108 protein-coding genes, 1 tRNA gene and 1 pseudogene are annotated in these 112816 nt (G+C 73.6%); 52 read left to right on the plus strand and 58 right to left on the minus strand.

Annotation, left to right across the window (positions count from 1 at the left end):
• Positions 1 to 1069, plus strand: a 1069-nt coding sequence (locus tag PV343_RS25395; RefSeq protein ID WP_319149272.1) for an ATP-dependent RecD-like DNA helicase, incomplete at its 5' end; no start/stop codon positions are given.
• A gap of 117 nt (positions 1070 to 1186) precedes the next feature.
• Here the strand turns inward: PV343_RS25395 and PV343_RS25400 are convergent.
• A complete protein-coding gene (locus PV343_RS25400) occupies positions 1187 to 1909 on the minus strand; it encodes a hypothetical protein (RefSeq protein WP_319149273.1) in 723 nt (240 codons plus the stop codon).
• Between the two features lie 47 nt (positions 1910 to 1956).
• On the opposite strand from PV343_RS25400, the gene PV343_RS25405 reads away from it, so the two are divergent.
• Positions 1957 to 2145, plus strand: a complete 189-nt coding sequence (locus tag PV343_RS25405) for a DUF5703 family protein (protein ID WP_020939030.1) — start codon at positions 1957 to 1959, stop codon at positions 2143 to 2145.
• An 89-nt stretch (positions 2146 to 2234) separates the two neighbouring features.
• Here the strand turns inward: PV343_RS25405 and PV343_RS25410 are convergent, their stop codons facing one another.
• From PV343_RS25410 to PV343_RS25420, 3 genes are all read right to left on the minus strand, one after another.
• Entirely contained in the window at positions 2235 to 3101 is an 867-nt protein-coding gene (locus PV343_RS25410; RefSeq protein ID WP_319149274.1) for a chaplin, read from the minus strand.
• Positions 3102 to 3245: 144 nt separating this feature from the next.
• Positions 3246 to 3479 (minus strand): chaplin ChpH, encoded by a 234-nt coding sequence (chpH, locus tag PV343_RS25415; protein WP_020939032.1) that lies wholly within the window; start codon positions 3477 to 3479, stop codon positions 3246 to 3248.
• Positions 3480 to 3625: 146 nt separating this feature from the next.
• Positions 3626 to 4951, minus strand: a complete 1326-nt coding sequence (locus PV343_RS25420; protein WP_319149275.1) for a M20/M25/M40 family metallo-hydrolase — start codon at positions 4949 to 4951, stop codon at positions 3626 to 3628.
• Between the two features lie 196 nt (positions 4952 to 5147).
• Here PV343_RS25420 and PV343_RS25425 point away from each other — a divergent pair.
• Positions 5148 to 5235, plus strand: a tRNA-Leu gene (locus PV343_RS25425).
• 13 nt (positions 5236 to 5248) lie between these two features.
• Here PV343_RS25425 and PV343_RS25430 read toward each other — a convergent pair.
• Positions 5249 to 6577, minus strand: a complete 1329-nt coding sequence (locus PV343_RS25430; protein ID WP_319149276.1) for a phosphoribosyltransferase family protein — start codon at positions 6575 to 6577, stop codon at positions 5249 to 5251.
• 12 nt (positions 6578 to 6589) lie between these two features.
• Positions 6590 to 6901, minus strand: coding sequence for a dsRBD fold-containing protein (locus PV343_RS25435; RefSeq protein ID WP_020939035.1), 312 nt, complete (start codon positions 6899 to 6901; stop codon positions 6590 to 6592).
• A 114-nt stretch (positions 6902 to 7015) separates the two neighbouring features.
• Between PV343_RS25435 and PV343_RS25440 the strand changes: the two genes are divergently transcribed.
• Positions 7016 to 7393, plus strand: a complete 378-nt coding sequence (locus tag PV343_RS25440) for a YchJ family protein (protein ID WP_319149277.1) — start codon at positions 7016 to 7018, stop codon at positions 7391 to 7393.
• A gap of 25 nt (positions 7394 to 7418) precedes the next feature.
• Here the strand turns inward: PV343_RS25440 and PV343_RS25445 are convergent, their stop codons facing one another.
• Entirely contained in the window at positions 7419 to 8120 is a 702-nt protein-coding gene (locus PV343_RS25445; RefSeq protein WP_319149278.1) for a FadR/GntR family transcriptional regulator, read from the minus strand.
• 140 nt (positions 8121 to 8260) lie between these two features.
• Between PV343_RS25445 and PV343_RS25450 the strand changes: the two genes are divergently transcribed.
• Entirely contained in the window at positions 8261 to 8779 is a 519-nt protein-coding gene (locus PV343_RS25450) for a gluconokinase (RefSeq protein WP_319149279.1), read from the plus strand.
• 42 nt (positions 8780 to 8821) lie between these two features.
• Complete coding sequence (locus tag PV343_RS25455) at positions 8822 to 10219, plus strand: GntP family permease (protein ID WP_319149280.1); 1398 nt, start codon at positions 8822 to 8824, stop codon at positions 10217 to 10219.
• Positions 10220 to 10306: 87 nt separating this feature from the next.
• Here PV343_RS25455 and PV343_RS25460 read toward each other — a convergent pair whose 3' ends face one another.
• The 3 genes from PV343_RS25460 to PV343_RS25470 are packed head-to-tail and all read right to left on the minus strand — an operon-like array spanning position 10307 to position 12742.
• Complete coding sequence (locus PV343_RS25460) at positions 10307 to 10933, minus strand: cytochrome b/b6 domain-containing protein (RefSeq protein WP_319149281.1); 627 nt, start codon at positions 10931 to 10933, stop codon at positions 10307 to 10309.
• The gene (locus tag PV343_RS25465; protein WP_319149282.1) at positions 10917 to 11651 is read right to left on the minus strand and encodes a molybdopterin-dependent oxidoreductase; all 735 of its coding nucleotides are present in this window, start codon (positions 11649 to 11651) and stop codon (positions 10917 to 10919) included. The genes PV343_RS25460 and PV343_RS25465 overlap by 17 nt, the downstream gene beginning before the upstream one ends.
• Before the next feature lie 53 nt (positions 11652 to 11704).
• On the minus strand, positions 11705 to 12742 hold the full coding sequence (locus PV343_RS25470; protein WP_387953351.1) for a hypothetical protein: 1038 nt from the start codon (positions 12740 to 12742) through the stop codon (positions 11705 to 11707).
• A 383-nt stretch (positions 12743 to 13125) separates the two neighbouring features.
• Here PV343_RS25470 and PV343_RS25475 point away from each other — a divergent pair, with 383 nt between their 5' ends.
• From PV343_RS25475 to PV343_RS25490, 4 genes are all read left to right on the plus strand, one after another.
• Positions 13126 to 14019, plus strand: coding sequence for a DMT family transporter (locus PV343_RS25475; protein WP_319149283.1), 894 nt, complete (start codon positions 13126 to 13128; stop codon positions 14017 to 14019).
• 341 nt (positions 14020 to 14360) lie between these two features.
• A complete protein-coding gene (locus PV343_RS25480) occupies positions 14361 to 14876 on the plus strand; it encodes an NUDIX hydrolase (RefSeq protein ID WP_319149284.1) in 516 nt (171 codons plus the stop codon).
• 21 nt (positions 14877 to 14897) lie between these two features.
• Positions 14898 to 15290, plus strand: coding sequence for a YidH family protein (locus PV343_RS25485; protein ID WP_020939045.1), 393 nt, complete (start codon positions 14898 to 14900; stop codon positions 15288 to 15290).
• Positions 15278 to 15613: a DUF202 domain-containing protein gene (locus tag PV343_RS25490; protein ID WP_319149285.1), complete on the plus strand. Its 336-nt coding sequence runs from the start codon at positions 15278 to 15280 to the stop codon at positions 15611 to 15613. The genes PV343_RS25485 and PV343_RS25490 overlap by 13 nt, the downstream gene beginning before the upstream one ends.
• Positions 15614 to 15723: 110 nt before the next feature.
• On the opposite strand, the gene PV343_RS25495 is transcribed toward PV343_RS25490, so the two are convergent.
• Complete coding sequence (locus PV343_RS25495; protein ID WP_319149286.1) at positions 15724 to 16155, minus strand: hypothetical protein; 432 nt, start codon at positions 16153 to 16155, stop codon at positions 15724 to 15726.
• A 200-nt stretch (positions 16156 to 16355) separates the two neighbouring features.
• On the opposite strand from PV343_RS25495, the gene PV343_RS25500 reads away from it, so the two are divergent.
• Positions 16356 to 17246 (plus strand): LLM class F420-dependent oxidoreductase, encoded by an 891-nt coding sequence (locus PV343_RS25500; RefSeq protein WP_319149287.1) that lies wholly within the window; start codon positions 16356 to 16358, stop codon positions 17244 to 17246.
• Between the two features lie 36 nt (positions 17247 to 17282).
• Here PV343_RS25500 and PV343_RS25505 read toward each other — a convergent pair whose 3' ends face one another.
• Positions 17283 to 18221, minus strand: coding sequence for an NADP-dependent oxidoreductase (locus PV343_RS25505; RefSeq protein WP_319149288.1), 939 nt, complete (start codon positions 18219 to 18221; stop codon positions 17283 to 17285).
• Positions 18222 to 18332: 111 nt separating this feature from the next.
• On the opposite strand from PV343_RS25505, the gene PV343_RS25510 reads away from it, so the two are divergent.
• The 6 genes from PV343_RS25510 to PV343_RS25535 all read left to right on the plus strand — a co-directional run bounded on the left by PV343_RS25510 (position 18333) and on the right by PV343_RS25535 (position 24821).
• The gene (locus tag PV343_RS25510) at positions 18333 to 18632 is read left to right on the plus strand and encodes a hypothetical protein (RefSeq protein ID WP_319149289.1); all 300 of its coding nucleotides are present in this window, start codon (positions 18333 to 18335) and stop codon (positions 18630 to 18632) included.
• A gap of 198 nt (positions 18633 to 18830) precedes the next feature.
• Positions 18831 to 19853, plus strand: a complete 1023-nt coding sequence (locus PV343_RS25515; RefSeq protein ID WP_319149290.1) for a phosphotransferase family protein — start codon at positions 18831 to 18833, stop codon at positions 19851 to 19853.
• 6 nt (positions 19854 to 19859) lie between these two features.
• Positions 19860 to 21074: an acyl-CoA dehydrogenase family protein gene (locus PV343_RS25520; RefSeq protein ID WP_319149291.1), complete on the plus strand. Its 1215-nt coding sequence runs from the start codon at positions 19860 to 19862 to the stop codon at positions 21072 to 21074.
• 177 nt (positions 21075 to 21251) lie between these two features.
• Complete coding sequence (locus tag PV343_RS25525; RefSeq protein WP_319149292.1) at positions 21252 to 22946, plus strand: helix-turn-helix domain-containing protein; 1695 nt, start codon at positions 21252 to 21254, stop codon at positions 22944 to 22946.
• Positions 22947 to 23242: 296 nt separating this feature from the next.
• Positions 23243 to 24604 (plus strand): diaminopimelate decarboxylase, encoded by a 1362-nt coding sequence (locus tag PV343_RS25530; RefSeq protein WP_319149293.1) that lies wholly within the window; start codon positions 23243 to 23245, stop codon positions 24602 to 24604.
• Between the two features lie 10 nt (positions 24605 to 24614).
• Positions 24615 to 24821 (plus strand): hypothetical protein, encoded by a 207-nt coding sequence (locus PV343_RS25535; protein ID WP_319149294.1) that lies wholly within the window; start codon positions 24615 to 24617, stop codon positions 24819 to 24821.
• A gap of 20 nt (positions 24822 to 24841) precedes the next feature.
• Here the strand turns inward: PV343_RS25535 and PV343_RS25540 are convergent, their stop codons facing one another.
• The 3 genes from PV343_RS25540 to PV343_RS25550 are packed head-to-tail and all read right to left on the minus strand — an operon-like array spanning position 24842 to position 27911.
• Complete coding sequence (locus PV343_RS25540; protein ID WP_319149295.1) at positions 24842 to 25435, minus strand: TetR/AcrR family transcriptional regulator; 594 nt, start codon at positions 25433 to 25435, stop codon at positions 24842 to 24844.
• A gap of 26 nt (positions 25436 to 25461) precedes the next feature.
• Positions 25462 to 27141 carry a class I adenylate-forming enzyme family protein gene (locus PV343_RS25545; protein WP_319149296.1) on the minus strand — a complete coding sequence of 560 codons (1680 nt, stop codon included), beginning with the start codon at positions 27139 to 27141 and terminating at the stop codon, positions 25462 to 25464.
• A complete protein-coding gene (locus tag PV343_RS25550) occupies positions 27138 to 27911 on the minus strand; it encodes an SDR family oxidoreductase (protein WP_319149297.1) in 774 nt (257 codons plus the stop codon). The genes PV343_RS25545 and PV343_RS25550 overlap by 4 nt, the downstream gene beginning before the upstream one ends.
• A gap of 183 nt (positions 27912 to 28094) precedes the next feature.
• On the opposite strand from PV343_RS25550, the gene PV343_RS25555 reads away from it, so the two are divergent.
• Together PV343_RS25555 and PV343_RS25560 are read left to right on the plus strand one after the other, a co-directional pair.
• Entirely contained in the window at positions 28095 to 29351 is a 1257-nt protein-coding gene (locus tag PV343_RS25555; protein ID WP_319149298.1) for a DUF1343 domain-containing protein, read from the plus strand.
• 82 nt (positions 29352 to 29433) lie between these two features.
• The gene (locus PV343_RS25560) at positions 29434 to 30738 is read left to right on the plus strand and encodes a serine-threonine protein kinase (RefSeq protein WP_319149299.1); all 1305 of its coding nucleotides are present in this window, start codon (positions 29434 to 29436) and stop codon (positions 30736 to 30738) included.
• A gap of 18 nt (positions 30739 to 30756) precedes the next feature.
• Here the strand turns inward: PV343_RS25560 and PV343_RS25565 are convergent, their stop codons facing one another.
• The gene (locus tag PV343_RS25565) at positions 30757 to 33546 is read right to left on the minus strand and encodes a penicillin acylase family protein (protein ID WP_319149300.1); all 2790 of its coding nucleotides are present in this window, start codon (positions 33544 to 33546) and stop codon (positions 30757 to 30759) included.
• A gap of 256 nt (positions 33547 to 33802) precedes the next feature.
• Here PV343_RS25565 and PV343_RS25570 point away from each other — a divergent pair, with 256 nt between their 5' ends.
• Positions 33803 to 34405 carry a hypothetical protein gene (locus PV343_RS25570; protein ID WP_319149301.1) on the plus strand — a complete coding sequence of 201 codons (603 nt, stop codon included), beginning with the start codon at positions 33803 to 33805 and terminating at the stop codon, positions 34403 to 34405.
• A 127-nt stretch (positions 34406 to 34532) separates the two neighbouring features.
• Positions 34533 to 35267, plus strand: a complete 735-nt coding sequence (locus PV343_RS25575; protein WP_319149302.1) for a 3-keto-5-aminohexanoate cleavage protein — start codon at positions 34533 to 34535, stop codon at positions 35265 to 35267.
• Positions 35268 to 35273: 6 nt separating this feature from the next.
• Here PV343_RS25575 and soxR read toward each other — a convergent pair whose 3' ends face one another.
• A complete protein-coding gene (gene soxR, locus PV343_RS25580) occupies positions 35274 to 35726 on the minus strand; it encodes a redox-sensitive transcriptional activator SoxR (protein WP_319149303.1) in 453 nt (150 codons plus the stop codon).
• A gap of 103 nt (positions 35727 to 35829) precedes the next feature.
• On the opposite strand from soxR, the gene PV343_RS25585 reads away from it, so the two are divergent.
• The gene (locus PV343_RS25585; protein ID WP_319149304.1) at positions 35830 to 36291 is read left to right on the plus strand and encodes a MaoC family dehydratase; all 462 of its coding nucleotides are present in this window, start codon (positions 35830 to 35832) and stop codon (positions 36289 to 36291) included.
• Here the strand turns inward: PV343_RS25585 and PV343_RS25590 are convergent.
• The 3 genes from PV343_RS25590 to PV343_RS25600 all read right to left on the minus strand — a co-directional run bounded on the left by PV343_RS25590 (position 36282) and on the right by PV343_RS25600 (position 38534).
• A complete protein-coding gene (locus PV343_RS25590; protein WP_319149305.1) occupies positions 36282 to 36950 on the minus strand; it encodes a TetR/AcrR family transcriptional regulator in 669 nt (222 codons plus the stop codon). The genes PV343_RS25585 and PV343_RS25590 overlap by 10 nt on opposite strands.
• Before the next feature lie 83 nt (positions 36951 to 37033).
• A complete protein-coding gene (locus tag PV343_RS25595) occupies positions 37034 to 37321 on the minus strand; it encodes a YiaA/YiaB family inner membrane protein (protein WP_317442469.1) in 288 nt (95 codons plus the stop codon).
• Between the two features lie 61 nt (positions 37322 to 37382).
• Positions 37383 to 38534 (minus strand): acyl-CoA dehydrogenase family protein, encoded by a 1152-nt coding sequence (locus PV343_RS25600; RefSeq protein WP_319149373.1) that lies wholly within the window; start codon positions 38532 to 38534, stop codon positions 37383 to 37385.
• Positions 38535 to 38624: 90 nt separating this feature from the next.
• Between PV343_RS25600 and PV343_RS25605 the strand changes: the two genes are divergently transcribed.
• The 3 genes from PV343_RS25605 to PV343_RS25615 all read left to right on the plus strand — a co-directional run bounded on the left by PV343_RS25605 (position 38625) and on the right by PV343_RS25615 (position 41568).
• Positions 38625 to 39266: a TetR/AcrR family transcriptional regulator gene (locus tag PV343_RS25605; protein WP_319149306.1), complete on the plus strand. Its 642-nt coding sequence runs from the start codon at positions 38625 to 38627 to the stop codon at positions 39264 to 39266.
• A 122-nt stretch (positions 39267 to 39388) separates the two neighbouring features.
• Positions 39389 to 40108: an ArsR/SmtB family transcription factor gene (locus tag PV343_RS25610; protein WP_319149307.1), complete on the plus strand. Its 720-nt coding sequence runs from the start codon at positions 39389 to 39391 to the stop codon at positions 40106 to 40108.
• A gap of 524 nt (positions 40109 to 40632) precedes the next feature.
• Positions 40633 to 41568, plus strand: a complete 936-nt coding sequence (locus PV343_RS25615; protein WP_387953392.1) for a DMT family transporter — start codon at positions 40633 to 40635, stop codon at positions 41566 to 41568.
• A 16-nt stretch (positions 41569 to 41584) separates the two neighbouring features.
• Here PV343_RS25615 and PV343_RS25620 read toward each other — a convergent pair whose 3' ends face one another.
• The 9 genes and pseudogenes from PV343_RS25620 to PV343_RS25660 all read right to left on the minus strand — a co-directional run bounded on the left by PV343_RS25620 (position 41585) and on the right by PV343_RS25660 (position 51327).
• Complete coding sequence (locus PV343_RS25620) at positions 41585 to 42667, minus strand: Zn-dependent alcohol dehydrogenase (protein WP_319149309.1); 1083 nt, start codon at positions 42665 to 42667, stop codon at positions 41585 to 41587.
• Positions 42668 to 42696: 29 nt separating this feature from the next.
• Entirely contained in the window at positions 42697 to 44085 is a 1389-nt protein-coding gene (locus PV343_RS25625) for an aldehyde dehydrogenase family protein (protein WP_319149310.1), read from the minus strand.
• A gap of 148 nt (positions 44086 to 44233) precedes the next feature.
• The gene (locus PV343_RS25630) at positions 44234 to 45574 is read right to left on the minus strand and encodes an ABC transporter ATP-binding protein (protein ID WP_319149312.1); all 1341 of its coding nucleotides are present in this window, start codon (positions 45572 to 45574) and stop codon (positions 44234 to 44236) included.
• Between the two features lie 278 nt (positions 45575 to 45852).
• The gene (locus PV343_RS25635; RefSeq protein WP_319149314.1) at positions 45853 to 46566 is read right to left on the minus strand and encodes a class F sortase; all 714 of its coding nucleotides are present in this window, start codon (positions 46564 to 46566) and stop codon (positions 45853 to 45855) included.
• Entirely contained in the window at positions 46553 to 47239 is a 687-nt protein-coding gene (locus PV343_RS25640) for a hypothetical protein (protein ID WP_319149315.1), read from the minus strand. Before PV343_RS25640 ends, PV343_RS25635 begins: the two co-directional genes overlap by 14 nt.
• A gap of 55 nt (positions 47240 to 47294) precedes the next feature.
• Positions 47295 to 47645: pseudogene (locus PV343_RS25645) on the minus strand (MFS transporter); the annotation flags it as partial.
• A gap of 7 nt (positions 47646 to 47652) precedes the next feature.
• A complete protein-coding gene (locus PV343_RS25650) occupies positions 47653 to 49884 on the minus strand; it encodes a molybdopterin oxidoreductase family protein (RefSeq protein ID WP_319149316.1) in 2232 nt (743 codons plus the stop codon).
• A gap of 143 nt (positions 49885 to 50027) precedes the next feature.
• Positions 50028 to 50645 (minus strand): TetR/AcrR family transcriptional regulator, encoded by a 618-nt coding sequence (locus PV343_RS25655; RefSeq protein WP_319149318.1) that lies wholly within the window; start codon positions 50643 to 50645, stop codon positions 50028 to 50030.
• Positions 50646 to 50787: 142 nt separating this feature from the next.
• Positions 50788 to 51327, minus strand: coding sequence for a hypothetical protein (locus PV343_RS25660; protein ID WP_319149319.1), 540 nt, complete (start codon positions 51325 to 51327; stop codon positions 50788 to 50790).
• Positions 51328 to 51478: 151 nt separating this feature from the next.
• On the opposite strand from PV343_RS25660, the gene hmgA reads away from it, so the two are divergent.
• The 4 genes from hmgA (at position 51479) to PV343_RS25680 (ending at position 56035) form a co-directional block, all read left to right on the plus strand.
• Positions 51479 to 52792 carry a homogentisate 1,2-dioxygenase gene (gene hmgA, locus PV343_RS25665; RefSeq protein WP_319149320.1) on the plus strand — a complete coding sequence of 438 codons (1314 nt, stop codon included), beginning with the start codon at positions 51479 to 51481 and terminating at the stop codon, positions 52790 to 52792.
• 45 nt (positions 52793 to 52837) lie between these two features.
• Entirely contained in the window at positions 52838 to 53587 is a 750-nt protein-coding gene (locus PV343_RS25670; protein ID WP_319149321.1) for a GntR family transcriptional regulator, read from the plus strand.
• A 26-nt stretch (positions 53588 to 53613) separates the two neighbouring features.
• Complete coding sequence (locus tag PV343_RS25675) at positions 53614 to 54768, plus strand: type ISP restriction/modification enzyme (protein ID WP_319149322.1); 1155 nt, start codon at positions 53614 to 53616, stop codon at positions 54766 to 54768.
• 70 nt (positions 54769 to 54838) lie between these two features.
• Positions 54839 to 56035: a CaiB/BaiF CoA transferase family protein gene (locus PV343_RS25680; protein ID WP_319149324.1), complete on the plus strand. Its 1197-nt coding sequence runs from the start codon at positions 54839 to 54841 to the stop codon at positions 56033 to 56035.
• 92 nt (positions 56036 to 56127) lie between these two features.
• On the opposite strand, the gene PV343_RS25685 is transcribed toward PV343_RS25680, so the two are convergent.
• From PV343_RS25685 to PV343_RS25695, 3 genes are all read right to left on the minus strand, one after another.
• Positions 56128 to 56397, minus strand: coding sequence for a hypothetical protein (locus PV343_RS25685; RefSeq protein WP_043475115.1), 270 nt, complete (start codon positions 56395 to 56397; stop codon positions 56128 to 56130).
• A gap of 126 nt (positions 56398 to 56523) precedes the next feature.
• Positions 56524 to 57342: an anti-sigma factor gene (locus tag PV343_RS25690; RefSeq protein ID WP_319149325.1), complete on the minus strand. Its 819-nt coding sequence runs from the start codon at positions 57340 to 57342 to the stop codon at positions 56524 to 56526.
• On the minus strand, positions 57339 to 57881 hold the full coding sequence (locus PV343_RS25695; protein ID WP_319149374.1) for a sigma-70 family RNA polymerase sigma factor: 543 nt from the start codon (positions 57879 to 57881) through the stop codon (positions 57339 to 57341). The genes PV343_RS25690 and PV343_RS25695 overlap by 4 nt, the downstream gene beginning before the upstream one ends.
• Positions 57882 to 58090: 209 nt before the next feature.
• On the opposite strand from PV343_RS25695, the gene PV343_RS25700 reads away from it, so the two are divergent.
• From PV343_RS25700 to PV343_RS25715, 4 genes are all read left to right on the plus strand, one after another.
• The gene (locus PV343_RS25700) at positions 58091 to 59632 is read left to right on the plus strand and encodes a DUF4331 domain-containing protein (RefSeq protein WP_319149326.1); all 1542 of its coding nucleotides are present in this window, start codon (positions 58091 to 58093) and stop codon (positions 59630 to 59632) included.
• A gap of 91 nt (positions 59633 to 59723) precedes the next feature.
• On the plus strand, positions 59724 to 61520 hold the full coding sequence (locus tag PV343_RS25705; RefSeq protein WP_319149327.1) for a tetratricopeptide repeat protein: 1797 nt from the start codon (positions 59724 to 59726) through the stop codon (positions 61518 to 61520).
• Positions 61517 to 63241, plus strand: coding sequence for a sulfite exporter TauE/SafE family protein (locus tag PV343_RS25710; protein WP_319149329.1), 1725 nt, complete (start codon positions 61517 to 61519; stop codon positions 63239 to 63241). The genes PV343_RS25705 and PV343_RS25710 overlap by 4 nt, the downstream gene beginning before the upstream one ends.
• Before the next feature lie 45 nt (positions 63242 to 63286).
• Complete coding sequence (locus PV343_RS25715) at positions 63287 to 64888, plus strand: serine/threonine-protein kinase (RefSeq protein WP_319149330.1); 1602 nt, start codon at positions 63287 to 63289, stop codon at positions 64886 to 64888.
• Positions 64889 to 64998: 110 nt separating this feature from the next.
• Here PV343_RS25715 and PV343_RS25720 read toward each other — a convergent pair whose 3' ends face one another.
• Positions 64999 to 65805, minus strand: coding sequence for an SGNH/GDSL hydrolase family protein (locus PV343_RS25720; RefSeq protein WP_319149331.1), 807 nt, complete (start codon positions 65803 to 65805; stop codon positions 64999 to 65001).
• 314 nt (positions 65806 to 66119) lie between these two features.
• Here PV343_RS25720 and PV343_RS25725 point away from each other — a divergent pair, with 314 nt between their 5' ends.
• The 5 genes from PV343_RS25725 (at position 66120) to PV343_RS25745 (ending at position 73519) form a co-directional block, all read left to right on the plus strand.
• On the plus strand, positions 66120 to 66584 hold the full coding sequence (locus PV343_RS25725) for a hypothetical protein (protein WP_319149332.1): 465 nt from the start codon (positions 66120 to 66122) through the stop codon (positions 66582 to 66584).
• Between the two features lie 387 nt (positions 66585 to 66971).
• The gene (locus PV343_RS25730; protein WP_319149333.1) at positions 66972 to 67793 is read left to right on the plus strand and encodes a glycosyltransferase family 2 protein; all 822 of its coding nucleotides are present in this window, start codon (positions 66972 to 66974) and stop codon (positions 67791 to 67793) included.
• On the plus strand, positions 67790 to 68776 hold the full coding sequence (locus tag PV343_RS25735) for a glycosyltransferase family 2 protein (RefSeq protein ID WP_319149334.1): 987 nt from the start codon (positions 67790 to 67792) through the stop codon (positions 68774 to 68776). Before PV343_RS25730 ends, PV343_RS25735 begins: the two co-directional genes overlap by 4 nt.
• A complete protein-coding gene (locus tag PV343_RS25740) occupies positions 68773 to 69573 on the plus strand; it encodes a polysaccharide deacetylase family protein (protein WP_319149335.1) in 801 nt (266 codons plus the stop codon). Before PV343_RS25735 ends, PV343_RS25740 begins: the two co-directional genes overlap by 4 nt.
• Positions 69566 to 73519, plus strand: coding sequence for a lipopolysaccharide biosynthesis protein (locus PV343_RS25745; RefSeq protein WP_319149336.1), 3954 nt, complete (start codon positions 69566 to 69568; stop codon positions 73517 to 73519). The genes PV343_RS25740 and PV343_RS25745 overlap by 8 nt, the downstream gene beginning before the upstream one ends.
• 19 nt (positions 73520 to 73538) lie before the next feature.
• Here the strand turns inward: PV343_RS25745 and PV343_RS25750 are convergent, their stop codons facing one another.
• Positions 73539 to 74960 carry a xylan 1,4-beta-xylosidase gene (locus PV343_RS25750; protein WP_319149337.1) on the minus strand — a complete coding sequence of 474 codons (1422 nt, stop codon included), beginning with the start codon at positions 74958 to 74960 and terminating at the stop codon, positions 73539 to 73541.
• 110 nt (positions 74961 to 75070) lie between these two features.
• Here PV343_RS25750 and PV343_RS25755 point away from each other — a divergent pair, with 110 nt between their 5' ends.
• Positions 75071 to 76180, plus strand: a complete 1110-nt coding sequence (locus PV343_RS25755) for a DUF5925 domain-containing protein (RefSeq protein WP_319149338.1) — start codon at positions 75071 to 75073, stop codon at positions 76178 to 76180.
• Positions 76181 to 76195: 15 nt separating this feature from the next.
• Entirely contained in the window at positions 76196 to 76978 is a 783-nt protein-coding gene (locus PV343_RS25760; RefSeq protein WP_319149339.1) for a DUF72 domain-containing protein, read from the plus strand.
• A 26-nt stretch (positions 76979 to 77004) separates the two neighbouring features.
• Here the strand turns inward: PV343_RS25760 and PV343_RS25765 are convergent, their stop codons facing one another.
• Positions 77005 to 77376, minus strand: coding sequence for a GntR family transcriptional regulator (locus tag PV343_RS25765; protein WP_133922831.1), 372 nt, complete (start codon positions 77374 to 77376; stop codon positions 77005 to 77007).
• A gap of 71 nt (positions 77377 to 77447) precedes the next feature.
• On the opposite strand from PV343_RS25765, the gene PV343_RS25770 reads away from it, so the two are divergent.
• Together PV343_RS25770 and PV343_RS25775 are read left to right on the plus strand one after the other, a co-directional pair.
• A complete protein-coding gene (locus tag PV343_RS25770; protein ID WP_319149340.1) occupies positions 77448 to 78377 on the plus strand; it encodes a GNAT family N-acetyltransferase in 930 nt (309 codons plus the stop codon).
• The gene (locus PV343_RS25775; RefSeq protein WP_319149341.1) at positions 78358 to 78858 is read left to right on the plus strand and encodes a DUF402 domain-containing protein; all 501 of its coding nucleotides are present in this window, start codon (positions 78358 to 78360) and stop codon (positions 78856 to 78858) included. Before PV343_RS25770 ends, PV343_RS25775 begins: the two co-directional genes overlap by 20 nt.
• Before the next feature lie 77 nt (positions 78859 to 78935).
• Here the strand turns inward: PV343_RS25775 and PV343_RS25780 are convergent, their stop codons facing one another.
• Entirely contained in the window at positions 78936 to 79556 is a 621-nt protein-coding gene (locus PV343_RS25780) for a class I SAM-dependent methyltransferase (RefSeq protein WP_319149342.1), read from the minus strand.
• Between the two features lie 135 nt (positions 79557 to 79691).
• Between PV343_RS25780 and PV343_RS25785 the strand changes: the two genes are divergently transcribed.
• On the plus strand, positions 79692 to 79826 hold the full coding sequence (locus tag PV343_RS25785; RefSeq protein WP_319149343.1) for a hypothetical protein: 135 nt from the start codon (positions 79692 to 79694) through the stop codon (positions 79824 to 79826).
• Between the two features lie 12 nt (positions 79827 to 79838).
• Here the strand turns inward: PV343_RS25785 and PV343_RS25790 are convergent, their stop codons facing one another.
• Entirely contained in the window at positions 79839 to 80297 is a 459-nt protein-coding gene (locus tag PV343_RS25790; RefSeq protein WP_319149344.1) for a GNAT family N-acetyltransferase, read from the minus strand.
• Positions 80298 to 80477: 180 nt separating this feature from the next.
• Here PV343_RS25790 and PV343_RS25795 point away from each other — a divergent pair, with 180 nt between their 5' ends.
• On the plus strand, positions 80478 to 81503 hold the full coding sequence (locus PV343_RS25795; RefSeq protein ID WP_319149375.1) for a lytic polysaccharide monooxygenase: 1026 nt from the start codon (positions 80478 to 80480) through the stop codon (positions 81501 to 81503).
• A gap of 64 nt (positions 81504 to 81567) precedes the next feature.
• On the opposite strand, the gene PV343_RS25800 is transcribed toward PV343_RS25795, so the two are convergent.
• Together PV343_RS25800 and PV343_RS25805 are read right to left on the minus strand one after the other, a co-directional pair.
• Positions 81568 to 82440 carry an esterase/lipase family protein gene (locus PV343_RS25800; RefSeq protein WP_319149345.1) on the minus strand — a complete coding sequence of 291 codons (873 nt, stop codon included), beginning with the start codon at positions 82438 to 82440 and terminating at the stop codon, positions 81568 to 81570.
• Between the two features lie 171 nt (positions 82441 to 82611).
• A complete protein-coding gene (locus tag PV343_RS25805; RefSeq protein ID WP_319149346.1) occupies positions 82612 to 83058 on the minus strand; it encodes a MarR family winged helix-turn-helix transcriptional regulator in 447 nt (148 codons plus the stop codon).
• Between the two features lie 86 nt (positions 83059 to 83144).
• Between PV343_RS25805 and PV343_RS25810 the strand changes: the two genes are divergently transcribed.
• Positions 83145 to 83519 carry a cupin domain-containing protein gene (locus PV343_RS25810; RefSeq protein ID WP_319149347.1) on the plus strand — a complete coding sequence of 125 codons (375 nt, stop codon included), beginning with the start codon at positions 83145 to 83147 and terminating at the stop codon, positions 83517 to 83519.
• Positions 83520 to 83535: 16 nt separating this feature from the next.
• Here the strand turns inward: PV343_RS25810 and PV343_RS25815 are convergent, their stop codons facing one another.
• From PV343_RS25815 to PV343_RS25830, 4 genes are all read right to left on the minus strand, one after another.
• Positions 83536 to 84546 (minus strand): DNA polymerase thumb domain-containing protein, encoded by a 1011-nt coding sequence (locus PV343_RS25815; RefSeq protein WP_319149348.1) that lies wholly within the window; start codon positions 84544 to 84546, stop codon positions 83536 to 83538.
• The gene (locus tag PV343_RS25820; protein WP_319149349.1) at positions 84543 to 88097 is read right to left on the minus strand and encodes a DNA polymerase III subunit alpha; all 3555 of its coding nucleotides are present in this window, start codon (positions 88095 to 88097) and stop codon (positions 84543 to 84545) included. The genes PV343_RS25815 and PV343_RS25820 overlap by 4 nt, the downstream gene beginning before the upstream one ends.
• A gap of 183 nt (positions 88098 to 88280) precedes the next feature.
• Entirely contained in the window at positions 88281 to 89180 is a 900-nt protein-coding gene (locus PV343_RS25825; RefSeq protein ID WP_319149350.1) for a S1 family peptidase, read from the minus strand.
• Positions 89181 to 89489: 309 nt separating this feature from the next.
• Positions 89490 to 90704, minus strand: coding sequence for a DUF5685 family protein (locus tag PV343_RS25830; protein WP_319149351.1), 1215 nt, complete (start codon positions 90702 to 90704; stop codon positions 89490 to 89492).
• A 312-nt stretch (positions 90705 to 91016) separates the two neighbouring features.
• Here PV343_RS25830 and PV343_RS25835 point away from each other — a divergent pair, with 312 nt between their 5' ends.
• Positions 91017 to 91454 (plus strand): cell division protein SepF, encoded by a 438-nt coding sequence (locus PV343_RS25835; protein ID WP_020939115.1) that lies wholly within the window; start codon positions 91017 to 91019, stop codon positions 91452 to 91454.
• A 39-nt stretch (positions 91455 to 91493) separates the two neighbouring features.
• On the opposite strand, the gene PV343_RS25840 is transcribed toward PV343_RS25835, so the two are convergent.
• Positions 91494 to 92684 carry an acyl-CoA dehydrogenase family protein gene (locus tag PV343_RS25840; protein ID WP_319149352.1) on the minus strand — a complete coding sequence of 397 codons (1191 nt, stop codon included), beginning with the start codon at positions 92682 to 92684 and terminating at the stop codon, positions 91494 to 91496.
• A 121-nt stretch (positions 92685 to 92805) separates the two neighbouring features.
• Positions 92806 to 94449 carry an MFS transporter gene (locus PV343_RS25845; RefSeq protein ID WP_319149353.1) on the minus strand — a complete coding sequence of 548 codons (1644 nt, stop codon included), beginning with the start codon at positions 94447 to 94449 and terminating at the stop codon, positions 92806 to 92808.
• A 259-nt stretch (positions 94450 to 94708) separates the two neighbouring features.
• Here PV343_RS25845 and PV343_RS25850 point away from each other — a divergent pair, with 259 nt between their 5' ends.
• Positions 94709 to 96031, plus strand: a complete 1323-nt coding sequence (locus PV343_RS25850; protein WP_319149354.1) for a glycosyltransferase family 39 protein — start codon at positions 94709 to 94711, stop codon at positions 96029 to 96031.
• A 261-nt stretch (positions 96032 to 96292) separates the two neighbouring features.
• Positions 96293 to 97315 (plus strand): phosphatase PAP2 family protein, encoded by a 1023-nt coding sequence (locus tag PV343_RS25855; protein WP_319149355.1) that lies wholly within the window; start codon positions 96293 to 96295, stop codon positions 97313 to 97315.
• A 109-nt stretch (positions 97316 to 97424) separates the two neighbouring features.
• Here the strand turns inward: PV343_RS25855 and PV343_RS25860 are convergent, their stop codons facing one another.
• The 3 genes from PV343_RS25860 to PV343_RS25870 all read right to left on the minus strand — a co-directional run bounded on the left by PV343_RS25860 (position 97425) and on the right by PV343_RS25870 (position 99695).
• Positions 97425 to 97640, minus strand: coding sequence for an I78 family peptidase inhibitor (locus PV343_RS25860; RefSeq protein WP_319149356.1), 216 nt, complete (start codon positions 97638 to 97640; stop codon positions 97425 to 97427).
• 338 nt (positions 97641 to 97978) lie between these two features.
• Positions 97979 to 98968 carry a YafY family protein gene (locus PV343_RS25865; protein WP_319149358.1) on the minus strand — a complete coding sequence of 330 codons (990 nt, stop codon included), beginning with the start codon at positions 98966 to 98968 and terminating at the stop codon, positions 97979 to 97981.
• A 76-nt stretch (positions 98969 to 99044) separates the two neighbouring features.
• Positions 99045 to 99695 carry a transglycosylase family protein gene (locus tag PV343_RS25870; RefSeq protein WP_319149359.1) on the minus strand — a complete coding sequence of 217 codons (651 nt, stop codon included), beginning with the start codon at positions 99693 to 99695 and terminating at the stop codon, positions 99045 to 99047.
• Between the two features lie 539 nt (positions 99696 to 100234).
• Here PV343_RS25870 and PV343_RS25875 point away from each other — a divergent pair.
• Both PV343_RS25875 and PV343_RS25880 read left to right on the plus strand, forming a co-directional pair.
• Positions 100235 to 101029 carry a hypothetical protein gene (locus tag PV343_RS25875; RefSeq protein WP_319149360.1) on the plus strand — a complete coding sequence of 265 codons (795 nt, stop codon included), beginning with the start codon at positions 100235 to 100237 and terminating at the stop codon, positions 101027 to 101029.
• Between the two features lie 100 nt (positions 101030 to 101129).
• Positions 101130 to 101519, plus strand: a complete 390-nt coding sequence (locus tag PV343_RS25880) for a hypothetical protein (protein ID WP_319149361.1) — start codon at positions 101130 to 101132, stop codon at positions 101517 to 101519.
• A gap of 98 nt (positions 101520 to 101617) precedes the next feature.
• Here the strand turns inward: PV343_RS25880 and der are convergent, their stop codons facing one another.
• From der to PV343_RS25900, 4 genes are all read right to left on the minus strand, one after another.
• On the minus strand, positions 101618 to 103099 hold the full coding sequence (der, locus tag PV343_RS25885) for a ribosome biogenesis GTPase Der (protein ID WP_319149362.1): 1482 nt from the start codon (positions 103097 to 103099) through the stop codon (positions 101618 to 101620).
• Between the two features lie 76 nt (positions 103100 to 103175).
• Positions 103176 to 103763, minus strand: a complete 588-nt coding sequence (locus PV343_RS25890; RefSeq protein WP_319149376.1) for a lysophospholipid acyltransferase family protein — start codon at positions 103761 to 103763, stop codon at positions 103176 to 103178.
• A 62-nt stretch (positions 103764 to 103825) separates the two neighbouring features.
• Positions 103826 to 104518 (minus strand): (d)CMP kinase, encoded by a 693-nt coding sequence (cmk, locus tag PV343_RS25895; RefSeq protein ID WP_319149363.1) that lies wholly within the window; start codon positions 104516 to 104518, stop codon positions 103826 to 103828.
• Between the two features lie 155 nt (positions 104519 to 104673).
• Positions 104674 to 105759 carry a prephenate dehydrogenase gene (locus PV343_RS25900; protein ID WP_319149364.1) on the minus strand — a complete coding sequence of 362 codons (1086 nt, stop codon included), beginning with the start codon at positions 105757 to 105759 and terminating at the stop codon, positions 104674 to 104676.
• A gap of 322 nt (positions 105760 to 106081) precedes the next feature.
• Between PV343_RS25900 and PV343_RS25905 the strand changes: the two genes are divergently transcribed.
• Complete coding sequence (locus PV343_RS25905; RefSeq protein ID WP_319149365.1) at positions 106082 to 106465, plus strand: Rieske (2Fe-2S) protein; 384 nt, start codon at positions 106082 to 106084, stop codon at positions 106463 to 106465.
• A gap of 22 nt (positions 106466 to 106487) precedes the next feature.
• Positions 106488 to 107258, plus strand: a complete 771-nt coding sequence (locus PV343_RS25910) for a DNA polymerase beta superfamily protein (protein WP_319149366.1) — start codon at positions 106488 to 106490, stop codon at positions 107256 to 107258.
• Here PV343_RS25910 and PV343_RS25915 read toward each other — a convergent pair.
• The 6 genes from PV343_RS25915 to PV343_RS25940 form a co-directional block, all read right to left on the minus strand.
• Positions 107184 to 107933 carry a DNA polymerase beta superfamily protein gene (locus PV343_RS25915; protein ID WP_319149367.1) on the minus strand — a complete coding sequence of 250 codons (750 nt, stop codon included), beginning with the start codon at positions 107931 to 107933 and terminating at the stop codon, positions 107184 to 107186. The genes PV343_RS25910 and PV343_RS25915 overlap by 75 nt on opposite strands.
• A gap of 4 nt (positions 107934 to 107937) precedes the next feature.
• On the minus strand, positions 107938 to 108960 hold the full coding sequence (locus tag PV343_RS25920) for an ADP-ribosylglycohydrolase family protein (RefSeq protein ID WP_319149368.1): 1023 nt from the start codon (positions 108958 to 108960) through the stop codon (positions 107938 to 107940).
• Entirely contained in the window at positions 108957 to 109715 is a 759-nt protein-coding gene (locus PV343_RS25925) for an NUDIX hydrolase (RefSeq protein WP_319149369.1), read from the minus strand. Before PV343_RS25925 ends, PV343_RS25920 begins: the two co-directional genes overlap by 4 nt.
• 191 nt (positions 109716 to 109906) lie before the next feature.
• Positions 109907 to 111028: a pseudouridine synthase gene (locus tag PV343_RS25930; RefSeq protein ID WP_319149370.1), complete on the minus strand. Its 1122-nt coding sequence runs from the start codon at positions 111026 to 111028 to the stop codon at positions 109907 to 109909.
• Positions 111028 to 111675 carry an SMC-Scp complex subunit ScpB gene (gene scpB / locus PV343_RS25935; protein ID WP_319149371.1) on the minus strand — a complete coding sequence of 216 codons (648 nt, stop codon included), beginning with the start codon at positions 111673 to 111675 and terminating at the stop codon, positions 111028 to 111030. Before scpB ends, PV343_RS25930 begins: the two co-directional genes overlap by 1 nt.
• Positions 111672 to 112816, minus strand: a 1145-nt coding sequence (locus PV343_RS25940; RefSeq protein WP_415923514.1) for a segregation/condensation protein A, incomplete at its 5' end; no start/stop codon positions are given. The genes scpB and PV343_RS25940, both read right to left, overlap by 4 nt.

The following is a 112816-nucleotide window of genomic DNA, read 5'->3' on the forward strand; positions in this document are numbered from 1 at the left end:
GCTCGGCGCCGCCCGCGCGGCGGGCCTGCGCGCCTTCGCCGTCTGCCACACCCCCGACGGCCGCCGCCGCCTCGGCGCGCTGCCCGGCGGGGGCGACGACGCCTCGCCGGCCTCGCCGATCGGCACGGTCGCCGGTGTCCTCACCGGTGCCGAGGGCCCCGGCCGGGACGCGGACGGCGCGCTCGACCTCGATCTGCTGATCGTGCTGGACGCGCCCCAACTGGACGTGGAGAACGCGGCGATGCTGGTCGAGTCGCTGCGCGACGGCGCCCGGCTGGTGCTGAGCGGCGACCCGGCGGTGCTGTGGTCCGCCGGCCCGGGGCGGGTCTTCGCCGACCTGCTGGCGGCCCGTGCCTGCCCGCAGATCGCCTCCCGCACCCCGGACCCCGGCCCGCTCGGCGAACTCGTCTCCGGTATCGGCGTCGGCGAGCTGAACCAGGTCGAGGCGCCCGGCAAGGAGGTCGTCATCGTGCCGGTGCGGGACGCGGGCGAGGCCGTGCACCGGACCGTGCAGCTCGTCGCGGACTCGGTGCCGCGCGCGTTCGGGGTGGCGCCCGAGCAGACGGTGGTGATCACCCCGGGGCACGGCGGCGCCGTCGGCACCCGGGCGCTCAACTCGGCCCTGAAGGAGCGCCTCAACCCGGGGCCCGGCCGCTTCGGCGGGTTCGACCCCGGGGACCGGGTCGCCTACTCCCCCGCCCCGGGCCGAACGGTGCCGGGCCGGGTGGTGACCGCGGACGTGGACGGGCTGCACCTGGAGTGCGCGGGCGCCCCGGTGGTCGTACCGCGGGAGCGGGTGGAGCAGCGCGTGCGGCACGGCTGGGCGCTGACGGCGCACCAGGCGGTGGGCGGGCGCTGGCCGGCCGCGGTCGTGGTCCTGCCCGGGGACGCCGCCCAGGCGCTCAGCAGACCGTGGGTGTACACCGCGTTCGGCCGGGCGGAGCGCCATCTGTCGGTGGTGCACGGCGTGGACCAGGCGCTGCCGAAGGCGGTGGCGGAGACGGCGGCCAAGGCCCGTACGACCCGCCTGCAGGCGCTGCTGCGCGCCCAGGTGCCCGCGGCCGGCTAGGGCCTGCTGCGAAAGTGGCCTCGTGGCACGGCAGAGGACCACTTTCGCAACTGGCCCTGGGCACCGGCGGTGCCGCGCGGACCGCGCGGCACCGCCACCGGCCTCAGCGCCGCGGCCTCACCGCCGGGCGGTCGTCGACTCCGCGTCGCCGTCCGTGTCGTCGCCGTCCTCGCCGTCCTCGCCGTCCTCGAAGTCGAGGTCGTCGTCCTCGTCGAGGTCGTCGGAGGCGTCCTCGTCGAAGACCGCGCTCACGTCGAACCTGCACACCACCCGCTGCGGGTCCACCTGCTCGAACGGCGCCTCCAGCCACTCACCGGGGTCGGCGGGCTCGTCGGCGGCGGTGACCCAGAGCGTGGAGTCACCCTCCTCCAGGCCGAACTCCTTGTGCCGGGAGGCGATCTCGTCGGGCTCGAACTCGCCGAACAGGATGCCCAGTGCGCCGGGAACCGTCGCCGCCGCGTCCTCGTCCCCGCCGACGGCCTCCTCGTACTCGGCCGCCTCGACCCGCTGGGCCTGCGCCAGCAGCCGCTGCGGCTCCGCCACGGCGTAGTCGCGCCGGATCAGGACGCTGATGGCGTTCGGCTCCTCGGGCCCGGTGTACGGCGGCAGGGTGTCGTCGCCGCCGGGGATCTCGAAGGGCGTGACCTCGTCGTAGCGGTCGTAGAGCAGTTCGTCGTACACCTCGGCGGCCGCGGCCAGCTCGTTGAAGGCCTCGTAGACGGCCGGGTCGTCCTCCCCCGTCCTGCGTTCGACCGCCGCAAGGTGGCGGTCGAGCGCGGTCCTGACCGCCTCGGCGGCGGCGCGTACCTCGGCAGCGGTGGGCTGCGCAGCATCAGACATAGTGCAGACGCTATCCGTACCGGGCACCAGCCCGCACAATAGATGCGATGGCGGAATACGAATTTGTCGACGTGTACGTACCTCGCGGGGTGTCCCGCAAGGACGCCACACGTCTGCTGACGGAGCATGCCGAGTACGGACACTGGGAGTTGGACCGACTGAGCCTCATGCGCGACGGCAGCCGCAGGGTGCGGTTGCGCCGGCGGATCATCCGCCAGGTGCGGGCCACGTGGTGACTCAGGACGCGTGAACGGAGCGGGCCCCGCTGTGCGGCGGGGCCCGCTCCGTTCTTCCGTCCACCCTGCGCGGAGGGTTTCCGTTCGCCCTACGCGGAGGCCCGGGACTTGCGGTACAGCACCGCGCCGGCGAGCAGCGCGCCCGCGCCGACCGGCAGCGCCAGACCCAGCGGCACGTCACTGCCGGTGTGGGCGAGCTGCGCCGCGGTCAGGGACTGGTCGGAGCGTCCGCCGAGCTGCTTGACCTGGGACGAGCCCGAGGTTCCCGATGATCCGGACGGTCCGTGCGGCGCGTGGCCGCTCTGGCCGGGCGGGGTGCCGGGCGTGCCCGGGTGTCCCGGGGTGCCGGGCGTGCCCGGGTGCCCGGGGGTGCCAGGCGTGCCGGGGTGACCCGGCTGACCGGGGTGGCCCGGGTGACCGGGATGTCCCGGGTGACCGGGGTGGCGTGGGCCGCCCGGCTCGTTGGGGCCGCCGGGCGGGGCCTTGTGACCGCCGCCACCGCCGTTGGCGCAGTCGTTGCCCGTGGCCGGGTTGCCGACACCGATCACGTCGACGCTGTTGCCGCACACGTTGACCGGGACGTCGATCGGTACCTGGACGGTGTTGCCGGAGCCCACGCCGGGCGAGCCGCCGGTGTGACCGCCCGCGTGAGCGCCGCCGTGGTGCGAGCCGCCGTGGCCGGAGTCGCCGTACCCCCCGGAGCCGGAGTGCCCGCCGCCGTTGGCGCAGGCGTTGCCGACGGCCGGGTTGAGCGCCCCGACGACGTTCACCGTGTTGCCGCAGACGTTCACCGGCACATGCACCGGAGCCTGTACGGTGTTGCCGGACAGTACGCCGGGCGAATGGGACGCGGCTCCCACCGCGCCCGAGTCGGCCTGTGCGTAACCGCTCGCCGCGGCGATCACGCCGGTGGCGGCCGCCATGGTCATCAGACCCTTGCGGGTACCCTGTCGCATTTTCTGAATTCCCCCCTGCCTTCGGTTTTCTGTGCGTTTCCGCGAAGAGGAATTCCGCGGAAGAGAAGACCGGTCGGCCTCGGAGCGCATGGCGCGCGCTCCGAGGCCGACGGCTCGAAAAAGACGCCCCTCAGGGAGCCGGCGTCAGTGGTTGACGCAGGTGTTGCCGAAGGCGGGGTTCAGGAGCCCGATCACGCTGATCGTGTTGCCGCACACGTTCACCGGGACGTGGACGGGCACCTGGATGACGTTGCCGGAGACGACGCCGGGCGAGTGCACGGCGGCACCCTGAGCACCCGAGTCGGCGACGGCCAGGCCCGCACCCGCGAGAACCAGACCACCGGTGGCAGCCGCGGCAGCGACGACCTTCTTGATCATTATTCCTCCTAGTAGGCAATGCGACTCCAAGGTGCGGAGTCACATCACCTGTAACGAGGAGGGAGTAATGGAGCTACGAGCTTATCGTCGCATTCACTCTTCTCAGTCGATTTCGCACGGGCGCCCGATTACCTAGGCCCATGGCTTCACGACGCGTCGATGAACCGGTCCAGCACGCGGACGCCGAACTTCAGCCCGTCCACCGGCACCCGCTCGTCGACGCCGTGGAACATGCCGGCGAAATCCAGCTCCGGCGGCAGCTTGAGCGGCGCGAAACCGAATCCGCGGATGCCGAGGTCGTCGAAGGACTTGGCGTCGGTGCCGCCGGAGAGCATGTAGGGGATCGCCTTGGCCGCAGGGTCCTCGGCCAGCAGCGCGGACTGCATGGCCTCGACCAGCGCGCCGTCGAAGCCGGTCTCGACCGCCTTGTCGGCGTGCACGTCCTCGCGGCGGACGTTCGGGCCGAGCAGCCGGTCGAGGTCGGTGAGGAACTCCTCCTCGTGGCCCGGCAGGAACCTTCCGTCGATGTGCGCGGTGGCCTCGCCGGGGATGACGTTGACCTTGTACCCGGCGTTCAGCTGGGTGGGGTTGGCGGTGTTGCTCAGCGTCGCCCCGATGAGCTTGGCGATCCCGCCGAGCCTGGCGAGGGTGGACTCCATGTCCTCGGGGTCCAGCTCGGTGCCGAGCGCGTCGCCGAGTTCGTCGAGGAAGGCGCGGGTGGTCTTGGTGACCCGCACCGGGAACTTGTGCCGGCCGACCCGGGCGACGGCCTCGGACAGCTCGGTGATGGCGTTGTCCCGGTGGATCATCGACCCGTGCCCGGCGGTCCCGGCCACGGTCAGCTTCATCCAGTGCATGCCCTTCTCGGCCGTCTGGATCAGATAGAGCCGGCGCTGCTCGCTCACCGTGAAGGAGAAGCCGCCCACCTCGCTGATCGCCTCGGTGACGCCCTCGAAGAGGCCGGGGTGGTGGTCGACCAGGTGGCGGGCGCCGTAGGTGCCGCCGGCCTCCTCGTCGGCGAGGAACGCGAGCACGATGTCCCGCGGCGGCCGCCGTCCGGAACGCATCCGGTCGCGCACGACCGCGAGGGTCATGGCGTCCATGTCCTTCATGTCGACGGCCCCGCGCCCCCACACGCACCCGTCGGCGACCTCGCCCGAGAAGGGGTGGTGGGTCCAGTCGGCGGCGTTGGCCGGTACGACGTCCAGGTGCCCGTGGATCAGCAGCGCGGGCCGGGACGGGTCCTCGCCCTCGATGCGGGCCACGGTGGAGGCGCGTCCGCGGTGCGACTCGAAGACCTGTGGCTCCAGTCCGACCTCGGCGAGCTTCTCGGCGACGTACTCGGCGGCCGCGCGCTCGCACGGCCCCGAGTGGTCGGCGTAGTTGCTGGTGTCGAACCGGATCAGTTCACGGCAGAGGTCCACGACCTCGTCCTCGCCGGTGACGCTCCTGGCCGTGTCCGTCTCGCTCACGCTGCTTCCTCCCGCTGTCCGCTGGTGGTTCTCCTCATCCTCTCCCCGGGACCGCCTCCGGCCCAAGACCGGTCCCGGCCCGTCACACGCCGTTCACGCCCGCCGGGTGCCGGGGACGGGGGGTGATCGGCCACCCCGGAAAGCCTGGTAATGTTTCCTTCGTCGCCGCGGGGATAACCCGCACGACAGACACCTTGTCCGGGTGGCGGAATGGCAGACGCGCTAGCTTGAGGTGCTAGTGCCCTTTATCGGGCGTGGGGGTTCAAGTCCCCCCTCGGACACCAGTGAGGCCCCTGCTCAGCAGGGGCCTTTCGCGTGTGCTGGACGCGTCGGCGCCAGGTGGCCGGTGAACCAGTCGCGGGCCAGTTCGGTGACCCGCTCCAGGGCGCCCGGTTCCTCGAAGAGGTGGGTGGCGCCGGGGACCACGTCGAGCCGGTTCTCACAGCGCAGCAGCCGGGCCTGTGCCGCCCGGTTGAGGTCGAGCACCTGGGTGTCGGCGCCGCCCACGACGAGCAGCGTGGGCGCGGTGACCTCGGGCAGCCGGGGTCCGGCGAGGTCGGGACGGCCGCCGCGGGAGACGACGGCGGCGGGGCGTGCCGAGGGTTCGGCGGCGGCCCACAGGGCGGCGGCCGCGCCGGTGCTGGCGCCGAAGTAGCCGATGGCGAGCCCTTCGGTGTCGGGTTCCTCGCGCAGCCAGGCGGTGGCGTCCGCCAGCCGTCCGGCCAGCAGGGCGATGTCGAAGACGTTGGCGCGGTCGCGTTCCTCGTCCTCGGTGAGCAGGTCGAAGAGCAGGGTGCCGAGCCCGGCCCGGTTCAGCCCCTCGGCGACGAACCGGTTGCGCGGGCTGTGCCGGCCGCTGCCGCTGCCGTGGGCGAAGGCGACGACCGCGGTGGCGCCGGCGGGCAGGGTGAGCCGGCCGCTCAGCCGTACGGCGCCGGCGGTCACCTCCGCCTCGCGGTCCTCCGGGCCGGTCCCGGCGACCCGGTCGTGGTGTCCGGCGGCCTGCCGCAGACAGGTGGTGACCTCGTCGTCGCCGACCTGGGTGAAGTCGTCGTAGAACTGGCCGATGGCGAGGAAGTCGGCCGGGGTGTGCAGGCACACCAGTTCGTCGGCCTCCTCGCCGAGCCGCCGGGGGAAGTCCAGCGGGGCGACCGGGACGGCGAGCACGATGCGGGCGGCGCCGCGGGCCCGGGCGATCCGGCAGGCGGCGCGGGCGGTGGAGCCGGTGGCGACGCCGTCGTCGACGACCACGACGGTCCGGCCCGCGACGGGTACGGGCGCGTGCGCGCCCCGGTAGCGGTCGGCGCGGCGGCGCAGCACCTCGCGCTCCTGGGCCTCGACCCGCTCCAGGTCCGCCTCGCCCACCCCGGCGGCGTGCCGGACCTCCTGGTTGATCACCCGTACGCCGTCCTCGCCGATGGCGCCCATGCCCAGTTCCGGCTGGTGGGGCACGCCGAGCTTGCGGACCATGCAGATGTCCAGGGGCGCGTCGAGCGCGGCGGCGACGGCGGCGCCGACCGGTACCCCGCCGCGGGGCAGCCCGAGCACCACGACGTCCTGGCCCCTGAGGTACTCGAGCCGTTCGCCGAGCCGCCGTCCCGCTTCGCGCCGATCGGTGAGGAGCACGGTCGGGTCCCGTCATTCCTGGGACGGCCAGAGCGGGGCGGGGGTCTCGGTCTCGGTCGCCCCGATCGCCTTCATGTCGCCGGCGGCGGCGCGCAGCAGCAGCCGGCCCATGGCCATCAGGGCGCGGCCGGCGGCGAGTTCGTCCCCGATGTCCGCCATGGCCGGGTCGTAGGGGCTGCGGCGGGCCTCGGCGTGGCTCTCCAGGACATTGTCGCCGGTGTCGAGGACGATCCGGGCCGTGGTGTCCGGGTCGTGTTCGGACAGGTAGAGGTTGAGCCGCCATTCCTTCACGGCGGGAGGACGGCTGCTCACGGGTCGGGTCATCGTCCGTCTCTCCTCACTGCGTTGCGAGAAACGGGACGCAGTGACGCGTCACCCCTTCCACTGTGCACCGCGGCGGCGGCGGGCGCCTCCCCTGGTGCGGGCAGAATGTGTGCCATGACCACGCGCTCCTGCCCCTGCGGCCGTCCCGAGTCCTACGACGCGTGCTGCGGCCGCTTCCACGCGGGTACGGCCGCCGCGCCGACCGCCGAGGCGCTGATGCGGTCGCGGTACAGCGCGTTCGTGGTGGGCGACGCGGGTTACCTGCTGCGCACCTGGCATCCGGGGACCCGGCCGGGGCGGCTGGACCTGGACCCCGGGATGCGGTGGACGGGGCTGGAGATCCTCGGCACCACCGACGGGTCCGCGTTCCACCGCACGGGAACGGTCACGTTCCGGGCCTCGTACCGGGGCGGCTCGCTGCACGAGCGCAGCCGGTTCGAGCGGGTGGACGGCGCGTGGGTGTACGTGGACGGGGACTTCCCCGACGAGTGAGCGGGGCCCGGCCGGGGTGCCGGGACTAGGGCGCCAGGATCTCCAGTTCCTGGAGGGCGCCCTCGGTGATCTCGCGGGTGAGCTGTTCGGCGCGGACCGCGTCGCCCTCGCGGACCGCCTCGGCGACCTGGACGTGCAGGGTGACGGCGGCCGGGTCGGGGTCCTCGAACATGACCTCGTGGTGGGTGCGGCCGGCCAGCACCTCGGCGACGACGTCGCCGAGCCGGGCGAACATCTCGTTGCCCGACGCCATGAGGATGACGCGGTGGAAGGCCACGTCGTGGACCAGGTACTCCTCCAGCCGGTGGCCACGGGAGTTGGCGACCATGCCGAGCGCGCACGCGGTGAGTTCGGCGCACTGCTCGGCCGTGGCGTGCCGGGCGGCGAGTCCGGCGGCGACCGGTTCGACGGCGGAGCGCAGCACGGTCAGCGAGCGGAGCTGGTGCGGTCGGTCGGCACCGGCCAGGCGCCAGCGGATGACCTGGGGGTCGTAGACGTTCCACTCGGCCTTGGGGCGGACCGTCACGCCCACCCGGCGGCGGGACGCGACGAGGTGCATCGACTCCAGCACGCGGACCGCCTCGCGCATCACGGAGCGTGACACCTCGAAGTGCTGTGCGAGTTCGTCCGTGCGCAGGACGCTGCCGGGCGGGTACTCGCCCGCGGTGATCGCTGGGCCGAGGCTGTCGAGTACGCGGCCGTGCAGCCCCCGGCCCGGAGTGGTCATGCACTCAGCGTACGGCGTGGATCACGGGATCAAAAAGTCAGACTTATGCGTCACACACTCTTGAATTCATCCTACTAATAGGTTTCAGTGTGGCGACGCCGGATGCGGCGTCGGATGTCGAGGAAGACAGCGAGGCAGTCATGCGCACCCCCCACGTGGTCGTCGTGATGGGCGTCGCCGGGACGGGCAAGACCACGATCGGTCCCCTGCTCGCCGCCCGGCTGGGCGTCCCGTACGCCGAGGGCGACGACTTCCACCCGAAAGCCAACATCGACAAGATGTCGGCCGGGATCCCGCTCGAGGACACCGACCGGTGGCCGTGGCTGGACGCCATCGGTCACTGGGCGCACGGGCGGGCCGGGCTCGGCGGGGTGGTCAGCAGCTCGGCGCTGAAGCGGTCGTACCGCGACCGGCTCAGGGCCGTGGCTCCCGGGGTCGTGTTCGTGCACCTCACGGGCGACCGGAAGCTCATCGAGGACCGCATGTCCCACCGCCGGGGCCACTTCATGCCGACGGCACTGCTGGACTCCCAGTTCGCCACGCTCCAGCCGCTGGAGCCGGACGAGACCGGAGTAGCGGTGGACGTCAGCGGCGGCCCGCAGGAGATCACCGAGCGCGCGGTGAAGGCGCTCGACGCGCTTCCCGACATCCCCGCGTAACACCTCACCTCACCCCACCCCCGTACCTGCAAGGGAACCCCCGTGACCAGACTCAGCGTCGAGATGCTGGCAGCGGACACGCCTCCGCCGATCACCTCGGCCGGCCACGCCCAGCTCGGCATCGCCGTCTTGGTGGGCATCGCCGTCATCGTCGTGCTCATCACCAAGTTCAAGCTCCACGCCTTCCTGGCGCTGACCATCGGGTCGCTGGCGCTCGGGGCGGTCGCGGGAGCGCCGCTGGACAAGGCGATCGTCAGTTTCACCACCGGACTCGGCACCACCGTGGCCGGCGTCGGCGTCCTGATCGCGCTCGGGGCGATCCTGGGCAAGCTGCTCGCCGACTCGGGCGGCGCCGACCAGATCGTCGACACGATCCTCGCCAAAGCGGGCGGCCGCGCCATGCCCTGGGCGATGGTGCTGATCGCCTCGGTGATCGGCCTGCCGCTGTTCTTCGAGGTCGGCATCGTGCTGCTGATCCCGGTCGTGCTGATGGTCGCCAAGCGCGGCAACTACTCGCTGATGCGCATCGGCATCCCGGCGCTGGCCGGTCTGTCCGTGATGCACGGCCTGATCCCGCCGCACCCCGGCCCGCTGATCGCGATCGACGCGGTGCACGCCAACCTGGGTGTGACCCTGGCCCTCGGCCTCCTGGTCGCCATACCCACGGTGATCATCGCCGGTCCGGTGTTCTCCCGGTACGCCGCCCGCTGGGTGGACGTCCCGGCCCCCGACCGTATGCTGCCGCAGCGCCCCTCGGAGGAGCTGGAGCGCCGTCCGGGCTTCGGGGCGACGCTGGCGACGATGCTGCTGCCGGTCGTGCTGATGCTGCTCAAGGCGCTGGTGGACATCGTCGTGGACGACGCGGCGAACACCACCCAGCGGGTCTTCGACGTCATCGGCTCCCCGCTGATCGCGCTGCTGGCCGCCGTGATCGTCGGCTTCTTCACGCTGGGCCGGCCCGCCGGGTTCAGCAAGGAGCGGCTGCGGCAGACGGTCGAGAAGGGCCTGATGCCCATCGCCGGCATCCTGCTGATCGTGGGCGCGGGCGGCGGCTTCAAGCAGACGCTGATCGACTGCGGCGTGGGCCAGATGATCCTGGACGTGTCCAAGAGCTGGGCGATCCCGGCGCTGCTGCTCGCCTGGCTGATCGCCGTGGTGATCCGCCTGGCCACGGGTTCGGCGACGGTGGCGACGGTCTCGGCGGCCGGTCTGGTCGCGCCGCTCGCGGCCGACATGTCGACCACCCACACCGCCCTGCTGGTGCTCGCCATCGGCTCCGGTTCGCTCTTCTTCAGCTTCGTCAACGACGCCGGCTTCTGGCTGGTGAAGGAGTACTTCGGGCTGAGTGTGGGTCAGACCGTGAAGACCTGGTCGATCATGGAGACGATCCTCTCGGTGGTTGGCGGCGGCCTGGTGCTGCTGCTGTCCCTGGTGATCTAGCGGCGGTACGGCGACGCCGGCCCACCCGCTCCACGGCATCGGCAGATGTCGTGGAGCGGGTGGGCCGCTCGGTATGTCCGTCGGGAACTAGGGCCGCCACAGCGGGTGTTCGCGCTTCGCCCACTCCCGGCTCACCGAGCCCGTGCGCAGGCCCCGGCGTGCCTCCGGGTCGCCCAGGGCCATACCGATGTGGCCGGCCAGGACCACGCCGATCGTCAGGGCCAGCCAGTCGTGGACGAAGGTCGCCGAGGTGCGCCAGATCAGCGGCGCCAGGTGGGTGAACCACATCATCAGGCCGGTGCCGAGCATCACCAGCGCGGCCCCGGCGATCCAGGCCGCGTAGATCTTCTGGCCCGCGTTGAACTTGCCCGCCGGGCGGGAGGAGCGCCGTTTGTCGCGCACCAGCGCGGCCCGCAGCCACATCCGGTCGTGCGGGCCGAAGCGGTTGAGGAAGCGCAGATCGGCGCGGAAGGCGCGGGAGGCGAGGCCCAGCAGGACGGGCACCGGCAGGGCGAGTCCGGCGCACTCGTGGACGCGGACGACCAGTTCGCGTCGCCCGACGAGCACGGCGAGCTGCGGCACGTAGAGGCAGGCCGCCGTCACCACGCACACGCCCATCAGCGCCGCCGTGGTGCGGTGCACCCACCGCTGGGCCGGGCCGAACCGGCGGACGCGGGCGCTCGGCGGCGCCGGGGTCTCAGCTCGTAGGCTCATCGGACCGTCCGTTCGAGCGGCCCACCCAGGCGTCGACGTCGTAGCCGAGGTTCTCCCAGTAGCCGGGCCGGACGCGGTCGGTCACGGTGATGCCGGAGAGCCACTTGGCGGACTTGTAGAAGTACATGGGAGCGACGTAGAGGCGGACCGGGCCGCCGTGGTCGTGGCCGATGTCCTTGTCCTGCATGCGCAGGGCGACCAGGACGTCCGGGCGGCGGGCCTGGTCGAGGGTGAGGCTCTCGCTGTAGGTACCGTCGAAGCAGGTGAAGCGGACGGCCCGGGCCGAGGAGCGGACGCCCGCCGCGTCCAGCAGACGGGAGAGCCGTACGCCCTGGAAGGGGGTGCCCGGTACCCGCCAGCCGGTGACGCACTGGACATCTCTGACCAGCCGGTTCTGTGGCATGCCGCGCAGGTCGTCCAGGGTGTAGGTGTGCGGGCGGTCGACCAGGCCGTCGACGGTGAGCCGGTAGTCGGCCGGGCCCCGGTGCGGGACGGAGGCGGCGACCGAGTAGTAACGGAAGCCGCCGCCGTTGGGCAGCAGTCCGCTCAGGCCGGTCGGGTCGCTGCCGGAGACCGCGCCCAGGAAGCCCTCGAGCCCGCGTTGCAGCGCGGGCGCGGTGGCGACGCCGAGGGCGCCGAGGCCCAGGGTGCCGAGGAACACGCGGCGGCCGACGGGCCTGCCCTGTGCGCCGGGGTCCTCGGTCGGTTCGGGATTCACCTGTTCATTCGAGCACTTCCGGGCCGGTCGGTGCCAGGGAGTCGGGCGGCCGGTCAGGATTCCGTAAGGAAGTCCCGGCTGCCGTCCCCGCGCAGCGCGAGGGCGCGGGCGGTGTGGAAGGCCCGCCAGGGGTCGCGGTGCGGGTAGGACCAGGGGGCCCGGGTGGCGTGGCGGCCGATGCGCCGGAAGAGGGCGGCCGCCTCGGCCGGGCGGCCGGCGCACGACATGGCGAACGCCAGGTGGTTGAGGTCGGTGTGGTGGCGGGGGTGCTCGTCGCGCTCCCACTCGAGCCACCAGTCGAAGGCGGCGCGCAGGATCCGGCGGGCCCGGGGCCCGGACCAGTGCCCGGAGGCGGCCGGGTCGGCGGGGGCGAGACCGGTGGCGGCGAGGACGCGGTAGCGCTCGGCGTAGGCGACCACCGGCAGGACGGCCAGCGGGGAGTCGGCGGGGGCGTCGGCCGCGGCCCGCTCGGCGAGGTCGTACACCTCGTGCGACTCGGCTCGGCCGCCCTCGGGCCGCTCGGCGAGCCGGGCGACGAGCAGGTGGTGGGCGTGGTGGTGGTCGGGGTGGCGCTCGCGGAGTTCGGCGAAGACCCGCAGCAGTTCCTGTTCGGGGCCGAGGGTGCGGGCGAGCAGGAGCAGGCCGAGCCAGGGGGTGGGGTCGGCGGGGGCGAGGGCGGCGGCGGTGCCGCATGCCTCGCGGGCCCGGTCGGCGTCCTCCTCGCCGCGCAGGGCCCGCTGGACCAGGGCCAGGGCGTGCAGGGTGACGGCGTCGGCGGAACCGGGTTCGGCGAGCAGCCAGTCGTGGGCCCGGGCGGCGGCGTCCGGCGCGCCGGCGAGGACGGTGACGCGGTGGCCGCGGCGGTCCCAGTCGTCGCCGGTGTGCAGCAGCAGCGAGCGGGCGGCCTGCCGTCGGCCCTGCGCGAGCGCGGCCCTCGCGGCGAGGAGTTCGGCGTCGTCGAGGGCGTCGTCCAGGGCGTCGGCGAAGGGGCCGACCGCGCCGGGTAACGCGCCGGCGTCGTCCGGGGCGATGTCGCCGGACGGGGCCGTGAGGGCCCGGCGAGCGCCGAGCAGGGGCGGGGAAGGGGGCACCGCGGGACTTCCTGTTTCTCGGGCTGCCATCGACCGATCACGCACAGCAAACCCCCAGCCATGGATCGCGTCAAGCGGAACCGGAATGTTACCGGCTTCAACCATTCTGTCGGCAGGAGCCGCCGGAACGCGAGTGCCCTGCTCGGCGTGGTCGGGCGCGGGACACGGGCGGACCGCTGTGGCGTAGGCCATGGCGCCGTGCCCGCGTGCGGCACACCATGGCCGGACGGTCCCGCCGCCCCGGCCGACCCCGCGCCGGGGCCGGGCACCGTGACCGGGCGCCGTGTCCGGTTCCGGGTACTGTCCGGGTCAACGCCGTCCCGGAGCGCTACAGTCGGGCCCCTACGCGTCCATGGTCCGGCCGGATGATCGAGGTACGCAGCTTGTCCGTTCTGGTTCTCCTCCTCGCCGTGTGTTCGGCCTGCTGCGTGGGCTTCGGCTTCGTGCTTCAGCAGGACGCCGCCCAGAAGGCACCGCTCGGCGACTTCCTGTCGTTCCGGCTGCTCCTGGACCTCGTGCGGGTGCCGCGCTGGCTGGGCGGCATCGCCCTGATGGTGGCCGGCATGGCGCTGGGCGCCGTGGCCCTCGGCAAGGGCGAGATCTCCCTGGTGGAGCCGCTGCTCGCCACCAACCTGCTGTTCGCGCTCGCCCTGTCCCGGTACCGGACCGGCAAGTCCGTGGGCCGTCAGGGCTGGACCGGCCTGGCGCTGCTCGCGGGCGGCGTGACCGCGTTCATCCTCGCGGGCGAGCCGCGGGCCGGCAGCGCCGTCGCCGATCCGGTGCGGCACTGGCTGATCATCGGGGCGATGCTCGGCACCGCGCTGGCGCTCACGACGTACGCCAAACGGTCCCGGCTGGAGCGGGGCCCGGTCCTGCTGGCCACTGCCGCCGGGCTGCTGTACGGCGTGCAGGACGCGCTCACCCGGGTGAGCGGCACCCGCTTCTCGGAGGGCGGCCTGGCGGGACTGGTCACCGACTGGCAGCCGTACGGTGTGCTGGTGCTGGGCGTCACCGCGCTGGTCCTGGTGCAGAGCGCCTTCGAGACGGCCGAGCTGCGCATGTCGCTGCCCGCGCTCACCGCGGCCCAGCCGCTGGCCGGCATCCTGTGCGGGGTCGGCTTCCTCGGCGACCGGCTGCACACCGACACCGGGGCGCTGGCCTGGGAGGCGGCGGGGCTCGCCGCCATCGTCGCGGGCATCGTCCTGCTCGGCCTGCACCCGGCGATGCCCTGCGGCCCGGCACAGCCCCGCCCCGACCACGACCTCCAGCACCGCTGAGCCCACCGGGCGGGGGCCGGCCTCCAGCACCGCCGAGCCCGCCCGGCCGGGACCTCCGGCGGCGCTGAGCCCGAGCGGCCTGGGCCCCGGCGCCGTGGAGCCCGTCGCGCCGCGGCCGGGCCCCCGCCCCCCCGCTGGGGCCGCCCAGCCCGGGGCCTCCGGCGCCGCTGCGCCGCCCGAGAGGGACACCCGACGTCGTGCCCCGCCCGACCAGAACCTCGAGGACGGCTCAGCACACCCGGCCGCAATCCTCGGCGCCGCCGAACCCGCCCGGTCCCCGCGCGGAGCGCAGCGTGCGCCGTGGCCCGGTCGGCGTGTGGCCGGCCTGCTTGGATGCGGGCATGAATCCTGCTGACGAGATCCTCGACATCGTCGACGAGCACGACCGGGTCGTGGACCGGGTCCCGCGCGGCGAGGCGTACGCGCGGGGCCTGCGCCACCGCTGCGTCTTCGTCCAGGCCCGGGACGCGGCCGGGCGGCTGTTCGTCCACCGCCGCACCGCCACCAAGCTGGTCTTCCCCTCCCTCTACGACCTGTTCGTCGGCGGTGTCGTCGGCGCGGGCGAGTCCTACGACGAGGCGGCCCTGCGGGAGGCGGAGGAGGAGCTGGGCGTGACCGGCCTGCCCCGGCCGCGGCCGCTGTTCCGGTTCCTGTACGACGACGGGGCCGGACACAGCTGGTGGTCGGCGGTGTACGAGGTGCGCTGCGAGCTGCCGGTGCGGCCCCAGGCGGAGGAGGTCGCCTGGTACGGCTTCCTCACCGAGGACGAGGTGGCGCGGCGCCTGGACGAGTGGGAGTGGGTGCCGGACGGGCTGGCCGCCTACCAGCGGCTCGGTGAGTTCCGGTCGGCCGGGTGACGTCCCGGTAGGGTCCTGCGCGTGATCGAATTCGCGCGGAACGTACGGCTCTGGTTCGCCCCGGAGCAGGTACGGGACGAGGGCAGCACCCCCGACTACCGGTTCTCGCTGGCCAACGAGCGCACCTTCCTGGCCTGGCTGCGCACCGCGCTGGCGCTGATCGGCGGCGGCTTCGCGGTGGACCAGTTCCTGCCGGACCTGCGCTGGGCCTGGCGGGTGGGGCTCGCGCTGGCCCTGCTCGGCGCCGGGGTGCTGTGCTCACTGCGCGCGGTGAACCACTGGGTGCGCTGCGAGCGGGCGATGCGCCGCGGCGAGGACCTGCCGACGTCCCGCTTCCCCGCGGTGCTCGGCCTGGTGGTCGCGGTGGTGGCCGTCGCCATGGTCGTGGTGGTGCTGGTCGGATGGGCGGGGTGAGCGCGCCGGAGGCCGCCGGGGACCGCGATCCGGGGCTCCAGCCGGAGCGCACCCGGCTGGCCTGGCGCCGTACGACGCTGTCGAGCACCGTGGCCGCCGTCCTGGCCGTGCGGACCGCCCTGCACGGCGGGCCCACGGCCGGCGGGGTCGTGGTGTGCGCGCTGTGCTGCGCGCTCTGGCTCGGCTTCCTGTGGGTGGCCCAGCAGCGGATCCACGTCCTGGCCTCCCGGCCCCGCCCGCCCGCGCTCGCGGGCCGGCAGGCGACGGCCGCGGTGCTGTGCGCGGTGGCCCTGGCCGTCTGCGCGGCCGCGCTGGTGGTCTGACGGCCCGGCAGGTCTGACAGGTCTGCCGGTCCGGCGGGGCCGGCCGACGGGACTGACCAGCCGACGGGGCTGAAGGGCCGCCGGTCCACCGGCCGTCCGGCCGACAAGCCTCACACGAAGTCCGCGGCCGACTCCATTCTCAGCAGGACGTCCCGCCACTCCGCCCCGGACAGCTGCATCGCCACCCGGCACAGGTCGAGGGGATGCCCCGCGGCCAGGGACACGGCGATCTCCAGCACGGCCAGGTGCGGGCCCATGCTGCCGCGCTCCCGGCGGTCGTCGTCCAGCAGCTCGGGCCGCCGCAGCAGGTCCCGTAGGCGCGCCCAGTCCACCGCGGTCGGGCGGTCGTGCGGCCGCACGGCGCCCAGGGCGGGCTCCTCCGTGAACCGGCGCAGCCAGTAGCCGCCCCGGAAGGAGGCGAGGACCACCGTCGCCTTCCGCTCCTGATGGCTGCCCACTCCCTCGACAAGCTGCCGCGCCAGGACCGTCGCCTGCGGGGCCTGCAGGACGATCAGTTCGTCGGTGCCCTGATCAATGCTCATGCCGCCACTATGAGGCGGCCGGGCGGACGCGCTCCGTACGGCGCCAGTCCCCTCACGCGAACAGACCATCCGCTTTCCGTATGTCGGCACCGCAGCCCGGGCACCGGGTCACCCGCCCGGCGGAACCGGACGGCGCCCGGGCGGGCCGCCGCACGGGTCGCGCCGTGCCGTGGGCCTACGGTGGCGCCAGGAGGTGACGGATGCGGCTGGGGTTGCACGCCCTCGGCATCGGTGACGGTGCCCGCCCGGAGGTGGTCCGGGCGGTGGCCGTGGCCGCCGAGGCGCACGGGTTCGCGCGGCTGTGGTGCGGTGAGCACGTGGTGCTCGTGGACGCGCCCGTCTCCCGCTACCCGTACGCGGACGACGGCCGGATCGCCGTGCCCGCGGACGCGGACTGGCTGGACCCGCTGCTCGCCCTGACCTTCGCCGCCGCGGTCACCAGCCGGATCGAGCTGGCCACCGGCGTGCTCCTGCTGCCCGAGCACAACCCGGTCGTCATCGCCAAGCAGGCCGCCACGCTCGACGTGCTCTCGGCCGGGCGGTTCAGCCTCGGGGTCGGGGTCGGCTGGTCGGCCGAGGAGTTCGCCGCGCTCGGGGTCCCGTTCGCCGGGCGCGGGCGGCGCGCCGAGGAGTACCTGGCCGCGATGCGCGCCCTCTGGTCCGGGGACCCGGCCTCGTTCGAGGGCGAGTTCACCCGCTTCGACGCGATCCGGGTCAACCCCAAGCCGCTGCGGGGCGGCCGGCTCCCGGTCGTGGTCGGCGGCAACAGCGACGCCGCGTTGCGCCGCGCGGCCGGCCACGCCGACGGCTGGTACGGCTTCGACGTCCCGGTGGCGGAGGTCCGCTCACGGGTCGGCGTCCTCGCCGAGGAGTGCGCCCACCGCGGCCGCGCGGTGGAGGAGCTCACGATCGCCGTCGCGCTGAGCGACGGCACCCCGGAGCACCTCCCCGGACTGGCCGCGGCGGGCGTCACCGAACTCGTGGTCGTCGGCGCGCCCCCGCCCGATCCCGGCGCGGCGGCCGACTGGGTGGCGGACCTGGCCCGGACGTGGGTCCGGCGGGACGGACCGGCGGGGGCAGCGGATCGCTAGCGCTTCGCCGACGGATCGCCCGCGGGCTCGCCAGCCCTACTCGTCGGGCCAGTCCACCGTCACCACGATCTTGCCGCGGGTGCGCCCCTCCTGGTTCAGCCGGTGCGCGTCGGCCGTCCGCTCCAGCGGGAACGTCTCCTGCACGTGCACGGTGACGACGCCCTCCTCCGCGAGGCGGGCCAGCTCCGTGAGGTCCGCCGAGTCGGGGCGGACGAAGGCGTACCGGCCGCCGTAGCCGACCACGTCCGGGTCGGCGATGGACGCCAGCCGCCCCTCGGGGGCGAGCAGATTGGCGGAGATCTTCAGGGTGTCTCCGCCGATGGTGTCGAAGACCGCGTCCACGCCCTCGGGCGCCAGCGCGCGCACCCGCTCGGCCAGGCCCTCGCCGTAGGTCACCGGCTCGCCACCCAGGCTCCGGACGTAGTCGTGGTTGCGCTCGCTCGCCGTGCCGATCACCCGGGCGCCGAGGTGGACGCCGATCTGGACCGCGAGCGAGCCGACCCCGCCGGCCGCCGCGTGCACCAGCAGCGTCTCCCCGCGCTTGGCCTCCAGTACCTTGACGAGTACCTGGTAGGCGGTCAGGCCGGCCAGGGGCAGACCCGCGGCCTCCTCGAAGGACCGGTTGCGCGGCTTGCGGGCCAGGGTGCGCACCGGAGCGGCCACGTACTCGGCGAAGGTGCCCCGGGACAGGAAGTCCTCGCGGACGTAGCCGATCACCTCGTCCCCGACGGCGAACTCCGTGACCGCGGCACCGGGCTGGACCACCACCCCGCTGACGTCCCAGCCGGGGATCACCGGGAAGACGGCGTCCAGCACGCCGTCGAGGTAGCCCTCGCGGCACTTCCAGTCGACCGGGTTGACCGCGGCCGCGCGCACCTTGACCAGGACCTGGTCGGGACCCACCTTCGGGTCGCGCAGCTCGCCGTACTCCAGTACGTCGGGTCCGCCGTACCGGCTGTAGCTGATGCCTTTCATGCCCTCGACCCTCCGGGGTACTCGTGCGCCACGCAACCGGGATGCCCCGATATGTGGCCTTCGCGTGGCAGCCTGTCCGTCGTCAACCCCCGTACCCCGAAGGCGCCCATCATGACCACGCTGCACCAGGAACACACCGAGCACGCCTCGCACAGCCACGGTCCCGACTGCGGGCACACGGCCGTGCCGCACGGCGACCACCTCGACTACGCCCACGACGGCCACCTGCACCGCGAGCACGGCGGCCACTGGGACGAGTGCGAGCCGGCCGGGCACATCGCGCACGAGGGGCACGAGCACGTCCACCACGACGAGTGCGGCCACGCGCAGGTGCGGCACGGCGACCATGTGGACTACCTGCACGACGGGCACCGGCACGCCGAGCACGGGGACCACTGGGACGACCACTGACCCCTGCGCCCCGCCCCCTGGTCCCTGAACCCGGCGCACGGCCGGGTCCGGCGGCCCCCCGGCAGCGCGCCGGGGAGCCGCCGTCCTAGGGTGGCCCCTGTCACGTTTCCCCCCGGGTCGAGCCCGCGCACTGGACGGCATACCGACCGGTCGGCATCATTGGTCGCGTTCCTGTTCGCCCGTTCGTGGGAGTGATGTATGAGCGCCGACCACCCGCCAGGACTCGACCTCGACCGGCTGCGCGGCCTGCTGGAGCGTGAACGGCCCGGCCTGGTGAACGGCCCGCTGTCCGGCCGGCTGATCGAGGGCGGACGGTCCAACCTCACCTACATGCTCTCCGACGGCACCGCGAAGTGGGTCGTCCGCCGGCCCCCGCTCGGCCATGTGCTGGCCACCGCGCACGACATGCGGCGCGAGCACCGGGTGATCAGCGCGCTGCACCCGACGGACGTGCCGGTCCCCCGCCCGGTGCTGCTGTGCGAGGACGAGGAGGTGCTCGGGGCGCCGTTCTACGTCATGGAGTTCGTCGAGGGCACCCCGTACCGCACCGCCCAGCAGCTCGCCCCGCTCGGTCCGGAGCGCACCCGCGACGCGGTGCTGTCCCTGGTGGACACCCTGGTCGAGCTGCACGCGGTGGACCCCGACGAGGTGGGCCTCGCCGACTTCGGCCGGCCGGAGGGCTTCCTCGACCGCCAGCTGCGCCGCTGGGGCAAGCAGCTCGACGCCTCCCGCAACCGCGAGCTGCCCGGCATCGACGAACTGCACGCGGCCCTCGGCCGGGAGCTGCCCACCTCCCCCGCCGCCACGGTCGTCCACGGCGACTACCGGCTGGACAACGTCCTGATCGGGGACGACGACCGGATCACGGCGATCCTCGACTGGGAGATGTCGACCCTCGGCGACCCGCTCACCGACCTCGGCCTGCTGGTGATGTACAGCGCGCCGCTCGGCATGCCGCACTCCCCCGTCTCCACCACCGCCGAGGCGCCCGGACACCCGTCCCCGCGGGAGCTGATCGAGCGGTACGCCACGCGCTCGGGACGCGACGTCTCGGCCGTCTCCTGGTACACGGCCTTCGCCTGGTTCAAGCTCGCCGTGATCCTGGAGGGCATCCACTACCGGTACACGCTCGGCCAGACGGTCGGGCGCGGCTTCGACCGCATCGGTGAACTCGTGCCGGTCTTCATCGACCACGGACTGACGACTCTTCAGGAAGGCTGACCGGACATGGACTTCGCGTTCGACGCGCGCACCGAGGAACTGCGGGACAGGCTCCTCGCCTTCATGGACGAGCACGTGTACCCGGCCGAGCCGGTGGCCGAGGAGCAGCGGGCCGCGCTCGACTCCCCCTGGGACACCCCGGCCGTGGTCGAGGACCTGAAGGCGGAGGCGCGCAGGCAGGGCCTGTGGAACCTCTTCCTGCCGGACGCCGAGTACGGCGCCGGTCTGACGAACCTCCAGTACGCGCCGCTCGCCGAGATCACCGGCCGCTCCCCGCACCTCGCGCCCACGGCCCTGAACTGCGCGGCTCCGGACACCGGCAACATGGAGGTGCTCGCGCAGTTCGGCGACGAGCGGCAGCGCAAGCAGTGGCTGGAGCCGCTGCTCGCCGGTGAGATCCGCTCGGCGTTCGCGATGACCGAGCCGGAGGTCGCCTCGGCGGACGCCACCAACATCACCACGCTGATCGAGCGCGACGGCGACGAGTACGTCGTCACCGGCCGCAAGTGGTACATCTCCGGGGCGATGAACCCGGACTGCAAGATCTTCATCGTGATGGGCAAGACCGACCCGGACGGGGCGGACATCCGCCGTCAGCAGTCCATGGTGCTCGTCCCCCGCGACACGCCGGGGGTCACCGTCAAGCGCGCCATGAAGGTGTTCGGCTACGAGGACCACTCGCACGGCGGTCACGCCGAGGTCGTCTTCGACCACGCGCGCGTGCCGGTCACCAACCTGATCGGCGAGGAGGGCGGCGGCTTCGCCATCGCCCAGGCCCGGCTCGGCCCCGGGCGCATCCACCACTGCATGCGGCTGATCGGCATGGCCGAGCGGGCCATCGAGCTGATGTGCCGGCGCGCGGTGTCGCGCACCGCCTTCGGCAAGGCGCTCGCCCAGCAGGGCGTGGTGCAGAACTGGATCGCCGACGCCCGGGTGACGGTGGAGCAGTTGCGGCTGCTGGTGCTGAAGACGGCCTGGCTGATGGACACCGTCGGCAACAGGGGCGCCCACACCGAGATCCAGGCCATCAAGATCGCCACGCCGCGCGCGGTGGTCGACATCATCGACCGTGCGATCCAGCTGCACGGCGCGGGCGGGGTGAGCCAGGACTTCCCGCTGGCCGACCTGTACGCGGGGGCGCGCACCCTGATGATCGCCGACGGGCCGGACGAGGTGCACCAGCGGTCGCTGGCTCGCAGGGAGCTGAAGAAGTACCTGTGACGGGCGGCGCCGCCGCCTCGTGCGGGGCGTGGCCGCCGGGCGGGCCGTGGTCTTCGCGGCGTGCGTGGCCGCCGGGCGGGCCGTGGCCTCCGTGCGCCGTTGAGCGCGCGGCCGGCATGTGATGTCGTACCCCTGCCGGGGCCGGCACGGCGGCCGGCGGACCGAGGAGGGGGCGGCGTGACGGACCTGCGGGAACAGCCGGAGTGGGGCAGGGCCGCGGAGTCCCGGGTGACGCTGGAGCGGCTGCTCTCCGTCGTGGGCTCGGGGGTCCTGGAACTGGACACGGCACCGGCCGGGCTCTCGGTGCCCGTCGGCGGGGTCGGGGTGCTGGACGCTCTGGACCCCGAGATCAGACACGGGGTGCTTTTACTGGCCGTGGGCGTCGACCCCGGATCGGCGCAGGCGCTGGACGTCCTGCGCCGGGCCGGCGCGGCGGGAGCCACCGGGGTGGTGTTCGGCCCCGACCGGCCCGGCGGGGCCGCGGCCGCGCTGCGGCCGGTCGCCGAGCGGGCCGGTACGGCGGTGCTGTTCCGCACCGCCTGGTGCCCCTGGGACCAGCTCGTGGGCGTCCTGCGGTCCGGGCTGGCCTCGGCGGGGGCACCGCCGGTGCCGGGGGTGCCCGGACCGGCCCTGGGCGACCTCGACGGCCTGGCCGACGCGGTGGCCGCCCTGGTCGGCGGCTCGGTGACGATCGAGGACACCGAGTCCCGGGTCCTCGCGCACTCCTCGACCGAGGAGAACGTCGACGAGATGCGCCGGCTGACCATCCTGGGGCGGCGCGTCCCGCCGTGGCGCGTGGCCGCCATGCGCGAGGCGGGGCTGTTCCGCGCCCTGTGGACGACGGACGACGTGCTGCACCGGCGGGCCCAGGGGGACGATCCGGAGCGGCTGGTGTGCGCGGTCCGGTCGGGCGGCGAGGTGCTGGGCTCCCTCTGGGTGGCCGCCATCGCCGGCCGGCCCCTGGCGCCGAACGCGGCGCAGGCCCTGCGGGCCGCGTCCCGGGCGGCCGCCGCCCACCTGCTCCACCACCGCACGCGCGGTGCCGACAGCCGGCTGGTGGAGGACGCGGCGCGGGCGCTGCTGGAGGAGCGCGGCTCGGCCGAACTGCTCGCCGACCGCATGGCGCTGCCGGCGCAGGAGCCCTGCGCCGTGCTCGCCGTCGGCCTCGGCGACCGCGCCCCCCTGGGGGCGCCGTCCGAGAATCCCGCGCGGCTGTACGGCCTGCTCGGCCTGCACTGCGCCGGGTTCGGCCACCGGGCCGTGGTGGTGCCGGCGGGCGGCCGGGCCCTGGTCCTGGTCGGCGCGCTGGAGCGGGACCCGGAGGCGGCCCGCGAGCAGGTGACGAAGCTCGGCAGGTCGCTGGCCGCGCAGCTGACCGCCGCGACCGGCGGGCAGGTGCGCGTGGGCCTCGGCGAGGCGGTGCCGTCGCTGGCGGCGGCGGCCGGGTCGCGCCGGGACGCCGAACAGGCGCTGCGGGCCCTCCAGGGCGCGGCGGACGGCCGGAGCGTGGCGCGGGTGGCGGACGTGGCGGACGCGATCGGCATCCTCCAGGTGGTCGAGGCGCTGCGCGACGTACGCCTGCCGACGGGGACGTCGGTGGAGCGGCTGGCCGTGTCCGACGCGGAGCAGGGCGGCAGCCTCGTCGAGACCCTGCGGGCCTATCTGGACCACTTCGGCGACGTGTCCGCGGCCGCGCGCAGCCTGTCGCTGCACCCCAACAGCCTGCGTTACCGGCTGGGCCGGATCACCAAGCTCTCCGGGCTCGACCTCGACAGCCCGGACGCCCGCCTGCTGGCACAGCTGCAACTGCGGCTGCGCGGGCAGGCGGGCGACGAGGCGGGGCCGGAGTCGGGGGCCACGGCGCGGCCGTGACGAGGCGGGCGGCCGTCCGCTCGCCGGTCCGCCCTCGTGCGCCCCTTGATCCGGCGCTTCGTCCGCCACTTAGCCCCCCGCCCGCCCCTTCGTCCGTCCGCACCACGGAAGGGCGCCGTCCTCGTGGGCGCGCACAACGGGCGGCCCGGGTCGTGGGGCGGTACGGCCCCTCCACCGTCGCGGCCGGGGTGTCTCTGCCGAACCGACGAAGACGGGCGGCGGGTGCGGCGGGAAGTCTGGGGAGGTGTCCGGGGAGCGGTTCCCCGGGCGGCGACCACGACCCCGGAAGGCTCACCATGACCGCTGTGAACCCCGCCGCCGCACGGCGTGAACGCATCCTCCAGGAGGCCGTACGGCAAGGACTGCTCGACCCGGAGCGGGCCCTGCTGGCCGCCTTCGTCGACCTGGACGGGGTCGAGGTCACGGTCGGAGACCTGCGGGACTCCTTCCCCGGTCCGCCCGAACTGCCGGGTGTGCTGCACACGTTCGCCGCCAAGGCGAACTGCCTGGTGCCCGTGCTCGCGGAGCTGGCCGGGCTCGGCATGGGCTGCGAGGTGGCGACCGCGGGCGAGCTGGCCCGGGCGCTGGCCGCCGGCTTCCCCGCCGAACGGATCGTGTTCGACGCCCCGGCCAAGACCCGGACGGAGCTGGAGCGGGCCCTGGCCCTCGGGGTGTCCGTCAACGCGGACAACTTCCAGGAGCTGGAGCGGATCGCGGAGATCCTGGCGCACCGCCCCTCGGCGTCACGGATCGGCGTGCGGCTCAACTGCCAGGTCGGCGGTGGCGCCATCGCCGCGATGAGCACGGCCACCAGCACCTCGAAGTTCGGTGTCCCGCTGGGCGACCCGGGCAACCGGGAGCGGCTGCTGCGGGCGTTCGCCGAACACCCCTGGCTGTCCTGGGTGCACACGCACACCGGGTCCCAGGGCTGCCCGCTCGACCTCATGGCCCGCGGGGTGGCGCAGGCGGTGGATTTCGCCGACGAGGTCGTGGCGGCCTTCGGGCCCGGCCGGGTCGCGGGCATCGACATCGGCGGCGGGCTGCCGGTCAACTTCGCCGACGACGCGTTCACGCCCACGTTCGCGGAGTACGTCGGGCAGCTGCGCGCCCACGCCCCCGGCCTGTTCGCGGGCCGGTACGAGGTGGTCACCGAGTTCGGCCGCTCGCTGCTCGCCAAGAACGGCTTCATGGCGGCGTACGTCGAGTACACCAAGACGGCCGGGGGCCGCCCGATCGCCGTCACCCACGCGGGCGTGCAGGTGGCCACCCGGACCGTGTTCGGGCCCGACGCCTGGCCGCTGCGGATCGAGGCGCACGCCGGCGACGGCACGGCCAAGGCGGGCCGCGCGGTGCGCCAGGACGTCGCGGGCCCCGCGTGCTTCGCCGGCGACCTGCTGGCCCGTGACCGCGCGCTGCCCCCGCTGCACCCCGGCGACCTGATCGTCGTCCCGGACACCGGCGCCTACTACTTCTCGACGCCGTTCCACTACAACAGCCTGCCCGAGCCGGCGGTGCACGGGGTCCGGGTGCTCGCGGACGGCCGGGTCGACTTCACGCTCGTCCGTCCCGCGCAGGACCCGTGGCTGCTCTCGGACCGCGACGGCGTGCGGGTGCGGCCGCGGGAGTCGGTGGGCGCCGCGGCCCACGGCATCGGCTGAGGAGGCCGGGGTGCACCGGTCCGACCGCACGCGGCCCGAACGGGACGGGCCGCTCCTCACTCAGCGGGCCGCCCTGGTCTTCCTGCTGGCGGCGCTGGCCGGCGTCGGCGCCGCCGTCCTGGCGGCGCTGGCGGGCAACGCGTGGCCGGTCGCGGTGAGCATGGGCTGCGGCGCGGCCGTCACCGGCGTGATGTTCTTCAAGGAGATCATCGGCTAGCGCCGCGGCCGGGACCCCTGCTACGGCCTCAGCGCCCGCAGCAGCAGGTCGGCCAGGTGGTCGGCGACCTGCTGGGGGGTGAGGGGGCCGCCGGGGCGGTACCAGGTCGACAGGTGGTGGACCGAGCCGAAGTGGTAGTCCACGACCAGGTCGGCCGGGGTCGCCGTGGAGAAGACGCCCTCGCGCTGGCCCTCCTCGATCAGCGCGCGGAAGCGTTCGTGGTAGCGCCGGCGCTCCGCGCGCACCTGCTTGTTCTTCTCCGGGCTGAGCTGGTGCATGGAGCGGAAGAAGATCATCGCGTCGTCGAGGTTCTCGATCGTCGTGACCACGACGTCCGCCGCCGCGGCCCTGAGCCGCTTCTCGACCGGCTCGTCGGCGCCCGCGAACGCGTCGAGCCGCTCCTGCTGGACGCGCAGCACGCGTGCGTACACCTCGTGCAGCAGGTCGTCCTTGGAGCCGAAGTAGTGGTAGAGCGCCCCCTTGGTGACGCCGGCCGCCTCCACGATCTCCTGCACCGAGGTGCGGTCGTATCCCTGCTCGGCGAAGAGGCGGGTGGCGGCGTCCAGCAGCCGCTGCGGAACGGGGGTCCCGTCTCCGTCCGTCGTCCTGGGCACTGCCGCCACCTGCCTTTCCGTCGTGTCTACTGACTGTCGTCGGCGCTGTCCCGCGCGCGGGAGCGCAGTTCCCGCCGGAGGATCTTCCCACTTGCCGTCTTCGGCAGGTCGGGCAGGATCTCCACCTGGCGGGGGTATTTGTAGGCGGCCAGTCTCTCCTTGCAGTACGCCGCCAGTTCATCCGGGTCCGTGTCGCTGTCCGGGCGCAGGCTGATGTAGGCGCGTACGGTCTCCCCGCGGTAGCCGTCGGGGACGCCGACCACGGCCGCCTCGCGTACCGCCGGATGGGTGTAGAGGACGTCCTCGACCTCGCGGGGCCACACCTTGAAGCCGGACGCGTTGATCATGTCCTTCTTGCGGTCCACGACGTAGAGCCAGCCCTGCGGGTCCATGAACCCTATGTCGCCGGTGCGCAGCTCGCCGTCCGGGAAGGTCTCGGCGGTGGCGTCGGGCCGCCGCCAGTAGCCGGGCACCACCTGGGGCCCGCGCACGACGATCTCGCCGGGTTCGCCGAGGGGTACCTCCTCGCCCCGGTCGTCCAGGACGCGCACCAGGGTGTCGGCGCCGGGCAGGCCGACGGACAGCGTCCCCGAGCCCGGGTCGACGGGTGCCTCCAGGCCGGGCGGGACGGAGGCGCAGGGCGCGGTGCACTCGGTGAGGCCGTAGCCGACCCGGATGTAGGGCCCGAAGCGCTCGCGGAACCGTTCCACCAGGGCCGGGGGCACGGGGGCGCCGCCCGAGGAGATGTTGACGAAGGAGGCGAAGTGCGCGCGGGTGACGGCCGGGTGGGCGGCCAGCGCCATGAAGGCGGTGGACGGGCCGACGGTGTAGTGCGGCCGGTGCTCGGCGAACGCCTCCAGGACGACGCCGGGCTCGAAGCGGTACGTCAGCACCAGGGTGCCCACGCCGGCCAGACAGGCGCCGAACTGGCACACCATGCCGGTGATGTGGAACAGGGGTGCGAGGGCGTAGTAGACGGGCGCGTCGGGCAGGCCGAGCCCCGTTCGCTGGCGCTCGGCGTTGTGCATGATGTTGGCGTGCGTGTTGGTGGCGCCCTTGGGGGTGCCGCTGGTGCCCGAGGTGTAGCTGATCAGGGCGATGTCGCCGGGGCGGGGGGCGCGGTCCGCTGGCGCCCTCCCGCCCTGCCGGGCGACGGCCGCGAGGTCGTCGGTGTCGGCCGGCCGGGGCAGCCGCTCGAAGGCGAGCACGCGCGCGTCGTCCCGGGTCTGGAAGTCGCGTTCGCACGCGGTGAGCACGATCCGCACCGGCGAGCCGGCCGCCGTGTCGCGCAGGTACGACTCCCAGGCCCGGTCGGAGCAGACCAGGGCGGTCACCTCGGCGTCCCGCAGCACGTGGGCGACCTCGGCCGACTTGTACATGGGGTTGACGGGCACGACGGTCGCGCCCGCCTTCCAGGCGCCGAGCACGGCCAGCACGAAGTGCGGGGAGTTCTGCAGCAGGACGGCGACCCGGTCGCCGCGCCGCACACCGCGCTCGGCGAGGTGGGCGGCCAGCGAGTCGGTCAGGGCGTCCGTCTCGCGGTAGGAGAGGCGGGCGTCGAAGTAGGCGAGGAAGGCGCGGTCGGGGGCCTCGGCGACCGCCTCGCGCAGGGCGTGCACGAGGGAGTCGGCGGGGGTGACCGGGGCGCGCTGGGCGTCGGTGAGCAGGGCCAGCCAGGGGCGGGCCGCGTAGGGGGAGGCGGTCACCGGCCGGCCTCCCACTTGCGCTGGAGGTGGTTCATGCCGGCCAGCCACCGGCCGGTGTCGGCGGCCCGCGCCTGGTAGTACTCGGCGACCTCGGGGTGCGGCAGGATCAGGAAGCGGTCCTCCTCGATGCCCCGGAAGAGGGCTTCGGCCACGTCGTCCGGCTCGATCGCGCTGGGCCGGAGCACCAGGTCGCCGGCGCTGCCGGTGGCGGCCAGCATGTCGGTGCGCACGCCCTGGGGGCAGACGGCGTGGACCCGTACGCCGCGGTGGCGGTAGGTGAGGGAGAGCCATTCGGCGAAGGCCAGCGCGCCGTGCTTGGTGACGGCGTAGGAGGGGGCGCCGATCATGGTGAGGAGCCCGGCGGCGGAGACGGTCGAGACGAACCGGCCGCTCCCGCGCTCCAGCCACGCGGGCAGCAGCGCGTGGGCGGCGCGGACGTGGGCCATCACGTTGACGTCCCAGGACAGGGCCCAGGAGCGCTCGTCGAGCGGTTCCCCGGCGCCCGCGTCCTCGAAGGCGACGCCCGCGTTGGCGCAGTAGACGTCCACGGTGCCGCCGAGCGCGTCACGGGCGTCGGCGACGATCGCGGAGGCGTCTCCGGGGACGGCGGTGCCGCCGATCTCCGCCGCGACGGCCTTGGCCTTCTCGGCGTCCAGGTCGTTCACGACGACACGGGCGCCGGCCGCGGCGAACCGGCGGGCCAGCGCGGCCCCGATCCCCCCGCCGGCTCCGGTGACCACCACTCCCGCATCCTGCACGGCTTCCACCATCGGTCTCCTTCGACACGGCACGACTGGGCTCGGCGACGACCAGACTAACCGGTCGGTATGTGTGAGGGAAGGGGAACTGTCCCAACCTCAAAGGGCACGGTGCCACCACGTTCCCCCGGCGGCGCCGCGCGAGCGCGACCCGGCACCGACGTCCCGCACGTTCCCCACGACGGAGGCAACCCCATGCGCCTGTCCCGACGGAACCTACTCGCCTCGGCCACGCTGGCGGCCTCGGCCTCGATGGCGGCCGTTCCCGTCCTCTCCCCCCACCGCGCCGGCCCCCGGCACCGCGCACCCCTGCGCACCGGGTTCGAGAGACTCGCGGCCGACGGGTACGCCGCGCTCGGCGGCCGGCGCGTCGGCGTCGTCACCAACCCCACCGGCGTCACCCGGGACGCCCGGCACATCGTCGACGTCATGCACCAGGACCCCCGCGTCCGGCTGACCGCGGTGTTCGGCCCGGAGCACGGCTTCCGCGGCACCGCCCAGGCGGGTGGCTCCGAGGGCCGCTACGACGACCCGGCGACCGGCCTGCCGGTCTACGACACGTACCTCAAGAGCGGCCGGCCGCTCGCCGACGTGTTCACCGCGTCCGGCGTCGACACGGTCGTCTTCGACATCCAGGACGTGGGCGCCCGCTTCTACACGTACATCTGGACGCTCTACGACTGCATGGAGGCGGCCGCGCTCGCGGGCAAGCGGTTCGTCGTGCTGGACCGCCCGAACCCGGTGACCGGCCGGGCGGCCGAGGGGCCGGTGCTGCACAAGGAGTTCGCCACGTTCGTCGGCCGGCAGCCGATCTCGCAGGCGCACGGCATGACGGTCGCCGAGCTGGCCCGGCTGTTCAACGGGGAGTTCCTGACCACGCCCGTCCCGCTGGAGACCGTACGGATGACCGGCTGGAAGCGCGACGCGTTCTACGACGCCTCCGGCCTGCCCTGGGTGCCGCCGAGCCCGAACATGCCGACGCCGGACACCGCGCTGGTCTACTCGGGCACCTGCATGTTCGAGGGGACCAACCTCTCCGAGGGGCGCGGCACCACCCGGCCCTTCGAACTGCTCGGCGCCGAGGGCATCGACGGGCGTTGGGCCGCCGCGGCCGGTGAACTGGGGCTGCCGGGCGTGCGGTTCCGGGAGGCGTACTTCGCGCCCACCTTCTCCAAGTTCCAGGGCAAGACCGTCGGCGGTGTGCAGATCCACGTGCACGACCGCGCCGCCTACGACCCCGTGCGCACCGGGATCGCGCTGCTGGTGACCGCCCGGAAGGTCTGGGACGGCTTCGCCTGGCGCCCGGACGACTGGATCGACAAGCTCACCGGCTCCGGCCGGGTGCGCACGATGATCGACGCGGGGGCCGGTGTGGACGAGGTGACCGGCGCCTGGCAGACGGAGCTCGCGGCGTTCCGCCGGGTCCGGGAGGGATACCTGCTCTACAAGTGACCCGCACGGTATGGCCAACTCTGCCCCGTCGCAGGACGATACGCGCACATCGCATCGTTTCGGGGGGACGAGGGAGCCTGGCATGGCGGATCCGGGGATGAGCGTGACTCCCTACTGGGAGCTGACCTTCGACGCCGACGGGGACGTGGACGGTCCCGAACGCGACCGGCTGCTGTCGCAGGTCACGGACCACGGCGTCCGTGACCTGATCGTCTTCGCGCACGGCTGGAACAACGACCGCTCGGGCGCCACGGCGCTGTACCGGGCCTTCTTCGCGCCGGTCCCGGGGCTCGCCCCCGACGCGCGGATCGGGTACGTGGGGGTGATCTGGCCGTCGATGCGGTTCTGCGACGAGCCGATCCCCGACTTCCCCCGCTCGGCGGCGGCCGCCGCGGCGCAGGCGGTGCCCGGTCCCGCCCTGGACAAGGACACCCGGCGGGCGCTGCTGGACGTCTTCCCCGGCCGGACCACCGTGCTCGACCAGTTGGCCCGGATGCTGGACGAGCAGCCGGCGGGCGACGAGGGACCGGCGGAGTTCGGGCGGCTGGTCCGGCTGCTGACCGACTCCCCGCGGACGGCCGCGGCGGCCGACACGTCCGGCGACGAGGGCGAGCCACTGGTGTTCGGCGGGGACGCGGGCGCCGCCTGCGCCGAGTTCGCCGGGGCCCTGGCGGGCCTCGGCGCGCCGCGGGAGCCGGCCGGGTTCACGCTGCCCAACCCGTGGGACGGCGCCAAGGAGCTGCTGCGGCAGGCGACGTACTACACGATGAAGAAGCGGGCCGGGACCGTGGGCGAGCGCGGGCTCGGGCCGTTCGTCGGCCGGCTGGCCGCCGCGGCCCCCGGCGTGCGGGTGCACCTGGTCGGGCACAGCTTCGGCGGGCGGCTGGTGTCGTTCGCGCTGCGCGGGCTGCCCGGCGGTGTGCGCACGGTGAAGTCCGTGACGCTGCTTCAAGGGGCCTTCTCGCACTACGCGTTCGCCGCCCGGCTGCCCGGCGCGGCGGACACGGAGGGCGCGCTGGCCGACCGGCAGAAGCGGATCGACGGTCCCCTGGTGTGCTGTCACTCGCGCTTCGACGGGGCCCTGGGCACCTTCTACCCGCTGGCCTCCCGGATGTCGGGCGACGACCGGTCGGTCGCCGGGTTCGACCTCGGCCGGGCGCTGGGAGCCCGGTGGGGTGCCATGGGCCACGACGGGGTCCAGGCGGTGCCGGGCACCGCCGTCCACGACCTCGCGGCGGCCCTGCGCGGCCCGCTGCCCGCGTCGGGCTGCGTGAACGTCGACGCGGCCGCGGTCGTGTGCCGCGGCGGCGGGCCGGCCGGGGCGCACAGCGACATCCTGCACCCGGAGCTGGCCCGGCTGGTACTGGCGGCGGGCCGCATCCGCTGACCCGCCGCCCGCGTCACCTCACCGGTGCGAGGTGTACTCCACCACCTGCTGGAAGGTCGGCCGGTTCTGCCAGCTGATCCGGCCGTGCTTGATGCCGCCCAGGGTGCGCTGGGCGATCGAGTCCGCGCACCACTGGTCACCGGCCGAGCACTGGTCGTCGCCCGGGTAGACCTGGGCCGCGGTCAGTCCCGCCGCCTGCTTCAGGGTGCTGATCAGGGCGTCCCGGCAGGCGGTGAGGCTGCCCCCGCCGCAGTACTTCTGCGCCAGACCGCCCTGCACCGGCTCGCCGAGCACGGCCCGGATGTCCTTGTCGACATAGCTCCACCAGCCGTACTGGAAGGAGCTCCCGGCGTGCGACCCGGTCGGGCCGTGACCGGCCGACGGGGCCTCGTCCACGGGCAGGTCGGCGGCGAACGCGGTGTACAGGTCGCTGCCGAGCCCGGGTTCGAACTCCGCCTTCACCAGCAGCGGCCACCAGGCGTCCAGGATGCGGATCGCGTCGGCGTCGGCGTACTGCTTGGAACCGGCCGCGGTCTCGGTGCGCCTCGCGCCCGCGGCGACCCACGCCTGGAGTCTGCTCACCGCCGCGGCGGCCGCGGTGTCGGTCACCGGGGAGGAGTTGATCACCTTGAGCAGCTTCGGCAGCACGTCCTCGGCGCGCAGGTCGGCGAGGGCGGCGTCGGCCATGGCCTGGGTGAGCTTCGCGCGGGTCACCCCGCCGGCCGCGACCAGCCGGCGCACCCGGTCGTCGAGCAGGTTGCCGCGGTGCACGGACCCGTCGCCCCAGGACGCGGTCGTGTAGTCCTTGGCCTGCTTGTTGTTCCAGGAGATGTAGTAGTCCTGGTCGACGGAGTTGGGGTGGGCGGAGGCCGGGGTGTAGGCGGCCGTGTTGGTGGCCGGGTCCCAGCTCTGCCACTCGTACGCCGGCTGGGCCCAGACGGGGAACTCGGCGTCGACGCCGGCCGCCCGGACCGGGTTGTCGCCGCTGTTGTCGTACGCGGTGTGCTGGGAGTCGGCGTAGAACCAGTTGAAGGTGTAGTTGATGTGCTGGGCCGCGCTCTGGAAGTCCTGCGGGCTCTTGACGTAGTCGGGGTCGTTCAGCATCTGGAAGCCGATGATCGAGTCGGCCTCGTGCAGGTAGGAGGAGCGCAGGGAGGTGTAGGCGACCTTCTTGCCGCCGACGGTGGCGCGGTACTGCACCGGGCCGTACCTCGTGCGCCACACGCGCATCGTGTACGACCCGGCGGCCGTGCCGTCGGCCACGGTCGGCTTCCAGGCGTTCTTCTGCTCGACCTTGTCCATCGCGGTGCAGGTGCCGTGGAACAGGTAGTGGTAGTCGTCCTGGCACAGTTCGACCGCGTAGGTGTCGATGATGTCCTGTCCCGAGGTGGTGGCGCTCCAGGAGTAGTCCTGCCCGCGGCCCAGTTCCACGTACATGCTCAGGCCGGCGAAGGAGGCGCCGCGGGCGCTGATGCCCGGGCCCTGGATCTCCTGGAGCATGAGCAGCTGCGGGGCGAAGTAGCCGGTCTGCGGCCCGAAGACGGCGATCGGGTGGCCGCTCGCGGTGTACTTGCCGCTGACCACGAGGGCGTTGGACATGCCGCGCCGGGCGGAGCCCAGGGTGGTCTTCGCCGCGGCCGCCGAGGTGCTCTTCGCGCTCGCGGTGGCGGCGCTGCCGGTGCGGTCGTAGACGAGCGGTTCCTGGGTGACGGAGCCGGCGTCGGGCAGCGCCTCGCCCTTGGGGTCGGCGGGCTTGGTGGCGTAGGGGAAGCTGCGGCCGTCGTGCACGGTGAGGGCGGCCTCGGCGTCGTTGCGCTCGCGGAAGGACTCCCAGACCGCGGTGCCCTGTTCCACACCGTACTTGGACTGGGCGGCCAGCAGCGACAGGGCGTTGTCGACCTCCCCGCCGCCGCCGGAGCCGAACAGGGAGCCGATGACGGAGGCCAGCGCCACCATGTCGGTGACCTTGAAGTGGTCGATGGTGCCGGCGTTGGTGATCGAGTCCTTGTGACCGGTCAGGACGTACTCGCCGGGGAAGTAGCGCCCGCTGTCGGAGGCGTCGATGTAGGCGTTGACGCCGTCGAGGTAGGCGTTGACGTCGGCGAGGGCCTGCTGCCCGCGTGCGCCGTTGCGGGCGACGGCGCCGTCGATCTGCGCCTGGAGGTCGGCCTCGGTGTACGGCGCGTTGCGATAGAACTGCTGCTCCAGGCCCTGGTTGGCGGCGGCGCCGCCCGCGAAGCCGGTGAGCCGGCCGCGGCCCACGTGCCGGAAGACGTCCATCAGCCACAGCCGGTCCTCGGCGGCCGCGTACCCGGCGCCGAACTCGGTGCCGTAGCGAGTGGTGCCCGTGATGTGCGGCACACCCGCCTTCTTGTCGCGGACGATCGTCACGTCGCCGCGGCCGGCGGGCTTCTCGGTGGAGGCGACCTGGTCCGAAGGCACCCCGAAGGAGGCGTCGTTGAAGAACGTGTTGATCTTGGCGTCGGTGAGACCGGAGTAGCCGGTCGCCAGGTTGGCGTAGGGGCCGAGCTGGTCCTCGGCGTGCGAGGGCTGGGTGCCGAATGCCTGGTTGAGCAGAATCTGGGCAAGCGTGGCGTTGCCGTTCTCACCGGGCGGCAGGATGTCCGAGCACTGGCCGCCGCAGTAGTCGTTCGAGGTGGCGGCGGTTTCGGCGGCGGCTGCCTGGGTGAGCGGGGAGAGCAGACCGGCGATCAGAACGCATACGGACGCCGTCTTCAGGAACCCGGCGAGCTTGCGGGGAGTTCTCAGTGTGTCGAACAGCGCGTTGCGTGGGGTGCGCCGTGGCATGGCGACTCCTCCCGAACGGGGGTGGGCCGGACGTTACCGCCGGTATCCCCGGGATTGAAGATGAACATGCGTCAACTTTCGGAGTCGTTGGGCCGGTGCCGGGCGGTCAACCCGGGGCGCCTTATGGGAGGGCATCGGAAAACGGATGGAGCCGAATCGTGTGTCGACACGTCTACTCGGCGATGTCGCGCGGAACCCGTACGGCGACGACGAAGTGACCGAAGTGCGGACGCAGGTGTGACGGAGGTGCAGGGCGATGGCCGGATTCCGAAGTCTCGCGAGACAGGTGCGAGATCCGCGATGTGATCTGGCGCTGCGGCGCTACTCACTGCGCAAGTGCCTGGAGCGGTTCGCTCCTTACGGGCATCGCGCGACCTGGGACCATCTCTGCTCGCGGGCCGGTTTCGGCCCGGAGGACCGGTCCCCCGACCCGGCGCGGCTCGTGGCCGCACTGGAGGAGCTGGAGGAGGCGCGGGCGGTATGGCTCGGCTACGAGGCCGAGTTCGCCGAGCGCCGCAAGAAGGAGAAGCACGACGGGCTGCGCCGGCCGGGCAGCGTGGACGACTGGCACCGGCTGACCTGGGGCGGGTTCGGGGTCGCCTGGTGCGACGACCCGCGGGTGCACCCGGACGAGCCGCTGGCGGAGGTGCTGCGCCGGATCATCGCCGCGCTGAACCGCGATCCGGGGGCCGCCTGCCCGGTGTGCGGCGGTGAACGCCTCGTGTGGAGATACGGCCTGGACCACGAACCCTCCTCAGGACCGGTCTGCGCGGACTGCGGGATCCTCGTGCCCCGGCCCGTGCTCACGCCCCAGGCGCTGGCGTACGCCAGGCACGGGCGGCTGCTGATGTCGGCCTGACCGAAGGGCCGGACCGTTCGGCGGGGATGCACGGGGGGTGCGCCGGGGATGCCGCACCCCCTGATGTGCCCGGGGCGACGCGCACGGGCGCGGTGGTGCTGTCAGTGGCCCCTGGCACCATCGGACCATGGTGCAGGTGTGTCTGAACGGGCGCCGCTCGGGTGCCGACGGAGCGGCGGTGCCGCTGTCCCCGGGGGAGTTGGCGCGGTCCGCGGCCGAGGCCGTGGCGGCCGGTGCCACGGAGGTCCATGTCCACCCGAAGACGCCGTGCGGACGGGACAGTCTCTCCCCGCGTGTGGTCGAGGAGACCATCGACGTCCTGCGGCAGCGGGTGAGGGTGCCGCTCGGGGTCACCACGGGCGCCTGGGCCGCCCCCGACCCGGCGGCGCGACTGGCGCGGGTGTCCTGCTGGTCGGTGCTGCCGGACTTCGTCTCGGTCAACTGGCACGAGCCCGGCGCCGAGGACGTGGCCGACCGGTTCCTCACCATGGGCGTCGGCGTGGAGGCGGGCATCTGGTCCGGCACGGACGGCGCGGCCCGGTTCGCGGCCTCCCCGCTCGGGCCGAGCGTGCTGCGGGTGCTGGCCGAGGTGACCGACCCGGACCCGGCGACGGCCGAGGACTCGGCGCGGGCCCTGCTGGCCGGCATCGGCGACGCCTTCGGCCGCCCCGTCCTGCTGCACGGCGAGGAGGGCGGCACCTGGCCGGTGCTGCGGCTGGCGGCACGGCTCGGCCTGGCCACCCGGATCGGTCTGGAGGACACGCTGTTCCTGCCGGACGGGAAACGGGCCTCGTCCAACGCCGAGTTGGTGACCGCGGCACTGGCCCTGCGGGACAACACCGGCCCGGGGACAGGGCGTTAGCCGCGGCTAGCCGGGCATCAGCCTCGATCCGGTCCGCCGCTCGCCGAACACGTCGTCCGGGTTGGACAGCACACAGCCGTCCAGGGACAGGCAGCCGCAGCCGATGCAGTCGGTGAGGTGGTCCCGGAGCCGGTTGAGCTGCCTGATCCGTTCGTCCAGCTCCGAGCGCCACGCCTCGGACAGGCGCGCCCAGTCCGCGCGGGTGGGGGTGCGCTCCTCCGGGAGCCGCGCGAGGGCCTCGCGGATCGTGGCCAGCGGGATGCCGACGCGCTGGGCGGCGCGCACGAAGGCGACGCGGCGCAGGGTGTCCCGGGTGTAGCGGCGCTGGTTGCCCGCGGTGCGGCGGCTGCTGATCAGCCCCTTGGACTCGTAGAAGTGCAGGGCGGAGACGGCGGCGCCGCTGCGCGCGGACAACTGGCCCACGGTCAGCTCGTGGATCTGCTCGGGGATCTGGGGCACCCGGCGGAGCCTACCGGCCGGTCCGGTCGTGGTCCGTTGACAGGGGCCGCCGACCCGAGCATGCTAAGCAGTTGCTTAGACATGCGAGCGAGAGGCCGGGAACATGGCAGAACCGAGGACTTTCACCTCCCCCGACGAGCTGCGGGCCGCCGTGGGCGAGCAGCTGGGCCACACGGACTGGGTGGAGGTCGACCAGAAGCGGATCGACCTGTTCGCCGAGGCCACCGGGGACCACCAGTGGATCCACGTGGACCCGGAGAAGGCCGCCGCCGGGCCGTTCGGGACCACCATCGCCCACGGCTACCTGACCCTCTCGCTGCTGCCGCTGTTCGGGCCGCAGCTGATCAGCGTCGAGGGCGTGAAGATGGGCGTCAACTACGGCACCAACAAGGTCCGCTTCCCCGCGCCCGTCCCCGTCGGCTCCCGGCTGCGTGCCACGGCGACCATCACCGGGGTCGAGGACGTGCCGGGCGGTGTGCAGGTGGCCGTGGCCTTCACCGTGGAGCGCGAGGGCGGCGACAAGCCGGTGTGCGTCGCGGAGTCGGTGGCCCGGTACTACCTCTGAGTCCCGGGCGCGTCCGCCTCCGGGCCGGGGGCGGGCCGGCCGGCGCCCACCATCCGCAGCACGAGGTCGGCGTAGAGCGCGCCGACCTGCTCGGGGGTGCGCGGCCCGTTCACGGTGAACCAGCGGGCCACGTCGATGCAGAGCGACAGCACCGCGAGCGTGGTGCCCTGTACGTCCGGCACCTGGAACTCGCCTGAGGCCACGCCGTCCTCGATGATGCCGCGCACCTCGGCGTCCACCTGCCGACGCAGCGCGACGATCTCGGCGCGGGCCTCGGGGCCGAGCGCGTCGAGCTCGTACTGCACGACCCGCGCGGTGGTGCGCCGTCCGGCGTGCCACCGCACGAAGGAGCTGACCGCGTCGGCGAGCCGCTCGGCCGCGGTACCCTCGCGCCGGGCCGCCGTGCGCAGGATGTCCAGCGCCTTGTCGTGGCCGATGCGGCTGATCCGGTGGAGCAGCTCTTCCTTGGTCTTGTAGTGGATGTAGAGCGCCGCCGGGCTCATGCCGGCCCGGCCCGCGATGTCGCGGGTCGTCGTCGCGTGGTAGCCGCGCTCGGCGAAGGCCTCCACGGCGGCGACCAGCAGTCGCCGGGCCGCGTCAGGGGTGACCTGTTCCCACGGCTCGACCTCGCCGCCGGTCGTCTCCTCCGCCGTACTCATCGCTCGCTCGCCCCTCTCGGTGACAGGAGCACCACCATACCGCCGACGGTGAGCGGGCGCTTAGCGTGGCTGCTCGGAGCTTTTCACAGCTTCTCGAACGGGTCGTGCTCGGCGAGCAGCTTCTCCAGCCGGGCCTGGTCGACGCGGCTGACGATCCGCCCCGCCTCCTGGCGGTCCCGGATCACCTTGGCGAGGGTGAAGGCGGAGGTGACGAGGTACAGGACGGCGATGGCCAGGAAGGCCCGGACCCAGGCGTCGGCGTCGAGGCGGAGGATGCCGACGGCGGTGGCCGCCATGGCGACCGAGAAGGAGGCGACGGCCTGGCCGTAGAAGGCGGCCGTGTTCTGCTGCTTGACCGGTGTGTCACTCATGACGTCGATCGTCGGCGGATGCGGCCCGCGCCACATCCGCCGGGATACTCAGGGCGCGTACTCAGAAGGCGGAGACCCCGGTGAGCGCCCGTCCGATGAGCAGCTTCTGGATCTGGCTGGTGCCCTCGTAGAGGGTCATCACGCGGGCGTCGCGCAGCAGTTTGCCGACCGGGTACTCGTCGATGTAGCCGTAGCCGCCGAACACCTGGATGGCGTTGTTCGCGGCCCGGACGGCGGCCTCGGAGGCGAACAGCTTGGCCTTGGAGGACTCGACGGCGAACGGCTCGCCCCGGTCGACCAGGTCGGCCACCCGCCAGGTGAGCAGCCGGGCCGCGTCCACGTCCACGGCCATGTCGCTGATCAGCTCCTGCACGAGCTGGTGGTGGGCGATGGACCTGCCGAACTGCTCGCGCTCCCCGGCGTAGCCGACCGCCGCGTCCAGGGCCGCCTGGGCGATGCCGACGCAGCCGGCGGCGACCGACATCCGCCCCTTGGCCAGCGCGGACATCGCGACGGAGAAGCCCTTGCCCTCCTCGCCGAGCATCGCGGTGGCGGGCACGCGGACGTCCTCGAACACCAGCTCGGCGGTGGCCTGGCCGCGCAGGCCGAGCTTGCCGTGGACCGTGCGGCGGGTCAGCCCGGGGGTGTCGGTGGGCACCAGGAAGGCGGAGACGCCCTTGTGGCCGGGGGCGTCGGTGGAACGGGCGAAGAGCAGGACGACGTCGGCCCAGGTGCCGTTGGTGATGAACATCTTGGAGCCGTTGACGACGTAGTCGCCGCCGTCGCGCACGGCACGCGTGGCGAGGCTGCCCGCGTCGGAGCCGGTGCCCGGCTCGGTCAGGCCGAAGCAGCCCACGTAGTCGCCCGCGGTCAGCCCCGGCAGCCAGCGCCGCTTCTGCTCCTCGCTCCCCCAGGCCGCGATCGACTTGGCCACCAGGCCCAGGGACACCGAGACGATCCCGCGGACCGAGGAGTCGCCGCGCCCCAGCTCCTCGGTGACCAGGCAGTAGGCGAGGTGGTCGCCGCCCGAGCCGCCGTACTCCTCGTCGACGGTGAGCCCGAGGAAGCCGACGCCGCCGAGCTTCTTGACGATGCCCCGGTCGACCTCCTCGGCCCGGTCCCAGGCCACGACGTGCGGGGCGATCTCGCGCTCCACGAAGTCCCGGGCGAGCCGCCGCACGGCGGCCTGCTCCTCGCTGAGCCCCAGGTTCACCACGAGATCACCCCACACCAGACGGATCTTGAAAGCCATACATTTAAATTAGCACTGCTAGTTTCCAGTTGCAGCCCTACTATGTGCGCCATGGCCCGACCGCGCAAGCCCCTCCTCAGCACCGACCGGATCGTCGAGACGGCCCGGGAACTCGTGGACACGGAGGGCCTGGCGGCCGTCTCCACCCGGCGGCTCGCCGCCCGACTCGGGGTGAGCGGACCCTCGCTCTACAACCACTTCCGCACCAAGGACGAGATCCTCGAGGTGGTCGCCGACTCGGTGAGCGGTCTGGTCGACCTGTCGATGTTCGAGGACGGCCGGGACTGGCGGACCGCGCTGCACGACTGGGCGGTGTCCTACCGGGCGGCGCTGCGCGCCCATCCGAACATCGTCCCGGTCCTGGCCCGCGGACCCGGCCGCCGCCCCGCGGCGCTGCGGCTGGCCGACGCGGTGTACGGCGCGATGGTCGACGCGGGCTGGCCGCCGGCGCAGGCCACGTCCATCGGGGCGCTCATGCGCTACTTCATCATGGGCTCCGCGCTCGGCTCCTTCGCCGGGGGCTTCGTGGACGACGCGAGCGCCTACGACCCCGCCGACTACCCGCACCTCGGGCAGGCGCACCTGCTCGCGGACCAGCAGGAGAAGATCGACGAGCGGGCCTTCGAGACCGGTCTGACGGCGTTGCTGGACGGTCTGGCGCAGCAGTACGAGCAGGTGCGGCAGAGCGTGTAGTGCCGGTGCGGCGGCCGAGGGGGAACGTACGGGGCGGGTGCGGGAAGCGGGCGCGGAGGGTGCGGGAAGCGGGCGCAAACAATTCGGCCGTCGCCGAAGCGTCGGTGGCCCATGCTGGACGCATGACCAAGGACTCCCGGGCCGCCGCCCTCGCCGCGTTCGCCGCGCTGGTCGCCGACGAGACCCGGGCCACCTGCCTGCTGGCGCTGCTCGACGGACGGGCCTGGACCGCCGGGGAGCTGGCCCGGCACGCCGGGGTCGCCGCCTCCACCGTCAGCGAGCACCTGGGCAAGCTGGTCTCGGGGGGCCTGCTCACCGAGGAGCGGCAGGGCCGCCACCGGTATGTGCGGCTGGCCGGGGCGGGGATGGCCCAGCTCGTCGAGGACCTCGCCGCACAGGTGCCGCCGACGGCCGCGGCGGCCGCGGCACGCCCGGTGCGCGGCCTGCGGGAGTCGAGCGCCGGCTCGGCGATGGCCCGTGGCCGTACCTGCTACGACCATCTCGCGGGGCGGCTGGGCATCGCGGTCACGGACGCGCTCACCGGGCGCGGGCTGCTGCGCCAGGACACGGGGTTCGCGCTCACGGACGCGGGGATCGAGTGGTTCGGCGCGGCGGGCATCCCCCTGGACCTCTCCGGCCGGCGCCCGCCGGCCCGGGCGTGCCTGGACTGGACCGAGCGGCGGCCGCACCTCGCCGGGGCGGCCGGGGCGGCGCTGTGCCGGCACGCGCTGGACGCGCGCTGGTGCGTGCGCGTCGGCTCCGCGCGGGCCGTGAAGGTGACCCCCGCCGGCGAGCGGGCCCTGTCCGAGCTGCTCGGCATCGAGCCGGCCGCGCTGCGCTGAGCGCGACCGGCTCCGCCGCAGTCGGCCGCCGCAGTCCGCCCGCGCCGGTCCTCGCCGCCCTGCGCCCCGCCCGTACCGGTCCGACCCCGCCGATCTCCGCCGCCCCTACTCCCCGTCCGACCCCGCCGGTCCCCGCCCCGTCCGACCCCGCCGGTCCCCGCCGCCCTGCACCCCGTCCGATCCCGCCGGTCCCTGCCACCGTACGCTCGCGCCGGTCCCCGCCGATCTCTGCCGCCCCCACTCCCCGTCGGACCCCGCCCGTTTCCGCCGACCTCTGCCCCCCTACTCCCCGTCCGACCTCGCCGGCCCCCGCCGGTCCTCGCCGGTCCCCGCCGGTCCCTGCCGGTTCCCGCCCTGTCCGGGTCCCGCCGGTCCCCGCCGACCCACGCCCCGTCCGTATCCCGCCGACTCCCGCCGCCGTCCCGGCCCCGCCGGGCCAAGCGCCGTCCGATCCCCGCCCGCTTACACCCCCGTCCGATTCCCGCCGGTCCCCGCCCGCGGGACTGCTTAGCCTCAGGAGCATGATGAACGTCCTCCGGAACCGTCCCCACATACTCCCCACCTGCGCGGCGGCCGTGACCGTCGTGCTGTGGGCCTCCGCCTTCGTGTCGATCCGGAGCGCCGGGGACGCCTACTCGCCCGGCGCGCTGGCGCTCGGCCGGCTGGCTTCGGGCTCGGTGGCCCTGGGGGTCATCTGGGCCGTACGCCGGGAGGGGCTGCCGCCCAGAGCCGCCTGGCGCGGGATCCTGCTCTCCGGGCTGCTCTGGTTCGGCTTCTACATGGTCGTGCTGAACTGGGGCGAGCAGCAGGTGGACGCGGGGACCGCGGCGCTGGTGGTGAACGTGGGCCCGCTGCTGATCGCCCTGCTGGGCGCCCGGCTGCTCGGGGACCCGATGCCGCCGAGGCTGCTGGCGGGGATGGCCGTGTCGTTCGCGGGCGCGGTGACCGTGGGTCTGTCGATGTCGGGCGGCGGCGGGTCCTCGCTGCTCGGTGTGGCGCTGTGCCTGCTCGCGGCGGTGGCGTACGCCTCCGGTGTCGTCGCGCAGAAGCCCGCCCTGGGCGGGGCGAGCGCGCTGCAGGTGACGACGTTCGGCTGCCTGGTCGGTACGGTGGCCTGCCTGCCGTTCGCCGGGCAGCTCGTCCACCAGGCCGCCCACGCGCCCGTGTCGGCCACCCTGAACATGGTCTACCTGGGTGTCTTCCCGACCGCGCTGGCCTTCACCACCTGGGCCTACGCCCTGGCCCGCACCACCGCGAGCCGGATGGGCGCGACGACGTACGCGGTGCCCGCGCTGGTGGTGCTGATGTCGTGGCTGGCGCTCGGCGAGGTGCCCGGGGTGCTCACGCTGGCGGGCGGTGTGCTGTGCCTGGCGGGTGTGGCGGTGTCGCGCTCCCGGGCGCGCGCCGGCCGGACGACCCGGGTCGCGGCCGGGGAGCCGCGACCCGAGAAGGTGTCCTGAGCGGGTGTCCTGAGCCTCAGAAGACGACCAGCGCCCGGCCGCCCTTGCCGGCGAGCATGTTCTCGAAGGCGGCCGGGATGCCGTCAAGCCCGATGCGTTCGGTGACCAGGGCCGAGAGGTCGAGCCGGCCCTCCCGTACGTGCTCGGCGAGCACCGGCAGGTCGCGCGCCGGGTCGGTGTTGCCGTACACGCAGCCGGACAGGGTGCGGCCCCAGTGGAAGATCTCCAGGGCGTTGAAGGTGACCTCCTGGTCCTTGCCGCCGATGCCGACGACGGTCGTCCGGCCGCCCCGGCGGGTGGAGTCCCAGGCGGCGCGGATGGTGGCCGCGCGGCCCACGCACTCGATGGCGACGTCGGCGCCCTGCTTGCCGGTGAGGGCGCGGATCTCGCGGGCGGTGGTGTCGGAGGCGAGGACGAAGTCGGTGGCGCCGGCCGCGCGGGCCAGTTCCTCCTTGGCCGGGGAGACGTCGACGGCGATGATCCGGGAGGCGCCCGCGATGCGTGCCGACTGCAGGGTGGCGAGGCCGACCCCGCCGGCGCCGAAGACGGCCACCGTCTCGCCCCGGCGGACCCGCGCCGCGTGGTGGACGGCGCCGTACCCCGTCAGGACGGCGCAGCCGAGCAGGGCGGCGTCGGTCAGCGGGACGCCGTCCGGGAGCGGCAGCACGCAGGAGGCCGCGACCACGGTCTCCTCGGCGAACGCGGCGACGTTCAGGCCGGGGTGCAGTTCGGTGCCGTCGGCGGTGCGGGCGTGGACGCCCGCCGCGCCGTTCAGCGCGTTGGCGCACAGCCAGACCTCGCCGAGCGCGCAGGCGTGGCAGTCGCCGCAGGCGGGGGCCCAGTTGAGGACGACGGGAGCACCCGGGGCCAGGTGGGTGACGCCCTCCCCCACGGACACGACCGTCCCCGCGCCCTCGTGGCCGAGGACCGCCGGGACGGGCACCCGCATGGTGCCGTTGGACAGGGACAGGTCGGAGTGGCAGACGCCGGCGGCGGCGAGGCGGACCCGGACCTGTCCGGGGCCGGGCTCCGGCAGGTCGATCTCGGTGATCTCCAGGGGGGCGCCGACGGCGGGCAGGACAGCGGCTCGTACGGTCATGGCTCGGGGCTTCCTCGGAGCTGGAGGGACTAGAACTGGAGGGACTTGGTCTGGAGGTACTCGGCGAGTCCGTGGCCGCCGAGTTCCCGCCCGACCCCGGACTGCTTGTAGCCGCCGAAGGGGGCGAGCGGGTTGAACCGGCCGCCGTTGATGTCCACCTGTCCGGTGTCCATGCGGCGGGCGAAGGCGACCGCCTCGGCCTCGTCGCCGGCCCAGACGGCGCCCGCGAGACCGTACACCGTGCCGTTGGCGATGCGCAGGGCGTCCTCCTCGTCCTCGTAGCGCAGGATGGTCAGGACCGGGCCGAAGATCTCCTCCTGGGCGACGGTCATGTCGGCGGTGACGTCCGCGAAGACCGTGGGGCTGACGAACCAGCCGGTCTCGCGCGGCGACTCGGGTCCGCCCGCGACCAGCCGGGCGCCCTCGGCGACGCCCTTCTCGATGTATCCGCGCACCCGGTCGCGCTGGCGGGCGCTGACCACCGGGCCGATGCGGTCGCCGTAGCGGGCCGCGGCGGCCGCGGCCAGCGCGACCGCCTCGTCGTACTGGTCGCGGTGGACCAGCATCCGGGTCCAGGCGCTGCACGTCTGCCCGGAGTTGGACATCACGTTGGCCACGCCGACGTTCACGGCCTTGGCGAGGTCGGCGCTCGGCAGGATGACGTTGGCGGACTTGCCGCCCAGTTCCAGCGCCACCTTCTTGACGGCGCCGCCGGCCAGCGCGCCGATGCGGCGGCCGACCGCCGTGGAGCCGGTGAAGGAGACGAGGTCCACGTCCGGGTGCTCGGCGAGGGCCTGGCCGGCGACCGGGCCGAGGCCGGTGACGAGGTTGAACACACCGGCCGGTACGCCCGCCTCGTGCACCGCCTCGGCGAAGAGCTGGGCGGTGAGCGGGGTGTCCTCGGCGGGCTTGAGGACGATGGTGCAGCCCGCGGCGAGCGCGGGGGCGACCTTGGCGACGATCTGGTGGAGCGGGTAGTTCCAGGGGGTGATCGCGCCTACCACGCCGATCGGCTCGTGCAGGACGGTGGAGTTGCCGACCTTCTCCTCGAAGGGGTGGGTGGCGGCCAGTTCGGCGTAGGAACCCGCGACCGCGATGGGCACCCCGGCATGCACAGTCTGGGAGAACTGCGGCGGGGAGCCCAGTTCCAGGGTGACCGTCTCGGCGATCTCGTCCTTGCGGGCCACCAGGACGTCGCGCAGGGCGGCCAGGCGGGCGGCCCGCTCGGCCGGGGGTGTGGCGGCCCAGCCCGGGAGCGCGGCGCGCGCGGCGCGTACGGCGGTGTCGACGTCGCCGGCGTCACCGGCCGGGACCCGGGCGACGACCTGCTCGTCGGCCGGGTTCACCACCTCGATCACGTTCCGGCTCGCCGCCGGGCGCCAGGCGCCGTCGATGTACAGGCCGTCGTGTGCCTTCATGGTGCTTCCTCCTGGCGGGTCTCCGTCGTCCGGCAACAAACTAGCGGCGATAGTTTTCGCGCGCCAGGGACACCTGCCACCAGACCTCCCAGGAGACCGACGGCGGTGGACCACCGCGCGTCGACGGCGGCGGATCACCGTGCCCGACTCACTCCTCCAGGTCGGGCAGCCGCGCCGGCGACGGGCAGATGCGATCGCCGTGCTGGTCGAAGACGAACAGGTGGGCGAGGTCGACCAGGAGCGGGACCTGCATGCCGTGTTGGAGCCGGATGTCGGGGGTGGTGCGCACCACCAGGTCACCGGGGAGCCGCCCCTCCGGGGGCGCGGGCTCGGCCTCCGTGTCCGCCGGGTGGTCCAGCACCACCACCGGGCCCGCCCGCAGGGCGCCGGCCCGCTCGCGCAGCCGGTCCAGCACGCCGGGCGCCTCCCGGCGGCGCCGCCGGGCCGGCCGGGCGGCCGGGCGCGGGGCCTCCAGTTCGGGCACGACGGCCGGGCGGGAGCCGGTGTCGAAGTGGACCAGGGTCTCGTGCCCCTGGAACTCGACGTGCTCCACCAGCCCGGTGAGCGGCACCTCGCCGGGCCGGGCCGCACTGTGCTTGGCGATGCGCACCGCCTCCGAGCGCAGTCCGACGATCGCCTCGCGTCCCTGCTGCACCCGGAGCAACTGGTGATCCAGGGAGAGGGGTTCGGGCAGCCGCAGGAACTGCTTGCCCAGGCTGATGGTCATGGCGCCGTCCAGCGGGGCACGCACCAGGCCGCGCAGCAGGTTGATGCGCGGGGTGCCGATGAAGGCTGCGACGAAGACGTTGCGGGGCAGGGCGTAGACCTCGCGCGGGTTGCCGACCTGCTGCAGGACGCCGCCGCGCAGGACGGCGACCCGGTCGCCGAGCGACATGGCCTCGGACTGGTCGTGGGTGACGTACACGGTGGTGACGCCCAGCTCGCGGGTGAGCTGGGAGATCTCCGCGCGCAGGTGGTTGCGCAGCTTGGCGTCGAGGTTGGACAGCGGCTCGTCCATCAGGAACGCGGACGGGTGGCGGGCGATGGCCCGGCCCATGGCGACGCGCTGGCGTTCGCCGCCGGAGAGCTGTCCGGGGAAGCGGTCGAGCAGGTCCTCGATACCGAGCATGCGGGCGGTCGCGTCCACGCGGGGGCGCGGGTCGGCGCCGGGGGCCTCGATGCGCAGCGGGAAGCCGATGTTGTCGCGGCTGGTCATGCTCGGGTAGAGGGCGAAGTTCTGGAAGACCATCGCCATGTCGCGCTCCGAGGGCTGCCAGTCGTTGGCGTACTCGCCGTCCAGGAGGAGCCGGCCCTGGTCGATGTCCTCAAGGCCGGCGATCATGCGGAGCACGGTGGACTTGCCGCAGCCGGAGGGGCCGAGCAGGACCAGGAACTCGCCGGGCGCGATGTCCAGCGAGAGGTTCTCGACCACGCGGGGGCCCCGCGCGTAGGACTTGCTCACGTCGTGCAGAGATATGGCGCGTGTCATCTTGCCGCCCCCGGGGGCTGTCCGGAGCGCCGCTGCTCCGTGGGTCCGAAGGCCCCGCGCGGGTTCGTACGGGGCCGGGGCGCGTCGTCTCGTTCCGCCTGCGCGACCGCTCTCGGGCGGACGACGAGCCCCACGGGTCACGGAAGTTAACGGAATGTGCCCGGCCGGGGAAGAGTGGCAGCGGCACCATGACCGGAGCGCCTGGCAGCGGCCGAAACGGACGGCGGCATTCGGGGGCGCCGGACCCCGGCCCGGCCGCCGCCGTTCGCGCGGCGCGCTCACTTCGTGGCGGTCAGATGGGCGAAGACCACCACGTTGCTGGTGTAGCCGGTGCGCCGGGTGAACAGGCCGCCGCAGGTGAGCACGCGCAGCTCCGGCCGCCGGGAGGGACCGTAGACCTCCTTGTCGGGGAAGCCGGTCTTGTCGAAGACCTTCACGCGGTCCACGGTGTAGACGGCGGTACGGCCGTCCGCGCGCCGGGTCTCGATCTGCTTGCCGGGCTTGATCAGGGCGAGCGCGGAGAAGACCGCGGGGCCGGTCGCGGTGTCGCGGTGGCCGACGGCGATGGCGGTGCCCGTCTCGCCGGGTGTGGCGCCGCCCTCGTACCAGCCGACCAGCTTGGGCTTGTCGAGCGGTGGGGTCTCCAACTGCCGGTTCCCGTCGAGCTGGAGCCCGGTGACCGGGGCGTCGATCCCGAGGGAGGGGACGCGCAGGGACGTCGGGCGGGACCGGGGCAGCGGGCGGGGCGGGGGCGTGGGCCGGGGCGTCGGGCCGGCCGGACCGGACTCCTCCCGGCTCCCGCTCCCTCCGTCGCCGTGGGCGGAGTCGGGGCCGGCGGCCGGGTCGCCCGCCTGGACGGCGGGGGCCGACCGGTGGTGTCCGTCGCACCGGACCCCCACCGTCACCAGGACGGTAGCGAGCAGAGCCGTCCTGGCGAGGCGATAGGCACGGGTCCGGTGCCACGGCCTGCGTCCGCGCCTACGCGGCGCCATGCGGCCGCCGGCGGATCAGCCGGAAGTACACCGCACCGCTGACCGCGACCAGCCCCACGGCCGCGGCGGCGGCCACCGGGGAGAACGCGCCCGCGGTGTCGACCAGGCCGCCGCCGCCCGCGTGCACGCCGCCCTTCGGCCCGTCGTTGTGGTCGCCGCCGCCGCTCTGGCCCCAGCCGGTGTCGGAGCGCTGGTCGTCCCGCTGGTGGTCCTCGATCTGGCCCTGGCCGCCCGGGGAGTGCTGACCCTCCTGCTTGTCGTCGTGGCAGCGGACCCGGAAGACCTTCTCCTTGGGGGCGCCCCCGACGATCCAGGTGATCTTGTACTGGCCGTCCGCGAGACCCAGGGGGTCGGTGTGCCCGGCGCCGCCGGCGAGCTGGATACCGCCGGTGACGGTGGCCGCGGTGGGCAGCGGGGGCTGCGGGGTGATGGTGTAGGCGATGGTGGGCAGGATGTCGAAGTTGACGGCGTCCAGGTAGAACTTGCAGGTCACCGGGTCGTCCTTGGAGACCCCGAAGGGCACGCCCTCTCGGTGGATCCTGATGTCGCCGTTCTCTCCCTGGGCCGCCGCGGGGGCTGCCGCCACCCACGACGCGCCCGCCGCGGCGAGGGCGGTGAGGACGACGGTGGCGCCCGCGCGGGAGAAGGTCCGCGGAAGTGTCAGCGTGGCCATGCAAGCTCCTCCGAGTTAGACGATTTTCATACAAATCGACCTTTCGATGGGACTCTCACGCATATACGTCATGACCCACGGCACCAACGCCGGACGCGCCGTCAGATATCGCTCGTGCGGCGCAACGACGGCCCCTCGCGGCCCACCCGCGCGACCGCGCCCCGCCGCCCGCCGTCCGGCCTCCCGCGAGCGGTCCGGCGGCGGCCGGCGCGGCGACCCGGCCCACCCGGTTGCCGGTCAGGCGCAGGGCGAGGGCGGTGGACCGGGCGGCCTCCGGGGCGGCCTGCACGACGGTCATCGTGGACAGCGGCTGCCCGACCCCGAGGCGGAAGCCGAGGACCGTCGGCATCAGGCCGAGCGGCCGCACCGGCACCGGCGGGGCGACGCCCGCGCACAGCACGGCCGAGTCCAGCTCACAGGCTTGCGGCGAGCTGGACGGGGACGCCGTTGAGCACCGCGTTGCCGGACAGCGGGTCCAGCAGGCTGCCGTCGAGGAGCTGGTTGACGTTGACGCCGGGCACGCCCGCCGCGTGGCCGAGCCGGGTGCCGGGGCGGTCGTGGCCCCAGCCGTGCGGCAGGCTCACCACGCCGGGGCGCACCTCGTCGGTGACCTCGGCGGGCGCGGTCACCTCTCCCCCGGCACCCCTGACCCGCACCGGCGCGCCGTCGGTCACGCCGAGGCGGGCCGCGTCCGCGGGGTGGATGTGCAGGGTGCAGCGGTTGGAACCGCCGGTCAGAGCGGGCACGTTGTGCATCCAGCTGTTGTTGGAGCGCAGGTGGCGGCGGCCGACCAGGACGAGCCCGGCGGGCCGCTCGCGCAGCGCCGACCGCAGCCGGGGCAGGTCGCCGGCGATCGGTCCGGGCAGCAGCTCGATCCTGCCGCTCACCGTCTTCAGGGGCTGCGGCAGCCGGGGGCGCAGCGGGCCGAGGTCGATGCCGTGCGGGTGGGCCAGCAGCCGCTCCAGCGTGAGGCCGTCGGGCCGGGCGCCGAATCCGTCGCCGTACGGGCCGAGGCGCAGCATCATGTCGAGCCGGCGCTCGGGGCCGTTGTCCCCGGTGAGCCGGGCGGCCAGTTCGCGCGGGTCGCGGCCGTGCACCGGTGAGTGCGCCTCGGTCACGGCCTTGCCGAGGGTCTGGTCGACGACCATCGCGTCCACGGCGGCCGGGTCGGTGCCGTGCATCCCGGTGACGGCCAGGATCAGCCGGGCGAGGATCTCGGTCTCGGCCATGCGGCCGGGTTCGAGGGGGACGGCGGAGCGGCTGTAGCGGACCTGGTTGCGGATGGCGAAGGTGTTGAAGGCGAAGTCGTGGTGCGGGCTCTGCGAGGGCGGGGGCGGGGGCAGGACGACGTCGGCGTGGCGGGAGGTCTCGTTGAGGTAGGGGTCGACGCTGACCATGAAGTCCAGTGATTCCAGGGCCTTGTCGAGCCGGTCGCCGTCGGGGGCGGACAGCACCGGGTTGGCCGCGACCACGAGCAGCGCGCGGACCGGCTCGCCCTGGTCGGTGGCGGTGTCGATCTCCTCGGCGAGCGCCGAGAGCGGCAACTCGCCCTTCGCCTCCGGCAGTCGCCGCACCCGGGAGTGCCAGCGGCCGAGGGCGAAGCCGCGGCCGGGGCCCGCCGGCCGGGGCGTGCGGTCGGTGGCGGCCTGCGGGAACAGGGCGCCGCCCGGCCGGTCCAGGTTGCCGGTGAGGATGTTGAGGACGTCGACCAGCCAGCTCGCCAGGGTGCCGTGCGGGACGGTGCAGCTGCCGATGCGGGCGTAGACGGCGGCGGTGGGCGCGGCGGCCAGCTCCCTGGCCAGGACGCGGATGACGTCGGCGTCGAGGTCGCAGGCGCCGGCCACGGCCTCCGGGGTGAACTCCCGCAGGGCGTCGCGCACGTCCTCGACGCCCTCGAGGTGCGGGGCGAGGTGCCCGAGGTCGACGAGGTCCTCGGCGAAGAGAGTGTGGACCGTCGCCGCGAGCAGCAGGGCGTCGGTGCCGGGGCGGATCGCGAGGTGGCGGTCGGCGAGTTTCGCGGTGCGGGTGCGGCGCGGGTCGATGACGGTGAGCCGGCCGCCGCGGGCCTTGAGTGCCTTGAGCCGGCCGGGGAAGTCGGGGGCGGTGCACAGACTGCCGTTGGACTCCAGGGGGTTGGCGCCGATGAGGAGCAGGTGGTCGGTGTGGTCGAGGTCGGGCACCGGGATGGCGTGGGCGTCGCCGAAGAGGAGTCCGCTGGAGACGTGCTTGGGCATCTGGTCGACGGTGGAGGCGGTGAACAGGCTCCGGGTGCGCAGGGCGCCGAGCAGGACGGGCGGGTAGAGGGCGCCGGCGACGGTGTGCACGTTGGGGTTGCCGAGGACGACACCGAGGGCGTCGGCGCCGTACCGCTCCACGACCGGGCGCAGTCCCGCGGCCACCGCGTCGAAGGCCTCCTCCCAGGTGGCCTCGCGCAGGGCGCCGCCGGTGCGGACCAGCGGGGTGCGCAGCCGGTCGGGGTCGCCGTCGACGGCGCCGAAGGAGGCGCCCTTGGGACAGATGAACCCCTTGCTGAAGACGTCCTCGCGGTCGCCGCGGGCGCCGGTGACCCGGGTGCCCTCGACGGTGAGGGTCAGCCCGCAGGTGGCCTCGCACAGGGGGCAGATTCGCAGGGCGGTGCGGGACACGGGTCCTCCCGAAGGTGGTCGGCGGGTGCCGGGGGCGCCGTGCGGCCGGGGCCGACGGCGTGCCGCGGGGCGCGGGCGGGTCCCGGCGAGCATACCGACCGGTTGGCATGGACGGGAGACCCTGATGCCGACCGGTGCCGCCCTCAGTCCAGCACGCGTCCCAGGTACGCGCGCAGCAATTCCCGCGTCTCGTGGATGATCGCCTCGTCGCCCTGCGGGTCGACCCGGAAGGCGAGCTGGACGAGGGTGTCGGCGCTCTCCACGGCGACGAGGAAGACCCGCCGCAGTTCCTCGTCCGGGGTGCGGCCGAGGTGCCCGGAGAGCAGGTCGGTGAGGCGGTCGGCGACGCGGGTGTTGGGCTCGGACTGCCGGACGCCGACCGGTATCTGGTTGCCGAAGTCGACGAGCGTGAAGCCGGGTGCGGTGCGCTTCATGCTCAGGTACTCGTCCAGCACCGCGTCCATGGCGGCCCGCCAGTCCCCCGGCCGCGCCCCGTCGAGGCGTCCGGTGACCTGCTCGGTGTACCGCTCCAGGTTGCGCTGGGCGAGGGCGTCGGCCATCTGCCGCTTGTTGCCGAAGAAGCGGTAGACCGAGCCGATGGGGACGCCCGCGCGCGCGGCCACGGCGCGGGTGCTCAGGGCGTCGTAGCCGACCTCGTCGAGGAGGGCGGCGCAGGCGTCGAGGATCCTGGTCAGCCGTTCCGCGCTGCGCCGCTGAACGGGCGCGCGGCGAAGCGATGTCACGTGGGGCACGGACTTCATGATGCCTTTCCGCCGGGGTCCGGTGAACCTCGCCCCCCAGTACGCGAAAGGGTGGCCGGTGCACTCATCGGCCCCCGTCGCGGTCCGCCGCGACGGACGGGGCGGACGGGGCCGACGGGGCTGTCGGGGTCCGGTCGGCCGGTTACGGGGCGGCACCCGAGGGGGTGCCCGCCGGGCCCGGCTCGGCGCCGGACGCGGTGATGTCGGCGGTGCTCTCGACCGGCCGGCCGCGCACGGCCCACACCGTGCCGTCGTCGGCGTACAGGCGGGCGGTGAGGTGGTGGGTGCCGTGCGGGACGAGGCGGCCGGCCAGGTGGTACTCGGGTGTGCGCAGCCGGGTCACCGGGCGGCCGTCGAGGAAGAGCCGGGCGTGCCCCCGCCCGGGCACCGCCTCGTGCCGCGCGACGGCCGTCGAGAAGCGGAAGCGGCGCACCGTCAGCAGCACGTCCCAGCCGCGGGCGCTGTCCGGGGTCACCTCGACGCCGACCTCGGGCGCTTCCTCACCGGCGACCTCGCGCAGGTGGCGGCCCGTCCCGTCGGTGTCCCGGAGCACCTTGCCCACCGGTGAGGGCGAGACGGCTCCGGCGTGCCCGGGCCCCCCGCCGGTCACGCAGCCCTCGGCGCCGAGCGGCACCAGGACGCAGACCGCGAGCGCGACCAGGGTCCTGCGCGTCCACGACATGCTCGGGACACTAGAGCAACGTTCCCGCACCCGAATCCCCCTGAAGTCTGGTTCCCGCCCTACCCGGGAGGGAGGAGCCGGGATGCTCTTGCGCCCACCCCCTCTGATTCCTACGGTGATGCATAGGAATCGGGAGCGCAAGGGAGCGATCATGAGCGGGGACGCACGGAAGACCGCCGAGGGACTGTCGTACCTCACCGGCTTCGGCAACGAACACGCCTCCGAGGCGATGCCGGGCGCCCTGCCGGAGGGCCGGAACTCGCCGCAGCGCGCACCGCTCGGCCTGTATGCGGAGCAGCTCAGCGGTACGGCGTTCACGGAGCCGCGGGCGCACAACCGCCGTTCCTGGCTGTACCGCATCCGCCCGTCGGCCGCGCACCCGGCGTTCACCCGCACCGGCAACGGCGCGATCCGCACCGCTCCCTTCACCGAGACGGTGCCCGACCCCAACCGGCTGCGCTGGAACCCGCTGCCGGAGCCGCCGGCGGGCACGGACTTCCTGACGGGGCTGTGGACCCTCGGCGGCAACGGCGACGCGACCCAGCGCTCCGGCGTCGCCGTGCACCTGTATCACGCCAACTCCTCGATGGAACGGGTGTTCTCGGACTCCGACGGCGAGCTGCTGATCGTCCCGGAGCGCGGCGGGCTGCTGCTGCACACCGAGTTCGGCCGGCTCCACGTGGAGCCGGCCCACGTGGCACTGATCCCGCGCGGGGTGCGCTTCCGGGTGGAGCTGCTGGACGAGTCGGCGCGGGGCTACGTGTGCGAGAACTACGGGGCGCCGTTCCAGCTCCCCGACCTCGGGCCGATCGGCGCCAACGGGCTCGCCAACGCCCGGGACTTCCGGGCACCGGTCGCCGCGTACGAGGACGTGGAGGGACCGGTGGAGGTGGTGAACAAGTTCTGCGGCAACCTCTGGACGGCCACCTACGACCACTCCCCGCTCGACGTGGTCGCCTGGCACGGCAACCACGTGCCCTACGTCTACGACCTGCGCCGTTTCAATGTCATCGGCACCATCTCGTACGACCACCCGGACCCGTCCGTCTTCACCGTGCTGACCTCGCCGTCCGACACCCCGGGTCTGGCCGGCGTCGACTTCGTGGTCTTCGCGCCCCGCTGGCTGGTGGGCGAGGACACCTTCCGGCCGCCGTACTTCCACCGGAACGTGATGAGCGAGTACATGGGCCTGATCGAGGGCGCCTACGACGCCAAGGCGGAGGGCTTCGTGCCGGGCGGCGGCTCGCTGCACAACATGATGTCCGCGCACGGCCCCGACCGGGAGACCTTCGACCGGGCGAGCGCGGCCGAGCTGCGACCGCAGAAGATCGACGACGGGCTGGCGTTCATGTTCGAGACGCGCTGGCCGGTGACCCTCACCCCGCAGGCCGCCGGGACCGACCAGCTCCAGCGGCGGTACGACGACGTGTGGCAGGGCCTGGAGCGTCACTTCCGCCCGCTGTGACGCCTCCGTTGCACCGAACGTTCCCCACCAGGTACGGATAGCCATGTGACCTCCTTCGCTCCGGATTCGATCGTCCTGAACCGCAAGCTGCCGCTGTGGTACCAGGTGTCGCAGTCGCTGCGCGCCTCGATACTCGGCCGGTCGCCGCGCGACCCGCTGCGCCTGCCCACCGAGGAGCAGCTGGCCGGGCACTACGGTGTCAGCGTGCTGACCATGCGGCAGGCGCTGAAGGAGCTGGAGGACGAGGGGCTGATCAGCAGGCACCGGCGGCGCGGCACCTTCATCGAGCCCGGGGTGCGGCGCGGGGCGCCGGTGCGGTTGCTGGGCTCCGTGGACGCGATCGTGGCCCAGCAGTCCGGCATGACGACGGAACTGCTGGACCACGGGCACGCGCCCGTGGCCGGCGAACTCACCGAGTACTTCCCGGACCTCGCGGAGGTGGCGACCTACCACCGGCTGCGCAGCGACGAGAAGACCGGTGAGCCGACCAACCACGCCCGCAACCACGTCCGCCCCGAACTGGCGGCGCGCATCGACCGGGAGGACCTGGTCCGCTGGCCGATGACCAAGGTGCTGCGGGACGTCGTGCGGGCGGACATCAGCCGGATCACCGACACCGTGGAGGCGCGGCTCGCCGACCCGGAGACGGCGCGGCTGCTCCAGGTGCCGCTGCTCAGCCCGATCCTGCACTACACGGGCGTCACCTACGACGCCCAGGGCCGGGTGCTGGACGTGGCGGTCATCCACTACCGCGGCGACCGCTTCTCCTTCACGGTGACCTTGGACGCGACCTGACCCGGCCGGCGGGACGAGCCCGTACGATGCCCAGCGTGACGCACGACGACGCTCCGCCGCTGGCGGACCTCATGCCGTGGTCCGTCGCACCGCTGCGGCTCGGCCGCGCCTGGCCGACGGCACCCGACCCGGCCTCGCTGAAGGCTCGCTGGGACGCTCTGCTCAAGGCGGACGGGCCGGACCGGGAGGCCCTGTTCGAGCCGACCCGGGCGCGCACCCTGCGGTCGGCGGTGGGCCAGCTCCCCGGCCGGGCCGGCGGCACGGAACGGCTGGTGCGCGCCGAGGGCCCCTGCGCCGAGCCTGTGCGGGTGCTGGCCGCACCCTTCGACGAGCAGTGGCTGATCCCGGACCACCGGCTGATCGACACGGCCCGCCCGGAGCTGTGGCGGGTCGCGGACGAGCACCAGGTGTTCGTCGTCGAGACGACGGGCGACGACGACCCCCTGCTGGCGACCTCCCACCTCCCCCTCCTGCGCACCGGCCGCGTCCGCCCGCTCCACCGCCGTCCCGGGGGCGGCGAACCCAACCTGGCACCGGGCCTGCTGGACCACCTGGCGGCCCGGCTGGGGTTCCGCCCCGGCGCACCGGACGTGCTGGCCTGGATCCTCGCCGCCGTCCGCCCCGACCTCACGGTGCCGCTCACCGGTGACGCCGAGATCTGGCACCGTGGCGTGGAGTTGGGCCGGCGCGCGCTCTGGCTGATGCGCCGTGACGGCGAGCGGCCCAAACTGCCGGGCGGCCGCCGCCCCTACGTCCGCGCACCCCTGCCCGCGCGGCCCGTCACCCTCCACTACGACGGTGACGAGGAGACCCTCCACCTGGACGAGGGCCGTATCTCCCCGGTCCCGGTCCAGGCCTGGGAGTACGAGGTGGCCGGGGTGCGGGTACTGGAGGCGTGGTTCGCGGCCCGCACCGCACCGGCCGCACCCGGTGGTCTCGAAGCCGTCCGGCCGGCGGCCTGGCCCCAGGCGTGGACGTCGGAGCTGCTGGAGCTGATCACCGTGCTGACCCTGCTGGGCGGGGTGCGTCCGCCGCGGGCGGAGCTGACGGTGACCTCCCCGGTCACGGTGGCCGAGCTGCGCCGGGCCGGCGTCCTGCCCGTGCCGGAGGCGTCCCGCCGCCCGGCCTCGGTCCTGGACCACCACGAGGAGGGCCCGGAGGGCCAGTTCGTGCTGCTCTAGGCCGTGTCCGCGCTGCTCCGGCAAGGGCCCCTGCTGACAGAACCGCCGGCCGGAGGAGATCATCCACCCCATGGACCTTCTCCCGCTGCCCCTGGAGGGCATCACCGTCGTCGCCGTCGAACAGGCGGTGTCCGCGCCGTTCGCGACTCGGCAGCTCGCCGACCTGGGCGCCCGGGTGATCAAGGTGGAACGGGTCGACGGCGGTGACTTCGCGCGCGGCTACGACACCGCGGCCGGCGGCCTGGCCTCGCACTTCGTGTGGTGCAACCGCGGCAAGGAGTCCCTCGCCCTCGACCTGAAGGACCCGCGCGGTCTGGACGTCGTACGGCGGCTGGTGGCGGACGCCGACGTGTTCGTGCAGAACCTGGCCCAGGGCGCCGCCGCCCGGCTCGGTCTGGACGCGGCCACGCTGTGCGCGGCGCACCCCCGGCTGATCGCCGTGGACATCTCGGGGTACGGCGGCTCGGGCCCGTACGCGGACAAGCGGGCCTACGACATGCTCGTGCAGTGCGAGGCGGGGCTGGTGTCGGTGACGGGGACGCCCGGGCAGCCCGTGAAGGCGGGGATCCCGGCGGCGGACATCGCGGCGGCCATGTACGCCTTCTCCGGGGTGCTGGCGGCCCTGGTGCGGCGCGGCACGACCGGGCGGGGCGGGCCGGTGGAGGTGTCCATGCTGGAGGCGCTGGCCGAGTGGATGGGCCATCCGCTGCACCACGCGATGCACGGCGGCGAGCCCCCGGCCCGCACCGGTCTCGCGCACGCCGTCATCGCGCCCTACGACGCGTACGCGACGGCGGACGGCGGACGGGTGCTGCTGTCGGTGCAGAACGACCGCGAGTGGCGGCGACTGGCGGAACAGGTCGTGGGTCGGCCGGAGTTGGGGACGGACCCGGACTACGCGACGAACGCCGCGCGGGTGGCCAACCGGGAGCGGACCGACGCGCTGGTCGCGGGCGCCCTGGCCGCGCTGGACGCCGATGAGGCCGTGGCCCGGCTGGAGAAGGCCGGCATCGCCTGCGCGCGACTCAGGGACCTGCACGAACTGGCCGAACACCCTCAGTTGGCGGCCCGGGAGCGGTGGCGCCAGGTGGGGACGCCGGTCGGGCCGCTGAGGGCGTTGCTGCCCCCCATCACGCTGCCGGGCGGGGACGAGGCACGGATGGGCGACGTGCCCGCGCTCGGGCAGCACACCGAAGCACTGCTGCGTGCCGTGGGGATGACGGACGGCGAGATCGCAGCACTGCGCCGGGACGGTGTGACGGCCTGAGCGCGGGTCCTGGAAGTGGTTTCCGAGGAGGCCGGTCCGGTCCGGTTCGACCGGGGGCCGCTCAGCGGCGGTTGAGCCGACGGTCGGTACCGCTAGTGACCGCCGAACAGCGAACGGCGCAGCCGGCGCAGCGGAGCGAAGAGGGAGACGCGGCGAACCCGCGCGCCCCGGTCGCTGCGCTTGTGCGCGGTGTCACGTGCCGTCAGCTCCAGCATCAGCGAGGTCGCCTCGATCGTCTCCCGCTGCGGTATGGCGGGACCCGCCAGCACCGACAGATGGCGGTCGAGACGCGAACTCGTCGCGCTGCTCCCGCAGGTGATCGCAGGGACCCTCGCCCTGCTGCGCACTGTTATCTGCTCCATGTCACTCCCCACCCGTACGAGTCCACCCGGCCCGGGCAGGGTAACCCTATCGTCCCGGTGGGGCGCGCGTGTATCGCGGTCACAGGATTCACCTTCCCCACAAGGAGGTTGACCATCCCATTTTGACTACTCTCCGAATCCGACCGATTTCAGGGTGAGTTGGACAACCGGCTGGCTGGTGGGCTGCACTGAGCCGCCGTCGGGCTCCACGGTCACGGCGAGTGACGTCGAGGACGGGTCGAGCCCCTTCGCCACGAAGGGCGTGTCGCCCGCGAAGAGGCCCAGGGAGCGCGGTTGCACATGGGGGCGCATGAGCCAGAGCTGGTGGACGCGACCCCCGGACGGGGTGCCGTATCCGCTCAGGGTGACGACGGCCCGCCGCTCCGATGCGGAGGCGATCACTCCGATACCGCGGCCGCGGGCGTCCGTGCTGCCGGCGGCGCGCGCGTCCGGAGCGGCGAGAACGTGGGCGATCTCACGTGCCCGGTCCCGCTCGGCGTCCAGCCGCGCCTGGGTGTGGTGCGCCTGGACCGCGAAGAGCGAGGCGACGACGAGGGCCGCCGCGGCGGTCGCCGTGGCGAACGGCGCGAACAGGGGGCGTCCCCGGGGCGTACGGGTGCGCGCGGGCGGCGGCTGGACGCCCCAGACGTGCGGCGGGAGCTGGGGGGCGCGCTCCCGGGCGGGCCCCTGCGGCTGCTCCTGCGGGAGGGTGCGGACGGCGGCCAGGACCCGGTCGCGCAGCGCGGCCGGTGCGGGGGCTGCCGTGGACCAGGCCAGGCGGACCGCGTCCTCGGCCAGGGCCCGGACCTCGTCCGCGCAGCGGTCGCAGGAGCCGAGGTGCTTCTCGAAGCGGCGCCGCTCCCCCGGTTCGAGGGCGTCGAGCGCGTAGGGCGCGGCGAGGGAGTGCAGGTCCTCGCGGCCCAGCAGGCGGCCGATGACACTCACGCGGCACCTCCCAGGCACTCGCGCAACCGGGTGAGCCCGTCGCGCATCCGCGTCTTGACCGTGCCCAGCGGCAGTTTGAGCCGCTCGGCCACCTCACGGTAGGTGTAGCCGTCGTAGTAGGCGAGGGTCACGGACTGGCGCTGCAGCGCGGTGAGCCGGTCGAGGCAGCGGCGCACCCACTCGCGCTCCAGGCCCGCCTCCACCTCCTCGGCCACGTGATCGAAGGCGGGTTCACCGGCGCGCAGCGCCTCCCGCTGCTCGCGTTCTCCGGCCGCGCGCGCACTGCGCACCCGGTCGACGGCGCGGCGATGGGCGAGGGTGAGGATCCAGGACAGGGCGCTGCCGCGCCGCGGGTCGAACCGGGCGGCGGAGCGCCAGAGTTCGAGCAGCACCTCCTGGGACACCTCCTCGGACTGGGCGGGGTCGCGCACGATCCGCCGGACGAGTCCGAACACCGGTCCCGAGACCAGTCCGTAGAGATCCTCGAACGCCCTCTGGTCGCCGCCCGCGACGAGTACGAGGAGTTCGTCCGCCTCCACCCCGGCCGCCCTTCCATGGCCGCAGCCGGCCCTGCCTCTGGCTCCACGCATCCGCACGAGCGCACACCTCCGGCGGTTGATACGGATCAGAGGGCCGAAAACGCGGGTCCGGAACGCCGAAAAGATTTTTTCCGTCCGACCAATCCGATTCGGCGCCCGGCTCCGTATACCCGTCCGTCAAAGGCAAGTCGGCACTGAGGACGGACGGCATGACACCTCTCTTCTCCAGGAGCGGCACAGGACGCAAGGGCCTGGTCTCGCTCATCTGTGGCGCGCTGGCCGCCGGGGGGCTCGCAGCCGCCGGCGTCGCCACGCTGGAACCCGGGGCGGCCTCCGCCTCCTCCCACCGGGAGGCCCCGCTGATATCGGGGACACCGCAGTACGACAACACGGACCTGTACGCGTTCGTCAGCCCGGACAAGCCCGACACCACGACGATCGTGGCGAACTGGATCCCGTTCGAGGAGCCGGCCGGCGGGCCGAACTTCTACACGTTCGCGGACGACGCCCAGTACGACATCCACGTGGACAGCAACGGTGACGCGCAGGACGACCTGCTGTTCCGCTACACGTTCAAGACGCACACCAAGAACGGCAACACGTTCCTGTACAACACCGGTCCGGTCACCAGCCTCGACGACCCCGACCTCAACATCACGCAGACGTACGACATCGACCTGATCCGGCTGAAGCACCAGCACATGGTGTCGCGGACGAAGGTCGCGGACGACGTGCCGGTCGCGCCGTCGAACGTGGGCAAGGCGTCCATGCCGGACTACGGCAAGCTGCGTACCCAGGCCGTGTACAAGGCGGCGGGCGGCGCCGCGACCTTCGCCGGCCAGGCCGACGACCCGTTCTTCCTGGACCTGCGGGTCTTCGACCTGCTGTACGGCGGCAACCTCACCGAGGTCGGCCGGGACACCCTCAAGGGCTACAACGTCAACACGATCGCGCTGCAGGTGCCCAACGACCTGATCCGCGAGTCGTCGAAGCAGCCGGTCGTCGGCATCTGGTCCACCACCCAGCGCCGTAACGCCCAGGGCTACTACGCACAGGTGTCGCGGCTGGGCAACCCGCTGGTCAACGAGGTCGTGAACCCGCAGAAGGACAAGGACCGGTTCAACGCCTCCCAGCCCGCGTACGACGGGCAGTTCCTGAAGAACGTCACCAACCCCGAGCTGCCCAAGCTGATCGAGTCGATCTACAAGATCAAGGCGCCGGCCGAGCCGCGCAACGACCTGGTCGACGTCTTCCTCAAGGGCGTCAAGGGTCTCAACCAGCCCCCGAAGGTGCGGCCCGCGGAGGAGCTGCGGCTGAACACCTCGATCAAGCCGGCCATGCACCCCAAGCGGCTGGGCGTCCTGGACGGCGACAACGCGGGCTTCCCCAACGGCCGCCGGCTCACCGACGACGTGGTGGACGAGGCGCTGCAGGTCGTGGAGGGCGAACTCGTCGGCTCCAAGAACGACCTGGGCGACGCGGTCGACAAGAACGACAAGAAGTTCGAGAAGTACTTCCCGTACGTCGCCGAACCCACCTCGGGTTCGCGCGGCGCGCTCGCCAAGGGCACGACCTCCGGCGCGGACGTGCGAAGCCAGCTCGGTGACGCGCTCTCGCCGGCCGGCTCGTCCTCCGGCGGTTCGGGCGACACGGTCCTGATCGCCGCCTCCGCGGCCTCGGGCGCGGCCGGGATCCTGCTGATCGGCACCGCCTTCGCGTGGTGGCGCCGCCGGATGCAGCGCCCGTACTGACCCGCACCCCACCGACCGGCGCGGCCCGTTTCCCCTTCCCCCACGGCGGGCCGCGCCCTTTGCTCCACCCACCAGGCGACCGAGGAGAGGCATGTCCGCGCGCACGTACGACGAGGAGCCCGGCGACACCGACGAGCGCACCGCGGCCGTCCGCCGGCCCCGGCCGGAAGGGCCGGCAGGGCCTGACGCCCGCGAACCCGGCGCCCAGGAACCCGGCGCTCACGACCCCGTCGGCGACGAGCGCATCACCGCCGTCCGCCGGATCGGTGCGGAGCGGTCACCACAACTGGTCCCCGCCGCAGCGGACTCGGCGGCTGCCACCGCTCCCCCCACGGCGACGGACACAGCGCGCCCCGGCACATCCGTCCCCCCGGAACCCGCGTCCGCGGAACTCACCGTGGGCGAAGCCGCGGCGGCCGGCGGCTCCGCGGTCGGGGCCCCGCCCCTTGTGGAGGGGGCCCGCCGGGAAGCACCCGCCGGGCACGACGCCCACGAACCCGACACCCACGAATCCGTCGGCGACGACCGTGTCGCCGCCGTGCGTCGGGTCGCCGCTGCCGGGCGACGGTGGCGGGGGGTGCGGCTCGTCGGGTGTGCGGCGCTGCTGGCCGTGGCGCTCACCGGTGGGGCGATCGCGTTCGGGGCCGCACGGGACCAGGGTTCCGTGGCCGTGGCGGCCTCCTCCAGCGCCGTCGATCCGGGGGCGCTGGGCAGCGGGAACCTGGACGCGGGGATCGCCGCCCTGCAGAACCACCTGCGGTCCCAGCCGAAGGACGCCGGCAGTTGGGCCACCCTCGGCCTGGCCTACGTCGAGCAGGCGCGCACCAAGGGGGACCCGGCCCGTTACCCGCAGGCGGAGAAGGCGCTCCAGCGGTCCCTGGCCCTGGCCCCCGGCAACGACCAGGCGCTGGCCGGCCGGGCCGCCCTCGCCGCCGCGCGGCACGACTTCAAGGACGCCCTCGTCTGGTCGGACCAGGCGCTGAGCCGGAACCCGTACGGCGAACGCGCCCTGTCCTCGCGCATCGACGCCCTCGTCGAGCTGGGCCGGTACACCGACGCGGCCCGCGCCGCCCGGACCGCCGACGACCGCAAGCCGGGCGTACCGGTCTTCACCCGGTACGCGTACGTGTACGAGCTGCGCGGCGACGTGACGACCGCGCGGCGCGTGCTCGAGCAGGCGCTCACCGCCGCCACCTCGCCCGGCGACGTGGCGTACGTGGCCGCTCAGCTCGGCCAACTCGCCTGGAACCAGGGGCAGTACGACGCCGCGCTCGACTACTACGCCCGCGCCCTGGCCGCCGACGAGAACTACCTTCCCGCGCTGGAGGGCCGGGCCCGGGCCCAGGCGGCCACCGGCCGCCGGGACGAGGCGATCGAGGGCCTGCGGACCGTGGTCGCCCGCTATCCGCTGCCCGGGCCGCTGGTCGAACTGGGCGAGCTGTACGAGGCCAGGGACGGGGCCGGCGACCGGGCCAGGGCACGCGAGCAGTACGCGCTCGTGGACGCCTGGATCGCCCTCGCCCGCGCCAACGGCGTCAACGCCGACCTCGACACCGCGCTGGCGGCGGCCGAACACGGCGACAAGGCGTCCGCCCTGCGCGCGGCCCGCGCCGAGTGGGCCCGCCGCCACACGGTGCACACCGCGGACGCCCTGGCCTGGGCGCTGCACGTCAACGGCCGCGACGGGGAAGCCCTCGGCTACGCCCGCAAGGCCACGGCGACCGGCTACCGCAGCGCCGCCTTCCGGTACCACCGCGGGATGATCGAGCTGGCCACCGGCCACACCGGGGCCGGCCGCGCCTCACTGCGGGCGGCCCTGAAGCTGAACCCCGGCTTCTCCCCGCTGGGCGCGGCCGCGGCCCGTAAGGCGCTGGGAGCCGCCGAGTGAACCTGCGCCGCCCGGTGGCCTCGGCCGCCGCCGTACTCACCGCCGCCTGCGCCCTGCTGCTGGCCCCGGCCGGGGCGGCGAGCGCGCACCCCCTCGGGAACTTCACCGTCAACCGCTACGACGGTCTGGTCACCGCCCCCGGGCAGGTGCGGATCGACCACGTGGAGGACCTCGCCGAGATCCCCGCCACCCAGGCCGGGCCCGCCGTCCGGCGCCTCGGCCTGCCCGCCTGGGCCGAGCAGCGGTGCGCCGGGGCCGCCCGGGAAAGCAGGCTCACCGTCTCGGGGCGTTCCGTCACGCTGGCCCCCGGTTCCGCGCGCGCCGCCCTGCGCCCCGGTCAGGCCGGGCTGCACACGCTGCGCGTGGAGTGCCGGTTCACCGCGCCGCTGCCCCGCGGCAGGACCGTCACGGTCGGCTTCCACAGCGCGGGCGCCACCGGCGGCCCGGGCTGGCGGGAGATCACCGCGCGCGGCGACCGTACGACGCTCACCGCGACGGACGTGCCGAAGGCGTCCGTCTCGCACGAACTGACCACCTATCCGAAGGACTTGCTGTCCTCCCCCGCCGACACCGTCGACGCCTCCCTGCGGGTGCGCCCCGGCGGTCCGGCCCTCGCACGGGAGCGGCAGGACGCCCCCGGCGCCTCCGTGCTGCCCCGGGGCGCCGACCGCTGGACCCGTGCCCTGGACGACCTGGTGGCCCGGCACGACCTGACCGTGGGCTTCGCCGCGCTGGCCCTGCTCATCGCCGTCGTGCTCGGCGCGATGCACGCCCTCGCGCCCGGTCACGGCAAGACGCTGATGGCCGCGACGGCGGCCGCGCGTGGGGGCCGGGCCAGGCTGCGGGACGTGCTGCCGCTGGCCGCCTCGGTGACGGTGACCCACACGCTCGGCGTGGTCGCCCTGGGCCTGCTCGTCACGGCCGGCTCCGCGGCCACGCCCGCGGTGATCGCCTGGCTGGGCATCGCCAGCGGCGCCTTGGTGCTGGTGGCGGGCGCGAACCTGACCCGGCGGGCCTGGCGCAACCACGCGCACGAGCGCCTCCACGCGGCCGCACCCGCCGCCGCACCCGTCCAGGTGGCGGAGCGCCTGCCGGTCGCCGTGGGCGCGCACCGCGCGGAGGCCCACCCCCACCCACACGCTCATGCGCACGTCCCCGACCGGCACGACCACGAGCATGACCACGGCCACGCCCATCCCCACGACGATGAGCACGGCCACGACCACCACCATGACCCCGAGCACGACCACGCCCACCACGCCCCGCACGAACATGCCCCGCACGAACACGGCCACGAGCACGCGCACAGCCACAGCCACAGCCACGCCGTCCTCGAACACACCCACGGCGGTCACACCCACAGCCACCCCGTCGCCCCCACCCTGCGCGGCACGATCCTGCTCGGGTTCGCCGGTGGCCTGGTGCCCAGCCCGTCCGCGGTCGTCGTGCTGGTCGGCGCAGCCGCGCTCGGCAAGGCGTGGTTCGGGCTGCTGCTCGTCGTGGCGTACGGCGCCGGTCTCGCGCTGACGCTCACCGCGGCCGGGTTCGCCGTCGTCCGGCTGGGGTCGGGCGTCAGCCGCGTCCTGGACCGGCGTCCGCGCTGGACCGGGCACCCGCTGGCCGGCCTGCTGCGCCGGACCCTGCCGCTCGCGTCCGCGCTGGTCGTGCTCGCCCTGGGTGCCGGATTGGTGCTCAAAGGGGCGGCAACCGCGCTGGGCTGAGCTACTTTTGTGTTGATATCGCGTCAGATGCCGTGGGGGGACTCCGTGTCCGAAGAGCCGGGCCGTGAACGTGTGATCGCGGACCGTTACCGTCTGCTGTCCCCGCTGGGCGAGGGCGGCATGGGCACCGTGTGGCGCGCCCGGGACGAGGTGCTGCACCGCGAGGTGGCCGTCAAGGAGGTGCGGGCCCCGGCCGGGCTGGACGTCGCGGACGTCGAGCGGCTGTACGCGCGGCTGGAGCGGGAGGCCTGGGCGGCGGCCCGGGTCGGGAACCGCAACGTGGTCACGGTGTACGACGTGGCCATGGAGGGCGGGCGCCCGTGGATCGTGATGGAGCTGGTGCGGGGCCTGTCGCTGGCCGACCGGCTCGACGCCGAGGGCCCGTTCCCCCCGGAGCGGGCGGCGCACATCGGCGCCGAGGTGCTGGCCGCGCTGCGCGCCGCGCACGCCGCCGGGGTGCTGCACCGGGACGTGAAGCCGGCCAACGTGCTGCTGGCCGACGACGGACGGGTGGTGCTCACCGACTTCGGCATCGCGACGGTCGAGGGCAGCTCCGCGCTGACCATGACCGGCGAGGTGATCGGCTCGCCCGAGTTCCTCGCCCCCGAGCGGGCGCTGGGACGCAACCCTGGCCCCGAGTCGGACCTGTGGTCGCTGGGGGTGCTGCTGTACGCGGCCGTGGAGGGCAACTCCCCGTTCCGGCACGACACTCCGCTGAGCACCCTGCGCGCGGTGGTGGACGACGAGCTGCCCGAGCCCCGGCGGGCCGGGCCGCTCGCGCCGGTCATCGAGGGGCTGCTGCGCAAGGACCCCGCCGAACGGCTGTCCGCCGAGCGGGCCGAGCAGGATCTGCGGACCGTGGCGGCGGGCGGAGCGGCCCGCACCCGGCCGCTGCCGTCCTCGCCGTACGCCCCGACGGTCGCCGCCCGGCCGCACCGTTCCGCGCCCACGCCGCCGGTGCCGCTGCCCACCGGGTACCCGGAGCCGCGCACCACGGCGGCCGGTCCGGAGCGCGGACGGCGTACGGGCGCGGTGCTGGTGGCCGGTCTGCTGGCGGTCGTCCTGGCGGTCGCGGGGCTCACGTACGCGCTGCTCGACCACGGGCGCGGGGGCGGCGACGGGAGCGAGGACGCGCGCACCGGACGGGCGAGCGGCACCGCGCACTCCCCCCACGCGAGCACCGGCACCGGCACCGGCACGAAGTCCGAGGCGCCGCCGCCGCCGAGCAGTGCCGCGCCGAGCAGCCGGCCGGCCCAGTCGGTGCGGGTCACGCTGGCGGGTGCGCACACGACGTACGACGGCACGTGCCCGCCGCCGGCCGCGCAGGCGCCCGCGTTCACGGCGACGTTCACGGTGGGCCGGCTGCCCGCGCAGGTGGAGTACCGGTGGGTGCTGGCGCACGGATCGGTGTCCGACCCGGGGTGGAAGACGCTGTCGTTCCCGTCCGGCGGGGACACCACCCGGCAGGTGCGGGTGGTCGTGACCGCCTACTCCGACAGCGGGACGGTCGAGAACGGGATCAGCGTGGAGGTGCGCGCTCCGGTGCGGGCCACGTCGAACGCGGTGCCGTTCACGGTGACGTGCGCGACGACGGCCACGGAGACCCCGTCGGACGGGGCCTCCGCATCCCCTTCGGCCTCACCCTGAGCAGGCGCTCCGGGAACCACGGGAAGAAGCACACGGGGAACCACACCGTGCGTTCACCCTGACGGGTCAGGCTGGGAGAGGTCTCGCGTTGACGATGCCGGCCGTGCGGCTCAGGCCGCGTTGGTGAGCACCGGCAGATAGCCACCGGACTGGCCGGTCGCCGTGGGGTGGTACGACTCGCCGATGTCGAGCCAGTTGAGGCTGTGCAGCCAGGAGTCGCCGGAGCAGATCTCGTGGCCGGTGAACGGGGTGCGGACGTCGCCGAAGACGAAGTTGTGGTCCAGGGCGCGCTTCTGGATGGCGCTGTCCAGGTAGTCGGCCGCGCTGTTGATGGCGGACCGCTTGGTGTCGGAGAGCCCGATGCAGGTCTGGCCGATCTTGTAGAAGCGGGGGTAGCCGATCACGACCACCCGGGCGGACGGGGCCTTGGCGCTGATCGCGTTGTAGACGGCGTCGAGCTTGCCGGGGAGCGTCGAGTCGACGTACGCCTTGGCGGTGTTGATCCTGGCGAGGCAGGTGCTGTCGGAGCTGGTGACACAGGTCGTCATGACGTCGGAGAAGCCCGCGTCGTTGCCGCCGATGGTGATGGACACGAGGCCGGTGGAGGAGCTGAGCGAGCCGAGCTGGTTCGCCAGCACGTCGTCGGTACGGGCGCCCGAGCAGGCGTTGAAGGCGAACGAGGACGGGCTGTGGGCGGCGTTCCACAGGTACGGGTACGCCTTGGTGCTGCGGTCGCAACTGCCGCTGGAGCTGATGTAGCTGCCTGATCCCACTCCGGAGGAGTAGGAGTCGCCGAGCGCCACGTAGCCGCCGGTCGCGGCCGTCGGTGAAGCCTGCGCCGTGGCGGCCCCGGTCAGACCGAGACCGGTGGCGAGGAGGAGCGAAGCAACGAATCCGGTAAGTCGGGAACGTCTCATGGAACCTCCCTTTAGCAGGATCTCTGCCATAACTTTCGTAGCAACTACGCGTGTTGAACGGAAGTGTCCATGCCAAGACTTTTCAGCTCTCAACGACGTCTCGACCGGATCGCCCCAGGAAGTTCACGCGCCCAGGGGTTGCGTGCACATGCCATCCCAGTCGGACATGTCGATGAAGCGTCAATTCCGTTCAGCGGCAGCCGGAGATCCTGCGATGGGAACACATGTTTAAAGAAGGGGTGCCGTCTTGACGGCCCCGCGCGGCTGCGCGACATTGAAGCCGACATCCGGCGCCTTGGGGGGCAAAGTCGCCAATGCAGACGTTACGCATCAAGACACCTTCGACGGACGGCGCCGGAGGCGACACCGAGCGGACCGGGACAGGACCGGGGAGGGACCTGTCACCCCTGCTCGCGGGGGCGGCCACGGCCGTCGCCGCGGTCGGCGCGACTCTCGCGCTCACCGACGCGGGCACACCACTGCGCGGCCCGTGCACGCTGTTCTTCCTGCTCGCGGCACCCGCCGCGGGCATCGGGGCGGCGCTGCGCGGGCTGGAGACGTTCGGCCGGGTGGTCGCCGCGCTCGCGGGGGCGGTCGTGCTGAACATGCTGGTCGCCCAGGCGATGCTGGCGGTGCACCGCTGGTCGGTCCGCGGCGGCGTCGTCGCGGTGACCGTGCTCAGCCTGCTCCTCCTCCTGCCTCTCCTGGCGCACCGGATCCTCGCTCACCGCATCCCCGCTCACCGGGAACGGCGTTCGAGGAAACACACACAAGAGTGACCAATCACGGCCAAAGTTGTGTAACGGCCAAACCAACAAAAACGTGAGACTCGTTCCAGGTCTTGCCATAATGCTTCAATCGTCAATACCGTCGTACGTCACCCGCATCGGTCCGTCGGCACGCGGCTCAGGGGAGGGCTCAGGGCCGTGACGTTCCGGCGCGGGGCGCGGTAGGGGGGTGCCGTGCTCGGTGACCGCACGTGTCACCGAGTCGTGCCGCGCGACCGCCTGCCCTCTCCTTCGGGCAGGCCGGCCAGCTTTGCCAGCTCGTCAGGGTGCACGGAGATCGATCCGCCGTGCCCGCGACGAGAACCCCCCTTTCGAACCGGACACAGAGCCGGGCCGCCCAGGGGCGGGCGGTCCACCGGACGAGAGGGACACACACTCATGAGTTCCGTTCTGCATCCGCCCAGTTCGGGCAAGAATCCGCTGATCGCCACCCACTACCGGCCCATCTCCTCCCACCTGGCGATCACCCCGCCGGTGAGCGTGGTGATTCCCGCCATGAACGAGGCGGAGAACCTGCCGTACGTCTTCAAGTCCCTTCCGGGCTGGATCCACGAAGTCGTCCTCGTCGACGGCAACTCCACCGACGACACCGTCGAGGTCGCGCGCTCGCTGTGGCCCGCGGTCAAGGTCGTCGAACAGCGGGGCAAGGGCAAGGGGGATGCCCTGATCTCCGGCTTCGAGGCGTGCACCGGCGACATCGTCGTGATGGTCGACGCGGACGGCTCGGCCGACGGGGGCGAGATCGTCTCCTACGTCTCCGCGCTCGTCTCGGGCGCCGACTTCGCCAAGGGCTCGCGCTTCGCCAACGGCGGCGGCACCGACGACATGACCTTCATCCGCAAGCTCGGCAACTGGGCGCTGTGCACCGTCGTCAACCGCAAGTTCGGCGCCCGCTACACGGATCTGTGCTACGGATACAACGCGTTCTGGCGGCACTGCCTCGACAAGATCGACCTCGACTGCACCGGCTTCGAGGTCGAGACGCTGATGAACATCAGAGTGGTCAAGGCGGGTCTGAGGGTGCAGGAGATCCCCAGCCACGAGTACCTGCGCATCCACGGCACGAGCAACCTGCGCGCGGTCCGGGACGGGTTCCGGGTGCTCAAGGTCATCCTCGGGGAACGCTCCAACCGGCGGGAACTGCGCCGCCAGGAACACCACTCCCCGCTGCTCGACTCGGTCCGGGGAGAGGTGTCTTGAGAGATCCCGGCATCTCCGTCGTGATCTGCGTGTACACCGAGGACCGCTGGGAGGACATCCTCGCGGCGGTCTCCTCGGTGCGCGCGCAGTCGTGCCCGGCGCTGGAGACGCTCCTGGTCGTGGACCACAACGCCGCCCTGCTGGAGCGGCTGGCCCGGGAGTACGAGACGGACGCGGCGGTACGGGTGCTGGCCAACGCGGGCCCGCGCGGCCTGTCGGCCGGCCGCAACACCGGCATCGCCGCCTCCCACGGCGAGGTGATCGCCTTCCTCGACGACGACGCCGTGGCCGAGCGGGACTGGCTGCGCCGCTTCGCCGAGGGGTACGCCGACCCGAGGGTGATGGCCGTCGGCGGCCGCACGGTCCCCGTCTGGGCGTCCGGCCGGCGTCCGGCCTGGTTCCCCGAGGAGTTCGACTGGGTGGTGGGCTGCACCTACCGGGGGCTGCCGCCCGGCCGGGTCCGGGTCCGCAACGTCCTCGGCGGCAACGCCTCCTTCCGGCGTACGGCGTTCGAGGCCGCGGGCGGCTTCGCCACCGGCATCGGCCGCGACGGCGACCGGCGCCCGCTGGGCTGCGAGGAGACGGAGCTGTGCATCCGCCTCACCCGGGTCCGCCCCGACGCGCTGCTGCTCATCGACGACCGCGCGGTGATCCACCACCGGGTGCCCGGACCCCGGGAACGCTTCGCCTACTTCCGCACCCGCACCTACGCGGAGGGCCTGTCGAAGGCCCTGGTTGCGCGGAGCGTCGGCGCCGGCAAGGGGCTGGAGTCCGAACGCCGGTACACCACCCGGGTGCTGCCCGCGGGCGTCGCCCGGGGCCTCAGGGACGCGCTGCTCGCCCGGCGGGGCGGCGCGGGACGCGCAGGCGCGATCGTCGCCGGGGTGCTGACGGCGGCGAGCGGCTACGTGGTGGGACGGGTGCGCGCCCGGCGGGGCGGGACCACGTTCTCCGTCGTACGGATCGAGGGGGAACGCCCATGACCGACGCACCCGTGCCGATCCTCATGTACCACGCGGTGGCGAGCGCGCCCAACGACGCCACCCGGGACCTGTCGGTCGCTCCCGAGGCGTTCGCCGAGCAGATGGCGCTCATCGGGGACCTCGGGCTGACCCCGGTGACCACCGCCGGCCTCGCGGCGCACTGGCGCCGCGGCGGACCGCTGCCCGCCCGGCCGGTGCTGATCACCTTCGACGACGGCTACGAGGGCGTCCACCGGCACGCCCTGCCCGTGCTCGCCCGGCACGCCTTCCCGGCCACGCTGTTCGTCTCCACCGGCTGGATCAAGGGCGCGTACGACACCGGCGGCGGCCTGGACACCATGCTGGACTGGCCGCAGGTGCGCGACCTCGCGGACACCGGCGTCGAGATCGGCGGCCACAGCCACACCCACCCGCAGCTCGACCAGCTCGACGACGCGGCGCTGCGCGCGGAACTGCGGCACAGCACGGACGTCCTCACCACGGAACTCGGCACGCGTCCGGTGTCGTTCGCCTACCCCTACGGCTACTCCAGCCGCCGGGTGCGGCAGGCCGTGCGCGCGGCGGGGTACGGCCAGGCACTGGCCGTCGGCAACGGGCTCGCCCGCCGCCGGCAGGGCCCCTACGCCCTGCGGCGCGTCACCGTGCGCCGCACCACGGGCGTCGAGGAGTTCGAACGGCTGCTCCAGGGCCGTGCGATCGCCCGGAACTTCGCCAGGGACCGCGCCCTCACCAAGGGCTACGCACTCGTCCGAAGAGCACGCCAGGTCCGCCGGAAGGCCATCAGCTCCCGTGTCTGACACGACCACCACCACCGAGACCGCGCCGCCCGGGACCCAGGCGCCCGAACGGCCCGGACGCCGACTGCGCCTGCCCGGGGCGGGCCGCCCGGCCGGCGGCAGCCCCCTGTTCCGCAACGCCTACGCGCTGATGCTCAACACCGGCATCTCCGCCGTCCTCGGGCTCGGCTTCTGGCTGGCCGCGGCCCGCTACTACTCCGAGTCCGCGGTCGGCCAGGGATCCGCGGCCATCGCCGCGATGAAGCTGCTCGCCGGGCTGACCGCGGTGACCCTGACCGGCGCGCTGGCCCGCTTCATCCCGGTGTCGGGGCGGCGCACCGGCCGGCTCATCTTCCGTACCTACGCGGGCAGTTCACTGGTGGTGGCGCTCGCCGCCGGGGTGTTCCTGATGACCCTGGGCGCGTGGGGGCCGTCGTACCGCTTCCTGCACGGGCCGGTGAACGGGCTGGGCTTCGTCGCGGCCGTCGTCGCCTGGAACCTGCTCACCCTCCAGGACGGTGTGCTGACCGGGCTGCGCAGCGCGCCCTGGGTGCCGGTCGGCAACACCCTGTTCTCGGCCGTGAAGCTCGGGCTCCTCGTCGCGTTCGCCGTGGCCGTCCCGACCACGGGCGTCTTCGTGTCCTGGGTCGCCGCGATCGCCACCTCGGTGGTGCCGCTGGGCTGGCTGGTGTTCCGGCGGCTGGTGCCCCGGCACGTCCGGTCGACCGAGGGCCACGCCGAGCCGCCGGCGCTGCGCGAGATCGGCAGGTTCCTGGCCGGGGACTACACCGGGTCCCTGTTCTCGCTCGCCGTGGTCTACCTGGTCCCGGTGATCATCGCCTCGCAGGTCAGCGCCGAGGACAACGCGTACTTCTACATCACCACCACCATCGGCGGCACGACCAACCTGCTCGCCATCAACATGGGCGCGTCGCTGACGGTCGAGGGCGCGCACGATCCGGGGCGGCTCGCCGCCGACACCCGCGCCGCGCTGCGGCGGATGGCCCGGATCATGCTGCCGATCGCGGGCGCGCTGTTCGTCGGCGCGCCCTGGATCCTGGGCGTCTTCGGCGACGGCTACGCGGACGCGGCGACCCCGCTGCTGCGCTGGTTCGCGGTCGGCGCGGTGCTGCGGGTCGTGATGGAGACGCACTTCGCGGTGCTGCGCGCGCAGAGCCGGACCGCCGGACTCGCCTGGCTGCAGGGCCTGTTGTGCGTGCTGGTGCTCGGCCTGACCCTGCTGCTGCTGCCGCGGATGGGGCTGACCGGCGCGGGCGTCGCCGAGATCTCCAGCCTGACCGTGATCGTGGCGCTCGCGGCGCCGAGACTGTGGCGGACGGTCCGGGCGGCTCCCGCCCCCGTGCCGGACACCGCGGCACCGGACGGCGACCTCGCCGACCTCGGGGAGCCCTCCCGCCCCCGGCCGCGCACGGCCGGCCGCCCGCGCGGGGACGCCCCCGGCCTCCCGGCCGACTCCCCCACGCACCGGCACAGCCCGGGCTGGGCGCTGGAGAACGACACCCTCGCCCTCGGCATCCACGTCGACTTCGACCACGTCGAGCGCCGCCCCGACGTCCGCCCGGGCCCCGGCACCCCACCGGCCGGGGTACCCGTGCCCCGCCCGGCCGAGGAGCCGGAACCGGGCACCGAGGCCTCTCTGGGCCCGGCCGAGGCGGCCCTCCTGCGGAAGGCGGAGGAGGACTCCGACGCGCCGTTCAGCGGAGTCGACGCGCTGTTCGAGAAGTCCGACGGGCCGTTCGGCGAGGCAGACGCACCGTTCCACGAGTCCGACGCCCTGTTCCGCGAGGCGGAGGCAGCGGCCGAACGCTCCGACGCGCCGTCGGAGGACGTCTACGCGGCGTTCGAGCCTGCGGCGGTCACCGGCTTCGCGGACGGCGACGCCGTGCCCGACGAGCCGACTCCGCCCGTGCCGGCCGCACCGCGCGAGCGGGTCGCGCCCACCCGTTCCGGAGTGGTCCTCGGCTGTCTGCTGGTCGCGGCGCTGCTGCTGTACTGGGTGCCGGCGCTGCGACTCGGTGAAGGCGACCTCGACGGGATGGGCGGGCTCGGCCTGGTCTCCGTGCTGCCGCTGCCCACCCTGGTGGGGGCCGCGCTGCTGGTCACGGTGTTCGCCTCGCTGCTCTGGCTGCGCCGCGAGCACCGGGCGCTGCTCCTGGTCACCCTGTTGGCGACGGTGGTGTCCCTGCACGCGCTGCCGGCCGTGCTGGAGACCGAGCCGCGGTTCGCGACGGCGTGGCAGCACCTGGGTTTCATCGACTACATCGACCGCACCGGGTCCGCCGTGCCCGACCTGGACGCCCGCTGGAGCTGGCCCGGCTTCTTCGCGGCGGCCGCGTTCGTCGGCCGGGCGTGCGGGATCGGCGACTTCACGGAGATCATCCGCTGGTGGCCCACGGCCGTCCAGCTCGCCTATCTGGCCCCGATGGTCCTGCTGACGCGGTCGCTGCGGGCGAGCTGGCGGGCGAAGTGGACCGGTGTCTGGCTCTTCGTGCTGAGCGGCTGGGTCGGCCAGGACTACTTCTCCCCGCAGGGCTTCACCTACCTGCTGTACCTCGTCTTCGTCGCCGTCCTGCTGGTCTGGTTCCGCGCCCCGCGGGTGATCTGGTCCGTACGCCGCCCCGGCGAGGCCGAGGTGGCGCCGGCCGGCCGGCGCCAGCGCGCCGTGCTGCTGCTGGTGCTGATCGGCCTGTACGCGGCGAGCGTCCCGGCCCACCAGCTCACCCCGTTCGTGATGCTCGGTGTGCTCACGGCCCTGGTGCTGGCCGGCCGGTCGGAGCTGCGCGGGCTGCCCATCCTGTTCGCGGTGCTGGTGGCGGCCTGGGTCGGCTTCATGGCCGAGCCGTACTGGTCCGGCCACTTCGACGACCTGTTCGGCGGGGTCGGCGGGGTCGGCAGCAACGTGTCGACGTCCGTCTCCGGCCGTATCCAGGGCGGGAGTTCGACCCACAAGCTGGTCCTGTACACCCGGGTGCTGCTGGCCGGTTCGGTGCTGGCGTTCGCCGCTTGCGGCTGGTGGCGCAGACGCTCCCACCGGTACCGCGAGCGGTCGCTGCTGGTGCTGACCTTCGTGCCGTTCCTGGGCTTCGGCATGCAGTCGTACGGCGGTGAGATGGCGCTGCGCGTCTTCATGTTCGCGGTGCCGGGCGCGGCGCTGCTCGGCGCCCTCGCGCTGTTCCCGCGCGCCGGTGTCACCGCCGGGGAGCGGACGAAGAACCGGATCAGCCTCGCCCCGGTGGCCGCGCTGCTGGCGGGGCTGCTGCTGATGGGTGGCTTCCTGGTGGCCCGGTGGGGCAACGAGCCGTTCGAGCGGACCCGGCCCGGCGAGGTCACGGCCATGGACTGGGTGTACGCCCACGACCGGCCGACCGTACGGCTGCTGTGGCTGACCCAGGACCCGGTCAACGACGTGACCCCGGCGCTGCCGTGGGGCGCGCGGGACATGGAGCGGGTGAACTACGTGCCGACACAGGCACCGGTCGACCCGGGGCTGGTGTCCGGCCTGGTCAAGGCGCTCAGGGACGCGGGACCGAACTCGTACCTGATGGTCAACGAGAGCCAGGTGACCTATCTGGAGCTGGACGCGGGCTACGCGCGGACCTGGAAGGCCCGGCTGGTCCGGCACCTGGACGAACGGCGGGAGCTGACGCGCGTCCTGGTCGACGGCGACGTCACGGTGTACGCGATGCGCGAGCGGCCGGCGGGCCGGGTGCCGGCGCCCGACCCGGGGCCCGTCGGGCCGCAGGTGACGTGGACGCCCTGGTCGGTGGCGGGCGCGCTGGCCGCCGTCGCCCTGATCCTGCTGCTCACCGCCCGCGAGGTGGTCCGGGTCGCGCTGCGGCCGGGGGTGCGGCGACTGCGCTGGCTGCAGGGCAGTTTCTGGTTCTCGCTGCCGCTGCTCGCGCTGCTGCTGGCCTCGCTGGTGCAGCGGTTCCTGACCATGAAGTGACGGGTGCGGGGGGAAGGGCTCAGCGGTCGAGCCACTTCACCTCGTACGCGTGCAGGTCGAACCGCTTTCCGTCGACCCGGGCGCTGATCGTGCGGCCGAGGGTGTTGACCACCAGCACCCGCTCGCGGTCGGCGAGGACGCGGACATTGGGCACGTCGTCCGGGGCGACGGACACCGTCTCGTAGCGGGTGCCCGGTCCGAACGCCTCGCCGAACCGTGACAGCAGGGCGTACATGGGCAGTTCGCGTCCCCCGCCGGCGCCGGCCGTGGGCGTCCACAGGCAGCCGGGGCAGTCGGTGCCCCTGGCCTCCTCCGGGTTCCAGTAGAAGCCGGAGGACGCGCCGCCCTCGGCCATGGCGATCAGCCCGGCGGCGTGCACGGCGAGGCGGTGGGCCTCGGACCAGCCGGTGCGCTCGCCCTTGCCGTCGGCGGGCTCCACGTAGTACTCGGCCCACCACAGGGGAAGGCCGTGGGTCTGCCGCCGTACCCAGTCGCCGACCGCGGTGAACTTGGCGGTGGCGGCGAACTCGTCCGGCAGCAGCTCGTCGTCGTTGGTGTAGCTGGAGCCGTCGACGACCACGAAGTCGGCTCCGGCCCGGTGGGCGTTCCAGTAGCGGAAGGCGTCGAGGACCCGCCGGTCCATGGCGCCCCAGGGGCCCTTCAGCGCGTCCGAGGCGTTCCCGTCGCGCGGGTCCAGACTGTCCATGACCAGGTAGGGGCCGCCGACCATGATGTCCTTGTCGACCTTCTTCAGCGCCCGGTAGACGAGGTTGTACATCGTCGTGTAGCCCTCGTAGTCCCAGCGGCCGCGGGCGTTGTTCCAGAAGCCCTTGAACTCGTTCCAGACGACGAAGTGGCGTACGTCGGGATAGCGCCTGGCGACGGTCGCGGCCAGGTCGGCGAAGTCCTGGTAGTGGTCCGGTGTCGGCGCGGTCTCCAGCGCGGACCGGCTCCAGTCGGTGTTGCCGACGCCGGGCCTGCCGCCCTTCATCCAGTCCGGCGAGCAGCACAGCGTGACCACCGGGGTGCCGCCCGAGCGACGGATGAAGTCGATCCGGCGGTCCATCGCCCCGAAGTCGTAACGGCCTTTCACCGGCTCGGGGTTGTCGGCGCCCCAGCCCATCAGCGCCTGGTCCTGCGGCAGCCCGCCGTCCCCGGCGAGCAGTCGCTCGACCCGGCCGACGGCCGTGCCGCTGCCGTCGTCGGCGCTGTACTGGGTGTGGGTGAAGCCCCAGCCCACCTCGGGCCGCGGGGGCCCGGGCGGGGTGGCCGGGGTGCCGTGCACCTTGTCGCCGTCGCGCGAGGTGCCTGCGGTGCTCGGGCCGCTCCCGGGCAGCGTGTTGAGCAGGGTCACCACCAGGGCGAGCGCGGCCGCCCCGACCCCGAGCAGAGCGGTGAGCCGCCACCGCCGAGCCCCCGTATACCACCCATGACGTCCCATCAAGGACAACAGTAACGGCGTACGGCACATACGGGGCAGGTCTTGGGAACACCCGGAACAAGCGGCGGAAATGCCGTGCGCGGGGGGCATCGGTGGCGGATCATGGCGGCATGTCTGCTAACCCACACGACGCTCTGCCGATCCGGCTCCACGTCGACGACTCCGACTCGCCGTCCGACGTCGTCGACGCGCTGTTCCTCGGCCGCTTCGCGACGGGCGAGCAGCCGTACTCGCACGCGGCGAACATCGACCGGGTGCGCTCCGGTGCCACCCTGCTCCCGGACGGCGCCCGGGTGCTGCGGGTGGCCCGCGACGAAGACCGCAGCGCGACCCTCGCCGAGGGCGAGGGCTGGACCCTGCTGGTCTCGCGCTGGAACCGCGGCGCGGACGTCACGGTCACCGCGACCACCGCCGAGCTGGCCAAGACCGTCCTCGACCAGGCCACGGACGGCGCGGCCGACGAGCCGGAACCGCAGCCGGAGAACGTCACCATGGGCTTCTGGTACGTCTCCCCGCGGCGCGGACCGCACCGCACCACCCGGCAGATCTCGGCGGGCACCTGGGAGGAGGTCCGGCCCAACTACACGGCGCCGGTGGCGGACGCGATGGACCGCCTGATGAAGACGACCCCCGAGGACATCGCGGGCCGCCTGCTCCTGCTGCACGGCCCGCCGGGCACCGGCAAGACCTCGGCGCTGCGCACGCTCGCCCGCTCCTGGCGAGACTGGTGCCAGGTGGACTGCGTGCTGGACCCGGAGCGGCTCTTCTCCGACGTCGGCTACCTGATGGACATCGCGATCGGCGAGGACGACAGCACGGGCAAGGGCCGCTGGCGCCTGCTGCTGCTGGAGGACTGCGACGAGTTGATCCGCGGCGAGGCCAAGCACACCGCGGGCCAGGCCCTGTCCCGGCTGCTCAACCTCACCGACGGCCTGCTCGGCCAGGGGCGCAACGTGCTGGTGGGCGTCACCACCAACGAGGACCTGGAGCGGCTGCACCCGGCCGTGGTCAGGCCCGGCCGCTGTCTGGCGCGTATCGAGGTGGGACCGCTGACCCGCCGGGAGGCGATGACCTGGCTGGGCGCCGAGGCCGAGGGGCACGGGGACGCCGTCGGCCGGGACGGCGCGACGCTCGCCGAGCTGTTCGCGCTGCGCCGGGGCACCACGCCCACGTCGGTGCCGGGGGCGCGGGACGGAGCGGACGCGGGGCTGTACCTGTAGTGCTTTGATGGTGTCATGACCTTGTTCGTCGGCACCTCGGGGTGGCAGTACAAGGACTGGCGGGACGTCGTCTACCCGGCGGGCGTCCCGACGCGGCTGTGGCTCGAGGAGTACACACGGCTGTTCGCGACGGTGGAGATCAACAACGCGTTCTACCGGCTGCCGTCCCGGGAGAACTTCGCGGCCTGGCGGGGCCGGGTGCCGCCGGACTTCGTGGTCGCGGTCAAGGCCAGCCGCTATCTGACCCACATCAAGCGGCTGAAGGAGCCCGGGGAACCGGTGGACCGCCTGATGACCCACGCGGCGGGCCTCGGCGACCGTCTCGGCCCGGTGCTCCTCCAGCTCCCGCCGAACCTGCGCGCGGACGCGGCCCTGCTCGACGACTGCCTCGCCCGCTTCCCGCGGGGCACCCGGGTCGCGGTCGAGCCGCGCCACGACTCCTGGTGGACACCTCAGGTGCGGGCGGTCCTGGAGGCGCGGGGCGCGGCGCTGTGCTGGGCGGACGTCCTGGCCCGGCCGGTGAGCCCGCTGTGGCGGACCGCCGACTGGGGGTACGTGCGCTTCCACCAGGGGCGCGCCCAGCCGTGGCCGCGCTACGGCAGACGGTCCCTGGAGACGTGGGTGGACCGCGTGGCGACGACGTGGCCGGACACGGCGGACGTGTACGCGTACTTCAACAACGATCCCGGCGGAGCGGCGGTGGCCGACGCGGTGACCTTCGCGAGGGCGGCCCGCCGGGCGGGCCGCACGGTGACCCGCACACCGACCCACACACCGGAACCGGCCCGCCACGGCTAGGGCGGGTGGCGGCTGCCGGGCGGCGTTCAGTGGGCTTCGTAGGCTGCCCGCAGGGCGTCCCGTACCGCGGCCAGCGCCTCCGGCTCACCGAGACCGAGCCGCCGCACCCGTTCCACGTACGCCTGGGCGGCCAGCGAGGCCTCGCGCTCGGCGGCCGAGCCGGCGGCGGCCACGAACGTCCCGTTGCGCCCGCGGGTCTCGATCACGCCGTCGCCCTCCAGGGCGCGGTACGCCTTGGCCACCGTGTTCACCGCGAGCCCCAGCGACTCCGCCAGCCCCCGCACGGTCGGCAGCCGGTAGCCCACCGGCAGCACGCCGGACCGCGCCTGCTCGGAGATCTGCGCCCGCACCTGCTCGTACGGGGGCGCGCTGTCATCGATACGGATCTTCAGGCTCACAGGGCCGATTGTCCCGCACCCGGGAGAAAATGAGAGGCACCCCGGCATGTCTGCCCGTACGGTGCCTCCTCATGACCGTGATCGTGCGTGATCTCGACCCCGACGCCCCGGCCGACACCGAGGGCTACGCCCGGGTCCGGCAACTCGCCCTGCCGTACATCCTGTTCACCGCCGAGTCGGTCCGTCACCTCGGCACCCACAGCCATCCGGACGCCCACCTCCGCACCCTCGTCGCGATCGAGGACGGCGAGGTGATCGGCGCGGCCGGGGCGTCCCTGGCGCACGACGCCGCGGAGCCGGGCCAGGGGTTCCTCAACGTCTACGTGCGCCCGGACCGGGTCGGCCGGGGCGCAGGCCGGCTGCTGACCCGGGTGGGCGAGGAGCACCTCGCCACCGTCGGCGCGACGAAGCTGTACACCTGGGTCCTCGACGAGCCCGCCAACCGCGCCTTCGCCGAGCGGCACGGCTACACGGGGGCCCGCCCCGCCCACTTCCTCCGCCTCGACCTCGCACACCGCGCACTGCCGCCGCGCCCGGAAATCCCGCCGGGCGTCGAGCTGCGCACGGCCGCCGACTTCGCCGACGATCCGCGTCCGGTGTTCGAGCTGGAGGCGGAGACGGTGTCGGACGAGCCCGGCATGGTGCCCGTGGAGCTGACGGACTACGAGGCCTGGCTGGCGGAGACCTGGCGGCATCCGCTCCTGGACCACGAACTGACCGTGCTGGCGGTCGTCGACGGCCGTCCCGTCGCGCTCAGCATGGCCTGCACCGACGGCGCCACCCGCTACTCCACGTCGATGACCGGCACCGCCCGGCCCTACCGCGGCCGCGGCCTGGCCAAGCTGGCCAAGGTGCACTCCCTGTACCGGGCCCGTGCCGCCGGCATCACCGAGGCCTTCACCGGCAACGACGCCGGGAACGACCCCATGATCGCGATCAACAAGTGGCTCGGGTACGAGATCTGCGCCACGGAGGTGCGCCATGTCCGCGAACTCGGCTGAACCGGCGACCCGGGTGGAGGTCGTGCTGGTCAAGGGCGGCCGTACGAAGATCAGTTACACGGCGGAGCTGCTGCGCGACGACGGCGTCCACGTCCTCGTCCGCGCTCCGTGGGCGGGCGGGGGCGTGCGCGACTTCGGCTTCGTGCGCTTCGAGCCGGGCGACGTGTTCACCGAGCACTACTGGCGGGACCGCTGGTACTCGGTGAAGGAGGTCCGGGCCGGGGACGGCACGGTCAAGGGCTGGTACTGCGACATCACCCGTCCGGCGGCCCTGTCCGGCGGCACGCTGGTGGTGGAGGACCTCGACCTGGACCTGTGGCGCTCCGCCGACGGCGCGGACGTGCGGCGGCTGGACGAGGACGAGTTCGCCGAGAGCGGTCTCGCCGAGACCGACCCGCGGGCCGCGGCGGCCGCCGTCGCGGCCCTGGACGAGCTGGAGGCGCTGGCCCGCGAGGGCGGCTTCGAGGACCTGCTGACCTGAGGCCGCCGGCGCCCGGCCCCTGCCGCCCCGCCCGCTCGTCCCTCCGGCCGGCCACACCCCGCCCGGCATCCGTCCGGCTACACGGTCGCCACCACCGCGTACCGCTCGTCGTCCACCGTCTTCCCCCACAGCAGGGGGTCGTCGGACAGTCGCTCCACGCGCACCCGCCGGGCGACCGGCTCCAGGAGCTCGGTGAGCCGGGCGGCGGGTATGCCGACCGGGCTGAGCGTCCCCCACACGCCCTCGACCAGCACGAACCGGCCTCCGGGGCGCAGCAGCGTCCGCCAGTGGCGCAGGACGCGTGCGGGCTCGGGCAGCGTCCACAGCACGTGCCGGACCAGGACGACGTCGTGCCGTCCCTCCGTCACCGGCGGGGCGGCGGCCTCACCGCGCAGGACCTCCGCGTCCTGTCCGGCGAGCTTGGCGCGGGCCAGCGCGACCATGGCCGGCGAGCTGTCGACGGCGGTCACCCGGTGTCCCTGTGCGGCCGCGAGGAGCGACAGGCTGCCGGTGCCGCAACCGAGGTCGAGGACGTCGCAGGGGTACGCGGGCAGCCACGACCGCAACCGGGCGGCCCAGGCGGCCCGGACCTCGGGTGCGCGCAGGCCGTGGTCCGGCTCGTCGTCGAACGCGGCGGCGGCCGCGTCCCAGTCCACGTCGGCACCCACCGCGACCGTCCGTTCACGTTGGTTCGTCATGGCCCCACAGTGACACCCGCCACTGACAGTCCCGACGTGACAGCCGCCACTGACAGACCCGCGCCGATGAGCAACTCTCCCGGAAAGCGTCTACCACCGTGACCACGCGGAACTCGGTAGGTGAAGGAGGCAGCCATGCGCCGTGTGACCGTGCAGAAGCCCCTGAAGAGGACGGACAGCCGCCGGCTCCGTGAAGAGACGGAGGAGCGCCCGGCGGGGCGCCCGGAGGTGCGCAGGGACGTCGCACGCACCTGGTGGCCCGACGGCTGAGCTGCGGGGCCGTCAGGCGAGCCGTTTGCGGTAGTGGATCCGGTCGTAGGGTCCCTCGACACGGCGTTCGACGACCTCGTAGCCGTACCTCGGATAGATCCGCTGGTTCTCCCACATGAGCGCGTTGGTGTAGAGCCGGACCTCGCCGAGACGCAGCGCACGCGCGTGCGCGTCGACGAAGCGCAGCAGAAGCCGCCCCACGCCCCGTCCATGGGCGTCGGGGCGGACGGCGATGCTGTCCAGGAAGAGGTGGTCGGGGAACGCCTCGACCACGACGAGCCCGACGACGGGCTCTCCGGTGACGAACACCTTCCCGGCGGCCACGTCCGCCGCGTGGTCGGCCTCCATGGGCTGCGGCACCACGCCGATGCGCTCGATGTAGTGCCGGTAGGCCGCGTCGGTCACGTCCCGCACGGCCGGCACGTCGGCCGCGACGGCCGGCCGGGCCCGCTCGCTGAGGTCGTTCGTCATACCGGGAACGCTATCTACCTGAGCGCAGCCTGAGCACGTCCTTAAGCCGACCATAAGGATCTCCTCCGTCCGCCGTGAGCGGGCGATTTCACGGCTTCCCGGGGCTAGCTTCTGATCACCCCACGGGATCCGTCCCCCAGAGCACCGCTTTCCGAGGAGTTCCGCATGCCCGCACTCCGCGTGCCCGCGCACCGCAGGGCCGCCGCCGCGGCCGTCGCCGGTCTCGCCCCGCTCGCGCTGACCGCCCTGGCGTCCGCGCCCGCGTCCGCGCACGGCACGATGGGCGATCCGGTCAGCCGGGTGTCGCAGTGCTACGCGGAGGGCCCGGAGAGCCCCCGGTCGTCGGCCTGCGAGGCGGCGGTGGCGGCCGGCGGCACGCAGGCGCTGTACGACTGGAACGGCATCCGGATCGGCGACGCCGCCGGGCGGCACCGGGAGCTGATACCGGACGGGAAGCTGTGCAGCGCCGGCAACGAGGAGTTCAAGGGCCTCGACCTGGCCCGCCCCGACTGGCCGGCGACGCGCGTGCGCGGCGGGTCGTACACGTTCAAGTACCGCGTGACGGCCCCGCACAAGGGCACCTTCAAGGTCTATCTGACCAAGCCGGGCTACTCCCCCGCCAAGCCGCTGGCCTGGTCCGGGCTGGACCTGGCGCACCCGGTGGCGACGGCCACCGACCCGGCCGCCTCGGGCGGCTTCTACACCTTCTCGGGCACCCTTCCGGCACGCACGGGGCGGCAGTTGCTGTACGCGGTCTGGCAGCGCTCGGACAGTCCGGAGGCCTTCTACTCCTGCTCCGACGTGGACTTCGGCGGCGGCAGCGGCGGCACGGCCCCGGCGCCGAGCGCCTCCGCGCCCTCCGACGAGCAGATCGAGGACGGCGCCGGCAGGTCGACGGTCGAGCACCACGGGCACGGGGACGACGACGCGAGCACGTCCGCGGAGCCGACCGCCACGAGGTCCGCTCGGCCGTCCGGCACGAGGCCCGCGGCGAAGCCCGCTTCGGAGCCGGCCACCACGGCTGCGGCGGCCGGCTCCGTCAACAGGCTGAATGCTCAAGGGACTTCGCGGAACCTGGCCGAGACCGGGGCCTCGGCCGGGACCTCCTACGTCGCCGTCGGCGGTGCGGCGGCGCTGGCGCTCGGCTCGGCCGCGCTGTTCCTCTCGGTGCGGCGGCGGGCGGCGCCCGGCGGCCGTCGCCGCTGAACCCCGCCCGGCAGCGTTCCGGGGCCTGTCCGGCGGCTCAGGCCGGACAGGCCCCGGCGGCGGCTCAGCTGAAGGCCGAGGCGCAGGTGGTGGCGGTCGCGTGGGCCGGGTCTAGCGCGTTGGCCACCTCGTGGAAGGCGATCCGGTCGAAGAGGCCGATCGCCACGTGCTCGGACAGGTCGAGCGGACACAGGTCCTGGAGCAGGACGTTGTGGACGTCCCCGCCGCTCAGGTACTGGCTGCGCCAGGGGGTGGCCACCTCGTCGTACCTGGTGGCGATGACCGTGTAGTGCACTCCGGGGACGGTGTCGCCGCCCTCGTTGAGCTTGGTCAGGAACGCGGAGCCGGTGATCTGGTCGGCGAGGCCGGGGGTGGTGGCCTTGATCAGGTCGCCGGCGCCGGGGAAGTACGGCAGCAGGTGGGTGAGGCCGTCGAGGTCGGTGCCGTGGTTGTCGGGGGCGAGGCCGACGAGGGCGTTCACCTTGGCGGCACCGCCGAGGAACTTCAGGTAGTAGCGGGGCATCATGCCGCCCTGGGAGTGGCCGACCAGGTCGGCCTTGGCGGCTCCGGTGGCGGAGAGCACCTGGTCGACGAAGTCGGAGAGCTGCTGGGCCGACTTGTCGATGGGGCCGAGGCCGTGGAAGAGCGGGACGCCCGGCAGCTGGCCGTAGTCGACGGAGTAGACGCAGTATCCGCGGGTCTTCAGATACGGGGCCAGGGACAGCCAGTTGTCGATGGAGTTGCCCAGGGTGCCGTGCACCAGGACGACCGGGCGGGGATGGGCGGCGGAGGGCTTGCAGGCGTAGTCGTTCCAACCGCTGCTTGTGGCGGTGGCGGTGGCGGTGGAGGCGTGGGCGGTGGCGGCGGGCACAGCGGCGACTGCGGCGGTCAGGAGCAGCGCGGTGAGGGGTCTGAGCACTCGCTTCCAGGGCAGCATCGGGTGATCTCCTTGCGGCTCAAGGGGAGGTGCGACGGCCTAACCCTGTGATCCGGATCACGAGGATGCTGTTCACTCGTCAAGTTACGGGCGAGTAGCCCAGGTGTGAAGTTACGCGTCAGTAAAAACTTCCAGTGATAACCGGAATGCCCTTCGACCACTGACGGACCGTCACCAGGCAGGCCTGACCGGACCGTAGGGCGCGAGCCGCAGCAGGCGCTCCCGCAACACGCGCACTTCACCCTCACCCAGCAGTTCGACCCATCCCCCCACGACCTCGGCGGCCGCCGCCTCGGCCGCCCGGGTGCACTCCCAACCCCGCCCGGTGAGCACGACGAGACGGGCCCGCGCGTCGGCGGGGTGCGGCCGCCGCTCGGCGTACCCCTTGCGCACGATCTCGTCGACCAGTTGGCTCGCCGCCTGCTTGGTCACCCCGAGGTGGACGGCGAGGTCGGTGACGGTGGCGCCGTCCGGCGCGAGCCGCGCGAAGGCGAAGCCGTGGGCGGGCCTGACGTCCGTGAAGCCGCGCGCCACGACGCCGTCGTTGATGCGTTGCGTGAGGTCGCCCGCGACGGCGAGCAGGGCGGCGGACAGGGCCATGGCTTCGGAGTTCTGCACGTACGCATTGAAACACTCTTGACGAATCGGTCAAGCAGCTTGACCATATAGTCAAGCAACTTGACTACTACCTCCGAGGAGTCCCCTTGCCCGTCATCCGTTCGTCCGAGGCCGTGACCCACGAGATCCACGGCGCCCGCTTCGTCTCCTACGCCACCCCGCTCACCGGCAGCAGGGAACTCTGCGCCTGGCGCGGGGAGATCCCGCCCGGCACCAAGGCGCCCGCTCACACCGTGAGCCGGGAGGAGATCTTCCACCTGCTCGTCGGCGAACTGCTGATCGGCCTCGACGGGCACACCGAGCGGATCTCCGCCGGCGACACCGTGATCGTCAACGCAGGTGCGGCCCTGACCGTCGAGAACCCGACCGACCACACCGCGATCTCCTGGGTCACCACCTCGGTCGGCCTGGAGGCGCTGCTGGCCGACGGCACGCGCATCACACCGCCGTGGGCCAACTGAGCCGGGCGCGGGCGGATCACGCCGCCAGCGTCCCCGGCATCACCGCCCGCGGCCCGAACTTCGCGCGGGCCCGGTCGGCGACCTCCTCGATGCGGCGGACCTTCTCGTCCACCGGGTCGAAGGTGAGCTGGTGGGAGGCCTGGTCGGCGGGGACCAGGCCCTCGGCGCGCAGAGCGAGCGCCCGGACCCGGGCGCGCTGGAGGCCGAGCGCCCCGTACAGGTCGTAGGCCGTCCTCGTCAGGGCCGCCGAGTGCGCGGTCGGCTCCCTCAGGGTGCGGCTGCGGGTGGTCGAGGAGCGGTCGGCGTAGCGCACGGTGAGCGTCAGGGTGCGGCACACCTTCGCCACCGCGCGCAGCCGGGCGCCGATCTCCTCGGCCGCCGACAGCAGCGCCCTGCGGTGCCGGTCGGGGTCCAGCTCGTCGAGCCCGAAGGGGCGTTCGGCCGCCGGCAGGGAGGCACCCGCCCGGGCTCGGCCGAACGCCCGGGGCAGGGAACCGGCGTTCGGCACGACCCGGCCGCGGTCGACGCCGGCGGCCTTCTCCCGCAGTTCACGGCCCGCCCTCGCGCCGATCAGCCGCTGGAGCGTGGACAGCGGCGCGGCGGCTACCAGCCCCAGGGTGTCCAGGCCGTACTCGCACAGGGTGCGGGCGGTCGCCGCCCCGACGCCGGGCAGCACGGACACGGACCGGCCGGCCAGGAACTCCGCGACGGCGTCCGGTCCCCCGGGCACCACACGGGTCACCCCGGGACGGGCGTCACGCAGGGCGATCCGGGCCAGCATCGGGCCGGGACCGGCGCCGATCACGCAGTCGACGCCGTGCAGCGCGAGGGCGCGGACCCGGATCACCGAGGCCAGCTCGACGGCGTCGCGCCCGAAGTACCGCTCGGCGCCCCGGAGATCGGCCAGCGCCCCGTCCGGGGGCAGCGCCTCCACGACCGGTGTGAACTCCTCCAGCAGCGCGAGCAGTCCGGGCAGGGCCTCCTCGTGCGGCCGCGGCTGCTGGAAACGTACACAGAGAATGGTCATCCCGCGCTCCCCGGACTCTGGTGCCACAACTTCCTTCCCACCGCGGGCCCTTCGCCCGCGGGGCGCAGATCGGCCCAGGGGTGCATCTCGTACCCCGTGGGCATGCGGATGGTCCGGTCCTGCATCGGGTCGCGGGCCGCCGAACCGGCGGGCCGGGGCAGTCCGTCCGAACCGGCGACCCGGGCCCGGGACGGACCCTCGCCGTCCTTCTGCGCGGAGTCCTGCCCGCCGCCGGGCGCCCCGGCCAGCCGGGCCGCGACCCCGTCGAGCCCTTCCGCGCGGCGCACCTCGAGCAGTTCGGCGAGGTTCCAGGCGGCGGAGCCCACCACGCTCAGGCTGCGCGGGCCGCGCCGCTGCACCACCCCGCGCACCAGCAGCAGCCAGGAGTGGAAGACCGTGTGGGCGCAGGCGTCGTGCGAGTCGTCGAAGAAGGCGAGGTCGACCAGGCCCGTGCCGTCGTCCAGGGTGGAGAAGATGACCCGCTTGCCGGACCGGATCGGCGGGGTCTGGGTGGCCGCCTTGGCGCCCGCGACCAGCACCGTCTCCCCGTGCCGGGCCTCGCGCAGCCGCCGCGCCGACAGCACGCCCAGCTCCTTGAGGAACTCCCGGTGGTCGTCCATCAGATGGCGTGAGGCGTCCATGGAGAGCACGCCCAGCTCGGCGCTGAGCCGCTCCGCCGAGGTCAGGTCGGGCAGGCCGGCCGGGGCGGTCTGCCGGCCCCCGGCAAGCGGGAGCTGGCCCCCGCCGCCGCCCCGGGCGCCCCGGTGCAGCTCGGTCAGGTGCAGTTGCAGGTCACGGCGGTTGGCGCCGAACGCGTCCAGCGCGCCCACCTGGGCCAGCCGCCCGGCCAGCGGACGGCTCGGGCGGGCCCGCTCCCAGAAGTCCAGCAGGGAGGCGTACGGCTGTCCGTCCGCGATCCGCCCGGCCTCGGCCTCGCTGATGCCGTGCACGTCACTGAGGGCGAGCCGCAGCCCCCACACCCCTGATTCGGACACCAGTTCGATCCGGTGATGCACTCCGGACACGTTCACGTCCAGCGGCAGGATGGGCACCCCGCGCCGCCGCGCGTCCGCGAGCAGCAGCCGCTTCGGGTACATCCCGGGGTCGTGCGTGAGCAGCCCGGCGTAGAAGGCGGCCGGGTGGTGGGCCTTCAGCCAGGCCGACTGGTAGGTCGGCACGGCGAACGCGACCGCGTGCGCCTTGCAGAAGCCGTACGAGCCGAAGGCCTCGACGATCTCCCAGGTCCGCCGGATCGTCTCCGCGTCGTACCCGTGCGCCGCCGCGTGCTGGGCGAACCACACCTTGATCCGTCCCTGCGACTCCGGGTCGGACAGCCCGCGCCGGATCCGGTCCGCCTCGCCGCGCCCGCAGCCGGTCATGACGGCGACGATGTCGATGACCTGCTCGTGGAAGACGACGACCCCGTACGTGCCCTTCAGCGCCTCCTCCAGGTCCGGGTGCGGGTAGCGCACGGGCGCCCGCCCGTGCCGCGCCTCGATGAACGGCCGGACCATGTCGGCGGCGACCGGTCCCGGCCGGAAGAGGGAGATGTCGACCACCAGGTCGTGGAAGGTGCTCGGCTGCAGGCGGCCCACCAGGTCGCGCTGGCCCGGCGACTCGATCTGGAAGCAGCCCAGCGTCTCGGCCGACTGGATCATCCGGTACGTCGCCGGGTCGCCCGGCGCCACCGCGTCCAGGTCGATCCGCTCCCCCGTGGCCCGCTCCACCTCGGCGGCCGCGTGCGCCATCGCCGACTGCATCCGCACGCCCAGCACGTCCAGCTTGAGCAGGCCGAGGTCCTCCACGTCCTCCTTGTCGAACTGCGCCATCGGCAGGCCCTCGCCGCTGGTCGGCACCACGGGCGTACGGGCGAGCAGGGAGGCGTCGGACAGGAGCACCCCGCACGGGTGCATGGCGACCCCGCGCGGCAGGGCGTCGAGGGCCTCGACCAGTTCCCAGAGCCTGCCGTACCTCTCCTTCTCTCCCGCCAGCGCCTTCAGTTCGGGCAGTTCCTCCAGCGCCGCACGGGCGTCCCTGGCCCGGATGTGCGGGAAGGACTTGGCCACCCGGTCGATCTCGGCCGGGTCCATGGACAGGGCGGCCCCCACGTCCCGGACGGCGTGCCGGACCCGGTAGGTCTCGGGCATGGAGACGGTGGCGACCCGCTCGGTGCCGAACCGGCCGATGATCGCCCGGTAGACCTCCAGCCGGCGCGCGGACTCCACGTCGATGTCGATGTCGGGCAGGACCACCCGCTCCTTGGACAGGAAGCGTTCCATCAGCAGCCCGTGCTCGACCGGGTCGGCGTGCGCGATGCCGACGAGGTGGTTGACGAGGGAGCCGGCGCCGGAGCCGCGGGCGGCCACCCGGATCCCCATCTCCCGTACGTCGTCGACCACCTGGGCGACCGTGAGGAAGTAGGAGGCGAAGCCGTGGTGGGCGATGATGTCCAGCTCGTGGTGCATCCGCTCCCAGTACGCGCGGCGGCCGGCGTAGCCCAGCCGCACCATGCCCGCCGCCGCCCGGGAGGCGAGCGCCCGCTGGGCGGTACGGCGGCCGGCGCCGACGAGGTGCGGCTCGGGGAAGTGGACGGTGCCGATGCCGAGGTCGTCCTCGGGGTCGACCAGGCACTCCGCGGCCGTGACCGCGGTCTGCTCCAGCAGCCGGCGGGCGGTGTCGCGCCGGTAGCCGGCCGCCTCCACCACCCGCTCGGCGACCCGCAGCATGGCCTGCGCGTCCTTCAGCCAGGCCGTGCCCGGGTCCAGCTCCTTGCGGGGGTCGATCGGCACCAGCCGGCGGGCCGCGTCCAGGACGTCGGCGACCGGCCCCTGGCCGGGGTCGGCGTACCGGACGGCGTTGCTGAGGACCGGCCGGACCCCCTGCTCGGCGGCGAAGCCGACGGTGCGGGCGGCCAGCCGCAGGGAGCCGGGGCCGGTGCCCTCACGGCCGTGGCAGACGGCCTCGAGGCGCAGCGCGCCGCCGTAGACCTCGCGCCAGGGGGCGAGCAGCCGCGCGGCGCGGTCGGGCCGGCCCGCGGCCAGCGCGCGCCCCACCTCGGAGCCGGGGCCGAGCAGCACGGTCAGGCCGTCGCCGTGGTTGGCGTCCCAGGGCAGCACGGGCACACCCCCGCCAGGACCGACGGCCGTGCCCCCGCCCGACCCGGCAGCCGCACCCCCGCCCGGCCCAGCCCTGTGAGCCGCCGTGACGAGCCGGCACAGGTCGGCCCAGCCGCGAGCCCCGTCCCGGGCGAGGAAGGTCACCCGGGGGGCCGACTCGTCCACGAAGGCGCCGCCGCGCACCGGGGTGCGGCGGCGCTCAGGGCGGGGGGCCGCCGGCTCGGCCACCGCCAGGTTCACGCCGAACAGCGGGCGGACCCCCGTCCCGGCGCAGGCCTTGGCGAACCGGACCGCGCCGGCGAGGGTGTCACGGTCGGTGAGGGCGAGGGCGCCCATCCCCCGCTCCCCGGCGCGCTCGGCCAGCCGCTCCGGGTGGGAGGCGCCGTACCTCAGGGAGAACCCGGAGACGGTGTGCAGATGCGCGAAGCCCGGCACACACACCTCCACGACTCACGAACCCCGTCCGACTCTCGAACATCTGTTCCCAAGCCCACCATACCCCCATTCCCGAACAAGTGTGCGACATCCGCTCGACCGCCCCCCACCTGCGGAAACACCGGCACACAAGCGGGCCCCCGCACGCGTCGCGCGTGCGGGGGCCCGCCGGAGCCGTACCCGTCAGGGAAGGGTCACGCCGTAGTAGCTGAGCGCCTCGGTGACCGGCTGGAAGAACGTCGTGCCGCCGGAGGAGCAGTTGCCGCTGCCGCCCGAGGTCAGGCCGTAGGCCGTGGACCCGGAGTAGAGCGGGCCGCCGCTGTCGCCGCCCTCGGCGCACACCGTGGTCTGGATCAGGCCGGAGACGACGTCACCGCTGCCGTAGTTGACCGTGGCGTTGAGCGCGGTGACCCGGCCGCTGTGGGTGCCGGTGGTGGAACCGCGCCGGTAGACGGTCGTCCCCACGGACGGGGTGGCCGCGCGGCTGATGGTCTGGCTGCCGACCGCGCTCGGGTGCGCGATCGAGGAGTTGGTGTACCGCACGAGCGCGAAGTCGTTGCCCGGGAAGCTGTAGCCGACGTTGGTGCCCAGCACCGTGGAGTGGTTGGAGTTGCTGTACCAGGTGGAGGCGACCTCACCGCAGTGTCCCGCGGTCAGGAAGTAGTACGTGCTGCCGCTGTGCACGTTGAAGCCAAGCGAGCAGCGGTAGGAGCCGCCGTAGATGGCGTCGCCACCGGTGATCAGCTTGTTGAACTTGCCCGCGGTGTGCTTGATGGTCAGCGCGCCCGAGTCGGCGCCGGCCTGCCGCTTGATCCTGGCGATCTCGGCCTTGGACACCGTGCTGTCCACGGTGACGACGACACGGTTGGTCTTGCTGTCCACCGCCCAGGCCGTGCCGGGTACGTCGGCGTCGAGGACGGAGTCGCTCGCCTTGGTGAGCTGGGTGGCGCTGAACGTGTGGGCCTCGCCGGCGTTCGCGGTGGGGGCGGCGAACGCGGCCGCGGCCAGGAAACCGGTCGCCACGGCGATCAGCCGGGTCCGTCTCGCCGTGCCGCTGCGGGGAGTGGTGCGCTTGATCCTCACGTTTCGTTCCCTCCCAGGGAGAGTCGGGGGGCCCGCGTGGGGTCGGGGCCCGTGAGGCGCAGCCAGGGACGGCCCGGAATCCCCGGATATTCATGCCCCTGACAAGCGCTGGGGGGAGTATTCGGCCGAACGGCCGGTCGGCACAAGGGCGCCTTTCGGCCGTGCAGCGTTCAACCGTCCGCCCGCACAGGGGCCTTGACTTCTCCGGACGGGAGGCCGGATCGGCTGGTATTCACACCGCCGCCCCGCGCCCTCCCGCACCGGGGATGTCCGGAATTCGTCCCTCCGGATGATCCAGGTCCCGTCCGCTCAGCAACTGTCGCAGGGGCAGCAGCAGTCACAGCAGTCGCACCCTTCACAACAGTCACCACAGCCGGCGCAGCCGTCACACCCGCCGCACCCGCTACAGCCGTCGCAGTCGCAGTTCCGGCAGCAGCCCTCGCGCTTCTTCCGGGACCAGGGGCCCTCGTACTCCTCGGCGCAGCACATCCGGCAGGTGCAGCAGAGCAGCAGGAACGCCCCGCACCCGGGCAGCAGGGCGCGCGGCACCCTGGGCTTGTGCGGCAGGTGCGGCCCGCCCGGCCCGAACGACGCGTAGGGGTCGGGCCCGGACACCGGCCCGTGCGCGGCGGGTCCCTGCCCGGCGGACCCGTGCGCGGCGCAGGCCGGCAGCGTGCCGAAGGCGCGGTCCACGGAGCGCCGGAGTTCGTGCACGAGCAGCAGGTGGGCGAGCCGGCCGTCGGCGAACTCTGCCTCCCGCAGGGCGAGCCGGATGCCATGCAGGGCGTCCCCGGCGAGCCTGCGGGCCTCGGTGAGGGAGGTGCCGGTCGCGGTGAGCGGGTTCCAGGCGCCCGAGAGCGCGTCGGCCTCCCGGTCCTCCACGGCGTCCAGCAGGTGGGCGAGCCGCCCGAAGAGCCGGCCGGCCTCGGCGAGCGGGCCGGCGTTGCCCGGCCGCCCCGCCAGCACCGCGGTGTGCGCGAAGGCGGCCGCGGTGGCGGTCTCGGTCGGCTCGGTGACCGTCAGCAGCGGGGTGCCGAACCCGGCCAGTGCCTCGATGCCGGTCTGCCGGTCGACGGCGTCCAGCAGGACACCGGTGTCGAACCCGACCGCCGATCCGCCGCGTTCTCCGGCCCGCCCCCAGCCGGCCGCGACCCGGCGCGCCGCCGCCGCCACCGGTCTGCGGGCCAGCAGCCCGTCCCGGTCGGCGACATGGTCGCGCACCTTGGCGGAGGCGAGGACCAGCGAGACGGCGGCGGCCAGCCGCGCGCCCTCGCCCTGCGCGACGGACGCGGTCCGCATCCCGCGCAGGGCGCACGGGCCGGCCGTGCGCCGGGACCCGCCCGCCAGGCCCGCCTGAGCCTCTGTCAGAACCGATAGGAGAAGCCCGTCGTAGTTCGTCACAATACGGGCGAACTGTCCATGATCACGACGCAGTGCCAGGCAGAGTCCGCACAAGTGCGCCGTCCACTGGGCCTTGAGGCCCTCCCCCAGCCGATGGCCGCACGGCCTGACGATTCCGAACACGACGATCCCCCGTGATGCGTGGTGACGTTGAGCCGGGGCATCGTATCGGCCGACTGTCAGCTCGTATCAGGTCACGCGTTCACCCGTACGCACCGTGCATCACCCGTCCGCCAACGACAATCATATTTCACTCACAGTCAGCAGCCGTATGAGTCGCGACCCTTGGGGCACAAGGACTCTCGACGGATCCGCTGTGCACCAGTACCGTCACAAACCCCCCGCGCGGCGTCTATCCACTTGGCGCGCCGTCCGCATCATGGATGACCATAGGGATGCGGAAAGCAAGAAGGACCGCTGTGAGAGGAGGCGTCCATGGGATCGGTACGCAAGGCGAGTGCGTGGCTCGGCCTCGTCGACGACAACGATGACGAGCGCTACTACGACGACGACTACTCCGAGGGCACCGGGTCCCAGGACGCCTGGGTCACGGACCCCCGGGTGAAGGTGGCCACGGACACGGCCGAGGAGAAGGGCCGCCGCATCGGCACGGTCACGCCGGACAGCTTCCGGGACGCCCGCGCCATCGGCGAGCTGTTCCGGGACGGTGTCCCGGTCATCGTGAACCTCACCGCGATGGAGCCGGCCGACGCCAAGCGCGTCGTCGACTTCGCGGCGGGCCTGACCTTCGGCCTGCGGGGCACGATCGAGCGGGTGGCCACCCGGGTCTTCCTGCTGACACCGTCCAACACGGAGATCGTCAGCGGCGAGCCGGCCAAGCACCGCGAGGACGGCTTCTTCAACCAGAGCTGAGGCAGGGCCGCTCCCCGGCCCTGCCTTCCCCCCGGGGGCTCACCGGAAGGCGTCGAGCCCGGTGAGCGCCTTGCCCAGCACGAGCTGGTGCATCTCGACGGTGCCCTCGTACGTGAGCACCGACTCGAGGTTGGTCGCGTGCCTCATCACGGGGTATTCGAGGGAGATCCCGTTGGCACCGAGGATCGTCCGCGCCGTACGGCAGATCTCGATGGCTTCGCGGACGTTGTTGAGCTTGCCGAAGCTGATCTGCTCGGGGCGCAGCCGGCCGGCGTCCATCCGCCGCCCCAGATGGTGGGCGAGCAGGATCCCCTTGTGCAGCTCGACCGCCATGTCGGCGAGCTTGGCCTGGGTGAGCTGGAAGCCGCCGATGGGCCGCCCGAACTGCTCCCGGGTCCGCGCGTACCGGAGCGCCGCTTCGAAGCTGCTGCGCGCCGCGCCCATCGAGCCCCAGACGATGCCGTAGCGGGCGTGCGAGAGGCAGCCGAGCGGTCCGCGCAGACCGGTGACCTCCGGGAGCACGGCGGTGGCGGGCAGCCGTACGTCGTCGAGGACGAGTTCGCTGGTCACGGACGCGCGCAGGGACCACTTGTGCTTGATCTCGGGCGCCGAGAAGCCGGGGCGGTCGGTGGGCACGACGAACCCGCGGATGCCGTCCTCGGTCTGCGCCCAGACCACGGCGACCCCGGCCACGGACCCGTTGGTGATCCACATCTTGCGGCCGTTCAGGATCCAGTCGTCGCCGTCGCGCTTGGCGTGGGTGCGCATCGAGGCGGGGTCGGAGCCGTGGTCGGGCTCGGTGAGCCCGAAGCAGCCGATCACCTCGCCGGCCGCCATCCGCGGCAGCCACTCCCGCTTCTGGTCCTCGCTGCCGAACCGGTGGATGGCGTACATGGCGAGGGAGCCCTGGACGGAGACCAGGGACCGGATGCCGGAGTCGGCGGCCTCCAGCTCCAGGCAGGCCAGTCCGTACTGCACGGCCGTGGCGCCGGCGCAGCCGTATCCGGTGAGCGACATGCCGAGGGCGCCGATCCCGCCGAGTTCGCGCGCGAGGTCCCGGATGCCGGGCAGCTCGCCCTTCTCGTACCAGTCGGCGACGTACGGCAGCACACGGTCGGCGGCCCAGGCGCGGACGGTGTCCCGGATCGCGAGGTCCTCCGGGTCCAGCAGGTCGTCGATGCCGAGCGGGTCGGCGGCATCGAACGGGGGCAACTTCGCGGACGCGGACATGGAACACCCTCCGGGACACTGGGGCACGCTGCGGCGCGCTGCGCACGGGAAAACTAGCAGCGCTAGTCACGACTCCGCAGCCGACGTTACGGTGCAGTCTCCCGCACGTCCAGAGCGGGGGTCAGGCCGACACCCGTGGCTGCACGGCCTCCCGCGGTGAGGGCAGCCCCACCTCGGCCGCGCGCTCCGCCGCCTCGCCCGACCCGACCTCCGCGGTCTCCTCGCCGCACTGCATGACCCGGGGCAGCCGCAGCGCCATCACGGCGCCGAGCAGCAGCAGGCCCGCGCTCACCAGCAGGGTGACGTGCAGTCCGTGCACGAAGGAGTCCCGGGCGGCCCGGCGCAGCGCGGCCCCGGCGGACCCGCCCAGCCGGCCCGCCACGTCATAGGCCTCGCCCAGTGAGTGGCCGGCCGCGGCCGAGGCGCGCGAGGGCACTCCGGGGACCGAGGCGAGGCCGGGGGCGTAGGACGCGTTCATCACGCTGCCCAGCAGGGCGATGCCGATCCCGGCGCCGAGCTGGTACGACGTCTCGCCGATCGCGGCGGCACCGCCGGCCTGCTCGGCGGGCGCCTCGCTCAGCATCGACTCGTACGCCCCGAAGAGCGTGGTCTCCAGACCGAAGCCGAGGAGGACGAAGCCGAACAGCAGCAGGCCGGCGTCGTCGGTGCCGCCCATCGCCGTCAGGGTCAGGACCGCGGCGGCGGTGAGGCAGAAGCCGAAGCACACCATCCGGCGCGGCCCGAAGCGGCGCAGCATCCGCGCGCCCGCGAGGCCGGCCGCCATCGCGGCGACGGTCAGCGGCAGCAGTCTCAGGCCCGTCTGGAGCGGCGAGAGACCGAGGACCAGCTGGAGGTACTGCGCCGCGATCAGTTCGAGGCCCACCAGCGCGAGCATCGCCAGCACGATGCAGCCCACCGAGGTGCTGTAGGCGGCCCGGCGGAACATCCGCAGATCGACCAGCGGGTGCGCGCACCGCCCCTGGCGGCGCACGAAGAGGACGATCAGCGTGCCGCCCAGCAGCAGCGGCACCAGGGTCAGCAGGCTCGCCACCGGCTCACCGCCGCCGAGCCGCTTCACCCCCAGCACCACTCCGAACAGTCCGCCCGCCGCCATCAGGGCGCCGACGACGTCCCAGGGACCGTCGCGGTCGCCGCGCGACTCGGGCAGCAGCAGCCGTCCGACGGGCAGGCTGACCAGCATCAGCGGGATGTTGACGAGGAAGACCGAGCCCCACCAGAAGTGCTCCAGCAGGAAACCGCCGAGCAGCGGCCCGACCGCGGCCCCGACGGCCGCGACCGCGCTCCAGATACCGATGGCCAGAGCGCGTTCGCGCCGGTCGGGGAAGACCTGGCGGAGGATCGACAGGGTGGCGGGCATGATCATGGCGCCGCCGACGCCGAGCAGCGCGCGGGCGAGGATCAGCGTCTGCGCGCTGGGCGCGAGGGCGGCCACCGCGGAGGCGACGCCGAAGAGGGCGTAGCCGAGCAGCAGCACGCGCCTGCGGCCGATCCGGTCGCCGAGGGTGCCGAAGAGGATCAGCAACGAGGCGCAGACCAGCGGGTAGACGTCGACGATCCAGAGCAGCTCGATGGCACCGGGCCTGAGATCCTCGGTGACGGCGGGGACCGCCACGTGCAGCACCGTCGCGTCGAGGGCGACGAGCAGCAGGCTGACGCAGAGGACGACGAGGACGACCCAGCGGTTGGCACCGGCCGCGGGCGCCCGACGGAGCGGCCGTACGGCAGCCGTGGTCGTCCCGGACATGTACGTACCTCCCAGATGATCCCTCGCGTGCGGCGGATCGGCGGGGTGGGGATCCCCGTCGTACGGCCGGAGAGGAGCGGTGTCCCCGGCCCGCGCAAACCCACGCAGGTGACTCGTCAGCGTACGCGAGTCCGCCGTGGGGTCACGTGGCGGACCTCTCACACGCGGGACCCAACCCGTGTGGCGTACGCCACCCCGCACGGCCCTTGTCACGCCCCGGCGACCGGGGCGGTTCCGCGGCCGGTCGATAATCGAGCCCGTGACCGACCTTGCGACCCGCGTGGCCCCGCCCCGCACCCCATTCCCCCGCCGGGCCGCCCCGGCCCTGCTCGGGTACGTGGGGGTGCGCGCCCTGGGCCTCCTCGTGCTGGCCGGGTGGAGCGCGGCGCGCGGCAAGAGCGCCCACACGCTGCTCACCGCGCGCTGGGACGCGCTCTGGTACACCCGGGTCGCCGACCTGGGGTACGGCTACGAGGTGCGGCTGCCGAACGGCGACGTCCACTCCAATCTCGCGTTCTTCCCGCTGCTGCCCTGGCTGGAGCGACTGCTGCACACGGTCGCGCCGCTGTCGTACGCGGACGCCGGCCTCGTCGTCTCCGTGCTCGCCTCGCTCGCGGCGGCCGCCGGGATCTTCGCGGTCGCGGAGCACGTGTACGGCCGCCGGGCCGGGGTCTGCGCGGTGCTGCTGTGGGCGGTGCTGCCGGTCGGGATCGTGCAGTCGATGGCCTACAGCGAGTCCTTGTTCACGGCGCTGGCCGCGTGGTCGCTGTACGCGGTGCTGACCGGCCGGTGGGTGACCGCGGGCGCACTGGCGGCGCTGGCCGGGCTGACCCGGCCGGTGGGGCTCGCGGTGGTGGCCGCGGTCTGGACGGCCGGCGTGATCTCTTTCGTGCGCTACCGAAGCGCCCGGGACGCGCACGGCGCGCACGACGGCGGTCGCGCCCCCGAACCGGCGGACGAGGTGCGCGCGGGGCGGTCGGCGCACAACGGGAGCGCGGACGAGTCTGCGCACGCCTCTTCCGCGTCGTGGGGCGCGCCGGTCGCCGCGCGCGCCTCCGTGTCTTCACCTCCGCCCCTGCGGTCACTCCCGTCACTCATCACCGGTCTGCTCATCGCCCCCTTGGGAGCCGCCGGTTACGTCCTGTGGGTCGGCCACCGCACCGGCAAGGGCCCGCTCGGCTACCTCGACGTACAGGCGGGATGGCGCAACGGGTTCGACGGCGGGTACGCCTTCGCCCGTTTCGTCGCCGACAAGTTCACGTCGTTCCCGTCGGCCCTCGCGGGCGCGGGCCTGATCGTCGGGGTGGCCCTGCTGATCCGGCTCTACGTGGCGTGCGTACGCCGGCACCAGCCCGTGGCGCTGCTGGTGTACACCGGCGTCGTCCTCGCGCTCGCGCTGTGCGCCTCCAGCTACTTCGGGTCCAAGCCGCGGCTGCTGATGCCCGCCTTCCCGGTGTTGTTCCCGCTCGCCCAGGCGCTGGCCGGGATCCGGACCTCAAGGGCGGTACTGGTCACGGCCGGTGTGGCGGCGGCGAGCGCGGTCTACGGGGCGTTCTGGCTGAACGGCTCCGGACCGCCGTGATCGGCGCCATGACCGGCGCCATGATCGGCTCCGGCGGTCCGTGACGCTCCGGAGAATTCCACACCAGGACCGGGTGAACGAATTCATAAGGGCGATATAAACAACACCCGGCATGATCAAAGGAATTGCACGAAGCACTCTCACCGGATTGCCGAATCCTGTGAATTCTGACCTCTCCTGAGAGGTTTCCCACATCACATCGTCATCACAAAGACCCTGTTTCGACCGGGAACACACCTCACCCGCTGTAACGTCGATTGGGTGCGTACCGAACGAAACCTGACCCGGCGTCTGGACCGGGTCTTCGCCAGACTCGACCGTGAGCCGGAACGGCCGGCCCACATCGATGTGCCGAGGATGAGCCGGCACCGGGTCGTGCTGTTCACGGCGACCCTCGCCTTCTACCTGGCGATCGTGTGGGCCGTCGTGATCAGCTCCTGGCTGGTCCGGCTCGACTGGCAGGTCATGTTCTTCCGGCCGTACCAGCAGTGGCCGCAGATCCACGCCTTCCTCGACTACTACGTGGTGCTCGGCCAGCGCGGCCCCACCGCCGTGATGGTCGCGGCCTGGCTCGGCTGGCGCTCCTGGCGGCAGCACACGCTGCGCCCGCTGCTGACCCTGGCTGCCTCCCTGCTGCTGCTCAACGTCACGGTCGGTGCCGCCAAGCTCGGCATGGGGCGGCTCGGTCCGCACTACGCGACCGTGATCGGCTCGAACGAGATGGGTCTCGGCGGCGATATATTTCCCAGCGGCCACACCGCCAACGCCGTGGTGACCTGGGGAATCCTGGCGTATCTGGCCTCCAGCCCGAGGGCCCGCCGCTGGCTGTCCGCCGTGTCGGCGGTCACCTCGCTCGGCGTCGGCCTCACCACCGTCTACCTCGGTACGCACTGGCTGAGCGACGTGCTGCTGGGCTGGGCCGCGGGGCTGCTGATCCTCCTCGCCCTGCCCTGGTTCGAGCCCCTGGTCACCCGGGCCGAGACCGGGCTCTTCGTGCTGCGCGACCGCTGGCGCGCCCGCCGCGGCCGCACCGTGCCCGTGCCGGCCGTGCCCGTCACCCCGGTGGTCCTCAAGCCGCGGACCGCCGCCGACCAGCACGCACCGGCGCGCGAGCCGGTGGCGTCGGTGCGCGGCTCCCGGGCGCCGATCCACCTGGCCCCCGGTCCGCACACGGCCCGTTCGGAGCGCACTCCGGTCACCCCGGCGGGCAGCCGCCGACCGCCGCACGCCGACCGCGTGCCGCGCGGCACCTCCCAGCCGGTCCGCCCGCTCACCGGCGGCTGACCGGCCGCCACGGCCACGGGGCCCGGTACGCACCACCCGCCCCCGCGTATGACGAAGGCCCCGCTCCCGGTTCCGGGAGCGGGGCCTTCGTCATACGCGTGCGGACGGGTCAGCCCTTCCAGGCACGCGCCACCCGGCCGTCGCGCACCTCGAAGTTGAGCCGGCCCACCCGGTACTCCATGGTGATGATCGTGCCCGGCGGCAGGGCCCTCACCGTCGACCAGCCGCGCTGCCGGGCGAGCCGCTCTGCGCCCTGGGCGTCGAGGCCGACGTACGCGTCCGGACTGTCCTGGGGCTCCGCCGGCGGAGTGGGATTCGATGCCATACGGCCACGCTAGGCCGCATCGCCCGGTGACGGAAGCGCAGCCCGTGATCGGCACACCGTCCGCCCCCGGTCACACTTCTGTCACAGCTTCCCGACACCGGATACCGTCGAACTGCGTCACACGTACGGGGGTTTCCCTTCACCGAACGCGGGTATTCGAACAGAATTTCCGCGCCCCGGAGCGTACCCCCGGAATATCCGACGGGAAGCGCCAGGGCGCGGATCGCGGCCGGTTCGGAACTTGTTTTCCCGTGGAATCGGGCGGAATCGGCCACCCTGCCGAGGGAACTGACGCCGCATGGGAAATAGCCGGATTCCGCACCCGCCCCGCGCGGGCGTCAGCCCGCGGCCGGCCGTGCCGTGCTCCGGTCCAGAGCGGCGTCGAGGCGGTCCCGGAGCGTCCTGACGGCCTCGGTCAGCCCGGCCGGCTCCAGCACCTCGAAGGGCAGGCCCAGCAGCATGATGTGAACGACCATCACGTCCAGGTTCGGTGCCCCGCTGCGCAGGACGCAGGCGTGCTCCCCGTCGGCCTCCAGCGTCCCGGCGGACGGCGAGACCCGCTCGGCGGCCTCGTGCAGCGGCACCAGCAGCCGGACCGCGGAGTGGGTGGCGTACGCGCGCGTGGAGACGCCCTGCGACACATGGGCGGCGAGGTCCTCGGCCGGCCCCTCGCGCGGGGTGAAGCGCGGGCCGTGCGGCGGCTTCGGCGTGATGCGGTCGACGCGGAAGGTCCGCCAGTCCTCCCGGTCGACGTCCCAGGCGACCAGGTACCAGCGCCGCTCGGTGCACACCAGCCGGTGCGGCTCGACGGTGCGGCGGCTGGCGACGCCCTCGTGGCTGCGGTACTCGAAGCGCAGCCGCTCGGCGTCCCGGCACAGGTGGGCGAGCTCGGTGAGCAGGGCCGGGTCGACGGGGGACACCGGCGGGCCGCTGCGCAGCATCGGCACGGTGAACGCGTTGAGCGCGCTCACCCGGTGCCGCAGCCGGTCCGGCAGCACCTGCTCCAGCTTGGCGAGGGCGCGCACGGAACTCTCGCCGATGCCCTCGATGCCCTGCCCCGCCGCGGTGCGCAGGCCCACCGCCACGGCGACGGCCTCGTCGTCGTCGAGCAGCAGCGGGGGCAGCCGGGCACCCGCGCCGAGCTGGTAGCCGCCGCCGGTGCCGGGGCTCGCGTTGACCGGGTAGCCCAGCTCGCGCAGCCGGTCCACGTCCCGGCGGACGGTGCGCGCGGTGACGCCGAGCCGTTCGGCGAGGTCGGCCCCCGACCACTCGCGGTGGGCCTGGACGAGCGAGAGCAGACGCAGCAGCCGTGCCGAGGTCTCCAACATGGGCCGAGTCTGCCAGCCGATGCGGACAGCCGCTGTCCTCGTCGGGACAGCGGCTGCCGGGGAGGCGGACCCTCGCTCAGAGCGCGAGGCGCTGGCCGGGCACGATCATGTCCGGGTCGCCGCCGATGACCGACCTGTTGGCGGAGTAGATCCGCTGCCAGGTGGTCCCGTGCCGGGCGGCGATGATGCTCAGGGTGTCGCCCTCGCGGACGGTGTAGCCGCCGCGCGAGGCGCCGCGGTTGACGTGGGTGCCGGGGCGCTGAGGCGCCTTCGACGGTGCGGACTTCGTCGTCACGCCCGTCTTGGCCGCGGCCCCCGAGGCGGCCGCGGGAGCGGCTCCCGAGGCGCCGGCCCGGCCCGAGCAGACCGGCCAGGCGCCCCAGCCCTGGGCCTGCTGGACCTTGGCGGCGACGGCGATCTGCGCGCCCCTGGAGGCCTGGTCGGCCGTCGGGGCGTAGGCGGAGCCGCCGTACGCGCGCCAGGTGCCGGCGGAGAACTGGAGCCCGCCGTAGTAGCCGTTGCCGGTGTTGATGTGCCAGTTGCCGCCGCTCTCGCACTGGGCGATGCGGTCCCACACTCCGTCGTCCGCCGCCGCCGCGTTGCCGGTCGCGGCCAGCAGGCCCAGCGGGGCCAGCAGCGCCGCCCCGGTGAGGGCGGCCGTCGTACGGCCCTTGCGGGCGCCGTCGTGACGGGCGGTGGTACGGGTGGTATCGGCACACTCGGACATGTAATTCCCTCTCCCACGAACCCGGGCTCCCCCGGACGGGACACGGTGCGCCGCGCATGGCCGCGGTGTTCCGTGCCCGCCCCGTCCGCCGTGACCGGCGCCGGTCGTGCTCTGTCCGGTGCCGGCCGGTGGACGTACCCGAGCGGTGCTGTCTGCACACGGCGGAGGAATGTAGGGAGTGCGGGCGGTCGATATCAACCAACTCCCTGTCATTCCAGGCCAGTTCGCCGTTACCACAGGTATCGTCGATTTTCGGCCAGCCGTTTCATACGCTGATTTCCTGATTTTTCGACCACCAGCTGAGGCGATCTGTGACCCACTTCACCCGTTCAAGTTCCTTGACTCCGCACCGAGTTGACGGTGAGTGGCCAATTCCGTACCTCAGGTGACCCTGTGCGGTGGATGGTTCGATTCCGTCGTGCTCGGGGCGTGACCCCCACCACAGGACGCCCGTTGTCTTCTTCATGAGCCCGGAACCCCGGGGCTCAGGGGCCGGGAGCCACCCGGTCGACCCAGCACCGCATCCCGAGGGAGCCACCGTGCCGCGCATGCTCGACGTGAGTGCCGCCGTACGCGCCGAGATCGGCGACGAAGAAGCCGACCGGCTGCTCGCCGGAGAGAACGCCCCGGGCAGTTACGACTGCACGTCCTGCCGCACCCCGGGCGACTCCGAGCAGGAGCGCACCAGCACCGTTCTGTTCGTCGGTGACGAGACCGCCGTCCTCGCCTTCGCCCACGCCGGGTGCCTGCCCTCCCAGGTCGTCCAGGTCACCGAGGAGCAGCTGCAGGGCGCCGTACGCTCCATCGGCGGCACCGGCGGCGACCTGGCCACGGGCGGCACGCCGCAGCGGCCCGTGCCCGAGCAGGCCGTGCTCGGCGTGACCAGCGGGCTCGTGCTGGTCGAGGGCGAGCTGCACCCCGCGCTGGTGGTCGAGCCGACGGCCCCGATCGTGCGGCCCGGCTCCACCGGGGTCGGCGACGACTTCCTCCCGCTCCTCATCGAGCAGGGCTTCATGCCGGTGACCGAGCTGGTGTCCGTGCCGCCGGTGCTGCACGGCTGGTCGGTGCTGCTCGCCGTCGGCCAGCTGCACGCGGTGCTCCAGCCGGGCCCGGGCGGCGGTCAGCCCGTGGCCTGGTGGCAGGCGCACCAGCCGCTGCAGGTCACGGACAGCTGGCGGGCCGCCGCCAACAAGCACCAGCAGGTACTGCTGTTCGCGGCCCCGGTGGGCTCCATCGGGCGCCAGCCGCGGGAGGACCTGCTGCGCGAGGCCCTGGACAAGGCGGCGGCGAACGGCAAGCTGGTCGCGGCGGCGCTGCCGCTCGCGGGCACCTGAGCGCCACCCGGGACTACGGTGGCGCCGGAAACCCGGCGTCACCCTCCCAAAAGCCGCGCATCGGCCGCATCCCTTCCGGGCTGCCGTCGTTTGGACATACGTGCACGCATACGACAGCCCTCCTCCCCGCCGGTCCTCCTACTCCTCCATCCCGTCCGCACGGGCGGGCCAGGAGTCGGTCGGCGGCGCGTCCGCCACGCCGATCTACGACTCCCTCTACGCGGAGTGGGTCAGGAGCTTCCGCACGCTGCCGGGTGACCGCAGCGGCGAGGAGGAGCTGGGGTTCAGTGCCTTCGGCATCGCCCCGCACAGCACCGGCTCCTACCGGGCGCACTACAGCGCCTACAGCGCGGGGGCGTACAGCGCCCGGCACGGCAGCGGCCAGCAGCAGGCGCAGTGGCAGCGGATCGGCACCATCGGGCGGTCCCAGGAGACCGGGATGCACCATGTCCCGGCGGCACTGCCGCCCGGCCCGCGCCGGGGCACGTGACCCGCGGGACTGGCGTACGGCGAAGGGCGGCCCCCACACCGGGGGCCGCCCTTCGCCGTCGCGCCGCCGGCGCCTGACGGCGCCGCGGCCTCGGACCGCTACTTCTTCTTCGCGCCGCGCTTCTCGCGCACCCGCACAGAGATGTGGATCGGGGTGCCCTCGAAGCCGAACTCCTCGCGCAGCCGGCGCTCGATGAAGCGCCGGTAGCCCGCCTCGATGAAGCCGGAGGCGAACAGGACGAACCGCGGGGGCTTGGTGCCGGCCTGGGTGCCGAACAGGATGCGCGGCTGCTTGCCGCCACGGACCGGGTGCGGGTGGGCCGAGACCAGCTCGCCGAGGAAGGCGTTCAGCCGACCCGTCGGGACACGGGTCTCCCAGCCGTCGAGGGCGGTCTCGATCGCCGGGACCAGCTTCTCCATGTGCCGGCCGGTGCGGGCCGAGACGTTGACCCGGGGCGCCCAGGCGACCTGGCCCAGCTCGGTCTCGATCTCCCGCTCGAGGTAGTAGCGGCGCTCCTCGTCGAGGGTGTCCCACTTGTTGAAGGCGAGGACGATCGCGCGGCCCGCCTCCACCGCCATGGTGACGATGCGCTGGTCCTGGACCGAGATGTTCTCGGAGGCGTCGATCAGGATGACGGCCACTTCCGCCTTCTCGACGGCGGCCGCGGTGCGCAGCGAGGCGTAGTAGTCGGCGCCCTGCTGGAGGTGGACGCGCTTGCGGATGCCCGCCGTGTCGACGAACTTCCAGGTCACGCCGCCCAGTTCGATCAGCTCGTCGACCGGGTCGCGGGTGGTGCCCGCCAGCTCGTTGACGACGACGCGCTCCTCGCCGGCCACCTTGTTCAGCAGCGAGGACTTGCCGACGTTCGGGCGGCCGATGAGCGCGATGCGGCGCGGGCCGCCGACGGCGGCGCCGAAGCTCTGCTCGGGCGCCTCGGGGAGCGCCTCGAGGACGGCGTCCAGCATGTCGCCGGTGCCTCGGCCGTGCAGCGCGGAGACCGGGTGCGGTTCGCCGAGGCCCAGGTTCCACAGGTAGGAGGCGTCGGCCTCGCCGCTCGGGCCGTCGACCTTGTTGGCGCACAGCACGACCGGCTTGCCGGCCTTGCGCAGCAGCCGTACGACGGCCTCGTCGGTGTCGGTGGCGCCGACCTTGGCGTCCACGACGAAGACGACCGCGTCGGCCGCCTCGATCGCGTACTCGGCCTGGGCGGCCACGGAGGCGTCGATACCGAGGACGTCCTGCTCCCAGCCGCCGGTGTCGACGACCTTGAAGCGGCGGCCCGCCCACTCGGCCTCGTAGGTGACGCGGTCGCGGGTGACGCCGGGCTTGTCCTCCACGACGGCCTCGCGCCGGCCGATGATCCGGTTGACGAGCGTCGACTTGCCGACGTTCGGCCGGCCGACGACGGCGAGGACCGGGAGCGGCCCGTGGCCGGCCGCCTCGATGGCGCCCTCGACGTCCTCGAGGTCGAAGCCCTCTTCGGTGGCGAGCTCCATGAACTCCGCGTACTCGGCGTCGCCGAGCGCCCCGTGCTCGTACTCGTGCTCTGCCGAGCCCTCGGGCTGGATCTGGTCGCTCATGAAGTCCGTACCTCGTCGTTCATCGTGGTGATCGGTGGAACGACCCTTTTGGGCTGATCCACTACTCAAGTGTCGCCTAGCGCCCGGTCAGGCGCCTGGCGTTTTCCAGGTGGCTGGTGAGCTGCTTCTGGATGCGCTCGGTCGCCTCGTCCAGCGCCCTGCGGGTGCGCCGTCCGCTGCCGTCGCCCGCCTCGAACGGGTCGCCGAAGACGACGTCGACGCGGGAGCGCAGCGGGGGCAGTCCCTTGACCAGCCGTCCCGGCCGGTCGGAGCTGCCCAGGACGGCCACGGGCACGATCGGCGCCCCGCTGCGGACCGCGAAGTAGGCGAGGCCGGCCCGCAGGGAGGCGAAGTCGCCCTCGCCCCGGGTGCCCTCGGGGAAGATGCCCAGCACTCCCCCGTTCTCCAGGACGCCGAGCGCCTGGCCGATGGCCGCGCGGTCGGCGGAGGCGCGGTCCACCTTCAGCTGGCCGATACCGCTCAGGAAGGAGCCCAGGGGGCCGATGAACGCCTCCTTCTTGATCAGGAAGTGCGTCGGCCGGGGCGCCACGCCCATCACCATCGGTCCGTCGATGTTGTGGGAGTGGTTCACGGCGAGGATCGCCGGACCGGTGGCGGGCATCCGCCAGGCGCCCAGCACACGCGGTTTCCACAGCCCGAACATCAGACCGACGCCGATGCGCCGGCCGACCTCGGCGCCCCGCTCCGTGGGCAGGGACGGAAGACTCACTTCCCGGCTCGCTTCTCCTCGACCAGGGTGACGACGCACTCGATGACCTGGGCGAGGGTGAGTTCGGTGGTGTCCACCTCGACCGCGTCGGCCGCCTTGGCGAGCGGCGAGGTCTTGCGGCTGGAGTCGGCCGCGTCCCGCTTGATCAGGGCCTCACGGGTGGACTGCACGTCGGCGCCCTTCAGCTCACCGCTGCGGCGGGCCGCGCGGGCCTCGGCGGAGGCGGTGAGGAAGATCTTCAGGTCGGCGTCGGGCAGCACGGTCGTGCCGATGTCCCGGCCCTCGACCACGATGCCGAGCTCGGCGCCGGAGGCCAGCGAGCGCTGCAGCTCGGTGATCCGGGAGCGCACCTCGGGCACCGCGCTGACCGCGCTGACCTTGGAGGTGACCTCCTGGGTGCGGATCGGGCCGGCCACGTCGACGCCGTCGACCGTGATGGTCGGGGCGGCCGGATCGGTGCCGGAGACGATCTCCGGCTTGCCGGCGACGGCCGCGATCGCGGTGGGGTCCTCCAGGTCGATGCCGTTGGAGACCATCCACCAGGTGATCGCCCGGTACTGGGCACCGGTGTCCAGGTAGCTCAGGCCGAGCTGCGCGGCCACGGCCTTCGACGTGCTCGACTTGCCCGTGCCGGAGGGACCGTCGATCGCGACGATGACGGGCTTGGCGGTCGGGGCGCCGTTTTCCACGGGGGGACACCTTCCTGGTGCGGTGCGGGGAGCGGGGAGCGAGAGCGCCCCGCACAAGGTTACTGGGTACGGGTCACTCGTCCGGACGCACGCGTGCCGGACGGGTGCGGGACGCGGTCCCGCGGGCTGTCCTGCGGCCGGTTCTGCCGCCGGTCCTACTGGCGCAGCGCCCAGCCGCGCTCACGCAGCGCGGCCGTCAGGACCGGCACCGCCTTCGGCTCGACCATGAGCTGGACGAGACCCGCCTGCTGTCCCGTCGCGTGCTCGATGCGCACGTCCTCGACGTTGACCCCGGCCTGTCCGGCGTCGGCGAAGATCCTGGCCAGCTGTCCCGGCTGGTCGTCGATGAGCACGGCCACGACCTCGTAGACCCGCGGAGCGGACCCGTGCTTCCCGGGTACCCGCACCTGCCCGGCGTTCCCGCGCCGCAGCACGTCCTCGATGCCGGCGCTGCCCTCGCGCCGCTTGGCCTCGTCGGAGGACTGCAGGGCGCGCAGCGCGCGCACGGTGTCGTCCAGGTCGGTGGAGACGTCCGCGAGGAGGTCGGCGACCGGGCCGGGGTTGGCGGAGAGGATGTCGATCCACATCCGGGGGTCGGAGGCGGCGATCCGCGTGACGTCCCGGATGCCCTGTCCGCACAGCCGTACGGCGGCCTCCTCGGCGTTCTCCAGGCGGGCGGCGACCATGCTGGAGACCAGGTGGGGCATGTGCGAGACGAGGGCGACGGCCCGGTCGTGGGCGTCGGCGTCCATGACCACCGGGACCGCGCGGCAGTGCGAGACCAGCTCAAGGGCGAGGTTGAGGACCTCGGTGTCGGTGTCGCGGGTCGGGGTGAGCACCCAGGGGCGCCCCTCGAACAGGTCGGCCGTCGCGGCGAGCGGCCCCGACTTCTCCCGGCCGGACATGGGGTGGGTGCCGATGTACGACGACAGGTCGAGGCCGTGTGCCTCGAGATCGCGGCGCGGACCGCCCTTGACGCTGGCCACGTCGACGTAGCCGCGCGCCAGGCCCCGGCTCATGGCGTCCGCGAGGACGGCGGCCACGTGGGCGGGCGGGGCGGCGACGAGCGCCAGGTCCACCGGGCCCGCGGGGGCCTCGTCGGTGCCGGCGCCGAGCGCGGCCGCGGTGCGGGCCTGCTCGGGGTCGTGGTCGGCGAGGTGCACGACGACGCCCCGCTGGGTGAGGGCGAGCGCGGCGGAGGTGCCGATGAGCCCGGTGCCGATGACGAGTGCGGTCCTCACCGGGCGACGTCCTCGCGCCGGGCGGCCACCCGCTCGTCCCTGTGTCCGGTCTCGTCCGGGTCCCGCTGGACGGCCCCCCGGACCGCTCGTACCGCCACGGCGCTGCTCCTCGCTGACATGCGTACCGACTCTCTGCCCGTCCAGCGTAGTCAGCCCCGGCCGGCCGGGCGCGCGGCGCCCGCCGGGTGAGACGGGGCCCGAACCGGTGACGGGCGGTCCGGGGTTCCGGCGCCCCGGGTACGTTCGATGCGAAGATGGCCGGGTTTTACTTATTCACCCCCTTTGTCCCCTGTCCTCTCGGTCTTCCCCTTCGGAGTGGCACATGACCAACGGCACCACGCGGCGCACGGTTCTCGCGACGGGCGTGGCGACGCTCGCCGCCGGGTGCGGCGGCAACCAGAGCGGCTCCGCGCCCCGTACCGAGAAGCTGGCCGGGACGAGCGAGATCCCGGTGGGCGGCGGCAAGGTGTTCAAGGAGCAGAAGGTCGTGGTCACCCAGCCGGCCAAGGGCGACTTCAAGGCCTTCTCCGCGATCTGCACCCACATGGGCTGCACGGTGAACAAAGTGGCGAACGGCACCATCGACTGCCCCTGTCACGGCAGCAGGTTCGAGATCACCGACGGATCGGTGGCGCACGGCCCGGCGACCAAGCCACTGCCCCCGCGGACGATCACGGTGAAGGGAAATTCGATCCACCTGGCGTGAGCGGTCCGCGTACGCTCCCGGCATGCGGCCCGAGACCCCCGAGGAGCACCCGGACCCCCAGGACCTGGTGCGCGACCACACGATCTACTCCTGCGTCATGGGGTCACGCGCCTTCGGCCTGGCCACCGAGACCAGCGACACCGACCGCAGAGGCGTCTTCCTCGCCCCCACTCCGCTGTTCTGGCGCTTCCGCAAGCCGCCGACGCATGTGGAGGGACCGGGCGAGGAGCGGTTCTCCTGGGAGCTGGAGCGGTTCTGCGAGCTGGCGCTGCGCGGCAACCCGAACATCCTGGAGTGCCTGCACTCCCCGCTGGTCGAGCACGTGGACGACACGGGCCGCGAGCTGCTGTCGCTGCGCGGCGCCTTCCTGTCCCAGCAGGTGCACGGCACCTTCACCCGCTACGCCCTCGGCCAGCGCCGCAAGCTCGACGCCGACGTCCGCACGACGGGCGCCCCGCGCTGGAAGCACGCGATGCACCTGCTGCGCCTGCTGCAGAGCGCCCGCGACCTGCTGCGCACCGGCGAGCTGCGGCTCGACGTGGGCGACCGGCGCGAGCCGCTCCTCGCGGTGAAGCGGGGCGAGGTGCCGTGGGCCGAGGTCGAGGCGCGCATGGTCCGGCTCGCCGCCGAGACCGACGAGGCCCTCCGGCACACCCCGCTGCCGCCGGAGCCGGACCACGCGCGCGTGGCCGGCTTCCTGCACCGGGTCCGGCGTGCCTCAGCCTGCGCGCCTGACCCGTACCAGGAAGTCGTGCAGGGCGTCGTGGGCGGTGGGCGTGTCGGGCAGCGCTGAGGCGGCCTGCGCCGCGTCGAGCGTGGCGTGCAGCCGCTCCACGTCGGCCTCCACGCGCGCGTGGTCGACGTCGGCGCCGCCGTGCTCGCGCTCCGCCTTGGCGGCGATCAGCTCCGGCAGGTAGCCGGGCGCGTCGACCTGCTCCAGGAGCGTGGGCAGATGCGCCTCGACCTCGCCGCTGCGCATCAGGTGGATGCCGGTGAGCAGCACGCGGAAGGTGTAGAGCAGCGGCTTGAGCTCGCCGGTCTTCTCGAACAGCCGCCACTGGGTGACCGCGAAGCCGCGGTAGTGGTGGGCATGGTGGCCGGTGAGCACGCCGGGGACGAGAGCGGTCAGTTCCCGGTGCTCCTCCGTGGTGTGCGCGACCAGGGGCGAGAGCAGCTGCTCCAGCACGTAGCCGTTGCGCCGGAGCATCAGCCGGACGAACTTGCGCACGTCGTGCGTCACGAGGTCCATCTCGACGCCGAACCGCACCCACGCCAGGGACCGCGTCTCCTCCGGCTCGCGCAGCCCCACCAGGTCGGCCGCCGGCAGCAGGTGGGCGCCGCGCAGGTCCAGGTCGGAGTCCTGGGAGGGGAAGCCGTACAGGTGGGCCCCGGAGACCGTCGCGAACAGCAGGGGGTGGGGCTGCTCGGCGATCACGGGCGTCAGGTCCATGTCGAGGTCGTCGATCATGGGCCTAAGCGTCCCAGAGCGCCCCCAGTGCCGACAGGTCGCCCCGGTACTCGATCCGGTCGGTCCACTCGGCCGGCCAGGCGTCCGCGCCGAGCCAGGCGCCCGCGAAGGCGCCGGTGAGGCAGGCGATCGAGTCGGAGTCGCCCGAGGAGCACGCCGCCCGGCGCAGCGCGGTGACGGGTTCGTCGGGGAAGAGCAGGAAGCACAGCAGCCCGGTGGCCAGGGCTTCCTCGGCGATCCAGCCGGCTCCGGTGGCCAGGCAGGGGTCGGTCTCCGGGGAGGCGTCGCGCACGGCCTCCTGGAGCCGGCCGAGTATCGCCAGGCACTCGTCCCAGCCGCGCGCGATGAAGTGCTCGGGGCCGGGGTCCTGGGAGCGGGTCCACAGGTCGCCGAGCCAGGTGTGGTCGTAGCGGGTGCGGTGGTCGTAGGCGTAGGAGCGCAGCCGCCCGACGAGTCCGGCGGGATCGATGCCCTGGGCGAGCAGGTGGACGGCGTGCGCGGTGAGGTCGGAGGCGGCCAGCGCGGTGGGGTGGCCGTGGGTGAGCGCGGCCTGCAACTGGGCGGCGCCGGAGCGCTGTTCGTCGCTCAGTCCGGGGGCGAGCCCGATCGGGGCGACCCGCATGTTGGCGCCGCAGCCCTTGGAGCCGATCTGGCTGGCGTCCTGCCAGGGCCGACCCTCCTCGTTCAGCAGCGCGCAGGCGGTCAGGCAGGTGCGGCCGGGGGCGCGGTTGTTCTCGGGCGAGTGGTACCAGTCCACGAACTCCTCGCGCAGCGGCCGCTCGAGGCGACTCGGGGCCAGGAAACCGCGGTCCATGGCCGTGCGCAGGCCGCGGCCGACGGCGAGGGTCATCTGCGTGTCGTCGGAGACGAAGGCGTGCTTCGGCAGTTCCATCTCCCGCCAGGGGCCGCACTTGGCGAGGATGGACGGCACGTCGTTGAACTCGGTCGGGAAGCCCAGGGCGTCGCCGAGGGCGAGTCCGGTCAGGGATCCGGTGGCGGCGCGCTTGCTCGCGGGGCGGGTGGTCATGGGCGTCCTTCCCGGGACGGTCGGAGCAGGGGCGGGTGCAGGGCGGTGGCGGTGCCCGCGCGGTAGAGGGCGGCCGGCTTGCCGCGGCCGCCGGTCAGCCGGGCGGCGCCGGGCACGGGTTCGACGAAGCCGGGCGTGGCGAGCACCTTGCGGCGGAAGTTGGGCCGGTCGAGGGCCGTGCCCCACACGGCCTCGTAGACCTGCTGCAGCTCGCCGAGGGTGAACTCGGGCGGGCAGAAGGAGGTGGCGGCGCGGCTGTTCTCCAGCCGCGCGCCGATCCGGTCGCGGGCGTCGGCGAGGATCCGGTCGTGGTCGAAGGCGAGCGACCGGGCGGCGGTGTGGGGCAGCCAGCGGGCCTGGGCCGCGTCGCCGCCGCCGCGCGGCTCGGGCGGCTCGGGCAGCAGCGCGGTGAACGCGACGGACACGACGCGCATCCGGGGGTCGCGGTCCGGCTCGCTGTAGGTGCGCAGCTGCTCCAGGTGCAGACCGGAGACGTCCGCGAGTCCGGTCTCCTCGGCGAGTTCGCGCCGGGCGGCCGTCTCCGCGGACTCGTGCGGCAGCAGGAAGCCGCCGGGGAGCGCCCAGCGGCCGGCGTACGGCTCCTGTCCGCGCTCGACGAGCAGCACGTGCAGGACGCCCTCGCGGACGGTGAGGACGGCGAGGTCGACGGTCACGAAGGGCTCGTAGGCGTACTTGTCGTAGGCGTGCTTGTCGCAGGCGGACTCGCCGTGGACCTCGGCGCTCACCGCGTCCACCCCCTTTACGGTCAGTCTTTATGGTCAGCCTGACTAATAGTCGCTACGACCATAAAGAGGCGCGCGTCTGTCGCGCAAGCCCCTCGGCGCGCCCTGGAGCCCCGTTCCCGCACACGCCGACGGCCGGGCCCCGGATACCCCGGGACCGGCCGTCACAACGCCGTGCAGGCGCCTCCTGGAGGTCGTGACTCCTAGAGGTCCACCTCGTTCATGAGCATCCCGACCTCGGTGTTGCTCAGGCGGCGCAGCCAGCCCGACTTCTGGTCGCCCAGGGTGATCGGGCCGAAGGCGGTGCGCACCAGCTTGTCGACGGGGAAGCCCGCCTCGGCGAGCATGCGCCGCACGATGTGCTTGCGGCCCTCGTGCAGGGTCACCTCGACCAGGTAGTTCTTGCCGGTCTGCTCGACCACCCGGAAGTGGTCCGCGCGCGCGTAGCCGTCCTCGAGCTGGATGCCGTCCTTCAGGCGCTTGCCGAGGTCGCGCGGGATCGGGCCGACGATGTGCGCGAGGTAGGTCTTCTTCACGCCGTACTTGGGGTGCGTGAGGCGGTGCGCCAGCTCGCCGTGGTTGGTGAGCAGGATGACGCCCTCGGTCTCGGTGTCGAGCCGGCCGACGTGGAAGAGACGGGTCTCGCGGTTGGTGACGTAGTCGCCGAGGCACTGGCGCCCCTCCGGGTCCTCCATGGTGGAGACGACACCGGCGGGCTTGTTGAGCGAGAAGAACTGGTACGACTGCGTCGCGACCGTCAGGCCGTCGACCTTGACCTCGTCCTTCTCCGGGTCCACGCGGCGGCCCTGCTCCAGGACGATCTCGCCGTTGATCTCGACCCGGGCCTGCTCGATCAGCTCCTCGCAGGCGCGCCGGGAGCCGTAGCCCGCCCGCGCGAGGACCTTCTGCAGCCGCTCGCCCTCCTGCTCGGCGCCCGGGAAGGTCTTGGGCAGCTTCACGTCCTTCTTGCCCGCGTACCGCTCGCGGTTGCGCTCCTCGGCCCGCGTCTCGTACTCGCGCGAACGGGCCGGCGCCGAACGGTCGCGCCCGGTGCCCTGGCCCTGCCGGGGGCCGCCCTTGGCGCCGCCGCGCGCCGAGGCGCCCCGCCCGGACTTCGGGCCGGACTGCGTGGCGCCGGGACCCACGTCGTAGCGCCGCTCCTCCGGACGCGGCTTCTTCGGCCGGCCGCCCTGGTTGTCGTCACGGGAGTTGCCGGCGCCGCGGTGGCTACCGCGGCCACCACCGCTCCCGCCGCGGCCGCCGCTGTTGCCACCACGGCTCCCGCCGTTGTTTCCGCTGCTGTTCCTGCCGCTGCTGCTTCGCATCAAAGTTCCGTCTTGTCGTCTGCGTCCTCGGAATCCGGGGCGTCCGGATCGAACGACGGTACGCCCTCCTGGGTCTCGGCCTCGATCGCCTCCGCCTCCGGGAGGAAGGGCGCGAGCTCCGGGAGCTCGTCCAGGCCGCGCAGGCCCATCCGCTCCAGGAAGTAGTTCGTCGTCCTGTACAGGATCGCACCTGTTTCGGGTTCCGCGCCCGCCTCCTCGACGAGACCGCGCTGGAGCAGGGTGCGCATCACGCCGTCGCAGTTGACCCCGCGCACGGCGGAGACGCGGCTGCGGCTGACCGGCTGGCGGTAGGCGACGACGGCCAGGGTCTCCAGCGCGGCCTGGGTGAGGCGGGCCGTCTGGCCGTCCAGCACGAGCCGTTCGACGGCGGCCGCGTACGCGGCACGGCTGTAGAACCGCCAGCCGCCCGCGACGAAGCGCAGCTCGAAGCCGCGGCCCTGCACGGTGTAGTCGTCGGCCAGCTCCCGCAGCGCGTCGGCGATCTGCCGCCTGGGCCGCTCCAGGATCCGGGCCAGGTGCTCCTCGGTCGCGGGCTCGTCGACCACCATGAGGACCGCTTCGAGGGCGGGCTTGAGGTCCAGGCCGGCGACGGCACCCGGGCCCGGGACGGAATCGGTCTCGCTCATGCCTTCTTCTCCTCCTCGGGCACCTCGGGCACCTCGGGCGGCCGGTCGAACTCGTCGGTGACCCTCGGGGCCGCCTCCCCGTCGCCGCCGGTCCAGCGCACCAGCAGTTCGCCGAGCGCGGCCTCCTGCTCCAGGGAGACGGCCTTCTCCCGGTACAGCTCCAGCAGCGCGAGGAAGCGGGCGACGACGGTGAGGGTGTCGTCGGTGTCCTCGACCAGGACCCGGAAGCTGGCCTCGCCCAGCTCCTTCAGCCGGGCCACCACGATCCCCGCCTGCTCCTGCACGCTGACCAGCGGGGCGTGGATGTGGTCCACGTACACCTGCGGCTTCGGCCTGGGCTGCATGGCCTTCACGGCGAGCTGCGCGAATCCCTCGGGGCCGATGCTGATGACGACCTCGGGCAGCAGCTCGGCGTGCTCGGGTTCGAGGCCGACGGTACGGGGATAGCGGCGGGCCTCCTCGTCCAGGCGCCGGTTGAAGATGTCGGCGATCTGCTTGTAGGCCCGGTACTGCAGCAGCCGTGCGAACAGCAGGTCGCGGGCCTCCAGCAGGGCGAGGTCGGCCTCGTCCTCGACCTCGGCGGTGGGCAGCAGCCGCGCCGCCTTCAGGTCCAGCAGCGTGGCGGCCACGACGAGGAACTCGGTCGTCTGGTCCAGGTCCCAGTCCGGCCCCATGGCCCGGATGTGCGCCATGAACTCGTCGGTCACCTTCGACAGCGCGACCTCGGTGACGTCCAGCTTGTGCTTGGAGATCAACTGAAGCAACAGATCGAAGGGCCCCTCGAAGTTCGCCAGCCGAACTTTGAACACACCGTCGACGCCGTCGGCCGTACCGGCGGAGCCGTGCCCGGGCCCGGGCGGATCGCCCGGCTCGCGGCCCGGCGCGGGTCTGCCCGCAGGGTCCGGCCCCGGCGCGGGCGTGTCCGCGGGCTCCAGCTCCGGCGCGGGCGCGTCCACAGCGCCCCGGCCGAACTCGCGCACACCACTTCCGGGCTGCTGCTCCGGTGCGGGCGTGTCCACGCGCTCGCGGTCCGGCTCGGGCGTGTCCGCAGGCTGCCGCCCCGGTGCGGCGGCGTCGGCCGCCTCCCGGCCCGCCGCGGGCGTACCCCCGGGGGCGCGGCCCGCCGTGGGCCTCTCCGCGG

The sequence above is a fragment of the Streptomyces sp. WI03-4A genome, from assembly GCF_033792105.1.
In the GTDB taxonomy this organism is placed as follows: Bacteria; Actinomycetota; Actinomycetes; order Streptomycetales; family Streptomycetaceae; genus Streptomyces; species Streptomyces collinus_A.

Bases quoted from the DNA above. Each gene is read 5' to 3' on its own strand.
- PV343_RS25400 (WP_319149273.1), bottom strand. From the start codon at position 1,909: ATGTCTGATGCTGCGCAGCCCACCGCTGCCGAGGTACGCGCCGCCGCC.
- PV343_RS25405 (WP_020939030.1), top strand. From the start codon at position 1,957: ATGGCGGAATACGAATTTGTCGACGTGTACGTACCTCGCGGGGTGTCC.
- PV343_RS25410 (WP_319149274.1), bottom strand. From the start codon at position 3,101: ATGCGACAGGGTACCCGCAAGGGTCTGATGACCATGGCGGCCGCCACC.
- chpH (WP_020939032.1), bottom strand. From the start codon at position 3,479: ATGATCAAGAAGGTCGTCGCTGCCGCGGCTGCCACCGGTGGTCTGGTT.
- PV343_RS25435 (WP_020939035.1), bottom strand. From the start codon at position 6,901: ATGACCCGACCCGTGAGCAGCCGTCCTCCCGCCGTGAAGGAATGGCGG.
- PV343_RS25440 (WP_319149277.1), top strand. From the start codon at position 7,016: ATGACCACGCGCTCCTGCCCCTGCGGCCGTCCCGAGTCCTACGACGCG.
- PV343_RS25445 (WP_319149278.1), bottom strand. From the start codon at position 8,120: ATGACCACTCCGGGCCGGGGGCTGCACGGCCGCGTACTCGACAGCCTC.
- PV343_RS25450 (WP_319149279.1), top strand. From the start codon at position 8,261: ATGCGCACCCCCCACGTGGTCGTCGTGATGGGCGTCGCCGGGACGGGC.
- PV343_RS25460 (WP_319149281.1), bottom strand. From the start codon at position 10,933: ATGAGCCTACGAGCTGAGACCCCGGCGCCGCCGAGCGCCCGCGTCCGC.
- PV343_RS25480 (WP_319149284.1), top strand. From the start codon at position 14,361: ATGAATCCTGCTGACGAGATCCTCGACATCGTCGACGAGCACGACCGG.
- PV343_RS25490 (WP_319149285.1), top strand. From the start codon at position 15,278: ATGGGCGGGGTGAGCGCGCCGGAGGCCGCCGGGGACCGCGATCCGGGG.
- PV343_RS25495 (WP_319149286.1), bottom strand. From the start codon at position 16,155: ATGAGCATTGATCAGGGCACCGACGAACTGATCGTCCTGCAGGCCCCG.
- PV343_RS25500 (WP_319149287.1), top strand. From the start codon at position 16,356: ATGCGGCTGGGGTTGCACGCCCTCGGCATCGGTGACGGTGCCCGCCCG.
- PV343_RS25505 (WP_319149288.1), bottom strand. From the start codon at position 18,221: ATGAAAGGCATCAGCTACAGCCGGTACGGCGGACCCGACGTACTGGAG.
- PV343_RS25510 (WP_319149289.1), top strand. From the start codon at position 18,333: ATGACCACGCTGCACCAGGAACACACCGAGCACGCCTCGCACAGCCAC.
- PV343_RS25515 (WP_319149290.1), top strand. From the start codon at position 18,831: ATGAGCGCCGACCACCCGCCAGGACTCGACCTCGACCGGCTGCGCGGC.
- PV343_RS25520 (WP_319149291.1), top strand. From the start codon at position 19,860: ATGGACTTCGCGTTCGACGCGCGCACCGAGGAACTGCGGGACAGGCTC.
- PV343_RS25530 (WP_319149293.1), top strand. From the start codon at position 23,243: ATGACCGCTGTGAACCCCGCCGCCGCACGGCGTGAACGCATCCTCCAG.
- PV343_RS25550 (WP_319149297.1), bottom strand. From the start codon at position 27,911: ATGGTGGAAGCCGTGCAGGATGCGGGAGTGGTGGTCACCGGAGCCGGC.
- PV343_RS25555 (WP_319149298.1), top strand. From the start codon at position 28,095: ATGCGCCTGTCCCGACGGAACCTACTCGCCTCGGCCACGCTGGCGGCC.
- PV343_RS25560 (WP_319149299.1), top strand. From the start codon at position 29,434: ATGGCGGATCCGGGGATGAGCGTGACTCCCTACTGGGAGCTGACCTTC.
- PV343_RS25565 (WP_319149300.1), bottom strand. From the start codon at position 33,546: ATGCCACGGCGCACCCCACGCAACGCGCTGTTCGACACACTGAGAACT.
- PV343_RS25570 (WP_319149301.1), top strand. From the start codon at position 33,803: ATGGCCGGATTCCGAAGTCTCGCGAGACAGGTGCGAGATCCGCGATGT.
- PV343_RS25575 (WP_319149302.1), top strand. From the start codon at position 34,533: ATGGTGCAGGTGTGTCTGAACGGGCGCCGCTCGGGTGCCGACGGAGCG.
- PV343_RS25585 (WP_319149304.1), top strand. From the start codon at position 35,830: ATGGCAGAACCGAGGACTTTCACCTCCCCCGACGAGCTGCGGGCCGCC.
- PV343_RS25590 (WP_319149305.1), bottom strand. From the start codon at position 36,950: ATGAGTACGGCGGAGGAGACGACCGGCGGCGAGGTCGAGCCGTGGGAA.
- PV343_RS25595 (WP_317442469.1), bottom strand. From the start codon at position 37,321: ATGAGTGACACACCGGTCAAGCAGCAGAACACGGCCGCCTTCTACGGC.
- PV343_RS25605 (WP_319149306.1), top strand. From the start codon at position 38,625: ATGGCCCGACCGCGCAAGCCCCTCCTCAGCACCGACCGGATCGTCGAG.
- PV343_RS25610 (WP_319149307.1), top strand. From the start codon at position 39,389: ATGACCAAGGACTCCCGGGCCGCCGCCCTCGCCGCGTTCGCCGCGCTG.
- PV343_RS25615 (WP_387953392.1), top strand. From the start codon at position 40,633: ATGAACGTCCTCCGGAACCGTCCCCACATACTCCCCACCTGCGCGGCG.
- PV343_RS25620 (WP_319149309.1), bottom strand. From the start codon at position 42,667: ATGACCGTACGAGCCGCTGTCCTGCCCGCCGTCGGCGCCCCCCTGGAG.
- PV343_RS25625 (WP_319149310.1), bottom strand. From the start codon at position 44,085: ATGAAGGCACACGACGGCCTGTACATCGACGGCGCCTGGCGCCCGGCG.
- PV343_RS25630 (WP_319149312.1), bottom strand. From the start codon at position 45,574: ATGACACGCGCCATATCTCTGCACGACGTGAGCAAGTCCTACGCGCGG.
- PV343_RS25635 (WP_319149314.1), bottom strand. From the start codon at position 46,566: ATGGCGCCGCGTAGGCGCGGACGCAGGCCGTGGCACCGGACCCGTGCC.
- PV343_RS25640 (WP_319149315.1), bottom strand. From the start codon at position 47,239: ATGGCCACGCTGACACTTCCGCGGACCTTCTCCCGCGCGGGCGCCACC.
- PV343_RS25655 (WP_319149318.1), bottom strand. From the start codon at position 50,645: ATGAAGTCCGTGCCCCACGTGACATCGCTTCGCCGCGCGCCCGTTCAG.
- PV343_RS25660 (WP_319149319.1), bottom strand. From the start codon at position 51,327: ATGTCGTGGACGCGCAGGACCCTGGTCGCGCTCGCGGTCTGCGTCCTG.
- hmgA (WP_319149320.1), top strand. From the start codon at position 51,479: ATGAGCGGGGACGCACGGAAGACCGCCGAGGGACTGTCGTACCTCACC.
- PV343_RS25675 (WP_319149322.1), top strand. From the start codon at position 53,614: ATGCCCAGCGTGACGCACGACGACGCTCCGCCGCTGGCGGACCTCATG.
- PV343_RS25680 (WP_319149324.1), top strand. From the start codon at position 54,839: ATGGACCTTCTCCCGCTGCCCCTGGAGGGCATCACCGTCGTCGCCGTC.
- PV343_RS25685 (WP_043475115.1), bottom strand. From the start codon at position 56,397: ATGGAGCAGATAACAGTGCGCAGCAGGGCGAGGGTCCCTGCGATCACC.
- PV343_RS25700 (WP_319149326.1), top strand. From the start codon at position 58,091: ATGACACCTCTCTTCTCCAGGAGCGGCACAGGACGCAAGGGCCTGGTC.
- PV343_RS25705 (WP_319149327.1), top strand. From the start codon at position 59,724: ATGTCCGCGCGCACGTACGACGAGGAGCCCGGCGACACCGACGAGCGC.
- PV343_RS25720 (WP_319149331.1), bottom strand. From the start codon at position 65,805: ATGAGACGTTCCCGACTTACCGGATTCGTTGCTTCGCTCCTCCTCGCC.
- PV343_RS25725 (WP_319149332.1), top strand. From the start codon at position 66,120: ATGCAGACGTTACGCATCAAGACACCTTCGACGGACGGCGCCGGAGGC.
- PV343_RS25730 (WP_319149333.1), top strand. From the start codon at position 66,972: ATGAGTTCCGTTCTGCATCCGCCCAGTTCGGGCAAGAATCCGCTGATC.
- PV343_RS25740 (WP_319149335.1), top strand. From the start codon at position 68,773: ATGACCGACGCACCCGTGCCGATCCTCATGTACCACGCGGTGGCGAGC.
- PV343_RS25750 (WP_319149337.1), bottom strand. From the start codon at position 74,960: ATGGGACGTCATGGGTGGTATACGGGGGCTCGGCGGTGGCGGCTCACC.
- PV343_RS25755 (WP_319149338.1), top strand. From the start codon at position 75,071: ATGTCTGCTAACCCACACGACGCTCTGCCGATCCGGCTCCACGTCGAC.
- PV343_RS25760 (WP_319149339.1), top strand. From the start codon at position 76,196: ATGACCTTGTTCGTCGGCACCTCGGGGTGGCAGTACAAGGACTGGCGG.
- PV343_RS25770 (WP_319149340.1), top strand. From the start codon at position 77,448: ATGACCGTGATCGTGCGTGATCTCGACCCCGACGCCCCGGCCGACACC.
- PV343_RS25775 (WP_319149341.1), top strand. From the start codon at position 78,358: ATGTCCGCGAACTCGGCTGAACCGGCGACCCGGGTGGAGGTCGTGCTG.
- PV343_RS25780 (WP_319149342.1), bottom strand. From the start codon at position 79,556: ATGACGAACCAACGTGAACGGACGGTCGCGGTGGGTGCCGACGTGGAC.
- PV343_RS25785 (WP_319149343.1), top strand. From the start codon at position 79,692: ATGCGCCGTGTGACCGTGCAGAAGCCCCTGAAGAGGACGGACAGCCGC.
- PV343_RS25790 (WP_319149344.1), bottom strand. From the start codon at position 80,297: ATGACGAACGACCTCAGCGAGCGGGCCCGGCCGGCCGTCGCGGCCGAC.
- PV343_RS25800 (WP_319149345.1), bottom strand. From the start codon at position 82,440: ATGCTGCCCTGGAAGCGAGTGCTCAGACCCCTCACCGCGCTGCTCCTG.
- PV343_RS25815 (WP_319149348.1), bottom strand. From the start codon at position 84,546: ATGACCATTCTCTGTGTACGTTTCCAGCAGCCGCGGCCGCACGAGGAG.
- PV343_RS25835 (WP_020939115.1), top strand. From the start codon at position 91,017: ATGGGATCGGTACGCAAGGCGAGTGCGTGGCTCGGCCTCGTCGACGAC.
- PV343_RS25840 (WP_319149352.1), bottom strand. From the start codon at position 92,684: ATGTCCGCGTCCGCGAAGTTGCCCCCGTTCGATGCCGCCGACCCGCTC.
- PV343_RS25845 (WP_319149353.1), bottom strand. From the start codon at position 94,449: ATGTCCGGGACGACCACGGCTGCCGTACGGCCGCTCCGTCGGGCGCCC.
- PV343_RS25860 (WP_319149356.1), bottom strand. From the start codon at position 97,640: ATGGCATCGAATCCCACTCCGCCGGCGGAGCCCCAGGACAGTCCGGAC.
- PV343_RS25865 (WP_319149358.1), bottom strand. From the start codon at position 98,968: ATGTTGGAGACCTCGGCACGGCTGCTGCGTCTGCTCTCGCTCGTCCAG.
- PV343_RS25870 (WP_319149359.1), bottom strand. From the start codon at position 99,695: ATGTCCGAGTGTGCCGATACCACCCGTACCACCGCCCGTCACGACGGC.
- der (WP_319149362.1), bottom strand. From the start codon at position 103,099: ATGAGCGACCAGATCCAGCCCGAGGGCTCGGCAGAGCACGAGTACGAG.
- PV343_RS25890 (WP_319149376.1), bottom strand. From the start codon at position 103,763: ATGTTCGGGCTGTGGAAACCGCGTGTGCTGGGCGCCTGGCGGATGCCC.
- PV343_RS25905 (WP_319149365.1), top strand. From the start codon at position 106,082: ATGACCAACGGCACCACGCGGCGCACGGTTCTCGCGACGGGCGTGGCG.
- PV343_RS25910 (WP_319149366.1), top strand. From the start codon at position 106,488: ATGCGGCCCGAGACCCCCGAGGAGCACCCGGACCCCCAGGACCTGGTG.
- PV343_RS25915 (WP_319149367.1), bottom strand. From the start codon at position 107,933: ATGATCGACGACCTCGACATGGACCTGACGCCCGTGATCGCCGAGCAG.
- PV343_RS25920 (WP_319149368.1), bottom strand. From the start codon at position 108,960: ATGACCACCCGCCCCGCGAGCAAGCGCGCCGCCACCGGATCCCTGACC.
- PV343_RS25930 (WP_319149370.1), bottom strand. From the start codon at position 111,028: ATGCGAAGCAGCAGCGGCAGGAACAGCAGCGGAAACAACGGCGGGAGC.
- scpB (WP_319149371.1), bottom strand. From the start codon at position 111,675: ATGAGCGAGACCGATTCCGTCCCGGGCCCGGGTGCCGTCGCCGGCCTG.